Annotated in this window: 113 protein-coding genes, 3 tRNA genes, 1 pseudogene and 1 other annotated feature (2 of these 118 only partly in view); of the genes and pseudogenes, 54 read left to right on the top strand and 63 right to left on the bottom strand. The window is 56.3% G+C overall.

The features are described 5' to 3' along the window. On the top strand, positions 1-1,572 hold the 3' portion of the coding sequence (locus L463_RS14995) for an autotransporter family protein (RefSeq protein WP_180255695.1). It extends 1,440 nt beyond the left edge of the window; the window shows 1,572 of its 3,012 coding nt (coding positions 1,441-3,012); the start codon falls outside the window, past its left edge; its stop codon occupies positions 1,570-1,572. A 48-nt stretch (positions 1,573-1,620) separates the two neighbouring features. Here the strand turns inward: L463_RS14995 and L463_RS15000 are convergent, their stop codons facing one another. The 5 genes from L463_RS15000 to L463_RS15020 all read right to left on the bottom strand — a co-directional run bounded on the left by L463_RS15000 (position 1,621) and on the right by L463_RS15020 (position 8,802). Then, positions 1,621-1,854 (bottom strand): YgdI/YgdR family lipoprotein, encoded by a 234-nt coding sequence (locus L463_RS15000; RefSeq protein WP_003856439.1) that lies wholly within the window; start codon positions 1,852-1,854, stop codon positions 1,621-1,623. A gap of 140 nt (positions 1,855-1,994) precedes the next feature. After that, positions 1,995-5,219 carry a carbamoyl-phosphate synthase large subunit gene (gene carB, locus L463_RS15005; RefSeq protein WP_023295906.1) on the bottom strand — a complete coding sequence of 1,075 codons (3,225 nt, stop codon included), beginning with the start codon at positions 5,217-5,219 and terminating at the stop codon, positions 1,995-1,997. 18 nt (positions 5,220-5,237) lie between these two features. Next, on the bottom strand, positions 5,238-6,386 hold the full coding sequence (gene carA, locus L463_RS15010) for a glutamine-hydrolyzing carbamoyl-phosphate synthase small subunit (RefSeq protein ID WP_023295905.1): 1,149 nt from the start codon (positions 6,384-6,386) through the stop codon (positions 5,238-5,240). A gap of 454 nt (positions 6,387-6,840) precedes the next feature. Then, positions 6,841-7,662 (bottom strand): 4-hydroxy-tetrahydrodipicolinate reductase, encoded by an 822-nt coding sequence (dapB, locus tag L463_RS15015; RefSeq protein ID WP_023295904.1) that lies wholly within the window; start codon positions 7,660-7,662, stop codon positions 6,841-6,843. Positions 7,663-7,794: 132 nt separating this feature from the next. Continuing rightward, positions 7,795-8,802 (bottom strand): LacI family DNA-binding transcriptional regulator, encoded by a 1,008-nt coding sequence (locus L463_RS15020; protein ID WP_032103041.1) that lies wholly within the window; start codon positions 8,800-8,802, stop codon positions 7,795-7,797. Between the two features lie 187 nt (positions 8,803-8,989). On the opposite strand from L463_RS15020, the gene L463_RS15025 reads away from it, so the two are divergent. From L463_RS15025 to L463_RS15045, 5 genes are read left to right on the top strand one after another with little or no spacing between them, the layout of a single operon-like run. Continuing rightward, positions 8,990-10,732, top strand: a complete 1,743-nt coding sequence (locus tag L463_RS15025) for a class I mannose-6-phosphate isomerase (RefSeq protein ID WP_032103043.1) — start codon at positions 8,990-8,992, stop codon at positions 10,730-10,732. Positions 10,733-10,734: 2 nt separating this feature from the next. After that, positions 10,735-11,163 carry a PTS sugar transporter subunit IIA gene (locus L463_RS15030; protein ID WP_017383812.1) on the top strand — a complete coding sequence of 143 codons (429 nt, stop codon included), beginning with the start codon at positions 10,735-10,737 and terminating at the stop codon, positions 11,161-11,163. A 10-nt stretch (positions 11,164-11,173) separates the two neighbouring features. Further along, positions 11,174-11,668, top strand: a complete 495-nt coding sequence (locus tag L463_RS15035; protein ID WP_015572639.1) for a PTS sugar transporter subunit IIB — start codon at positions 11,174-11,176, stop codon at positions 11,666-11,668. A gap of 10 nt (positions 11,669-11,678) precedes the next feature. Then, positions 11,679-12,476 (top strand): PTS mannose/fructose/sorbose/N-acetylgalactosamine transporter subunit IIC, encoded by a 798-nt coding sequence (locus tag L463_RS15040; protein WP_032103045.1) that lies wholly within the window; start codon positions 11,679-11,681, stop codon positions 12,474-12,476. Continuing rightward, positions 12,476-13,294, top strand: a complete 819-nt coding sequence (locus L463_RS15045) for a PTS system mannose/fructose/sorbose family transporter subunit IID (RefSeq protein WP_015572637.1) — start codon at positions 12,476-12,478, stop codon at positions 13,292-13,294. The genes L463_RS15040 and L463_RS15045 overlap by 1 nt, the downstream gene beginning before the upstream one ends. Before the next feature lie 27 nt (positions 13,295-13,321). On the opposite strand, the gene L463_RS15050 is transcribed toward L463_RS15045, so the two are convergent. From L463_RS15050 to L463_RS24560, 8 genes and pseudogenes are all read right to left on the bottom strand, one after another. Further along, positions 13,322-14,092, bottom strand: a complete 771-nt coding sequence (locus L463_RS15050) for a glucose-6-phosphate isomerase family protein (protein WP_015572636.1) — start codon at positions 14,090-14,092, stop codon at positions 13,322-13,324. Further along, a complete protein-coding gene (locus L463_RS15055; protein WP_017383813.1) occupies positions 14,085-14,639 on the bottom strand; it encodes a glucose-6-phosphate isomerase family protein in 555 nt (184 codons plus the stop codon). Before L463_RS15055 ends, L463_RS15050 begins: the two co-directional genes overlap by 8 nt. Positions 14,640-14,795: 156 nt before the next feature. Beyond that, on the bottom strand, positions 14,796-15,746 hold the full coding sequence (gene ispH / locus L463_RS15060; RefSeq protein ID WP_017383814.1) for a 4-hydroxy-3-methylbut-2-enyl diphosphate reductase: 951 nt from the start codon (positions 15,744-15,746) through the stop codon (positions 14,796-14,798). A gap of 1 nt (position 15,747) precedes the next feature. Then, complete coding sequence (gene fkpB / locus L463_RS15065) at positions 15,748-16,197, bottom strand: FKBP-type peptidyl-prolyl cis-trans isomerase (RefSeq protein ID WP_015572634.1); 450 nt, start codon at positions 16,195-16,197, stop codon at positions 15,748-15,750. A 116-nt stretch (positions 16,198-16,313) separates the two neighbouring features. Further along, complete coding sequence (lspA, locus tag L463_RS15070) at positions 16,314-16,814, bottom strand: signal peptidase II (protein WP_017694540.1); 501 nt, start codon at positions 16,812-16,814, stop codon at positions 16,314-16,316. Further along, positions 16,814-19,630: an isoleucine--tRNA ligase gene (ileS, locus tag L463_RS15075; RefSeq protein WP_017383815.1), complete on the bottom strand. Its 2,817-nt coding sequence runs from the start codon at positions 19,628-19,630 to the stop codon at positions 16,814-16,816. The genes lspA and ileS overlap by 1 nt, the downstream gene beginning before the upstream one ends. A 45-nt stretch (positions 19,631-19,675) precedes the next feature. Then, positions 19,676-20,602, bottom strand: coding sequence for a bifunctional riboflavin kinase/FAD synthetase (gene ribF / locus L463_RS15080; RefSeq protein ID WP_003856456.1), 927 nt, complete (start codon positions 20,600-20,602; stop codon positions 19,676-19,678). 7 nt (positions 20,603-20,609) lie between these two features. After that, positions 20,610-20,815 (bottom strand): annotated as a pseudogene (locus L463_RS24560) (DUF2575 domain-containing protein); the annotation flags it as partial. A gap of 115 nt (positions 20,816-20,930) precedes the next feature. Here L463_RS24560 and rpsT point away from each other — a divergent pair. Then, the gene (gene rpsT / locus L463_RS15085) at positions 20,931-21,194 is read left to right on the top strand and encodes a 30S ribosomal protein S20 (RefSeq protein WP_003856458.1); all 264 of its coding nucleotides are present in this window, start codon (positions 20,931-20,933) and stop codon (positions 21,192-21,194) included. Positions 21,195-21,252: 58 nt separating this feature from the next. On the opposite strand, the gene nhaR is transcribed toward rpsT, so the two are convergent. From nhaR to dnaK, 4 genes are all read right to left on the bottom strand, one after another. Beyond that, positions 21,253-22,152, bottom strand: coding sequence for a transcriptional activator NhaR (nhaR, locus tag L463_RS15090; protein ID WP_003856462.1), 900 nt, complete (start codon positions 22,150-22,152; stop codon positions 21,253-21,255). A 59-nt stretch (positions 22,153-22,211) separates the two neighbouring features. Beyond that, positions 22,212-23,387, bottom strand: a complete 1,176-nt coding sequence (gene nhaA, locus L463_RS15095) for a Na+/H+ antiporter NhaA (protein WP_017383817.1) — start codon at positions 23,385-23,387, stop codon at positions 22,212-22,214. A gap of 172 nt (positions 23,388-23,559) precedes the next feature. After that, complete coding sequence (gene dnaJ, locus L463_RS15100; RefSeq protein WP_014830600.1) at positions 23,560-24,705, bottom strand: molecular chaperone DnaJ; 1,146 nt, start codon at positions 24,703-24,705, stop codon at positions 23,560-23,562. Between the two features lie 87 nt (positions 24,706-24,792). Further along, a complete protein-coding gene (gene dnaK, locus L463_RS15105) occupies positions 24,793-26,706 on the bottom strand; it encodes a molecular chaperone DnaK (protein ID WP_006810169.1) in 1,914 nt (637 codons plus the stop codon). A gap of 296 nt (positions 26,707-27,002) precedes the next feature. On the opposite strand from dnaK, the gene satP reads away from it, so the two are divergent. Continuing rightward, the gene (satP, locus tag L463_RS15110; protein WP_003856474.1) at positions 27,003-27,569 is read left to right on the top strand and encodes an acetate uptake transporter; all 567 of its coding nucleotides are present in this window, start codon (positions 27,003-27,005) and stop codon (positions 27,567-27,569) included. Here satP and L463_RS15115 read toward each other — a convergent pair. From L463_RS15115 to tal, 3 genes are all read right to left on the bottom strand, one after another. Beyond that, positions 27,546-28,868, bottom strand: coding sequence for an MFS transporter (locus L463_RS15115; RefSeq protein ID WP_023295901.1), 1,323 nt, complete (start codon positions 28,866-28,868; stop codon positions 27,546-27,548). The two genes, satP and L463_RS15115, sit on opposite strands and share 24 nt — an antisense overlap. 122 nt (positions 28,869-28,990) lie before the next feature. Then, positions 28,991-29,578, bottom strand: coding sequence for a molybdopterin adenylyltransferase (gene mog, locus L463_RS15120; RefSeq protein WP_003856479.1), 588 nt, complete (start codon positions 29,576-29,578; stop codon positions 28,991-28,993). A gap of 110 nt (positions 29,579-29,688) precedes the next feature. After that, positions 29,689-30,642 (bottom strand): transaldolase, encoded by a 954-nt coding sequence (gene tal, locus L463_RS15125; protein ID WP_003856481.1) that lies wholly within the window; start codon positions 30,640-30,642, stop codon positions 29,689-29,691. 262 nt (positions 30,643-30,904) lie between these two features. On the opposite strand from tal, the gene L463_RS15130 reads away from it, so the two are divergent. Continuing rightward, complete coding sequence (locus L463_RS15130; RefSeq protein WP_017383821.1) at positions 30,905-32,338, top strand: alanine/glycine:cation symporter family protein; 1,434 nt, start codon at positions 30,905-30,907, stop codon at positions 32,336-32,338. Between the two features lie 66 nt (positions 32,339-32,404). Continuing rightward, positions 32,405-33,178 (top strand): peroxide stress protein YaaA, encoded by a 774-nt coding sequence (yaaA, locus tag L463_RS15135; RefSeq protein WP_015572628.1) that lies wholly within the window; start codon positions 32,405-32,407, stop codon positions 33,176-33,178. A 32-nt stretch (positions 33,179-33,210) separates the two neighbouring features. Here the strand turns inward: yaaA and L463_RS15140 are convergent, their stop codons facing one another. The 7 genes from L463_RS15140 to yjjY all read right to left on the bottom strand — a co-directional run bounded on the left by L463_RS15140 (position 33,211) and on the right by yjjY (position 40,017). Further along, the gene (locus tag L463_RS15140) at positions 33,211-33,498 is read right to left on the bottom strand and encodes a DUF2502 domain-containing protein (RefSeq protein ID WP_015572627.1); all 288 of its coding nucleotides are present in this window, start codon (positions 33,496-33,498) and stop codon (positions 33,211-33,213) included. Between the two features lie 248 nt (positions 33,499-33,746). Next, positions 33,747-35,033, bottom strand: coding sequence for a threonine synthase (thrC, locus tag L463_RS15145; protein ID WP_003856490.1), 1,287 nt, complete (start codon positions 35,031-35,033; stop codon positions 33,747-33,749). A gap of 3 nt (positions 35,034-35,036) precedes the next feature. After that, positions 35,037-35,966, bottom strand: coding sequence for a homoserine kinase (thrB, locus tag L463_RS15150; RefSeq protein WP_022650380.1), 930 nt, complete (start codon positions 35,964-35,966; stop codon positions 35,037-35,039). Between the two features lies 1 nt (position 35,967). Beyond that, positions 35,968-38,430 (bottom strand): bifunctional aspartate kinase/homoserine dehydrogenase I, encoded by a 2,463-nt coding sequence (gene thrA / locus L463_RS15155; RefSeq protein ID WP_023295899.1) that lies wholly within the window; start codon positions 38,428-38,430, stop codon positions 35,968-35,970. Between the two features lie 24 nt (positions 38,431-38,454). Further along, positions 38,455-38,572 (bottom strand) — a sequence feature (Thr leader region). After that, positions 38,511-38,579 (bottom strand): thr operon leader peptide, encoded by a 69-nt coding sequence (thrL, locus tag L463_RS23435; protein ID WP_015572623.1) that lies wholly within the window; start codon positions 38,577-38,579, stop codon positions 38,511-38,513. It overlaps the preceding feature by 62 nt. Positions 38,580-38,790: 211 nt before the next feature. Beyond that, positions 38,791-39,477, bottom strand: coding sequence for a tRNA/rRNA methyltransferase (locus L463_RS15160; RefSeq protein ID WP_023295898.1), 687 nt, complete (start codon positions 39,475-39,477; stop codon positions 38,791-38,793). 399 nt (positions 39,478-39,876) lie between these two features. Further along, positions 39,877-40,017 carry a YjjY family protein gene (gene yjjY / locus L463_RS24235; RefSeq protein WP_155961937.1) on the bottom strand — a complete coding sequence of 47 codons (141 nt, stop codon included), beginning with the start codon at positions 40,015-40,017 and terminating at the stop codon, positions 39,877-39,879. Between the two features lie 95 nt (positions 40,018-40,112). Between yjjY and arcA the strand changes: the two genes are divergently transcribed. Next, the gene (arcA, locus tag L463_RS15165) at positions 40,113-40,829 is read left to right on the top strand and encodes a two-component system response regulator ArcA (RefSeq protein ID WP_003856501.1); all 717 of its coding nucleotides are present in this window, start codon (positions 40,113-40,115) and stop codon (positions 40,827-40,829) included. A 48-nt stretch (positions 40,830-40,877) separates the two neighbouring features. Here the strand turns inward: arcA and creA are convergent, their stop codons facing one another. Beyond that, positions 40,878-41,348, bottom strand: coding sequence for a protein CreA (gene creA / locus L463_RS15170; RefSeq protein ID WP_032103047.1), 471 nt, complete (start codon positions 41,346-41,348; stop codon positions 40,878-40,880). A 214-nt stretch (positions 41,349-41,562) separates the two neighbouring features. Here creA and robA point away from each other — a divergent pair, with 214 nt between their 5' ends. Next, positions 41,563-42,432 (top strand): MDR efflux pump AcrAB transcriptional activator RobA, encoded by an 870-nt coding sequence (robA, locus tag L463_RS15175; protein WP_015572620.1) that lies wholly within the window; start codon positions 41,563-41,565, stop codon positions 42,430-42,432. Here robA and gpmB read toward each other — a convergent pair. After that, positions 42,429-43,076, bottom strand: a complete 648-nt coding sequence (gene gpmB / locus L463_RS15180) for a 2,3-diphosphoglycerate-dependent phosphoglycerate mutase GpmB (RefSeq protein WP_006810187.1) — start codon at positions 43,074-43,076, stop codon at positions 42,429-42,431. The genes robA and gpmB overlap by 4 nt on opposite strands. Positions 43,077-43,124: 48 nt before the next feature. Here gpmB and yjjX point away from each other — a divergent pair, with 48 nt between their 5' ends. Then, complete coding sequence (gene yjjX, locus L463_RS15185) at positions 43,125-43,640, top strand: inosine/xanthosine triphosphatase (protein ID WP_015572619.1); 516 nt, start codon at positions 43,125-43,127, stop codon at positions 43,638-43,640. Between the two features lie 27 nt (positions 43,641-43,667). Here yjjX and trpR read toward each other — a convergent pair whose 3' ends face one another. Further along, positions 43,668-43,997, bottom strand: a complete 330-nt coding sequence (trpR, locus tag L463_RS15190) for a trp operon repressor (protein WP_003856511.1) — start codon at positions 43,995-43,997, stop codon at positions 43,668-43,670. Positions 43,998-44,052: 55 nt separating this feature from the next. Continuing rightward, the gene (gene sltY / locus L463_RS15195) at positions 44,053-45,990 is read right to left on the bottom strand and encodes a murein transglycosylase (protein ID WP_017694548.1); all 1,938 of its coding nucleotides are present in this window, start codon (positions 45,988-45,990) and stop codon (positions 44,053-44,055) included. A 226-nt stretch (positions 45,991-46,216) separates the two neighbouring features. On the opposite strand from sltY, the gene ettA reads away from it, so the two are divergent. Then, positions 46,217-47,884 carry an energy-dependent translational throttle protein EttA gene (gene ettA, locus L463_RS15200; protein WP_006810191.1) on the top strand — a complete coding sequence of 556 codons (1,668 nt, stop codon included), beginning with the start codon at positions 46,217-46,219 and terminating at the stop codon, positions 47,882-47,884. A 128-nt stretch (positions 47,885-48,012) separates the two neighbouring features. Here the strand turns inward: ettA and L463_RS15205 are convergent, their stop codons facing one another. After that, the gene (locus L463_RS15205; RefSeq protein WP_017383827.1) at positions 48,013-48,912 is read right to left on the bottom strand and encodes a LysR family transcriptional regulator; all 900 of its coding nucleotides are present in this window, start codon (positions 48,910-48,912) and stop codon (positions 48,013-48,015) included. Positions 48,913-49,020: 108 nt separating this feature from the next. Here L463_RS15205 and L463_RS15210 point away from each other — a divergent pair, with 108 nt between their 5' ends. Continuing rightward, positions 49,021-50,022 (top strand): zinc-binding alcohol dehydrogenase family protein, encoded by a 1,002-nt coding sequence (locus L463_RS15210; protein WP_032103048.1) that lies wholly within the window; start codon positions 49,021-49,023, stop codon positions 50,020-50,022. 83 nt (positions 50,023-50,105) lie between these two features. On the opposite strand, the gene nadR is transcribed toward L463_RS15210, so the two are convergent. The 3 genes from nadR to serB form a co-directional block, all read right to left on the bottom strand. Further along, a complete protein-coding gene (gene nadR, locus L463_RS15215) occupies positions 50,106-51,338 on the bottom strand; it encodes a multifunctional transcriptional regulator/nicotinamide-nucleotide adenylyltransferase/ribosylnicotinamide kinase NadR (protein ID WP_015572616.1) in 1,233 nt (410 codons plus the stop codon). A gap of 35 nt (positions 51,339-51,373) precedes the next feature. Then, positions 51,374-52,759 (bottom strand): DNA repair protein RadA, encoded by a 1,386-nt coding sequence (radA, locus tag L463_RS15220; protein WP_017383829.1) that lies wholly within the window; start codon positions 52,757-52,759, stop codon positions 51,374-51,376. Between the two features lie 75 nt (positions 52,760-52,834). After that, on the bottom strand, positions 52,835-53,803 hold the full coding sequence (serB, locus tag L463_RS15225) for a phosphoserine phosphatase (protein ID WP_003856524.1): 969 nt from the start codon (positions 53,801-53,803) through the stop codon (positions 52,835-52,837). A gap of 117 nt (positions 53,804-53,920) precedes the next feature. Here serB and L463_RS15230 point away from each other — a divergent pair, with 117 nt between their 5' ends. Continuing rightward, positions 53,921-54,565 (top strand): YtjB family periplasmic protein, encoded by a 645-nt coding sequence (locus tag L463_RS15230; protein WP_015572615.1) that lies wholly within the window; start codon positions 53,921-53,923, stop codon positions 54,563-54,565. A gap of 39 nt (positions 54,566-54,604) precedes the next feature. After that, a complete protein-coding gene (lplA, locus tag L463_RS15235; protein ID WP_015572614.1) occupies positions 54,605-55,621 on the top strand; it encodes a lipoate--protein ligase LplA in 1,017 nt (338 codons plus the stop codon). 85 nt (positions 55,622-55,706) lie between these two features. On the opposite strand, the gene deoD is transcribed toward lplA, so the two are convergent. The 4 genes from deoD to deoC form a co-directional block, all read right to left on the bottom strand. Beyond that, positions 55,707-56,426 carry a purine-nucleoside phosphorylase gene (gene deoD / locus L463_RS15240; RefSeq protein WP_003856538.1) on the bottom strand — a complete coding sequence of 240 codons (720 nt, stop codon included), beginning with the start codon at positions 56,424-56,426 and terminating at the stop codon, positions 55,707-55,709. 125 nt (positions 56,427-56,551) lie between these two features. Further along, entirely contained in the window at positions 56,552-57,775 is a 1,224-nt protein-coding gene (gene deoB / locus L463_RS15245; protein ID WP_032103049.1) for a phosphopentomutase, read from the bottom strand. A 53-nt stretch (positions 57,776-57,828) separates the two neighbouring features. Then, on the bottom strand, positions 57,829-59,151 hold the full coding sequence (deoA, locus tag L463_RS15250) for a thymidine phosphorylase (RefSeq protein ID WP_032103050.1): 1,323 nt from the start codon (positions 59,149-59,151) through the stop codon (positions 57,829-57,831). Between the two features lie 99 nt (positions 59,152-59,250). Further along, positions 59,251-60,030, bottom strand: a complete 780-nt coding sequence (gene deoC, locus L463_RS15255; protein WP_003856543.1) for a deoxyribose-phosphate aldolase — start codon at positions 60,028-60,030, stop codon at positions 59,251-59,253. 262 nt (positions 60,031-60,292) lie between these two features. Here deoC and L463_RS15260 point away from each other — a divergent pair, with 262 nt between their 5' ends. Further along, the gene (locus L463_RS15260; protein WP_032103051.1) at positions 60,293-61,828 is read left to right on the top strand and encodes a YjjI family glycine radical enzyme; all 1,536 of its coding nucleotides are present in this window, start codon (positions 60,293-60,295) and stop codon (positions 61,826-61,828) included. After that, a complete protein-coding gene (locus L463_RS15265; protein ID WP_017694551.1) occupies positions 61,803-62,663 on the top strand; it encodes a YjjW family glycine radical enzyme activase in 861 nt (286 codons plus the stop codon). The genes L463_RS15260 and L463_RS15265 overlap by 26 nt, the downstream gene beginning before the upstream one ends. Here L463_RS15265 and L463_RS15270 read toward each other — a convergent pair. From L463_RS15270 to L463_RS15305, 8 genes are all read right to left on the bottom strand, one after another. After that, positions 62,658-63,440 (bottom strand): TatD family hydrolase, encoded by a 783-nt coding sequence (locus L463_RS15270; RefSeq protein ID WP_032103052.1) that lies wholly within the window; start codon positions 63,438-63,440, stop codon positions 62,658-62,660. The two genes, L463_RS15265 and L463_RS15270, sit on opposite strands and share 6 nt — an antisense overlap. Beyond that, positions 63,437-64,489, bottom strand: coding sequence for a patatin-like phospholipase family protein (locus tag L463_RS15275; protein ID WP_003856550.1), 1,053 nt, complete (start codon positions 64,487-64,489; stop codon positions 63,437-63,439). The genes L463_RS15270 and L463_RS15275 overlap by 4 nt, the downstream gene beginning before the upstream one ends. Before the next feature lie 122 nt (positions 64,490-64,611). Further along, positions 64,612-64,773 (bottom strand): DUF1328 domain-containing protein, encoded by a 162-nt coding sequence (locus L463_RS15280; protein WP_003856556.1) that lies wholly within the window; start codon positions 64,771-64,773, stop codon positions 64,612-64,614. Positions 64,774-64,898: 125 nt separating this feature from the next. After that, entirely contained in the window at positions 64,899-65,516 is a 618-nt protein-coding gene (gene osmY, locus L463_RS15285; RefSeq protein ID WP_015572610.1) for a molecular chaperone OsmY, read from the bottom strand. Between the two features lie 303 nt (positions 65,517-65,819). After that, positions 65,820-67,409, bottom strand: a complete 1,590-nt coding sequence (gene prfC / locus L463_RS15290; protein WP_006810210.1) for a peptide chain release factor 3 — start codon at positions 67,407-67,409, stop codon at positions 65,820-65,822. 92 nt (positions 67,410-67,501) lie between these two features. Continuing rightward, complete coding sequence (yjjG, locus tag L463_RS15295; protein WP_017383835.1) at positions 67,502-68,179, bottom strand: pyrimidine 5'-nucleotidase; 678 nt, start codon at positions 68,177-68,179, stop codon at positions 67,502-67,504. Positions 68,180-68,198: 19 nt separating this feature from the next. Beyond that, complete coding sequence (gene rimI, locus L463_RS15300; RefSeq protein WP_017383836.1) at positions 68,199-68,642, bottom strand: ribosomal protein S18-alanine N-acetyltransferase; 444 nt, start codon at positions 68,640-68,642, stop codon at positions 68,199-68,201. Next, on the bottom strand, positions 68,611-69,024 hold the full coding sequence (locus L463_RS15305; protein ID WP_023295888.1) for a DNA polymerase III subunit psi: 414 nt from the start codon (positions 69,022-69,024) through the stop codon (positions 68,611-68,613). Before L463_RS15305 ends, rimI begins: the two co-directional genes overlap by 32 nt. A gap of 102 nt (positions 69,025-69,126) precedes the next feature. Between L463_RS15305 and rsmC the strand changes: the two genes are divergently transcribed. The 4 genes from rsmC (at position 69,127) to L463_RS15325 (ending at position 70,619) form a co-directional block, all read left to right on the top strand. After that, on the top strand, positions 69,127-70,155 hold the full coding sequence (gene rsmC / locus L463_RS15310; protein ID WP_032103054.1) for a 16S rRNA (guanine(1207)-N(2))-methyltransferase RsmC: 1,029 nt from the start codon (positions 69,127-69,129) through the stop codon (positions 70,153-70,155). A gap of 144 nt (positions 70,156-70,299) precedes the next feature. After that, positions 70,300-70,386: transfer RNA gene (locus L463_RS15315), tRNA-Leu, on the top strand. A 28-nt stretch (positions 70,387-70,414) separates the two neighbouring features. Then, a tRNA-Leu gene (locus L463_RS15320) sits at positions 70,415-70,500 on the top strand. Positions 70,501-70,532: 32 nt separating this feature from the next. Further along, positions 70,533-70,619 (top strand) — tRNA-Leu (locus L463_RS15325). A gap of 42 nt (positions 70,620-70,661) precedes the next feature. Here L463_RS15325 and L463_RS15330 read toward each other — a convergent pair. Beyond that, a complete protein-coding gene (locus tag L463_RS15330) occupies positions 70,662-70,892 on the bottom strand; it encodes a DUF1435 domain-containing protein (RefSeq protein ID WP_022646976.1) in 231 nt (76 codons plus the stop codon). 255 nt (positions 70,893-71,147) lie between these two features. Here L463_RS15330 and L463_RS15335 point away from each other — a divergent pair, with 255 nt between their 5' ends. Together L463_RS15335 and fhuF are read left to right on the top strand one after the other, a co-directional pair. Further along, positions 71,148-72,212 carry a GGDEF domain-containing protein gene (locus L463_RS15335; protein WP_032103055.1) on the top strand — a complete coding sequence of 355 codons (1,065 nt, stop codon included), beginning with the start codon at positions 71,148-71,150 and terminating at the stop codon, positions 72,210-72,212. Between the two features lie 95 nt (positions 72,213-72,307). Continuing rightward, on the top strand, positions 72,308-73,096 hold the full coding sequence (gene fhuF, locus L463_RS15340) for a siderophore-iron reductase FhuF (RefSeq protein WP_032103057.1): 789 nt from the start codon (positions 72,308-72,310) through the stop codon (positions 73,094-73,096). Between the two features lie 77 nt (positions 73,097-73,173). On the opposite strand, the gene L463_RS15345 is transcribed toward fhuF, so the two are convergent. Further along, the gene (locus L463_RS15345; protein WP_003856571.1) at positions 73,174-74,520 is read right to left on the bottom strand and encodes a PTS cellobiose transporter subunit IIC; all 1,347 of its coding nucleotides are present in this window, start codon (positions 74,518-74,520) and stop codon (positions 73,174-73,176) included. Between the two features lie 328 nt (positions 74,521-74,848). On the opposite strand from L463_RS15345, the gene L463_RS15350 reads away from it, so the two are divergent. Further along, entirely contained in the window at positions 74,849-75,307 is a 459-nt protein-coding gene (locus L463_RS15350) for a YbaK/EbsC family protein (protein WP_003856572.1), read from the top strand. A gap of 31 nt (positions 75,308-75,338) precedes the next feature. Here the strand turns inward: L463_RS15350 and bglJ are convergent, their stop codons facing one another. Together bglJ and L463_RS15360 are read right to left on the bottom strand one after the other, a co-directional pair. Beyond that, positions 75,339-75,980, bottom strand: coding sequence for a DNA-binding transcriptional activator BglJ (bglJ, locus tag L463_RS15355; protein WP_017383840.1), 642 nt, complete (start codon positions 75,978-75,980; stop codon positions 75,339-75,341). After that, a complete protein-coding gene (locus L463_RS15360; protein WP_017383841.1) occupies positions 75,977-76,714 on the bottom strand; it encodes a helix-turn-helix transcriptional regulator in 738 nt (245 codons plus the stop codon). The genes bglJ and L463_RS15360 overlap by 4 nt, the downstream gene beginning before the upstream one ends. A 389-nt stretch (positions 76,715-77,103) precedes the next feature. Here L463_RS15360 and L463_RS15365 point away from each other — a divergent pair, with 389 nt between their 5' ends. The 9 genes from L463_RS15365 to L463_RS15405 all read left to right on the top strand — a co-directional run bounded on the left by L463_RS15365 (position 77,104) and on the right by L463_RS15405 (position 84,397). After that, entirely contained in the window at positions 77,104-77,880 is a 777-nt protein-coding gene (locus L463_RS15365; RefSeq protein ID WP_017383842.1) for a threonine/serine exporter family protein, read from the top strand. Beyond that, entirely contained in the window at positions 77,871-78,344 is a 474-nt protein-coding gene (locus L463_RS15370) for a threonine/serine exporter (protein WP_032103059.1), read from the top strand. Before L463_RS15365 ends, L463_RS15370 begins: the two co-directional genes overlap by 10 nt. 44 nt (positions 78,345-78,388) lie before the next feature. Beyond that, on the top strand, positions 78,389-78,841 hold the full coding sequence (locus L463_RS15375; RefSeq protein ID WP_023295883.1) for a MarR family winged helix-turn-helix transcriptional regulator: 453 nt from the start codon (positions 78,389-78,391) through the stop codon (positions 78,839-78,841). A gap of 84 nt (positions 78,842-78,925) precedes the next feature. After that, positions 78,926-79,354 carry an organic hydroperoxide resistance protein gene (locus L463_RS15380; protein ID WP_003856578.1) on the top strand — a complete coding sequence of 143 codons (429 nt, stop codon included), beginning with the start codon at positions 78,926-78,928 and terminating at the stop codon, positions 79,352-79,354. Positions 79,355-79,478: 124 nt separating this feature from the next. Further along, complete coding sequence (gene dnaT, locus L463_RS15385) at positions 79,479-80,024, top strand: primosomal protein DnaT (RefSeq protein ID WP_003856579.1); 546 nt, start codon at positions 79,479-79,481, stop codon at positions 80,022-80,024. Beyond that, positions 80,021-80,758 (top strand): DNA replication protein DnaC, encoded by a 738-nt coding sequence (gene dnaC, locus L463_RS15390; protein ID WP_003856580.1) that lies wholly within the window; start codon positions 80,021-80,023, stop codon positions 80,756-80,758. Before dnaT ends, dnaC begins: the two co-directional genes overlap by 4 nt. Before the next feature lie 84 nt (positions 80,759-80,842). Beyond that, positions 80,843-81,325 carry a YjjA family protein gene (locus L463_RS15395; protein ID WP_015572603.1) on the top strand — a complete coding sequence of 161 codons (483 nt, stop codon included), beginning with the start codon at positions 80,843-80,845 and terminating at the stop codon, positions 81,323-81,325. 271 nt (positions 81,326-81,596) lie between these two features. Further along, positions 81,597-83,888 carry a phosphatidylglycerol--membrane-oligosaccharide glycerophosphotransferase gene (gene opgB, locus L463_RS15400; protein WP_032103060.1) on the top strand — a complete coding sequence of 764 codons (2,292 nt, stop codon included), beginning with the start codon at positions 81,597-81,599 and terminating at the stop codon, positions 83,886-83,888. Then, the gene (locus tag L463_RS15405; RefSeq protein WP_032103061.1) at positions 83,888-84,397 is read left to right on the top strand and encodes a GNAT family N-acetyltransferase; all 510 of its coding nucleotides are present in this window, start codon (positions 83,888-83,890) and stop codon (positions 84,395-84,397) included. The genes opgB and L463_RS15405 overlap by 1 nt, the downstream gene beginning before the upstream one ends. A 183-nt stretch (positions 84,398-84,580) precedes the next feature. On the opposite strand, the gene tsr is transcribed toward L463_RS15405, so the two are convergent. Then, a complete protein-coding gene (gene tsr / locus L463_RS15410) occupies positions 84,581-86,245 on the bottom strand; it encodes a methyl-accepting chemotaxis protein (RefSeq protein ID WP_017383845.1) in 1,665 nt (554 codons plus the stop codon). An 83-nt stretch (positions 86,246-86,328) separates the two neighbouring features. Further along, positions 86,329-86,769, bottom strand: coding sequence for a homoprotocatechuate degradation operon regulator HpaR (gene hpaR, locus L463_RS15415; protein ID WP_017383846.1), 441 nt, complete (start codon positions 86,767-86,769; stop codon positions 86,329-86,331). A 269-nt stretch (positions 86,770-87,038) separates the two neighbouring features. On the opposite strand from hpaR, the gene hpaG reads away from it, so the two are divergent. The 14 genes from hpaG to yjiA all read left to right on the top strand — a co-directional run bounded on the left by hpaG (position 87,039) and on the right by yjiA (position 101,286). After that, positions 87,039-88,316: a 4-hydroxyphenylacetate degradation bifunctional isomerase/decarboxylase gene (hpaG, locus tag L463_RS15420; RefSeq protein WP_032673115.1), complete on the top strand. Its 1,278-nt coding sequence runs from the start codon at positions 87,039-87,041 to the stop codon at positions 88,314-88,316. After that, entirely contained in the window at positions 88,313-89,779 is a 1,467-nt protein-coding gene (hpaE, locus tag L463_RS15425) for a 5-carboxymethyl-2-hydroxymuconate semialdehyde dehydrogenase (protein ID WP_023303046.1), read from the top strand. Before hpaG ends, hpaE begins: the two co-directional genes overlap by 4 nt. Before the next feature lie 2 nt (positions 89,780-89,781). Beyond that, positions 89,782-90,633, top strand: a complete 852-nt coding sequence (gene hpaD / locus L463_RS15430; protein WP_032103063.1) for a 3,4-dihydroxyphenylacetate 2,3-dioxygenase — start codon at positions 89,782-89,784, stop codon at positions 90,631-90,633. A gap of 9 nt (positions 90,634-90,642) precedes the next feature. Beyond that, positions 90,643-91,023: a 5-carboxymethyl-2-hydroxymuconate Delta-isomerase gene (locus L463_RS15435; protein WP_015572594.1), complete on the top strand. Its 381-nt coding sequence runs from the start codon at positions 90,643-90,645 to the stop codon at positions 91,021-91,023. Positions 91,024-91,177: 154 nt separating this feature from the next. Continuing rightward, positions 91,178-91,981 carry a 2-oxo-hept-4-ene-1,7-dioate hydratase gene (gene hpaH / locus L463_RS15440; RefSeq protein WP_015572593.1) on the top strand — a complete coding sequence of 268 codons (804 nt, stop codon included), beginning with the start codon at positions 91,178-91,180 and terminating at the stop codon, positions 91,979-91,981. Positions 91,982-91,990: 9 nt separating this feature from the next. Beyond that, positions 91,991-92,785, top strand: coding sequence for a 4-hydroxy-2-oxoheptanedioate aldolase (gene hpaI, locus L463_RS15445; protein ID WP_015572592.1), 795 nt, complete (start codon positions 91,991-91,993; stop codon positions 92,783-92,785). Positions 92,786-92,806: 21 nt separating this feature from the next. Continuing rightward, positions 92,807-94,150, top strand: a complete 1,344-nt coding sequence (gene hpaX, locus L463_RS15450) for a 4-hydroxyphenylacetate permease (RefSeq protein WP_015572591.1) — start codon at positions 92,807-92,809, stop codon at positions 94,148-94,150. After that, complete coding sequence (gene hpaA / locus L463_RS15455) at positions 94,122-95,012, top strand: 4-hydroxyphenylacetate catabolism regulatory protein HpaA (protein ID WP_023295874.1); 891 nt, start codon at positions 94,122-94,124, stop codon at positions 95,010-95,012. The genes hpaX and hpaA overlap by 29 nt, the downstream gene beginning before the upstream one ends. 195 nt (positions 95,013-95,207) lie before the next feature. Further along, positions 95,208-96,770: a 4-hydroxyphenylacetate 3-monooxygenase, oxygenase component gene (hpaB, locus tag L463_RS15460; RefSeq protein WP_010427196.1), complete on the top strand. Its 1,563-nt coding sequence runs from the start codon at positions 95,208-95,210 to the stop codon at positions 96,768-96,770. A 17-nt stretch (positions 96,771-96,787) separates the two neighbouring features. Further along, positions 96,788-97,297 (top strand): 4-hydroxyphenylacetate 3-monooxygenase reductase subunit, encoded by a 510-nt coding sequence (locus L463_RS15465; protein WP_032104671.1) that lies wholly within the window; start codon positions 96,788-96,790, stop codon positions 97,295-97,297. Positions 97,298-97,417: 120 nt separating this feature from the next. Further along, positions 97,418-97,675, top strand: coding sequence for a DeoR family transcriptional regulator (locus L463_RS15470; RefSeq protein ID WP_032104670.1), 258 nt, complete (start codon positions 97,418-97,420; stop codon positions 97,673-97,675). 224 nt (positions 97,676-97,899) lie between these two features. Continuing rightward, entirely contained in the window at positions 97,900-100,053 is a 2,154-nt protein-coding gene (locus L463_RS15475) for a carbon starvation CstA family protein (protein ID WP_032104669.1), read from the top strand. Positions 100,054-100,118: 65 nt separating this feature from the next. Further along, positions 100,119-100,322 (top strand): YbdD/YjiX family protein, encoded by a 204-nt coding sequence (locus L463_RS15480; protein ID WP_003856610.1) that lies wholly within the window; start codon positions 100,119-100,121, stop codon positions 100,320-100,322. 10 nt (positions 100,323-100,332) lie between these two features. Beyond that, positions 100,333-101,286, top strand: coding sequence for a GTPase (gene yjiA / locus L463_RS15485; RefSeq protein WP_032104667.1), 954 nt, complete (start codon positions 100,333-100,335; stop codon positions 101,284-101,286). Positions 101,287-101,340: 54 nt separating this feature from the next. Here the strand turns inward: yjiA and L463_RS15490 are convergent, their stop codons facing one another. After that, positions 101,341-102,699: an esterase-like activity of phytase family protein gene (locus L463_RS15490; RefSeq protein WP_032104666.1), complete on the bottom strand. Its 1,359-nt coding sequence runs from the start codon at positions 102,697-102,699 to the stop codon at positions 101,341-101,343. Between the two features lie 411 nt (positions 102,700-103,110). Between L463_RS15490 and L463_RS15495 the strand changes: the two genes are divergently transcribed. Further along, on the top strand, positions 103,111-103,656 hold the full coding sequence (locus L463_RS15495) for a YfaZ family outer membrane protein (protein ID WP_006810254.1): 546 nt from the start codon (positions 103,111-103,113) through the stop codon (positions 103,654-103,656). A gap of 177 nt (positions 103,657-103,833) precedes the next feature. Here the strand turns inward: L463_RS15495 and L463_RS15500 are convergent, their stop codons facing one another. Then, entirely contained in the window at positions 103,834-105,204 is a 1,371-nt protein-coding gene (locus L463_RS15500) for an NAD-dependent succinate-semialdehyde dehydrogenase (protein WP_017694568.1), read from the bottom strand. Positions 105,205-105,357: 153 nt separating this feature from the next. Between L463_RS15500 and L463_RS15505 the strand changes: the two genes are divergently transcribed. Both L463_RS15505 and L463_RS15510 read left to right on the top strand, forming a co-directional pair. Then, positions 105,358-106,110 (top strand): AraC family transcriptional regulator, encoded by a 753-nt coding sequence (locus tag L463_RS15505; RefSeq protein ID WP_015572582.1) that lies wholly within the window; start codon positions 105,358-105,360, stop codon positions 106,108-106,110. Between the two features lie 38 nt (positions 106,111-106,148). Then, positions 106,149-106,787, top strand: a complete 639-nt coding sequence (locus L463_RS15510) for a LysE family translocator (protein ID WP_032673114.1) — start codon at positions 106,149-106,151, stop codon at positions 106,785-106,787. Positions 106,788-106,815: 28 nt separating this feature from the next. Here the strand turns inward: L463_RS15510 and L463_RS15515 are convergent, their stop codons facing one another. Continuing rightward, positions 106,816-107,118, bottom strand: a complete 303-nt coding sequence (locus tag L463_RS15515; RefSeq protein WP_017694570.1) for a BrnA antitoxin family protein — start codon at positions 107,116-107,118, stop codon at positions 106,816-106,818. Further along, positions 107,105-107,392: a BrnT family toxin gene (locus L463_RS15520; protein WP_015572580.1), complete on the bottom strand. Its 288-nt coding sequence runs from the start codon at positions 107,390-107,392 to the stop codon at positions 107,105-107,107. The genes L463_RS15515 and L463_RS15520 overlap by 14 nt, the downstream gene beginning before the upstream one ends. 169 nt (positions 107,393-107,561) lie before the next feature. On the opposite strand from L463_RS15520, the gene L463_RS15525 reads away from it, so the two are divergent. After that, positions 107,562-108,833, top strand: a complete 1,272-nt coding sequence (locus tag L463_RS15525; protein WP_015572579.1) for a DUF445 domain-containing protein — start codon at positions 107,562-107,564, stop codon at positions 108,831-108,833. Here the strand turns inward: L463_RS15525 and L463_RS15530 are convergent. From L463_RS15530 to L463_RS15555, 6 genes are all read right to left on the bottom strand, one after another. Continuing rightward, positions 108,830-109,906, bottom strand: coding sequence for a DUF2955 domain-containing protein (locus L463_RS15530; protein ID WP_015572578.1), 1,077 nt, complete (start codon positions 109,904-109,906; stop codon positions 108,830-108,832). The genes L463_RS15525 and L463_RS15530 overlap by 4 nt on opposite strands. Continuing rightward, on the bottom strand, positions 109,896-110,963 hold the full coding sequence (locus L463_RS15535; protein WP_086524236.1) for an HlyD family secretion protein: 1,068 nt from the start codon (positions 110,961-110,963) through the stop codon (positions 109,896-109,898). The genes L463_RS15530 and L463_RS15535 overlap by 11 nt, the downstream gene beginning before the upstream one ends. Continuing rightward, complete coding sequence (locus tag L463_RS15540; RefSeq protein ID WP_015572576.1) at positions 110,960-111,430, bottom strand: MarR family winged helix-turn-helix transcriptional regulator; 471 nt, start codon at positions 111,428-111,430, stop codon at positions 110,960-110,962. Before L463_RS15540 ends, L463_RS15535 begins: the two co-directional genes overlap by 4 nt. Before the next feature lie 149 nt (positions 111,431-111,579). Further along, positions 111,580-112,299: an ArsR/SmtB family transcription factor gene (locus L463_RS15545; protein ID WP_015572575.1), complete on the bottom strand. Its 720-nt coding sequence runs from the start codon at positions 112,297-112,299 to the stop codon at positions 111,580-111,582. Beyond that, positions 112,292-112,615 (bottom strand): antibiotic biosynthesis monooxygenase family protein, encoded by a 324-nt coding sequence (locus L463_RS15550; protein ID WP_015572574.1) that lies wholly within the window; start codon positions 112,613-112,615, stop codon positions 112,292-112,294. The genes L463_RS15545 and L463_RS15550 overlap by 8 nt, the downstream gene beginning before the upstream one ends. Before the next feature lie 259 nt (positions 112,616-112,874). Then, a complete protein-coding gene (locus L463_RS15555) occupies positions 112,875-113,354 on the bottom strand; it encodes a carboxymuconolactone decarboxylase family protein (protein WP_010427243.1) in 480 nt (159 codons plus the stop codon). 102 nt (positions 113,355-113,456) lie between these two features. Between L463_RS15555 and L463_RS15560 the strand changes: the two genes are divergently transcribed. Further along, positions 113,457-114,818, top strand: the 5' portion of a protein-coding gene (locus L463_RS15560; RefSeq protein ID WP_017694575.1) for a MocR-like pyridoxine biosynthesis transcription factor PdxR. The gene runs 27 nt beyond the window's last position; 1,362 of the gene's 1,389 nt are visible here — the first part of the coding sequence; the start codon lies at positions 113,457-113,459; its stop codon lies off the right edge, out of view.

Here is a 114,818-nt window from a genome sequence, read left to right as displayed (position 1 = left end):
AGTGCGGCTAATAAGAGCGTTGGCAATAATTTTACGATTAATGGCGACTACACCGGCTCTGACGGTAGCCAGATCGTGATGAACAGCACCCTGGGTGAAGATAATTCACCAACTGATCACCTCACTATTACGGGTAGCAGCTTCGGTCAGTCTGGCATCAGCATCACCAACATTGGCGGCGCAGGCGCGCAAACCATTAACGGTATGGAAATTGTCAGCATCGGCGGCAGTTCCGAAGCCCAACTGACGCTGGCAAAACCGGTCGTTGCAGGCGCCTGGGAATATAGCCTCTACCAGCACAGTGACGGCAACTGGTATCTGGAATCAAAGGCGACGCCTTCTGATGAGCCTTCCGACGACACCGATGACGGTGGCAATACTGATGATGGCGATAACACCGACAACGGCGGCAACACCGATGATGGTGGCAACACCGACAATGGCGGTAACACCGATAACGGTGGCAACACCGATGATGGTGGCAACACCGACAACGGCGGCAACACCGATAACGGCGGCAGCACCGATAACGGCGGCAGCACCGATAACGGCGGCAACACCGATAACGGCGGCAGCACCGATAACGGCGGCAGCACCGATAACGGCGGCAACACTGACAACGGCGGTAACAATGCTCCGGAAGTCATGGCACCTGAAGTGGGTGCTTACTTAGGTAACTACCTTGCCGCACAGGGCATGTTCCTGCATAAGCGTGACGATCGCGACCAGATCACCTTCCGCAATGAAGACGACCTGAACACCTGGATGTACGTTAAGGGTCGCTATCACGAGAACGATGCGGGTGGCGATAAAGTCAGCTACGACACCACCACCACCGTACTGCAAGTCGGCAGCGATTTCATGAGCAAGCCAATGGATAACGGTATCCTGCGTGCTGGCGGGATGTTCGGTGCAGGCCAGGCGAAGACCCACTCTGATGCGAAGCACAACGTACGTGACGCACAGGGTAAGGTTGATGGCTTCAATGTTGGGCTGTACGCCACCTGGCAGGAAGATCAGAAATTACGTCTGGGCAGCTACGTTGATACCTGGGCCGCTTACAGCTGGTACAACAACAACGTCACCAGCAATCGCAACGATGAAGACTACGATAGTGAAGGTTTCGCCGCGTCTGTTGAAGTCGGCCACGCGTGGATAATCCAGTCTGAAAATGAACGCACCTGGAAGATCGAGCCGCAGGCGCAGGTGATCTACAGCTATCTCGATCAGGAAAATCATACCGATCGCGACGGCGTACGCGTCACTACCCTTGACAATGACAGCGTCTTTGGTCGTCTCGGCATTAAAGCAAGCTACTTCCAGCAGAAGGACGTCAAGGCCTGGCAGCCGTACGTTGCGGTTAACTGGTTGAAAGGTGCAGGTCAAAACGATCTGGCATTCAACGACGAGACCGTCAGCAACGATACGCCGGAAGATCGTGGTCAGTTAGAGTTGGGCTTAACCGGCAACCTGAACGAAACCACGACGATCTCCCTGCGTGCCAGCGGCGAGTGGGGTGAAAACAGCTATGCCGCCTACGGCGGTCATATTTTGTTAAACCATCGCTGGTAATCGATCATCCTGAAGCAAAAAAGCAGTGGCATGTGCCACTGCTTTTTTTTAGTTATCCAGCTCGCCCATTGATTTAACCTGGTCACGGTTAATCTGTTCAGTTTGACCGGTTTCGGCGTTTTTGTACGATACCAGACCGGTATCGTCATCCACCTGCGGTTTCCCGTCAGTAACAATCGTTTTGCCATCGGTGGTTTTTACGGCCTGATTGGACGAACAGCCCGCCACGGTGAACATTGCGGTGGCAGCCAGAACGGAAGCGATCAGTAGTTTATTTTGCATGGTGTATTCCCCTGCTCTCAGTTGAATTTTCGTTATCGACCTAACTATTTTAGGCTAACTGACTGAAAGCGGATGAAAAACCAGAAGGTTCTTAAGATGGGAAAATTGCCCGGTAACCGGATGGCACCGGGCAATGTGTGTTACTTGCTAATCTGAGCGTGCATTTCCTGCACCGAAATCACCTTCTCGGTGGCATCCGCATTCAGCGCCATGGCCGTCGCGAAACCGCCGTTCAGGGTGGTGTCGTAATGCACTTTGTACTGGAGCGCGCTGCGGCGAATCAGTTTGGAGTCTTCAATCGCCTGGCGACCTGCGGTGGTGTTAATGATGTAGGTGTACTCGCCATTCTTAATGCGGTCCTGAATGTGCGGACGACCTTCATGCACTTTGTTCACCAGACGCGGGTTGATACCCGCTTCACCCAACACAATCGCCGTACCGTGAGTGGCGTCCAGCTCGAAGCCCTGTTTCAGCAGCTTGGCAGCCAGGTCAACCACGCGCTCTTTATCGCCTTCGCGAACGGAGAGCAGCGCACGGCCAGATTTTCTCATGGTGGAGCTACTGCCCAGCTGCGCTTTCGCAAACGCTTCTGCGAAGGTACGGCCAACGCCCATCACTTCCCCGGTAGAGCGCATCTCTGGCCCTAACAGCGGGTCAACGCCCGGGAATTTGTTGAACGGCAGTACCACCTCTTTCACCGAGTAGTACGGCGGGATAATTTCTTTCGTGACGCCCTGCTGAGCCAGCGTCTGGCCAGCCATCACGCGCGCCGCCACTTTCGCCAGCGGAATACCGGTCGCTTTGGAGACGAACGGTACGGTACGCGCCGCACGCGGGTTGACTTCAATCAGATAGACTTCGTTGTCTTTTACCGCGAACTGAACGTTCATCAGGCCGCGAACCTGGAGCTCGAAGGCTAGCTTCTGCACCTGCTGGCGCATCACGTCCTGAATCTCCTGGCTCAGGGTGTACGCTGGCAGAGAACAGGCGGAGTCACCGGAGTGCACGCCCGCCTGCTCGATGTGCTCCATGATGCCGCCAATCAGCACCCTTTCGCCGTCGCAGATGGCATCCACGTCGACTTCAACCGCGTCGTCGAGGAAGCGGTCGAGCAGCACAGGCGCATCGTTGGAAACGCTCACCGCCGTCTGGAAGTAGCGACGCAGGTCCGCTTCGTCGTAGACGATTTCCATCGCGCGGCCGCCCAGTACGTAGGATGGACGCACCACCAGCGGGTAGCCGATCTCTTTCGCTTTCTCAACGGCCATTTCAATTGCGGTCACGGTGGCGTTCGCCGGCTGTTTCAGTTTGAGACGGTCAACCGCCTGCTGGAAACGCTCGCGGTCTTCCGCACGGTCAATCGCATCCGGGCTGGTGCCGATAACCGGCACACCTGCTGCTTCCAGCGCGCGCGCCAGCTTCAGCGGAGTCTGGCCGCCATACTGCACGATCACGCCTTTTGGCTTCTCGATGCGCACGATTTCCAGCACGTCTTCCAGGGTGACCGGCTCGAAGTAGAGGCGGTCGGAAGTGTCGTAGTCGGTCGAGACGGTTTCCGGGTTACAGTTGACCATAATGGTCTCGTAACCGTCTTCGCGCAGCGCCAGTGAGGCGTGTACGCAGCAGTAGTCAAACTCGATGCCCTGGCCGATACGGTTTGGACCGCCGCCCAGCACCATAATCTTGTCGCGGTCGACGGACGGGTTCGCTTCGCACTCCTCTTCATAGGTGGAGTACATATATGCGGTATCGGTCGAGAATTCAGCCGCACAGGTGTCCACGCGCTTGTAGACCGGGTGCAGGTCGTACTGGTCGCGCAGCTTGCGGATTTCCGCTTCACGCACGCCCGCCAGCTTAGCCAGACGCGCATCGGCGAAGCCTTTACGCTTCAGCATGCGCAGGAAGTCTGCGTCCAGGCCGTTGATGCCCAGCTCCGCCACTTTCTCTTCCAGACGCACCAGCTCTTCAATCTGCACCAGGAACCAGCGGTCAATGTTAGTCAGGTTAAATACGCCGTCGACGGACAGGCCCGCGCGGAAGGCATCGGCAATGTACCAGATACGCTCTGCGCCCGCGTCTTTCAGCTCGCGGCGGATTTTGGTCAGTGCTTCCGGGTCGTCCAGGCTGACTTTCGGGTCAAAGCCGGTCGCGCCCACTTCCAGGCCGCGCAGTGCTTTTTGCAGGGATTCCTGCTGCGTGCGGCCAATCGCCATGACTTCACCAACGGATTTCATCTGGGTAGTCAGACGGTCGTTGGCACCGACGAATTTCTCGAAGTTAAAGCGTGGAATTTTGGTCACAACGTAGTCGATGGACGGTTCGAAGGACGCTGGCGTGCGGCCACCGGTGATATCGTTCATCAGCTCGTCAAGGGTGTAACCCACCGCCAGTTTCGCCGCCACTTTCGCAATCGGGAAGCCGGTGGCTTTGGAGGCCAGTGCGGAGGAACGGGACACGCGCGGGTTCATTTCGATAACAATCAGACGGCCGGTTTTCGGGTTCACCGAGAACTGCACGTTTGAGCCGCCGGTTTCCACGCCGATTTCACGTAGTACCGCCATCGAGGCGTTACGCATGATTTGGTACTCTTTGTCGGTCAGCGTCTGAGCTGGCGCAACGGTGATGGAGTCGCCGGTGTGGATCCCCATCGCGTCGAAGTTTTCGATGGAGCAGACGATGATGCAGTTGTCGTTTTTATCACGCACCACTTCCATCTCGTACTCTTTCCAGCCAATCAGCGATTCATCAATCAGCAGCTCTTTGGTTGGGGAGAGATCCAGGCCGCGCTCGCAAATTTCTTCAAACTCTTCGCGGTTGTAGGCAATACCGCCGCCGGTGCCGCCCATGGTGAAGGAAGGACGGATGATGCACGGATAACCCACTTCAGCCGCAACGGCCAGCGCTTCTTCCATATTGTGCGCGATACCGGAACGTGCGGTATCAAGGCCAATTTTTTTCATGGCCACGTCGAAGCGGCGACGGTCTTCTGCTTTATCAATCGCGTCGGCGGTCGCACCGATCATGGTCACGCCGAACTCTTCCAGCACGCCCTGACGCTCCAGCTCCAGCGCACAGTTCAGCGCCGTCTGGCCGCCCATGGTCGGCAGCACCGCGTCCGGACGCTCTTTCTCGATAATTTTGCGTACCACTTCCCAGTGAATCGGCTCGATGTAGGTCGCATCCGCCATTTCCGGGTCGGTCATGATGGTGGCCGGGTTAGAGTTTACCAGGATGACACGGTAACCCTCTTCACGCAGGGCTTTACACGCCTGCGCGCCGGAGTAGTCGAATTCGCAGGCCTGGCCGATGACAATCGGGCCAGCGCCAAGGATCAGGATGCTTTTTATGTCTGTACGTTTTGGCATGGTCTTCTCAGCTCCTGATTATTTAGCGGTCTTACGGTATTGCTCGATAAGTTCGATGAAGTGATCGAACAGCGGCGCGGCATCGTGTGGGCCCGGGCTGGCTTCAGGGTGGCCCTGGAAGCTGAACGCAGGCTTATCGGTGCGATGGATACCCTGCAAGGTACCATCGAACAGTGACTTATGCGTCACGCGCAGGTTAGCTGGCATCGTCGCTTCATCCACAGCGAAGCCGTGGTTCTGCGCGGTGATCATCACCGTGTTGTTGTCGATATCTTTCACCGGGTGGTTACCACCGTGGTGGCCAAACTTCATCTTGACGGTGTTCGCTCCGCTCGCCAGCGCCAGCAGCTGATGGCCGAGACAGATGCCGAATACCGGGATGTCGGTTTCAAGGAAGGACTTGATGGCGTCGATAGCGTAGTCGCACGGCGCCGGGTCGCCAGGACCGTTAGAGAGGAAGATGCCGTCCGGGTTCATCTTCAGAACATCTTCAGCAGAGGTTTTCGCCGGAACCACCGTCAGGCGGCAGCCACGGTCAACCAGCATACGCAGGATGTTGCGCTTGGCGCCAAAATCGTAGGCCACCACGTGGAACGGCAGCTCGCTTTCCGGTTTCGCTTCCGGCAGGTCGCCTTCCAGCGTCCAGCTTCCCTGCGTCCAGCTGTAGGCTTCAGCGGTGGTCACTTCTTTCGCCAGGTCCATACCGTTCAGTCCCGGGAAGGCTTTCGCTTTTTCCAGCGCCAGCGTCGCATCGAGGTTATCCCCTGCGATGATACAACCGTTTTGTGCACCCTTCTCGCGCAGCAGACGCGTCAGCTTACGGGTATCGATATCGGCAATCGCCACAATGTTGTGGCGCTTCAGGTAAGAAGAGAGGTCTTCGGTGTTGCGGAAGTTGCTGGCAATCAGCGGCAGGTCGCGAATGACCAGGCCTTGCGCATGTACCTGAGAGGATTCTTCGTCAGCCGCATTGGTGCCGACATTGCCGATATGAGGATAAGTAAGAGTAACGATTTGGCGAGAATAGGAAGGATCAGTGAGGATTTCTTGATAACCGGTCATTGAAGTATTGAAAACGACTTCCCCAACCGCCGAACCCGTTGCCCCTATGGCCCGACCGATAAACTGGGTTCCGTCTTCCAGAACCAATAGCGCTGACTTAATCAAAACACCCTCCAGAGAATATTCACTCACTTTATTTGCATATTAATTCATAACCATGTCATGAATCAATGCAAATGTGTTGCCAGCGGATTTTTGGCAAACGGCGGCATTCTGGGGATTTGCCATGTAAAAGTCAACTTAAAACGGGAGTTTTGTATATTCTTTTGCAAGCCTGGCGGTCTGAAATCATATTAAGCGGCAAAAAGATCAACTAAATCACTGTGGAAACCGCTTGCGCATCCAGTTTAATCGAAAGGAACGTCTTACAGGAATAAAAAGTGGACCAAATGGTCAAAATTTACAGTTCAGCAACAGAAATTATCGAGAAAACACTTACTTTAAATCAGTTAGACACAATAAACATCCCAAACAGACAAAATAAAAGGGCAATAAAATATTGCCCTATGCAATCAAGTAATTACGACTGCAATAACCACATCACGAAGGGTAATAATGCTTACAAATTGTTGAGTTCGAGGACATCTCGCATATCAAAAAGACCATTACGCTTACCTTTCAGCCACAATCCCGAACGTACCGCCCCGTTTGCAAATGTCATGCGGCTGGATGCTTTATGAGTGATTTCGATCCTTTCGCCAATATCGGCGAACATAGCGGTATGTTCACCGACGATATCACCCGCGCGAACGGTGGCAAACCCAATGGTGCCAGGCACGCGCTCGCCAGTGTGGCCTTCGCGAGAATAGACCGCGATGTCTTTCAAATCTTTATCCATTGCACACGCAATCGCTTCGCCCATTGCCAGCGCCGTGCCTGACGGAGCATCGACTTTATGGCGATGGTGCGCTTCGACGATTTCAATGTCGGTGTAGTCGCCCATCACCTTCGCCGCCTTCTCCAGCAGTTTCAGCATGACGTTTACCCCCACGCTAAAGTTTGCCGCAAAGACAATCGCAATCTCAGTGGACGCATCCTGAATGGCTTGCTTACCGGCCTCGTCAAAACCGGTGGTGCCAATCACCATCCCTTTACCGTGCTGACGGCAAAACGCCAGGTGAGCCAACGTGCCTTCAGGGCGGGTAAAATCGATAAATACGTCAAAGTCTTCTTTCACCGCCTCAAGGCTGCTCTGCACGGTAACGCCCGTCTGACCTGCGCCTGCCAGCTCGCCTGCATCGGCTCCCAAAAGCGATGAACCTTCACGCTCCAGCGCCGCGCCAAGCGCCACGCCATCCATCTGTAGTGCCGCCTGAATCAGCTGACGGCCCATACGTCCACCCGCGCCCGCAATGGCGACGCGGATCTGTGCATCATGCATAGTTATTCTCTTACGTTAAAATGATGTAAATCGTTTTCAGATTAACCAGCCTTTGCACAGGCTGCCACAGAAAACGCCGATAATTAGAATTTAATGATAAACAGGGTGAGATATCAGTGAAAGACATGATCGTCAGCTAAAACCACATGATTCCCGCACCACCAGCGCAGGCGGCAGAATGATGCGTTTGGCGGGTTCGTCGTTGCCCTGTATGCGGCTGTAAAGTAACTCCCCTGCCTTACGACCAATCTCTTTCGCCGCCACCGATACGGTGGTCAATGCGGGCTGCACCAGAGCCGCTTCGGTAATATCATCGAAACCGACCAGCGCAAAATCACGTCCCGGCTCACGGCCCATCTTGCGTAAGCTTTGCATCACCCCCAGCGCCACAACATCCTGATAGCAAATCGCCGCACTGATGTGTGGATGCTCGAGAAGTAACGCCTCTGCCACGCGCGCGCCGTCGCTTTGGCTGGCGTGAGAGGTTCTGATCCAGGCAGGATTCGGCGTCACGCCGTACTCCAGCAGCTTGCTGGTAAAGCCCCCGATACGCTGCGCCCGAGAGCCCGAATTCTGGCTCCCTCCAATGAACGCAATGTGCCGATGGCCCATTCTGAGCAGATGCTCCGTCGCCATCTGCGTGCCTAAGAAGTTATCCGTTCCGACAAAATCAAAATCCGGATCGTTCAGCGGTCGCACAACCATGATAGCCGGAATATTGCGCCGCTTCAGACCCTCAAAAAAGGCCTGGGGCGTTTCCCGAGCCGCACACAGCACCATACCGCCGACGTTATTACGCATCAGTGAATCAACAAATTTTTGCTGTCGCTCTGCCGATTCCTCGCTATTCGCCAGAAAAAGCATCAGCTCGTGGCGCTCCATTTCATGACTTAGCCCTGCCGTCATCTCGCTGTAAAAAGGGTTGGTGATATCGTGCAAGAGCAGCCCGACCTGGTTACTGCTGCGGTTACGTAAATTGGCTGCCGTCTGGTTATAGACATAGCCGGATTCATCCAGCGCCTTAAGCACACGTTCGCGCGTGCTTTGCGAAATGCGGCCTTTGTTGCAGAGCACCATCGAGACCGTCGCCGTTGACACGCCGGCGCGTTTCGCGACATCGGCCAGTGTAATTCCCGTCATGTTGTCTCCTTCATCATCACTACAGGTTAATCGAATAACCTGTTTTCTGCATTTTTCCCTGTGAGACTCTTCACATTACCGCTGTTGTTCTGGATTCGATTCGCATTTATGGCGGGTTAATCGCGTTAACCACTCTTCTCAAATACGGTTAATCGAATAACCTTAAATAACGATTACGGAGGATACAATGACAACCTACGACAAATTCCCCACGGTGGCGATACAGGGTTTTGATGACAGCGCCTGGCAAGGCTGGGAAGCAATAACCCGCGTTCTTGAGTCAAAAACCCAACAGCGCAGCCGCACGGTGCTGGTGATTGACTGCTATCCGGGCGTGCGCATGACCGAGCTTGAAGAGAACGTGCTGCCGCGTCTACGCCCGACGCTGGCGATCAATGCTGAACAGGCGCGACGGGATGAGTGTGCCATTCATGAGATGCTGGCGCGCAACCTCACAGACGATCGCGTCTTTGGCGTTCTCTCCTGCCACCAGCTTGGAGAGTTTTTCGATCCCGCGCGTCTGGAGGCGTTGCAGGTTCAGGTGAACCAGTGTTCCGGGGGGCTGATTGTGATCTACGGACCCGGTGCGACGCTTGTCCATCCGGGTGATGTGCTGGTGTATGCCGATCTGCCGCGCTGGGAGATCCAGCAGCGTATGCGCCGGGGTGAGACTGGGAACTGGGGCGCAGATAATCAGCAGGAAGATATGCTTCGTCGCTACAAGCGCGCCTTTTTTGTCGAATGGCGCGTCTTCGATCGCCACAAAACACCGCTGCTCAGGCGCACCGATTTTTTACTGGATACAACCCAGACGAACCAGCCCGCGATGGTCAGCGGCGAGGGCCTGCGAGCCGGGCTGAAGCAAACTACCACCCAGCCTTTCCGCGTGGCGCCCTTTTTCGATCCTGGCGTCTGGGGCGGCCAGTGGATGAAACAGCAATTCGATCTCGATCCCTCTGCACCCAATTACGCGTGGGGTTTTGACTGCGTGCCCGAGGAGAACAGCCTGTTACTGCGTTTTGGCGCAGTGCGGATCGAGATCCCCTCTCAGGATCTGGTTTTGCTTGAGCCCCGTGCTCTGCTGGGCGAGAAAGTTCACGCACGTTTCGGCGCGGAATTCCCGATCCGTTTTGACTTCCTCGACACCATGGGTGGCCAGAATCTGAGCTTCCAGGTCCACCCCATTACCGAGTACATCCAGCAGCAGTTTGGGATGCACTATACCCAGGATGAGAGTTATTACATTCTGGAAGCGGAGCCGGGTGCCGTCGTCTATCTGGGGACCAAAACCGGCACAGACCCTGAGGCCATGATGGACGATCTCAGGCGCGCGGGTCGCGGTGAAAAACCGTTTGATGACGACCGCTTCGTTAATCAGATCCCGGCAAAAAAGCACGATCATTTCCTGATCCCGGCTGGGACGGTGCACTGCTCCGGCGCGGGAACCATGGTGCTGGAGATCAGCGCTACGCCGTATATTTTCACCTTCAAACTGTGGGACTGGGGCCGCCTGGGCCTGGACGGGCTGCCGCGCCCGGTCCACCTGGAGCACGGTGAAAAGGTGATCGACTGGCAGCGCGACACGCGGTGGGTACATCAGCATCTGGTGAATCAGTTCGAACCTGTCGCGGAAGGAAACGGCTGGCGTGAAGAGCGTACTGGCCTGCACGAGCGTGAATTTATCGAAACCCGCCGCCACTGGTTTAGCGAACCCGTTTTGCACCACACCGGCGGCGGCGTGAACGTGCTGAATCTGGTAGAGGGCGACGAAGCAATTGTCGACAGCCCAACCGGTGCATTTGAGCCGTTTACCGTCCATTACGCCGAAACCTTCATCATTCCGGCAAGCGTAGGTGACTATCGCATTTCACCTTCAGCCCGTGCTTCCGGACACCCCCTCGCGACTATCAAAGCCTGGGTAAGGAGCTAACGATGATTCATTTTATTGTCGCCACTCATGGGCCGTTAGCCGCCGCGCTGCTGGAGAGCGGCCGGATGGTATACGGCGAGCTCCCCGGCGTACACGCCATTTGTCTGACCGAACAGGCGGGAATAGAGGGCTTCCGGCAGGATTTCATCTCCACACTGGAAGCGGCAAGCGTCAACGCTGACGGCGTGCTGGTGCTGTGCGACATGCAAAGCGGCACGCCGTGGAACGTGGCCTGTGAGGCCGCGTTTAACCCACATACGCAGCCGCCGGTCGCCGTGGTGGCTGGAGTCAACTTCCCGATGCTGCTGCAAACCGATGAGGTGATGATGGCTCGCGATGTTCATCAGGCTGCCGGGCAGCTTATCGAACTTACTCTGCCGACGCTGGTACAGGCGAAACCGGCAGATACTGCACAGACAGACGATTTTTAAGGAGCCGCATATGAGTATTTCTTTTGTACGCATTGACGATCGCGTGATCCACGGGCAGCTCATTACACGCTGGGCCAGGGAGCTGCCCTGCGACGGCATCGTTGCCATTGACGATGCCGTTGCGGCCGATCCGCTGTTATCGTCGGTCATGAAAGGAGCCGTATCAGATACTAAAGTGTGGCTGTTCGATACGGCAACCGCGATCGAAAAACTGCCAAAAGTGATTGCCAGCGAAAAGCGCTATTTCGTGATTGGCAAATCTCCACTCACGCTACAGCGCATTGAGCAGGCGGGCATTAGCCTGAAAAACAGCAACGGAAAAATTAACGTGGGCCCGATGAGCGCCCGGGCTAACACGATCACCATCGGCCCGAATCAATCGGTAACCCAGGATGAAGCGGCGGCGTTCGAGTGGCTGACCGGGCAGGGACACGCGATTGAATTCCGCCTGGTTCCTGATGCCAGTTTTTATACCTGGCAGGATGCCAGACAAAAGCTGAAATAAGGAGCAGATCATGATTATCGAAGCGGCTTTAATTGGCCTGCTGTGTTATCTGGGCGCACTCAGTAGTCCGTGGCTTTTAGGGCTGACGGGCGGCTGGTATCTCATCTCCCGACCGCTCATTTCCGGGATGCTGGTTGGCCTGATCCTGGGCGATATCAAAACCGGGATTATGATTGGCGTAGCGGTGCAGGCGGTGTATATCGCAATGGTGACACCCGGCGGCTCGATGCCAGCAGATTTAAACTTTGTGGCTTATCCGGCCATTGCACTGGGAATACTTTCCGGCAAAGGACCTGAGGTTGCCGTCGCGCTGGCGGCGACTATTGGGATCGCCGGAACCATTCTCTTCAATGCGATGATGGTGCTGAACTCCTTCTGGAACCATCGTGCGGATGTGGCGCTGGAGAACGGCGACGAGCGCGGGATCTACCTCAACAGCGCCATCTGGCCGCAGGCGATGAATTTTGTGCTGCGCTTTGTGCCTACCTTTATCGCCGTCTTTTTTGGCGCACAGTACATTAGCGGGTTTATGGACAACCTGCCGCACATCGTCCTCTCCACCATGAATGTGCTGGGCGGCATCTTGCCCGCCGTCGGTATTGCCATCCTGCTTAAGCAGATCATCAAAAGCTATACCATGCTCATCTACTTTCTGGTGGGCTTCGTTTGCATCGTTTTCCTGAAACTCAATATGGTCGCGCTGGTGATCGTGGGCGCCCTGCTGGCACTGATTCATTACAACTATAAACCCGAGGCACCGCAGGCCGTGGCTTCAGCACCTGTCCCTGACGACGAGGATGAATTCTGATGGAAGAACGTAAACTCACCCGCAAGGATCTGCGCCGCTGCTGGCGAGCGTGGATGATGCACAACCTCTCCTCAATGAGCTTTGAACGCCTTGAATCCTTCGGCTTTTGCCTGAGCATGCTGCCGGTCGCAAAAAAGCTCTATCCCGACCCGGTACAACGTACCGAGATGCTGCGCCGTCACGCGTCGTTCTACAACACGGAGCCACAGATTGGCGCGATCGTTAACGGTATGGCGCTGGGGCTGGAGGAGAAAAAAGCCAACGGCGAGCCGATTGACGGTGAAACCATAAATACCCTGAAGGTAGGCCTGATGGGGCCAATTGCCGGGATCGGCGATTCGATGATCCCCGGCATGCTGATCCCGATCCTGCTTAGCATTGGGATGGCGCTGGCGGCAGGCGGAAATATCCTCGGTCCACTGTTTTATACCGTTGCCTGGCTGGCCATCATTATCCCTGGCTCCTGGTTCCTGTTTCTCAAAGGCTACCAGATGGGATCAGGCTCCGTGGAGATGCTGGTCAGCAGCAAATCTACCCGGCTACGGGAAGCGCTCTCGCTACTGGGCGTATTTGTCATGGGCGGCGTGGCGGCCAGCTACGTGAAGCTCGGCACCGGGCTGGAGTTCATCACCCGGGACGGGGTTAACATTCACGTTCAGCAGATGCTGGACGGTATTTTCCCGCAGCTGCTTCCGCTGGCGGTGGTGCTGGGGACCTGGTATCTGATGGCAAAACGCGGCGTGTCGCCGGTAAAAGCCATGATATTGCTGCTTATACTGGCAGCGCTTGGCGTGGCGTCCGGTTTGTTTGCAGGATAAGAAAACCGGGGCAATGCCCCGGCTTCTTTATGGATGGAAGTTATTCCACAGTTCTGCGACTTTATCCGGACGCGAAATAAACTGGAACCGTGCGGGGTCATCAATAAACTGCTGATAAACAGGCGCATCAGTAATGCCAAATTCCGGATAACTTCTCGGCGTAATCATCTGCAAGCGCCCTGGTCTGTAGTGACTGTTATGCTGCCAGACAATATGATTACCCTGAACTAAGGGATACCAGGCCAGACCTTTTCGCGCACGAACGGCCTCATACTCAAAGCCATATTCCCGATCGCACCACGCACCAAACGTCAGCGGCTCATTGGGCGAGGCCGAAATCGTCGCATGGCCCCATCCGGGAGGGACCAGTACCTTTTCACCCGGCCCCGCGAGTACCGCAAAACAACGTCCCGGATCGTCGTCCACATACTCCTGCATGTAGATAATCGCTTTACCCTGCCAGATTTCGTACAGCTCAGGGGGCGACCATCCGCTGTGCTGGCTAATACGGTGAACATGTCCCTGGCTGCGGACCGGCTCATCGCCAAGCGTGCCTGCCGCGTAGGTGACCACACCAAAAAGCAGCATGCGTTTTTCGAGCTCCGGCCTGTCCGCCAGACGCGCCACGTCCATCGCGATGGCATATACCTGTTCAGGCCCTTCGCAGTCCGGATTGCGCAGCGACGGGCGGATCTGATCCAGTGTTCTGATCTCCGGCATCGGCCCGGTAACATCCTCTCCGTAGCAAAAACCGAGCGGCTGACGGGTGATGGTCATATCAAGGCCATAGTTAGCCATGGCGCACCTCGTAACCTTCCCCGGAGGCAAAGATCCGCAGGGTGAAGCCCTCTGCCAGCGCCGCATAGTCGTGTCCCGCAATGCTCGGCCAGACGGCAAGGGAGGATAGCGTCTCGTTGCCAGTGTTAATCAAACGATGCGCTGTAAAAGGAGGAATAATATGCACGGAGCCAGCCGTCACCTGCTCAAGCCGCGCGTCGCCCGCCTCCGTTTGCAGCAGCAACAAGCCACATCCGCGCAGGCCAAAATAGACCTCGCCCTGTTCGCGGCGCTGATGAAAATGACCGCGAGTCATAAAGAACTCATCGCCCACGTTACCCGCACGCAGGTGAGTTACCCCAACGAAGAGTGCCCCTTCCCCTACGGGCGAGCCCAGTACGTCTACGTCATACACACTTTTTTGAGGATTGCCGCACTTCCACGCCTCGCCGTCTGCGAAGATCCCAGGAAGATCCGCAAGACGAGTCGTTTTGCGGATAAGCGGCCCGCCGGCTAGCGCGCCGGTAGCCCACGTCAACTGAGGTGGCAAAAAGATGTCTGAATTCATATCGCTCTCCGGCCCGAGGAGAACAGCAATATCATGATGGCAGATTAAACGATTAACCTAGTGATAAAAGCGTCAATATTGATGGTGAATCACAGTTAACCAGAAACAAAAATGCCGGAGGCTTTCGCCACCGGCATTTTGAAGATTGAGAGGACATTATTCCACTTCGCGGGCGTCGATTCGCAGCTCTTTCGGCACTTCGAAGACAATGTTCTCTTCACGGCCTTCCAGCGGCACCGCTTCGCCACCGCCCAGCTCTTGCAGGCGGGCAATGACGTTTTGCACCAGGATATCCGGCGCTGAAGCGCCTGCGGTAACACCGACGCAGGCCGCGTTTTTCACCCACGCTTCCTGAATGTCCGTTGCGTCGTCGATCAGGAACGCCGCTTTCCCCATACGCTGCGCCAGTTCGGCCAGTCGGTTGGAGTTAGAGGAGTTTTTCGAGCCGACCACCAGCACCACATCCGCCTGTTCAGCCAGGGCGCGTACGGCTTCCTGACGGTTGGTGGTTGCATAGCAGATATCATCTTTGCGCGGCCCGACGATTTTCGGGAAGCGCTGGCGCAGGGCGTCAATCACGTCTGAGGTGTCGTCTACGGAAAGCGTCGTCTGGGTCATAAATGACAGACGGGCTTCGTTTTTCACGTCCAGCGTAAAGACATCTTCCGGTGACTCAACCAGATACATGCCCCCTTCCGGGTTGCTGTACTGGCCCATGGTGCCTTCAACTTCCGGGTGACCAGCGTGACCAATCAGAATTGACTCTTCACCACGACGGCTGGCGCGCGCCACTTCCATATGCACTTTTGTCACTAACGGACAGGTGGCATCGAATACGGTCAGATCGCGGCTTTTCGCCTCGTTGCGTACCGCCTGAGAGACGCCGTGCGCGGAGAAGATGAGGATTGCGCCGTCCGGCACTTCGCTGATCTGCTCGATAAAAATCGCACCGCGCTCGCGCAGGCTGTCGACCACGTAACGGTTGTGCACCACTTCGTGACGCACGTAAATCGGCGCGCCGTAAATCTCCAGCGCGTTTTCAACAATGCTGATAGCGCGGTCTACACCGGCGCAGAAGCCGCGCGGGTTAGCCAACAGGATCTGCATTTTACTCCTCCAGTGCCGGATCGATCTCCAGCACTTCGACATCAAAATGAACGGTACGCCCGGCAAGCGGATGGTTGAAATCGACGGTGATAGAATCGCCGTTGATTTCTCGGATCACGCCAGGCATTTCGCTGCCGTCCATAGCGGTAAAGAGCATAATCGCCCCGATTTCTGGTTCACCCGCATCCATAAACTCACGACGCGAGAAATACTGGATCAGGTCCGGGCTTGGCACGCCAAATGCCGCATCCGGCTCCAGCGAAAACGCTTTTTTCTCGCCCTCTTTCAGACCCAGAAGCTGCTGCTCAAGGCCTTCAGACAGGGAGGTGTCACCCAGACGAAACAGCGCCGGTTTGCCATTGTTGCGGGTGGATTCGGCCGTGGAGCCGTCATCCAGCTTCAGCGTGAAATGAACGAGAACCGCGCTGTTGCTCTGTACGGATTTAGACATGCAAATTGCTCGCTTGTTTTGGGTCACCTGTTGCCCGGTGGCGCTACGCTTACCGGGCCTACGGAGGCCACAAATTCTGTAGGCCGGGATCGCTACGCGTCACCCGGCTGGTTTTGTTACGCCTGCTCTTTCGCGGCCGATTTAGGCAAGAAGCCTTCCAGCACGATTAACGCCGCACCAACGCATATTGCGCTATCGGCGAGGTTAAAGGTCGCGAAGTGCCAGTCGCCGACGTAGAAATCGATCATATCGACCACAAAGCCGTGCCACAGGCGGTCAAACAGGTTACCCAGCGCGCCGCCAATGATCAGCGCGTAGGCGATGTTATTCAGCTTTTGCGTGGCCTTTGAGCGGTACATCAGCACCGCCAGCACGACGCAGATACCGATAGCGATACCCGCGAAGAACCAGCGCTGCCAGCCACCGCTGTCGGCAAGGAAACTAAACGCCGCACCATAGTTGCGGGCATAGTGCAGGTTAAGCGACGGAAACAGCGGGACCGTATCCCCCAGAGCGAAATTCTGGAGGATCAGGAACTTGCTGCCCAAATCAATAATCAGCACCACCACCACCAGCCACAGCCAGCGCAGTCCTGTTGAACAGAGAGTTTTACTCATCAGGCAAACTTACGTTTTTCGCCGTCACCGGCGACGTTGCTTACACAGCGTCCGCAGATGTCTGCGTGTTCCGCCACCTGACCGACATCAGTGGTGTAATGCCAGCAACGCGGGCATTTTTCACCGTCGGCTTTGCTCAGTGCGACCTTCAGTCCTTTGAGCAGTTCACTCTGCTGAGCATCAGCAGTAGCTTCGGCATAATCCGCAACTTTCGCACCGGAGGTCAACAGGACAAATCGTAATTCATCGCCCAGCGCGGTCAGTTTGGCCGCCAGCTCCGGTTCGGCGTACAGGGTCACGGTCGCTTCCAGCGAACCACCGACTTTCTTGTCAGCGCGCGCCTGCTCGATAACCTTATTCACTTCGCCACGCACTTTCAGCAGCTCGTCCCAGTAGGCATCGTTCATTGCTTCAGTGCTGGAGAGGTCGAACAGACCTTCGTACCACTCGCCGGTGAAGACATACTTCTCGCGTTCGCCCGGCAGGTAACCCCAGATTTCATCCGCGGTGAAGGACATGATCGGCGCCATCCAGCGTACCAGCGCCTCTGCGATGTGGAACAGCGCAGTCTGGCAGCTACGACGCGCCACGCTGTCCGCTTTCGCGGTGTACTGGCGGTCTTTGATGATGTCGAGGTAGAACGAGCCCATCTCGATGGAGCAGAAGCGCATCAGGCGCTGCACCACTTCGTGGAAGTCGTAAGACTCATAGGCTTTAAGAATATCTTCCTGCGCCGCTTTCGCGCAGCCTACCGCCCAGCGATCGAGCACAACCATCTCTTCCGGCTTCACCATGTCTTTCACCGGATCGAACCCGTTCAGGTTCGCCAGCAGGAAGCGCGCGGTGTTACGAATACGACGATAGCTGTCAGCAGCACGTTTCAGGATCTCATCAGAGACCGCCATTTCGCCGGTGTAGTCGGTAGAGGCCACCCACAGACGCAGAATGTCCGCGCCCAGTTTGTTCATCACGTCCTGCGGAGAAACGGTGTTACCGATAGATTTGGACATCTTACGGCCCTGACCATCCACGGTGAAGCCGTGGGTCAATACCTGGCGGTAAGGTGCTTTACCCTTCATGGCGGTGGAGATCATCAGCGATGACATGAACCAGCCGCGGTGTTGGTCAGACCCTTCCAGATACATATCGGCAGCGTGACCAGCAAACTCCGGACGCACGTCAACCACGGAGGAGTGGGTAGACCCGGAGTCGAACCACACGTCCAGGGTATCCGGCACTTTCTCGTAGCTGTCTGCGTCAGCGCCCAGGATGTCGCGGGCGTCGAGATCCCACCACGCCTGAATGCCGTCAACTTCGACGCGCTTCGCCACTTCTTCCATCAGTTCCAGAGTGTTCGGGTGCAGCTCCTGCGTCTCTTTATGTACGAACAGAGACATCGGCACGCCCCAGGTACGCTGACGGGAGATACACCAGTCAGGACGGTTAGCCACCATGGATTCGATACGCGCCTGGCCCCAGTCAGGGATCCACTGCACGCCTTTGATCTCTTTCAGAGACTGGGCGCGCAGGCCTTTCTGGTCCATGCTGATAAACCACTGCGGGGTTGCACGGAAGATGATCGGGGTCTTGTGACGCCAGCAGCACGGATAGCTGTGCTGCATTTTCTCAACGTGCAGCAGCGCGCCGCTGGTGCGCAGCATGTCAACGATGATGTCGTTAGCTTTAAAGACGTTGATGCCGTCCAGCGCCGGGTAGGTGCCAGGCAGGTAAGAGCCGTCCGGACCAACCGGGTTAGCGATTTCCAGACCATATTTCAGGCTGATGTTGTAGTCGTCAGGACCGTGGCCACCGGCGGTATGCACCGCACCGGTACCCGCGTCCAGCGTGACGTGGTCGCCCAGAATCGCCGGAACGTCGAAGTCCAGGAACGGGTGTTTGAAGCGCATCAGTTCCAGCGCGTCACCTTTTACGGTGCCCAGCACGGTGTAATCGGTGATGTTCGCGCGTTTCAGCACGCTTTCGACCAGGTCTTTCGCCAGGATAACCGCACGGCCATCAATCTGCACCAGCGCATACTCAAACTCGCCAGAGAGGGAGATCGCGCGGTTAGCAGGCAGCGTCCACGGGGTGGTGGTCCAGATCACCAGAGAGATCGGGCCGCTTACACCAGGCAGACCAAATTTAGCTTTGATCGCATCCTGATCGACCGCTTCGAAGGCCACGTCGATAGAAGGCGAGGTTTTGTCGTAATACTCCACTTCCGCTTCTGCCAGCGCAGAGCGGCAGTCGACGCACCAGTGCACCGGCTTCGCGCCTTTGTGCAGGTGACCGTTGCCGATGATTTTACCCAGCGCTCGGATGATGTTGGCTTCGGTTTTGAAGTCCATGGTCAGGTAGGGATGCGACCAGTCACCCAGCACGCCCAGACGGATGAAGTCAGCGCGCTGACCGTCAACCTGGGTGGCAGCGTATTCGCGGCATTTCGCGCGGAATTCTGCGGCGGTGAACTTCTCACCCGGCTTACCGTACTCTTGCTCAACTTTCAGCTCGATCGGCAGACCATGGCAGTCCCAGCCCGGAACGTAAGGCGAGTCATATCCCGCGAGTCCTTTGGACTTCACGATAATGTCTTTCAGAATCTTGTTTACAGAGTGACCAATATGAATGCTGCCATTCGCATATGGAGGGCCATCATGCAGAATGAAGGTTTTTTTGCCTTTTTTGGCTGCACGAATGATGCCGTACAGGTCATCATCGGTCCAACGCGCCAGCATTCCCGGTTCACGCTTGGCGAGATCGCCGCGCATCGGGAACCCTGTTTCCGGCAAATTCAGGGTTGATTTATAGTCACTCATCAGATTCTCGGTTCCGTATTTATCACGTAGGCAGTTAAGCCGGTTCTAAAGCCCAAAAAACTCGCGGGCCGTTAATTCATCTCGCGCGATTTGCGCCTTAAGTTCATCCAGCGAAGCGAATCGCTGTTCATTGCGTATTTTTTTACGCAGTATCACATCTATATGGCGACCATACAGGTCCATTACAACGTCCAGCAGGTGTACTTCTAACTGTTGACGCACACCGGCAACCGTTGGACGTGTGCCAATGTTGGCGACGCCGTAGAAAGGCTTCTCGCCCAGTCCTGCCACTTCCACCGCATAGACCCCTTTAACCGGGGAGACCTGACGACGCAGCGGTATATTCGCCGTCGGGAAACCTATCGTGCGGCCCAGCGCATCGCCATGGACCACGCGACCTGAAATTGTGAACGGGTGACCCAGCAGCGTTTCTGCCGTGTCCAGTTCATCGTTCGCCAGCGCCTGACGTACCGCCGTGCTGCTTACGCGCACGCCGCCCTCACAGAAGGTCATCGTGCTGGTGACGTCAAACCCGTACTCCAGGCCAGCCTTCTGTAATAACAAGAAATCGCCCTGACGACCAGCGCCAAAGCGGAAATCATCGCCCACGGCGAGAAACTGCACGCCAAGCTGCCTGACCAACAGGTCGCTGACAAAATTTTGTGCGGTCAGCGCGGCAAAACGACGGTCGAACCTTACGCACAGGACGTAGTCCACCCCTGACTCCGCCAGGTAGCGTAACTTCTCGCGCAGACGCGTCAGCCGCGCGGGGGATTTCTCGCCTGCAAACAGCTCCAGCGGCTGAGGCTCGAAAATCATCACCACGACGGGCAGGCCTCGCGCCTCGCCTTCTTTACGCAATCCCTGCAACAGCGCCTGATGCCCACGATGCACGCCGTCAAAATTACCAATGGTCAGCACGCACCCGTGCGGGGCTTGACTGAGATTATGTATGCCGCGTATCAGCTTCATGACTGGCTCAAAACAGTGAAAATCGCCAAAGTATACCTTGTACAGCGGTTAAGGTTAACCGGCGATTGTTCACGCTAAACAGAAAGCCGTATGATTTCATCACGCTGACCTTTCGCAGCAAAAAAATCTGCCCGCGAACTGCGATTTTTACGCCGAAAAGCTGTATTCACGAACGACAAGCTGGTAGAATCCTGCGCCATCACTACGTAACGTAGCGTCGCCACATTAACGGCGCTTATTTGCACAAATCCATTGACAAAAGAAGGTATAGAGGGCATATTCCTCGGCCTTTGAATTGTCCACATAGATCATATTTGGGAGTTGGACCTTGGCTAATATCAAATCAGCTAAGAAACGTGCCGTTCAGTCTGAAAAGGCTCGTAAGCACAATGCAAGCCGTCGCTCTATGATGCGTACTTTCATCAAGAAAGTATACGCAGCTATCGAAGCTGGCGACAAAGCTGCAGCGCAGAACGCATTTAACGAAATGCAACCAATCGTGGATCGTCAGGCTGCTAAAGGTCTGATCCACAAAAACAAAGCAGCGCGTCATAAAGCAAACCTGACCGCGCAGATCAACAAACTGGCTTAATCGCCACTTGTTGTTGCTTGTTTGAAAGAACCCGCTTAACGCGGGTTTTTTTATGTCTTCAGATTGCTGGCGGCGTAAACAGCGCCGAATAGTCGCGATTGCAGATTCGCTGCACCGCCGGGTGCTGAATCATCCTTTCGGCGAATATGGCGTGATACTCTTCCATCACGTTATCCACCCTGCCGATCTCGGTTATTTTGTCGTCTGAATAGAGATCGTGCGCGTACAGCGTCGGAGCAACGAAGATAGCGTTATGCGCTTCGCCAAAGGCTTTCATCAGCGCCGCATCGTCGAACTCACCGAGAATTTCTACGTTCAGCCCCTGCGAGTTAAACCAGTTCAGCAGCTTCCGTCCGAGCATGGACCTCCGACCCGGCACCAGCAAGCGGCGCTCTTCCAGGCAGGCAGGAAACGGTTTTTCCGGTGGCGGATTGATGCACCAGAAACTGACGCCGCATTCGCCAATTTTCACCGAGAACAAGCCTTCCTGCTGCGTGGAATCGATAGGGCAATCCGAAATAATCATATCCAGCTTATGCTGGCTCAGCTGTTCCAGCAGCATCTCGTGAGTGGACTCAAAGCAGCGTAAATGGATCTGTTCATCTTCCACCACCGCCGCATCCAGCACGCCACTCACCAGCCGTTTGGACAGCGCATCCGCCACCCCCACGTCAAAAAGCAGGTTCGACTCTTTGCGGTAGTTGACGATGTCCAGCATCTCCTGACTCAGGGTGAACATTTTATCCGCATAGCGGAACACCAGCTCGCCCAACTCACTGGGCTCAATCCCACGGCCCTTGCGCTTGAACAACTTGCCCTGTAACCGCTCTTCCAGGGCTTTGATTTGCCCGGTAATGGTTTGTGGCGTCAGGTAAAGCGCTTCTGCCGCCCCCACGACCGAGCCCTGTTTATAAACGTGCCAGAAGTAATAAAGATGGTTGTAATTCAAATGAGACATCGCGTGTTCTCTCCCTGAGTGTGTATCGGGAGAAGGAGCCCCCTCCTCCCGGTTTTCCGTTATGCCTGGACAGCCTGTCCGGACAATTTCACCTTCAACAAGGTATAACCAATGACTGCGGCCAGTAATGACCCGATGAGAATGCCGAGTTTTGCCCAGACGATAAGCTCAGGCGCGTTTGCGCCAAACGCCAGCGTCGAGATAAAGATCGACATGGTGAATCCAATACCGCACAGCACGCCGACGGCCATAATCTGGCTAAAGGTGGTCCCGTTTGGCAATGACGCCAGCTTCAGCTTCAGCGCCAGCCAGCAGAACAGGCTGATACCCAGCGGCTTACCGATAAACAGACCGGCGATGATACCCAGCGGCAGCACGGAGGTGAGTCCGTCCAGGGTAACCCCGGCCAGGGAAACTCCCGCGTTGGCAAACGCAAACAGCGGCAGGATCATAAAGCCCACCCACGGATGAAGCACATGCTCCAGCTGTCTGGCTGGCGATTTGCCGTCCTGCTCCTTCAGCGGAATAAAGAAGCCAACGATGACGCCCGCCAGCGTGGCATGCACGCCAGACTTCAGCACCGCCGTCCACAGCACCATGCCCACCAGAATATAAATACCCGTACGTCGGACGTTGAAGACGTTCAGCAAGGCCAGCACCACAATAGCCACGGCCGCCACGCTCAGCGACAGAACCGACAGATCGCTGGTGTAGAACAGCGCGATAATCACGATAGCGCCCAGATCATCGATAATCGCCAGCGCCATCAGGAAAATTTTCAGTGCTACCGGGACGCGGCTACCGAGCAAGGCTAAGACCCCGAGCGCAAACGCGATATCCGTTGCGGCCGGGATCGCCCAGCCGTCACGCGCAACCGGATCCTGCCACGCAAACGCGAGAAAGAGCAACGCCGGAACGATCATCCCGCCAATCGCCGCGATCACCGGAAACGCCGCGCGCTGGCGGCTGGCAAGCGAACCGATCACCAGCTCACGTTTAACCTCCAGACCCACCAGCAGGAAGAACACCGCCATCAGCGCATCGTTGATCCACAGCAGCATGTTCTTGTTAATTTCCAGCGCCCCGACTTTCAGCTCGACGGGCGTTTCCAGAAATGCGTGATAGAGATCGCGCGTCATGCCCATATTGGCGAGCAGCATGGCGGCCGCAGCAGCAATAATCAGGATGACGCCGCCGGATGCCTCACTGCTAAAGAAACGGTGTAGTAATTTCACGTTTAAACTCTCTTTTACAACAATACCTCGGTAAAACCATAATATCAGCGCAAAAAGATCGGTAAAAACAGATTAATATTGGGTATATATTCAGTTTAACCGAGGAATAACGCTATAAACAAAAAGCCCGGAATCGCTTCCGGGCTTTAAAGGATAGTAACCAGCTGGCGGGTTAGCGGGTTAAATCGTCGAAGAATTTTTTGACGCCATCGAAGAAGCTTTTGGAGCGCGGGCTGTTTTTCTCACCCGTCGGGCCGCCAAAGCTTTCCTGAAGCTCTTTCAGCAGCTGTTTCTGCTTATCGTTCAGGCCGACCGGCGTTTCCACGACCACGCGGCATAACAGGTCACCCTGCGCGCCACCGCGAACGGATTTAACGCCTTTGCCGCGCATGCGGAACAGCTTCCCGGTCTGGGTTTCGCCAGGGATTTTCAGGTTAACGCGACCGTCCAGCGTCGGCACTTCGATTTCGCCACCCAGCGCCGCCATCGCAAAGTTGATCGGCACTTCACAGTACAGGTTGTTACCTTCACGCTCGAAGATGGCGTGCTGCTTCACCTGAACCTGAACGTACAGATCGCCTGCCGGTGCGCCGTGCTCGCCGGCTTCACCCTCACCAGCCAGACGGATGCGGTCGCCCGTATCCACGCCTGCCGGGATCTTAACGGACAGTGTTTTGGTTTTCTCCACGCGACCGTGACCGTGGCATTTGGTGCACGGATCTTTAATCAGCGTACCGCGACCATGACAGTGCGGACAGGCCTGCTGCACCGCGAAGAAGCCCTGGCGCATCTGCACCTGACCGGAACCGTGACAGGTTGGGCAGGTCTGTGGCTGAGTCCCCGCTTTCGCGCCGCTGCCGTGGCAAACGTCACACTCTTCCAGCGTCGGAATACGGATCTCTTTGGTGACGCCGCGAACCGCTTCTTCAAGCGTCAGCTCCATGTTGTAGCGCAGGTCTGCGCCGCGCGCCGCGCGCTGACGACCACGTCCGCCGCCGAAGATATCGCCAAATACATCACCAAAGATATCGCTGAAATCAGCGCCGCCGCCGAAGCCGCCGCCACCAAATCCACCGCCGCCCATGCCGCCCTGTTCAAAGGCCGCGTGACCGTACTGATCATAGGCCGCACGTTTTTGTGCATCGGTCAGGACTTCGTAGGCTTCTTTAATCTCTTTAAATTTGGCTTCAGCCTCTTTGTCACCCTGATTACGGTCAGGGTGGAATTTCATGGCCAGGCGCTTATACGCCTTTTTGATTTCACGCTCTTCCGCAGTTTTCGGAACGCCTAAAATCTCGTAATAGTCTTGCTTTGCCATTGGTTTTTTTAAGCCCCTTAACATGCGAGCACGGGCGTGGAGAATTCTCCTACGCCCGTGCCGATTACTTACCCTGCATCAGGGCGATTATTTTTTGTCTTTCACTTCTTCGAACTCAGCGTCGACAACATCGTCGTCTTTCGCGTTGTTCTGGGAAGCATCAGCGCCCGCCTGCTGCTGTGCGTGCTGCTGCTGAGCGATTTCCATCAGCTTCTGAGAAACCTGTGCCAGCTCCTGCATCTTCGCTTCGATGTCCGCTTTGTCTTCGCCTTTCAGAGACGTTTCCAGCGCGCTCAGTGCAGTTTCGATCGCAGTTTTGTCTTCCGCTGGCAGTTTATCGCCCGCTTCTTCAACCTGCTTACGGGTGCTGTGCAGCAGATGGTCACCCTGGTTACGGGTCTGAACCAGCTCTTCGAACTTACGGTCGGATTCCGCGTTAGCTTCGGCATCACGAACCATTTTTTCGATTTCCGCTTCGTTCAGGCCAGAAGATGCCTTGATGGTGATCTTCTGCTCTTTACCGCTGTTTTTGTCTTTCGCAGACACGTGCAGGATACCGTCAGCATCGATGTCGAAGGTGACTTCGATCTGTGGCATGCCGCGTGGTGCCGGGTTAATACCGTCCAGGTTGAACTGACCCAGAGATTTGTTATCCGCCGCGCGCTTACGCTCACCCTGAATCACATGGATGGTTACCGCAGACTGGTTGTCTTCAGCGGTAGAGAACACCTGGCTGTGTTTCGTCGGGATAGTGGTGTTTTTGTTGATGAGCGGAGTCATCACGCCACCCATGGTTTCGATACCCAGAGACAGCGGGGTAACGTCCAGCAGCAGTACGTCTTTTACTTCACCCGTCAGAACACCACCCTGAACCGCAGCACCGATAGCAACCGCTTCGTCCGGGTTCACGTCTTTACGTGGCTCTTTACCAAAGAACTCAGCCACTTTCTTCTGAACCATTGGCATACGAGTCTGACCACCTACCAGGATAACGTCCTGAATGTCAGACACGGACAGGCCAGCGTCCTGCAATGCAACTTTCAGTGGCTCGATAGAACGGTTCACCAGGTCTTCTACCAGGCTTTCCAGTTTCGCACGGGTCACTTTGATGTTCATGTGTTTTGGACCGGTCGCGTCTGCGGTGATGTACGGCAGGTTCACGTCGGTCTGCTGAGCGGAAGACAGCTCGATCTTCGCTTTCTCAGCGGCTTCTTTCAGTCGCTGCATGGCCAGCGGGTCGTTACGCAGGTCAATGCCCTGATCTTTCTTGAACTCGTCAACGAGGTAGTTGATCAGACGGGTATCGAAGTCTTCACCACCCAGGTGGGTATCACCATTGGTTGCCAGAACTTCGAAGGTTTTTTCGCCGTCAACGTCGTCGATTTCGATAATAGAGATATCGAAGGTACCACCACCCAGGTCGTAAACCGCGATAGTACGGTTGCCAACTTCTTTATCCAGACCGTAAGCCAGTGCTGCTGCGGTTGGTTCGTTGATGATACGTTTTACTTCCAGACCTGCGATACGGCCAGCATCTTTGGTTGCCTGACGCTGAGCATCGTTGAAGTAAGCAGGTACGGTGATAACAGCTTCAGTTACCGGCTCACCCAGGTAATCTTCCGCGGTTTTCTTCATTTTCTTCAGCACTTCAGCAGAGATCTGCGGAGGTGCCGTTTTGGTGCCTTTCACATCAAGCCATGCATCGCCGTTATCGGCTGCGATGATTTTGTAAGGCATGATGGAAACGTCACGCTGAACTTCTTCGTCCTGGAAGCGGCGGCCAATCAGGCGTTTGATCGCAAACAGGGTGTTTTGCGGGTTTGTCACGGCCTGACGTTTAGCCGGCTGACCAACCAGAGTTTCACCATCCTGGGTATAAGCAATGATAGAAGGCGTGGTGCGATCGCCCTCGGCGTTCTCCAGCACACGTGCAGTAGTGCCATCCATAATCGCTACACAAGAGTTGGTAGTACCCAGGTCGATACCAATAATTTTACCCATCTAAACGTCTCCACTAAAAATTCAGTCAACATGTGGTTGTGTACCTGTAATAAGGGCAGAACGTGCTTTTTCAACTGCCCAGATTTGATTTTTTTCAGGTCCACACACTGCGGTTGCTTACAAGATGGGGTCACAACAGCATCCATCAAGGGGGAAGGATAAAAAATTTTTTAATTTCACCCCGGTGAGATCATAGACGGCGTCGATGCCGCCCATTATGATGCCGCGCCCCGTCAGGTAGAACTGGCGCGGGTTTAACCATTTCACCATATTAATGATGATTTTTTTGAGGACTTATGGGCAACACTAAGTTGGCTAATCCGGCTCCGCTGGGCCTGATGGGTTTTGGCATGACCACCATTCTGCTGAACCTGCACAATATCGGGATGTTCCCGATGGACGGCATTATCCTGGCGATGGGCATTTTTTACGGCGGTATCGCACAGATCTTTGCGGGCCTGCTGGAATATAAGAAAGGCAACACCTTCGGCTTAACCGCATTTACCTCTTACGGTTCCTTCTGGCTGACTCTGGTCGCAATTCTGCTGATGCCTAAAATGGGCCTGGCAGAGGCGGCAAACGCCCATTTCCTGGGCGTGTACCTGGGACTGTGGGGCGTGTTCACCCTGTTCATGTTCTTCGGTACCCTTAAGGCGAACCGCGCACTGCAATTCGTCTTCCTGAGCCTGACCGTACTGTTCGCTCTGCTGGCCATCGGTCACCTGGCGGATAACGAAGGCATCGTTCACGTTGCCGGCTGGGTAGGTCTGGTTTGCGGCGCAAGCGCAATCTACCTGGCCATGGGTGAAGTGCTGAACGAGCAGTTCGACCGCACCATTCTACCGATTGGTGAAAAACACTGATCCCTCTGTCGTGCCCGCGTCGCGGGCACGACGTCCTTCTGACTGGCGAAGCCACACCCCCAAAACCAGTCCCATCAGCGATAACGCCAGCACGTACCACGCAGGTGCAAGGGGTGACACCCCCATCAACACCGTCACCACAATCGGGGTCAGCCCACCGAAAATGGCATACGAGACATTATAAGAGAAAGAGATCCCAGTGAAGCGTACCTCCGGCGGGAAGGCGCGGACCATTACGTACGGTACGGCGCCAACGACGCCCACGCACAGCCCGACGACACCGTACAGCAGGAACAGCTGTTCAGGATGGGTGCCCGCAAGATGATAAAATGCCCAGCTCGACGCGGCCAGAAGCAAACTGCCGACAATAAAGGTCGCGCTTGCGCCGAAACGATCCGCCGCCAGCCCGGCGGCCAGACAACCAAAGCAGAGCATAATTGTCGCGATACTGTTCGCCTGTAACGTCACGGCAGGCGCAAAACCGTACTGTTTTTGCAGCCAGACCGGTGACATCAAAATGACCACCACGATCCCCGCAGACAGCAGCCAGGTCAGAAGCATCGACACCACTACCGCTTTTTTATGCCGCACTACTACGGTTTTCACCGGCAGTTCTTGCGCCAGCGCCTTCCGCTGCTGCATTTCCAGAAATATTGGCGTCTCCTGCAACCAGCGTCGCAGGTACATTGCCACCAGCCCAAACGCCCCGCCCAGCAGGAACGGTATACGCCAGCCCCAGTCGTGAACGGCCTGTTGCGTCATGCTGGTATTGATGATGGTTGCAACCACGGAGCCAAGCAGGATCCCGATCGTCAGCCCTGCGGTCAGCGTTCCGCACGCAATGCCGATGCGGCGCACCGGGACGTGCTCAGCGACAAACACCCAGGCGCCCGGCACTTCCCCGCCGATGGCCGCGCCCTGGAGAATACGCATCAGCAGCAGCAATAACGGGGCGATAATGCCCATCGACTCATAGGTGGGCAAAAGCCCAATCGCCAGCGTCGGCACGGCCATAAGCAGGATGCTGAGGGTAAACATCTTCTTGCGCCCGACCAGATCGCCAAAGTGCGCCATGACAATGCCGCCCAGCGGACGCGCCAGATAGCCGGCAGCGAAAATGCCGAAGGTTTGTACCTGACGCAGCCATTCCGGAATATCCGCCGGGAAAAACAGCGCCCCCACAACGGCGGCGAAGAAGACAAAGATGATGAAGTCGTAAAACTCCAGCGCGCCGCCCAGGGCAGCGAGCGTGAGGGTTTTGTAGTCCTGTCGATTCAGAGGTCGGGTGTTATGTGACATAGCGAACCATTGTGCATGTGTTGTGGATTATTTTTTACAGCAATCGTAAAGAAAAAATTACTATATCGTAAATCCATTTACACGCTACCGCGGCTGGCGCTAATGTCACATTTTAAAGAATTTCAGGAGATTGTTTCGCGGCGAGCGCTTTTAGGGCGAAATGCTGCTACCACGTTGCCGTCAGTTTCCACATACGGACCGTCAAGCAGTTGTATACAATACGGTACACTTGCAAAGATACCGTGGACGATAACGCTGCCGTCCTCGGCTTTTACCCCTTCCAACGTCTCTTTTATCGACTTCGGCTGCCCCGGCAGGTTCAGGATCAGCGCCTGTTTGCGGATCACCCCGACCTGACGGGAAAGAATGGCCGTCGGGACAAAGTGTAGACTGATCTGGCGCATCTGCTCACCGAAGCCCGGCATTTCACGATCGGCGATAGCCAGCGTCGCGTCCGGCGTTACATCGCGGCGCGCGGGGCCGGTTCCGCCCGTCGTCAGCACCAGGTGGCAGCTCATCTCATCCACCAGTTCACACAGGGTTTGCTCGATGATCGGCTGCTCGTCCGGGATCAGGCGAGTCTGGATCTCAAACGGGGTAGTGAGCGCGCTGCCCAGCCACGCTTCCAGAGCAGGGATGCCTTTATCCTGATAAACACCGCTGGAGGCGCGGTCAGAAATCGACACTAAGCCGATGCGTAAGGTATTCATATCCATTCCATTCAAAAAGTACTGATTAAAGGGAATGATACACGCAGAGAGAAAATTCAGACAGAGGCGGGGGAAAGACGCGTGACCGGGAACCCGGTCACGCAGAATGATTACAGCAGGTCGCCGATCATTTTTTCCAGTTTTTCCTGGTCGATAGCAAACTTACGGATACCGTCCGCCAGTTTATCTACGGCCATTGGATCCTGGTTGTGCTGCCACAGGAACTCGGACTCGGTGATGCGCTCAGGGCGTGCTTTCACTTCGCCGGTGTAGGACAGTTTACGCTCGATAGCACCTTCGCTTTCTGCCAGCTCTTTCAGCAGCGCAGGAGCGATGGTCAGGCGGTCACAGCCAGCCAGCTCGATGATTTCGCCGACGTTACGGAAGCTTGCGCCCATAACAACGGTCTCATAGCCGTGCTGTTTGTAGTATTCGTAGATTTCAGTCACTGAAATCACGCCTGGATCTTCAGACGCCGCGTACTCTTTCTTGTCGGTGTTGGCTTTGTACCAGTCCAGAATACGGCCCACGAACGGAGAAATCAGGTATACGCCAGCTTCGGCACATGCACGCGCCTGCGCGAAGGAGAACAGCAGAGTCAGGTTACAGTTGATGCCTTCTTTTTCCAGCTGCTCAGCAGCGCGGATGCCCTGCCAGGTAGACGCCAGTTTGATCAGGATACGGTCATTGCTGATGCCCGCATCGTTGTACAGTTTGATCAGGCGTTTTGCTTTTGCGATAGACGCTTCGGTGTCGTAGGACAGGCGAGCATCAACTTCGGTAGAGATACGGCCAGGAACGAGCTTCAGGATTTCCAGACCGATGTTCACTGCCAGTTTGTCAGTAGCATCCACAACCTGCTGCGCGCGGTCATTGCTCTGTGCTTTTGCCCAGGTCACCGCCTCGTCGATCAGTTTGCGATACTCAGGGATCTGCGCGGCGTTAAGGATCAGAGAAGGGTTGGTTGTGGCATCCTGCGGCTGGTACAGCTTCATTGCCGCGATATCTCCGGTGTCAGCGACGACAGTGGTGAACTGACGAAGGGAGGTCAATTTATCCGTCATGATAGTGTTTCTCTTTTAACGTGCCCTGGATAATTCACACTACCGACAGCTTGCCAGCAGCGGAAAAATGACAGGTTTACTTGTTAGGGGGATGTAACCGGTCTGCCCTGATGATAACACGAGTGAGAGGCAGCGCAACCGCAGACAGTGCGCTTAGGCAGAGTATGATAAACTCAGAATATTAACAGGCTGCTAAGTAACAGCATGCACAATCAGTGGTAGCGCTTACATATTCACTTTGGCATCAACAAGAGGGACGTTAGTGCCTGATTTCTTTTTCTTTATCAACGAAGTCCTCTGGGGTTCGATCATGATATACCTGCTTTCAGGAGCAGGTATCTGGTTTACGTGGCGCAGCGGTCTGATTCAGTTTCGCTATATCCGCAAATTTGGCAGAAGTCTGAAAAACAGCGTCACCCCACAGCCGGGCGGCCTGACCTCGTTTCAGGCGCTCTGTACCAGCCTGGCCGCGCGCGTCGGCAGCGGTAACCTGGCCGGTGTCGCGCTGGCGATCGGCGCGGGCGGTCCGGGCGCGGTATTCTGGATGTGGGTGACGGCGATTATCGGTATGGCCACCTCCTTTGCTGAATGCTCGCTTGCGCAACTCTACAAAGAAAAAGACGGCAAAGGTCAGTTTCGCGGCGGTCCCGCCTGGTATATGGCTCGCGGGCTGGGAATGCGCTGGATGGGCGTTCTGTTCTCGATCTTTTTGCTGATTGCCTATGGCCTTATTTTCAATACCGTTCAGGCAAATTCCGTCGCCCACGCGCTGCGCTTTGCCTTCAATTGTCCGGAGTGGCTGACAGGCGGCGCGCTTGCCCTTCTCACCCTGCTGACCATTGTGACCGGGCTCAAAGGGGTTGCCCGCCTGATGCAGTGGCTGGTTCCACTGATGGCGCTGCTGTGGGTGTCCACCAGCCTGATGGTATGCGCGATACATATCGATGAGGTGCCGAACGTCATCGTCACCATTTTCCAAAGCGCGTTCGGCTGGCGCGAAGCGGCTTCCGGCGCGCTGGGTTACACCCTTAGCCAGGCACTCACGGCGGGTTTTCAGCGGGGTATGTTCTCCAACGAAGCGGGAATGGGCTCCACGCCGAATGCCGCCGCAGCGGCCGCATCCTGGCCTCCGCATCCCGCCGCGCAGGGCATTGTACAGATGATTGGCGTCTTCACAGACACCATTGTTATCTGCTCCGCCAGCGCGATGATAATGCTGCTGGCCGGTGCCGCTGAACAACCGTCCGGTAGTACGGCAGGCATTCATTGGGTACAACAGGCGCTGGTCTCCCTCGTCGGCGGCTGGGGCGCGGGCCTTGTCGCACTTGTCGTGGGACTTTTTGCCTTTAGTTCCATTGCGGTGAACTATATCTATGCCGAAAACAACCTTATCTTCCTGAAAGTTGACTCGCGTCTGGCCCGCAACATCCTTCGCGCGGGCGTGCTGGCGATGGTGTTTGTAGGTTGCCTGCTCAGCATGCCGATGATCTGGCAAATAGCGGACGTCATTATGGCGCTGATGGCCATCACGAACCTGACGGCCATTTTGCTGCTTTCACCGGTTGTGGCGCTGATCGCGCGCGATTATCTGCGTCAGCGCAAGCTCGGCGTACAGCCCGTCTTTGACGCCTCACGCTATCCCGAAATCGAGTCACAAATTGCCCCTGGCACCTGGGATGATTTGCCGCGGCAATAACAGCTATCGATCAATTCAGGGCGATTTTTTGCTAAAGTCGCTCTAAATTTCCTGCAAGGACTGGATATGCTGATTCTGATTTCACCTGCCAAAACGCTCGACTACCAGAGCCCGCTCGCCACTGAGCGTTATACCCAGCCGGAATTGCTGGACTACTCGCAACAGCTGATCCACGAGGCGCGTAAGCTTTCGGCTCCGCAAATCGCTTCGCTGATGAGCATCAGCGATAAACTCGCCGACCTGAATGCCACCCGTTTTCATGAGTGGCAGCCTGACTTCACGCCCGCCAACGCCCGCCAGGCGCTGTTGGCCTTCAAAGGTGACGTCTACACTGGCCTGCAAGCAGAAACGTTTAGCGAAGCCGATTTCGATTTTGCCCAGCTGCATCTGCGCATGTTATCCGGCCTGTACGGGGTGCTGCGACCGCTGGATCTGATGCAACCGTATCGTCTGGAGATGGGTATCCGCCTGGAAAACGCTAAAGGTAAAGATCTGTACCAGTTCTGGGGCGATGTCATTACCGACAAGCTTAACGCGGCGCTGCAAGCCCAGGGGGACAACGTGGTGATCAACCTGGCCTCCGATGAGTACTTCAAATCGGTGAAGCCGAAGAAGCTGGATGCGGACATTATCAAGCCGGTATTCCTCGACGAGAAAAACGGCAAATTTAAAGTGATCAGCTTCTACGCCAAAAAAGCGCGCGGTCTGATGAGCCGCTTCATCATTCAAAACCGTCTGACGAAGCCAGAGCAGCTCACTGGCTTTAACAGTGAAGGGTATTTTTTCGACGAGGCATCGTCAGGAAAAAACGAGCTGGTGTTTAAGCGTCACGAGCAATAAAAAGACAACCCCGCCAGCTGGCGGGGTTTGTGTTAATGGTGCTTCCGGTCCGGGCCCGGGCGACGATCGTCATGACGGTGGTGATCGTCACGATCGCGATGTTCATCGTGCGGACGCCAGTGGTTATCGCGCCAGTCATAGTGCGCTTTCCACCAGTCATGGTCGCGCCAGCGGCCGCCATCCCAGTAGTGCCCGTTATTATCCCGATCGCCAATTTGCAGTTTTACCGCTGGCACGAGGGTGATCTCAGCTGCCTGCACCGCCATGGGAGCGACCAGCATCAGTGAAAGCGCGATAAGTGCAGGTTTCAGTGTAGACATAGGTGACTCCTTATTCTTCTTGCCCAACGTGGGCCGATGTAAGGAGAGTACGTGATGGGGACGGGGGATGTTATTCTCTGCAATCCTAAACGCTAAGTGACCGCATTTATTGGGAATTTCTGCTTTTTTCCTGCTGTTTTTCTCCTTAATTTCTTCACAAAAAAGCCGGGTGGCGCTGCGCTTACCCGGCCTACGATGAGTTCGCCGTTGTAGGCCCGGTAAGGCGAAGCCGCCACCGGGCAGCACAATCACGCTCGGGTCATCATCAGCTTACGCAGCGCGGCAAAGTCTGCGGGCAGCTCATGAGACAGCAGCGGCAGGTCGGCGCGCTCGGCCAGCTCTTTTGGTAGCGGCAGCGTTTCCCCCAAGATCGCTTCCACGCTCTCTTTGAACTTGGCCGGATGGGCGGTGCCGAGGAACAGACCATACTCACCCGGTTGAAGCTGATCGCGCAGGGCACGATAGGCAATCGCCGCATGCGGCTCAGAGGTATAGCCCACCGCTTTCAGCTCGCGCATGGTGGCTTTCGTGGTTTCGTCCGTCACCGCTGCGTAGCCCAGATCGCCCAGACGCCAGACCTTACGGCGGAACAGCTCTTCCACACGCGGCCAGTTGTTAGGCTGTGACACATCCATCGCATTGGAGAGCGTGGCCTGCGTCGCGTTCGGCGCCCATTTTCCGTCCTTCAGGAAACGCGGCACGGTGTCGTTGGCGTTGGTGGCGGCGATAAAGCGCTTCACCGGCAGGCCGAGTGATTTCGCCAGCAGGCCTGCCGTCAGGTCGCCGAAGTTCCCACTTGGCACGGAAACCACCAGCTGATTGCGCGCGTCCTGCGGCAGCTGCGCCACCGCTTCGAAGTAGTAGCAGATCTGCGCCAGCAGACGGCTGATGTTGATGGAGTTGGCAGAGTTCAGCCCCAGCGCCGCCTTCAGCTCTTCGTCATCGAAGGCCTGCTTCACTAGCGCCTGACAGGCATCGAAATCGCCGTCGATCGCCACGGTTTCAATGTTGCCCCCAAGGGTGCAGAACAGTTTTTCCTGAAGCGGGCTGATTTTGCCTTTCGGATAGAGGATCACCACGCGGACGTTTTTCAGGCCGTAGAACGCATGGGCCACCGCCGCTCCGGTATCGCCTGAAGTCGCGGTAAGAATGGTCACCGGTTTGTCGCCGCTGATGTGGGTCAGCATCTGCGCCATAAAGCGACCGCCGAAATCTTTGAACGCCAGCGTCGGACCGTGGAACAGCTCCAGACAACCAACGTCAGGCTCCACCTGCTTCACCGGCGCCGGGAAAGCAAACGCCGCACGCACGCGTTCTTCGAGCAGCTCCTGCGGGATTTCGTCGCCGATAAAGGCAGACAGAATTTTGGTGCTGCGGGTGACAAAGTCCTGCTTCAGCAGCTCATCGATTTCGGTCAGCTGAAATTCCGGCAGGTCGTGGGGGAAGAACAGCCCCTGATTTTTGCCAAGCCCCTGCGTTACCGCCTGCGCGAAGCTGACCTGCTCGTTATGATCTTTAAGGTTGTAGAGTTTCATTCGTTATCCCAGTACTCGTGCGCCAGCCGTGTCCAGACGGCAAATATGAACAAAGCCTTCCTGATTTTGCAGGTAGTGTTTAGAGAGCCAGTCCGCCACGCGCTGCGCGGTGTCTGGCTTGTCGCATAAGGCGAACAGCGTCGGGCCGGAGCCGGAGATGCCGCACGCCTGTGCGCCGATATCCATGGATGCCTGTCGCGCTTCGTTAAAGCCCGGCAGCAGCTTCGTGCGATACGGCTCGGCAATGACGTCTTTCATCAGTTTCGCCGCCAGCTGCGGCTGACGGGTGTAGCAGGCGTGAATAAAGCCCGCCAGATGACGCCCGTGGGCGATACAGTCCTGACGACGATACTGCGCTGGCAGGATCGCACGCGCTTCGGCGGTAGACACTTTAATGCCCGGATAGGCCAGCACCCACAGCCACTCATCAAACCCTGGCACCTGCTGGCTGATGATGCCATTTTCTTCAATCATCAGCTGCATGCCGCCAAGGAAGCACGGCGCCACGTTATCATAATGAATGCTGCCGGAGATGCGCCCTTCCAGCTCGCCCATCAGCGCCAGCAGACGGCTGTTGTTCAGCGGCTTGCCGCAATGCTCATTCATCGCCACCAGCGCGGCGACCACCGAGCAGGCGCTCGAGCCCAGCCCCGAACCAATCGGCATGCTCTTTTCCAGCGTCATGGCGACCGGCACGTTTTTGCCGATCTCCTGACAGAAGCGTTCCCAGCACTGATAAACGATATTCTCGCGCGGTTCAGACGGCAGCTTACTGGCGAAGCGGCCGATGTTATTCAGACTGAAGCGCTCTGCCGCCTCAACCGTAACCGTATCGCCCAGCAGCGAACCGTCCACCGGCGTGACCGCCGCGCCCAGCACGTCAAATCCGACGCTCATATTGGCGCTGGAAGCCGGGGCATATACTTTAACCATCTTAAACTCCTAACTTCCATGACAGGGTACGCAGCAGATCGGCAAACACGCCTGCCGCCGTCACATCATTCCCTGCGCCATAGCCGCGAAGCACCAGCGGCAGTGGCTGATAATAATGGCTGTAGAACGCCAGGGCGTTCTCGCCGTTTTTCACCTTGTACAGCGGATCGTTGCCATCCACTTCGGCAATCTTCACCCGGCAGACGCCGTCTTCTTCAATGTTGCCAACATAGCGCAATACCTTACCTTCATCACGGGCTTTCGCAACGCGTGCGGCAAAGGCGTCGTCAAGCTGCGGCAACCTGGCCATAAAGGCGCTGACGTCACCGCTGTCATCAAATTCTGCTGGCAGCACCGGCTCAATCACGATATCCGAAAGCTCCAGCTCGCGGCCAGTTTCGCGCGCCAGGATCAGCAGCTTACGCGCCACGTCCATGCCGGAGAGGTCGTCGCGCGGATCCGGCTCGGTGTAGCCCAGCTCGCGCGCGGCGCGGGTGGCTTCCGACAAGCTCATCCCTTCGTCCAGCTTGCCGAAGATAAACGACAGGGAGCCGGAGAGGATGCCGGAGAAACGCTGTAGTTCGTCGCCCGCGTTCAGCAGGTTTTGCAGGTTCTCGATGACCGGCAGGCCCGCGCCCACGTTGGTGTCATACAGAAACTTACGGCGCGACTTACTCGCCGCCAGCCGCAGCTGGTGATAGTAATCCATCGACGAGGTGTTGGCCTTTTTGTTTGGCGTCACCACGTGGAACCCTTCGCGCAGGAAGTCGGCGTACTGATCGGCCACCGCCTGGCTGGAGGTACAGTCAACAATCACCGGGTTAAGCAGGTGATATTCTTTCACCAGGCGGATCAGGCGGCCCAGGTTAAATGGCTCTTTCGCCTCTTCCAGCTCCGCCTGCCAGTTTTCCAGATTCAGACCGTGGACGTTAGTCAGCAACGCTTTCGAGTTCGCAATGCCGCAAACGCGCAAATCGATATGTTTCTTCTTAAGCCACTCCTGCTGGCGCTTCACCTGCTCCAGCAGCGCGCCACCGACACCACCGACGCCCACCAGGAACAGCTCAATCACCTGGTCGGTGTTGAACAGCATCTGATGCACCACGCGCACGCCGGTAGTGGCGTCATCGTTATCCACGACAACGGAAATGGAACGCTCTGATGAGCCCTGGGCAATCGCCACGATATTGATATTAGCCCGCGCCAGCGCGGCAAAGAATTTGGCGGAGATACCGCGCAGGGTGCGCATGCCGTCGCCGACCACCGAGATAATCGCCAGACGCTCCTGAATCGAGAGCGGCTCCAGCAGCTCTTCTTTCAGCTCCAGATAGAACTCTTCTTCCAGCGCGCGACGGGCACGCAGGCAATCACCCTGCGGAACGCAGAAGCTGATGCTGTATTCGGAAGAAGACTGCGTGATCAGCACCACGGAGATCCCGTTGCGGGACATAGCGGCAAAGACGCGTGCCGCCATGCCGACCATGCCCTTCATCCCCGGGCCGGAGACGCTGAACATCGCCATGTTATTGAGGTTAGAAATGCCTTTCACCGGCAGGTCATCTTCATCCGCGCTGGCGCCAATCAGCGTGCCCGGCGCCTGAGGGTTACCGGTATTCTTAATCAGGCAGGGGATTTGGAACTGGGCAATCGGGGAGATGGTACGCGGGTGAAGAACTTTAGCGCCGAAGTAGGAAAGCTCCATCGCTTCCTGGTACGACATCGACTTCAGCAGCCTGGCGTCCGGCACCTGGCGCGGATCGCAGGTATAAACGCCGTCGACGTCAGTCCAGATCTCACAGCAGTCTGCGCGTAAACAGGCGGCCAGCACGGCGGCGGAGTAGTCAGAGCCGTTACGCCCCAGCACCACCAGTTCGCCCTTCTCGTTACCGGCGGTAAAGCCTGCCATCAGGATCATATGGTCAGACGGGATTTTGCTCGCCGCAATACGGCGTGTCGACTCGGCAATGTCGACGGTGGATTCAAGGTAGTGGCCCACAGCCAGCAGTTTTTCAACCGGATCGATGACCGTCACGTGGTGACCGCGCGCTTCCAGCACGCCAGCCATGATGGCGATAGAGAGTTTTTCACCCCGGCAAATCAGCGCCGCGTTGATGCTGTCCGGACACTGACCAAGCAGGCTGATACCGTGAAGAACGTGTTTAATCTGGGCAAATTCAAGTTCAACGGTGCTTTTCAGCTGCGCCAGCGGGAAACCAGGCTGGGCGTCGGCCAGCCCCTGAAGCAGATCGGCAAAGATACGCTCGGCGTCGCTGATGTTCGGTAGTGCATCCTGACCACCGATGGTTTTTTCAATCATCGCCACCAGGTGGTTCGTGATTTTGGCCGGGGCAGAGAGCACGGTGGCAACCTGCCCCTGCCTGGCGTTGCTTTCCAGGATATCGGCAACACGCAGAAAACGTTCTGCATTTGCCACTGACGTACCGCCGAACTTCAACACTCGCATGGTTCTACCTCATTTCCTTTAGCCGAAAAAAAAGCCCGCACTGTTCAGGTGCGGGCTTTTTTCTGTTTTTCCTGTACGCGTCAGCCCGCATCGTTACCTGTGGTAATGATGATGGTTGTAGTAATGGTGGTGATGCTGATGCGTTTCATGGATGTTGTGTACTCTGTCATTATTATCTGTCTGTGCTCTATTCTTTTAGGGTTAAAGGATCGAGCCCCTTAAGTCAATGAATTTTTAATTCGATCACAATTCGGGACATTCTCACGTCCCGCTGCGGGCAGATTTATTTTCATCGGAATAACCCAGATGCAACCCCAGACATCAGCAGGATCGGCCATAATAAAAAACTATGACACTATTTTACTCGGCTAATTTTTTTTCAATATCATGAAGCAATCGGTGCAGCATTGCCGTATCGCGCTGCTCAAGACGCCCCAGGCGCTGCTGTAACCAGTCCACCATTTTCTGATCGTCAGCGACGCCCAACTGCTCAAGAAGGTTATTTGCACGAACACGCAGTGCCGCCAGCTGGTTTTCATCCGAAACTGTCACCGGTGGCTGAGAAATTTGTATTAAGGATGCTAATTGATAGCAATAGACCATCACCGCCTGCCCCAGATTGAGTGACGGATAATCCGCCACCATCGGCGCGCCCGTCAGCACGTCAGCCAGCTCCAGCTCTTCGTTAGTCAGCCCGGAATCTTCTCGCCCAAACACCAGCGCGGCTTTCTCCAGCCACTGGCTTTTCTCTTCCAGCATCGGCACCAGTTCAGCAGGCGTGGCGTAATAGTGAAACTTCGCCCGGCTGCGCGCGGTCGTCGCGACGGTAAACGAAATATCGTGGAGTGCGTCGGCGAGCGTAGCGTAAGTGGTTATATTATCGAGAATATCACCCGAACCGTGCGCCACCCAGCGTGCAGCAGGCTCCAGATGCGCCGTGCTGTCCACAATACGCAAATCGGTAAAACCCATAGTCTTCATGGCACGCGCCGCAGCGCCAATATTTTCAGCTCTTGCTGGTGCCACCAGCACAATCGACAGATGCATTTACGCTCTCTTTTTAATCAGTTAGCAGGTAAAAATGTGATTCAGTTCAACATATTACGCAGCACGAATTTACAATTTTGCAACACAAATCACCGAAATAGCGTTTCATAACAATTAAAAAAAGCTAAACTATTTTGTGGCTGAACAATCAGTTAGAATGTTAACAGAAGTCCATTATCCTTATGTTTTGTAATGATAATGACCATATGAATACTCTTTTCTGATTGGATTCGTACCGTTTATCAATCAATGTCCGCAACTAGTTGGTTTATTGAAAAATTGTGACAAAGGCTAGCATTCAGCTACGATGATTTCATCAAACTGTTAACGTGCTACAATTGAACTTGATATATGTCAACGAAGCGTAGTTTTATTGGGTGTCCGGTGTCACTTAGCCTGTTATGTTGCTGTTAAAATGGTTAGGATGACAGCCGTTTTTGACACTGTCGGGTCCAAAGGGAAAGTACCCACGACCAAGCTAATGATGCTGTTGACGTTGATGGAAAGTGCATCAAGAACGCAATTACGTACTTTAGTCACGTTAAGCCGATCATGTTAATTTGCGACATGCATCAGGCAGGTCAGGGACTTTTGTACTTCCTGTTTCGATTTAGTTGGCAATTTAGGTAGCAAACATGCAGACCCCGCACATTCTTATCGTTGAAGACGAGTTGGTAACACGCAACACGTTAAAGAGCATTTTCGAAGCAGAAGGCTACGATGTCTTTGAAGCGACCGATGGCGCAGAGATGCATCAGATCCTTTCTGAAAATGATATCAACCTGGTGATTATGGATATCAACCTGCCGGGCAAAAACGGGCTTCTTCTGGCGCGCGAACTGCGTGAACAGGCGAACGTCGCGTTGATGTTCCTGACGGGCCGTGACAACGAGGTTGATAAAATTCTTGGTCTGGAAATCGGCGCGGATGACTACATCACCAAGCCGTTCAACCCTCGCGAGTTAACCATTCGTGCACGCAACCTGCTGTCCCGCACCATGAATCTGGGTACGGTAAGTGAAGAGCGTCGTAGCGTCGACAGCTACAAATTCAACGGCTGGGAACTTGATATCAATAGCCGTTCGCTGATTAGCCCGAACGGTGAGCAGTACAAACTGCCGCGCAGTGAATTCCGCGCGATGCTGCACTTCTGCGAGAACCCGGGCAAGATTCAGTCCCGTGCAGAACTGCTGAAGAAAATGACCGGTCGTGAGTTGAAGCCACACGATCGTACCGTTGACGTAACCATCCGTCGTATTCGTAAGCACTTCGAATCTACGCCGGATACGCCGGAAATCATCGCCACGATCCATGGTGAAGGCTATCGTTTCTGCGGTGACCTCCAGGAGTAATTCTCCCGTCACGCAGTAAAAAACGGCGCATTTGCGCCGTTTTTTTTATCAATGCCACGGCATAATCGGTACCGCGCTTATCGCGTTTTTCGGTGAGCCGTCCACGACTTTGTCGGAATAAGCCAGATAAGCCAAGGTGTTACGCTTCGCGTCATAAAAACGGACCACCTGTAGCTTTTTGAACACCAGCGAGGTCCGTTTCTGGAATACGACGTCGCCCTGCGCTTTGCCGTTTTTGATTTTGTCACTCAATTCCACCGGGCCAACCTGCTGGCAGGAGATGGCCGCGTCAGACGTGTCTTCAGCCAGCCCCAGGCCGCCTTTAATCCCGCCGGTCTTTGCCCGGCTGACATAGCAGGTGACGTTTTTAACGTCCGGATCGTCAAAGGCTTCCACCACAATTTTGTGGTCCGGCCCAAACATTTTAAACACAGTATCCACGGAGCCAATTTGCTCCGCCTGTGCCACGCGCCCTGCCATCAGCGCCAGTGCTGTAAAGACTAAAACCTTGTATTTCATATTGTTACCATTCATAAAAATTACGCTGAGCGATTATTCAACAGGTTAGATAAAAATGTAGCAAGATCACAGGATTAGAATATATCCGCACATAAATCACTACAAAAAGCATTTATGCGCAAAAAAAACACTGAATGCTAAAACGTCAAAAAATGCTATTATCCGCTAACCTGTAAACAGGTACCTGCGGCAGTTTTAAGGATGAGGATAGTATATGGATCAGGCTGGAATTATTCGCGACCTGCTCACCTGGCTGGAAGGTCATCTCGACCAGCCTTTGTCACTGGATAATGTGGCGGCAAAAGCAGGCTATTCCAAGTGGCATCTGCAAAGGATGTTCAAGGATGTCACCGGTCATGCTATCGGTGCCTATATTCGCGCACGTCGTTTATCAAAGTCTGCTGTCGCGTTGCGCCTGACCGCGCGACCAATCCTGGATATTGCCCTGCAATATCGCTTCGATTCACAGCAAACCTTCACCCGCGCCTTTAAAAAACAGTTCTCGTTAACGCCAGCGCTTTATCGCCGCTCGCCGGACTGGAGCTCCTTTGGTATGCGTCCGCCGCTGCGTCTGGGCGAGTTTGCGATGCCAAAATATGAAATCATCACCCTGCCGGAAACGCACCTGGTCGGCACCACGCAGAGCTACTCCTGTTCCCTGGAGCAGATCTCCGAGTTCCGCCATCAGATGCGCGTTCAGTTCTGGCGCGAATTTTTAAGCCATGCTCCGGCGCTCCCGCCGATTCTGTATGGCCTGAACGAAACGCATCCCAGCCAGGAAAAAGACGACGAGCAGGAGGTGTTCTATACCACGGCGCTGACGCCTGACATGGCGAACGGTTACATTCATGGCTCGAAGCCTGTCGTGCTGGAAGGCGGCGAGTATGTGATGTTCTCATACGAAGGTTTAGGAACGGGCGTTCAGGAGTTCATCCTGACCGTTTACGGGACCTGCATGCCGATGCTGAATCTGAATCGCCGTAAAGGTCAGGACATTGAGCGCTACTATCCGGCGCAAGATGCTAAACCGGAAGAAGGCCCTATCAATCTGCGTATGGAATTCCTGATTCCGGTACGTCGTTAACGCTGCAATTCGTCCAGAGCAGGGGCATCAAGATGCGAAATGTCCCCTGCCATCTCAACTACCCACCCCGATGCCAGCCAGGCACTTTCCTGATAGTCGATACGGGAAATGGAACAGTTGCGCAGACGCAAACGGCGTTCGGCGTAAGCCGGCAGTCCCAGAATGGTGCTCACCAGGCAACCCAGCGCGATACCGTGGCTTACCAGCAGCGGTCGGCTACCTGCCGGGAGTTTCAGGCACTCGGCCAGCGCGGCATGCATGCGCACGCTCAGCTCCTGCATGGATTCCCCTTCAGGGATGCGACCATCTTCAGTGCCGTTCACCAGCGTGCGGCGCCAGCCTTCTTCGGTTTCCGTCAGCGTATCGATAGGACGTTTTTCCAGCACGCCCATATCCAGCTCGCGCAGACGCGGTTCGAGGGTCACGTCGCAGCCACAGGCATCGGCGATGATGCGTGCCGTCTGCTGCGTGCGGCCTAAATCACTGGAGATGACGTGAGTGATACCCAGCGTTCTGGCGCGCTCCGCCACCTGCCACGCTTGCTGCACACCTTTGTCGGTGAGAGGACTGTCTGACTGGCCTTGAATACGTCGCTCGGCGTTCCACTGCGTTTCACCGTGGCGAACAAGGTATACCTGTAACATGCTTTTTTTCCGTTATACTGCGATGAATTTTTTAAATCGAGCTTAATTATGCACCATGTTGTCTCTGCTACCACCAATCCTGCCAAAATTCAGGCAATTCTAAGGGCATTTGAAGAGATCTTCGGCGAAGGATCCTGCCATATTGACGCCGTCGGCGTCGAGAGCGGTGTGCCGGAACAGCCGTTTGGCAGCGAGGAAACACGCGCTGGCGCACGAAATCGCGTGGCGAATGCAAAAGCCGCCGCGCCAGACGCTGACTTCTGGGTCGCGATTGAAGCAGGCATCGACGAAGGGGCGACCTTCAGCTGGGTTGTCATCGAAAGCCGTGAGCAGCGCGGCGAAGCGCGTTCTGCCACGCTGCCGCTGCCGGAAGTCATACTGGAGAAAGTCCGCGCGGGTGAGGCGCTGGGGCCGGTAATGTCGCACTACACCGGCATTGATGAAATTGGTCGTAAAGAGGGGGCGATTGGCGTCTTTACGGGTGGCAAGCTTACGCGTTCAGGCGTTTACCACCAGGCCGTTATTCTGGCGTTAAGTCCGTTTCATAACGCGATTTATCGTTAAGTTTGCAGGCCGGATAAGCCGAAGCCGTCATCCGGCGTTTTTCAGCAATACGGCTTCCAGCCACTGACGCAGTTCAACCGGCGCCGACTTCAGGCTGTTTGAACCCCGGGTGATGGTCGCGATACCCGCGCCCAGCTCGTTTTTCAGCTCGCGCTGGCTCATTTCGCCGCGCAGCAGTTCCTCAATAATGCGTACCCGCGTGCCCAGCGCTTCGCGTTCATCGGGCGTCAGCATCAGCTGTAGCAACGGTAAATGCAGATCTTTGTCGTAAGACTGGCGGAGCAACTCCACAAAACGAAGCCACTCCTGATGACGCTGTTCGGCCATGGCCGAGGAATACGGGGAATGCTGGGTCATGTTATGCTGCCTCTTGTACTCATTAGCGAGTACAGCATAACACAACCCGCGCCGATCAGTAACGTCTCTGCCACTCGGCATCGCTCATCAGGGTATCTTTCTGCCCCATGAAGTAGCGATAGTAGGCGTCATAAGCCAGCACATTCTTCACATAGCCGCGCGTTTCCGAGAACGGAATGCTCTCGACAAACGCCACGGCGTCGATGCGCCCTGCGCTGTTGCCAAGCCATGTCCGCACGCGGCCAGGCCCGGCGTTGTACGCCGCTGACGCGAAGATACGGTTATTACCGAACTGCTGATAGACGTACTGCAAGTAGCTGGTACCGATGTTGATGTTAGTCTCCGGATCCAGCAGCTGGGACGGGCTGCTGTAGCCTGGAATATTAAACATCTTCACCGTGTGCGTCGCGGTACCCGGCATAATCTGCATCAGGCCGCTGGCACCCACCGGAGAACGCACTTTCGGGTTCCAGGCGCTCTCCTGACGGGCAATGGCCATCGCGTAGCTTTGCGGAATATCTTTGCCGCTGGTGTAGCGATCGAACAGATCCTTATAAGCCAGCGGGAAACGCTCTTCGAGATGATCCCACAGTTTGCCGGCGATCGTCGCCTGCACGCTCAGATCCCACCAGCGATTATCAAATGCATAGCGGGCAAGCTGCGCTTTCTCATCGGTGGTACGGCTGGTGACCAGATTCGCCCATTCGCTGCGCGCGGTATTATCCAGATTCCAGTACATCAGCTCGCGCACGCGCGCCATTTCCGGCCCCTGCGTCAGCGCCGGGTTCGCGTTGGCTGGCGCTTTGTCGATCTTCAGGGTGTACTCCTCGCCCAGACGCTGCGCCGCCGCCATCGGGTAGAATCCGCGCTGCTGCATCAGGGAGTGGAGGATCTCTTTGGCTTCATCTTCACGACCACGTTCGAGCAGCATGTCCGCCTGCCAGTAACGCCATTCATCTTTCTCTTTGGCATCCATCGGCAGACGCGCCAGCCAGGTATTGAGGCCACGACGATCGCCCGTTCCCAGCGCCATGCGCACGCGACGCTCCACCAGCGAGACAGAGTTTGAACGCATCACCGCATCATCACGCCAGCGCGCCTGTTCGTCGGTGACATCTGTCCCCATCAGTCGCCATGCCACGATATCGCGCAGCTCCTGAGTTTGATCGTCATTAAGCTGCTGGGCCTGCACCAGCTGCGGGATCATCAGCCGGGCGTTTTCCACATCATCACGCGCCACGCTGGCAAAGGCCACCGCCGCCATCTGGCGGGTAAAATCGGTCGCGCCGGTAGTACGCGCAAACGTCAGCACGGTATTGGGATCGTTTGCAAGACTGATAACGGCAGACGCAATGGTCTGATAATCTGCGGGCATCTGGCCCGCCAGCACGGTGACCAGCCGGGTGTTTCCGGCCTTCATCGCCAGGCGAATACGTTCCAGGTAAGAGAGCGGATCCTGCTTGCCCGAGGCGCGCCAGGCGCTGAACAGCGGGTCACAGGCGTTTGGCTGGCTTTTGCCCGTCAGCCACAGCTCTTTCGCGCCGGTCCAGGCTTCCTCCTGCTGACCGGTCGCCCATTTCGCATAGTAGTAATTACACTGCGCTTCCGTCGCGCCCGGTTTATCCGGGCTGAAAGCCAGCAGGCCGCGCCAGTCTTCGCGACGGGCCAGCTCGTTCACAAACCGGGACTTCAGGGTGCGCGCAGGCGGCAGGGTCGGGTTCGCCTGAATGAAGTTATTCACGGTGACGGTCGGTTGATTCATGAGATCGTCCGTGATCTGACGATACTCAAGATATGGATACAGCGGATAATCCTTCAGCGTCGGCATCAGCGCCTGCACGGTATCCATCTGCTTGTTGTCCCATGCCTGTTTAATCTGGGCATAGCGGTTACGTTGTTCATCCAGTGAATCGGCATGCACCGCCTGGCTTACCGCCATTACGCATACGCTGGCAGCCAGCAGACGCCAGACCACCCGTTTGGCTTTTTCCACAAGCTCTTCCTCATTGTTTTTCGTCAGTTGCAGCGTCTTGCCACGTCAAAGTTACATCAACTTATGCTAACCAGGCATCCCACAACGCGCCACGTCATGGACACTTTTTTACCTTTCTTGCGCGTTTTAACACTCCCGACGTTCCTGGCTGGGATTAGGGCGTGAAAAAGGCTACACTTCGAGGCTGAAATTCATTCTCATCACGATAAAAGAGGCGAAGTCCAACGTGGCTCAATTCGTTTATACCATGCATCGTGTCGGCAAAGTTGTCCCGCCGAAACGTCATATTCTTAAAAATATCTCGCTGAGCTTCTTCCCGGGCGCAAAAATCGGTGTTCTGGGTCTCAACGGTGCCGGTAAGTCCACCCTGCTGCGCATCATGGCCGGCATCGATACAGACATCGAAGGTGAAGCCCGTCCGCAGCCTGGCATTAAGATCGGCTACCTGCCGCAGGAACCCCAGCTGAACCCGGAACACACCGTGCGTGAATCCGTTGAAGAAGCGGTATCCGAGGTGGTTAACGCCCTGAAAGGTCTGGATGAAGTGTATGCCAAATACGCCGAGCCGGATGCGGACTTCGACAAACTGGCCGCTCAGCAGGGCAAATATGAAGAGATTATCCAGGCGCACGACGGTCATAACCTGAACGTGCAGCTGGAGCGCGCGGCCGATGCCCTGCGTCTGCCAGACTGGGATGCGAAAATCGCTAACCTGTCCGGTGGTGAACGCCGCCGCGTGGCGCTGTGCCGCCTGCTGCTGGAAAAACCAGACATGCTGCTGCTCGACGAACCTACCAACCACCTGGATGCGGAATCCGTGGCGTGGCTGGAGCGCTTCCTGCACGACTTCGAAGGCACCGTGGTGGCGATTACTCACGACCGTTACTTCCTCGACAACGTTGCAGGCTGGATCCTGGAGCTGGACCGCGGCGAAGGTATTCCGTGGGAAGGCAATTACTCCTCCTGGCTGGAGCAGAAAGATCAGCGTCTGGCGCAGGAAGCATCTCAGGAAGCGGCGCGTCGTAAGTCTATCGAGAAAGAGCTGGAGTGGGTGCGTCAGGGCGCGAAAGGCCGTCAGTCCAAGGGCAAAGCCCGTCTGGCACGCTTCGAAGAGCTGAACAACACTGAATACCAGAAACGTAACGAAACCAACGAACTGTTTATTCCACCTGGCGCACGTCTGGGGGATAAAGTGGTTGAAGTGACCAACCTGCGTAAGTCCTACGGCGACCGTCTGCTGATCGACGACCTGACCTTCTCCGTGCCGAAAGGCGCTATCGTTGGCATCATCGGTCCGAACGGCGCAGGTAAATCGACCCTGTTCCGCATGATGTCCGGTCAGGAACAGCCTGACAGCGGCTCTATCACCCTGGGTGAAACCGTGAAGCTGGCTTCCGTGGACCAGTTCCGCGACGCAATGGACAACAGCAAAACCGTGTGGGAAGAGGTTTCCGGCGGTCTGGATATCATGCGTATCGGCAACACCGAGATGCCAAGCCGCGCTTACGTTGGCCGCTTTAACTTTAAGGGCACTGACCAGGGCAAACGCGTGGGCGAGCTGTCCGGCGGTGAGCGCGGTCGTCTGCACCTGGCGAAGCTGCTCCAGGTTGGCGGCAACGTTCTGCTGCTTGATGAACCTACCAACGACCTGGACATCGAAACCCTGCGCGCGCTGGAAAACGCCCTGCTGGAGTTCCCGGGCTGCGCGATGGTTATCTCGCACGACCGCTGGTTCCTGGACCGCATCGCAACCCACATCCTGGACTACCAGGACGAAGGTAAGGTGGAGTTCTTCGAAGGTAACTTCACCGAATACGAAGAGTACAAGAAACGCACGCTGGGCGCAGACGCGCTGGAGCCGAAGCGTATTAAGTACAAGCGTATTGCGAAATAAAAGCAAAACGGCAACTTCGGTTGCCGTTTTTTATGTTTGTACCCTCTCCCCGTGGGAGAGGGCCAGGGTGAGGGCATCAGGCCGCACAGTGTGTAGGCCGGGTAAGGCGAAGCCGCCACCCGGCTTTTTTATTTGCCCACGTAATACCGCTTCACCTCATCAAACTGCATCGCAAAGTCGATATAGCTCATCAGCGCAGGCGAATTGAGCTTACGGCTCGGGTAGGCCAGCCAGAGATCGTTTCCCTCAACGCTCCACGCCGACAGCACCTTCACCAGCGCGCCCTTTTCGATCTTATCTTCCAGCAGGAATGCGGGTAACAGCGTGATCCCCGCCCCGGCAATGGCGCATTCCCGGGCGTACACCAGGTTATCCGTCATGTGGGCGTTATCCGGCAGGTAGCGGTAATCCTCATTCTCGCTTCGCAGAAGCCACTCTGACCATGCCCGGTGCGTAATGCAGCGGTGATCCACCAGCTGTCGGGGATGAATTAACGGCGCCCGACGCGCCAGGTAGTGGGGCGAGGCCAGCATGTAGCGCGGACAGTGCCCAATCATGCGGCCAATCAGGGATGAATCCTGCGGTTTGCCGGTGCGCAGCGCCACGTCAAAGCCAGACTCGACCAGATCCACCACGTCGTCTGAGATCGACACATCCAGCGACACGTCCGGATAGCGAAGCTGGAACTCGGCATTCATATGCGCCAGCAGCGTCGCGCCAATTCCCGCCGGACAGGTGATCCGCAGCCGCCCGCTGGGGTTTTCGCGCAGCCGCTGAATGGCATACTCCGCGCGCTCGCTGGCCGCCAGCATTTCACGACAGTGCACCAGATAGTGTTCGCCCGCAAACGTCAGGCTTATTCTGCGCGTGGTGCGATTCAACAGACGGATCCCCACCTGTTGCTCCAGCTGGCTAATCCGCTGGCTGACGCTGGATTTCGGCAGTTCCGCCTTCTGCGCCGCCGCGGTAAAGCTGCCCATCTCGGCCACCAGCGCAAACAGCGCCATATCCTGAAGCTGTTTAAACATGATTGTTCACCCTGTACGAACGCTGAGTTCTGGATTGTCCATCTTATCATGCAGCTGACCACTTAATAGACTAGCCTCAACAAAACGCATGCCATTGAGGAGCACACTATGTCAGTGAAAGCCATTGCCGTTAACCCGGAAAATCCGTCCACCTTCGTTGAAATCACTCCGCCGATGCCGCAGCCCGGTGAACACGATCTGCTGGTGGAGGTAAAAGCCGTCTCCGTAAACCCGGTGGACACCAAGGTACATGCAGGCATTGCCAAAAGCGGACTGAAGGAGCCGCGCATTCTCGGGTGGGATGCCAGCGGTATCGTACAAGCCGTTGGGGCTTGCGTCACCGGATTCAAACCGGGTGACGAAGTATGGTACGCGGGGGATATCACCCGTCCGGGCAGTAATACCACGCACCAGCTGATCGATGCGCGCATTGTCGGGCACAAGCCTGCAAGCCTTGACTGGGCCGCCGCGGCTGCATTGCCGCTGACGGCGCTCACCGCGTGGGAAGGCCTGTTTGAACGGCTGAAGATTCAGGATGCCGACGCAGATAAAACGCTGCTGATAATTGGCGGCGCGGGTGGAGTCGGATCGCTGGCGATCCCGTTTGCGAAGCACAACAGCAAGGTGAAGATCGTCGCAACCGCTTCACGAGAAGATTCCGCCCGGTGGTGTCGCGATCGCGGGGCTGACATTGTTGTAAATTACCACGACCTGAAGGGAGAACTGGCGAAACAGGGGCTCACCTTTGTGGATTACATTTTTATCCTCAACGATACCGACGGGCACTGGGATGCGGTCAGCGATCTGATTGCCCCTCAGGGAGACATTTGTTCCATCGTTGAAAACGCGCATCCGCTGAACCAGGACAAGCTGAAGTCCAAATCTGCCGCCCTGCACTGGGAATTTATGTACACCCGTAGCATGTACCAGACCACGGATATGGCGCGTCAGGGTGAGATTTTAGATGAGGTGGCGAAGCTGGTGGATAACGGCGTGGTGGAAAGCTCGCTCAGCGAAACGCTGCACGGGCTAAGCGTGGAAAGCATTACCGAAGCGCACCGCAGGGTGCTGGAGGGGCATATGCGTGGGAAGGTGGTGATTGAGTATTGAGTGGACTGATTCCCTCACCCCGGCCCTCTCCCAAAGGGAGAGGGCGATTAAAGCCCCCTCTCCTGGTGGGAGAGGGGAAGTTATTAACCCTGCTCCCCCATCATCTCCTTCACCAGCTCGACGCAGCGCAGGAAGCGGGAGTCGTAGTCCGACTCTTCCACATGTACAAACTCAACGTTGTTCTCGTTAAGCATCTCTACCAGCATGGTCTGGAACTCCCGCCTGTCCACCGAGCTGCCCAGGCTGCGCATGCCGTCGGCCACCCACGGGGTATTGTTTTCCAGCAGGATCACCAGGTCAAAGCGGTATTCGTCAATCAGCGCCTGCACAAACGGGTGCTCGCGCCCTTCGTACTTTTTGCAGAACGCCTGCGTGGTGACGAAATCGGTATCAATAAAGGCGACTTTATTGGCGTATTTCACCGCAAAATCAATGTACTGGGCATGACCGAGCGCGATTTTATCGTAGTCGGAATACTGCAACGCCATCTCGTCGCCGCCAAGGTGTGAGAAGACGTAATCGCGGCCATACTCCCACGCACTGGTGGTATTGAAGATGTTAGCCAGCTTATTTACCAGCGTCGATTTCCCGCTCGACTCGCCGCCGAGGATCGCCACCGTACGCACGAAGAACGGCTTCACCTCGGTCGGGATGTAGTCCCAGTAGCGGAACGGGTTCTCGCGGATCTGCGCCCCGCTGATGTTCATGAAGGTGCGTTTAGGATCGATCAGCACCGTCTCGATGCCCAGATGCTCGCGGAACTGCGGCGCGTCGGACTCTTCAGAGGTGTAGATCCAGTTAGGCGCAATGCCCTTCTCTTCCATAAACGCTTTGATGCCGTTGCTCCACACGTCCCAGCCGTGCGGATACGGCTCCATGCCCTCTTCGTTAAAGGCATGAATACGAATATTTTTCTGATATTTAAAGGTCTGAAGCAGCCAGCGCAGGCGGTCCGGCACGGTGGGCTGCTGCGACATGGCGCTGTCTTCAAACAGCTGGCGATCGCGGGTTTCATCATAACCCATGATGATATGCAGTTCGTCGACCTGGCTACAGGCGCGCTGGATCAGATAGATATGCCCGGTATGCAGCGGGTAGAACTTACCGAACACCACGCCAATGTTCTTTTGCATCCGCGGAAATTCAAGCCCCAGAAAACGGTGCAGCGCTTCCAGCTTCTGCGCGCTGGGGCTTTTGATTTTGGCGTTCAGCAGTTGGCTCAGGTAGCCCTTGGTCATGCCGCTGGCGTCCGCCACCTGCTGCAACGTGCAGCCCTTCTGGCGGATAGCGGTCTTGATGTAGTCAAATGATGACATAAATTACGGTGCCTCCTGCAAAATCGAATACGTAATTATAAGTCGTCAAAGACATTTAACGCATCTGCAAGTTTTTTAACGCCAAAAACCTGCATCCCTTCCGGAATTTTTTTCGGCACGTTGGCGGCCGGAACAATCGCGCGGCGGAAGCCATGTTTTGCCGCTTCGGAGATACGCTCCTGACCGCTCGGCACCGGGCGGATCTCGCCGGCCAACCCTACCTCACCAAATACCACCAGATCCTGCGGCAACGGTCTGTCGCGCAGGCTGGAGACCATTGCCAGCAGCAGCGCCAGGTCCGCGCTGGTTTCCGTAACCTTCACCCCACCAACCACGTTGACGAACACATCCTGATCCGCCATTTGCAGACCGCCGTGACGGTGCAGCACCGCCAGCAGGATCGCCAGGCGGTTCTGTTCCAGACCGACCGCCACGCGCCGCGGGTTGCCCATCATCGATTGATCCACCAGCGCCTGAATTTCAACCAGCAGCGGACGCGTCCCCTCCCACAGCACCATCACCGAACTACCGGACGTGATCTCGTCGCCACGGCTCAGGAAGATGGCCGACGGGTTGCTGACTTCGCGAAGCCCCTGCTCGGTCATGGCAAACACGCCCAGCTCATTCACCGCGCCAAAGCGGTTTTTATGGCTGCGCAGGGTACGAAAACGGGAATCCGCATCGCCATCGAGCATCACCGAGCAGTCGATACAGTGTTCAAGCACTTTCGGTCCCGCCAGCGAGCCGTCTTTGGTCACATGACCAACCATTACAATCGCCACGCCGCGCGTTTTGGCAAAGCGCGTCAGGTAGGCCGCGGTTTCACGCACCTGCGCCACGCTTCCCGGTGACGACTGAATGTCAGCCATATGCATCACCTGAATGGAGTCAATCACCATCAGCTTCGGCTGCTCTTCTTCGGCGATCATGCAGATCTGCTCGATGCTGGTTTCCGAAAGCATATTCAGATTGCCGGTCGGCAGGCCGAGGCGGTGCGCGCGCATCGCCACCTGCTGAAGTGATTCTTCCCCCGTGACGTACAGGGTTTTCATCTGTTCGGCTAGCTTGCAGAGCGTTTGCAGCAGCAGGGTCGATTTACCCGCGCCCGGGTTACCGCCGATCAGAATGGCGCTGCCCGGCACTACGCCACCGCCGAGCACGCGGTCAAATTCTTTGAATCCGGTGGAAAAGCGCGGCAGCGCTTCCAGGCTGATATCCGAAAGTTTTTGTACCTTCGACACGCCTGCATTGCCCGCATAGCCGCTCAGCCGTTCATTGCGGGCCACGCTCGGCGAAGCCGCCACACCACGCACTTCGGTGATGGTGTTCCAGGCATGACAGGCGCTGCATTGCCCCTGCCAGCGCGGATAATCCGCACCACATTCATTACAGACAAATGCGCGTTTTGGAGCTTTCGCCACGGTTTACCTCGTTATTTCTGTGCGGTCTGCGCGCCGGGTGGCGCTGACGCTTACCCGGCCTACAAAAGCAGGCCGCTATTTTTGATTAATGCTGCCGGAGAGAATGCAGAACACCCCCATCAGATCAGCATGACGGATAGTGACTTCCGTCTTTTCATTCACTTTCGGCTTGGCATGGTAGGCAATACCCAGCCCGGCAACTTTGATCATCGGCAGATCGTTCGCGCCATCGCCGATGGCGACGGTCTGCTCGACCGGAATGGCATATTTCTCCGCCAGACGCGTCAGCGTATTGGCTTTGTACTGCGCATCCACGATGTCGCCGATGACCTGTCCGGTGAGTTTGCCGTCCATGATCTCCAGCTCGTTTGCCACCACGGTGGTCAGACGCAGCTTGTCACGCAGGTAGTCGGCAAAGAAGGTGAACCCGCCGGAGGCAATCGCCACTTTCCAGCCGAGCGTCTCCAGCTTGAGCACCAGCTGCGTCAGCCCAGGCATCAGGGGCAGTTCATCGCGCACCTGACGCAAAATGTTAGCATCGGCCCCCTTCAGGGTCGCCACGCGCTGTCTCAGGCTGGCGGTAAAATCCAGCTCGCCGCGCATCGCGCGCTCGGTGACTTCCGCCACCAGCTCGCCGCTGCCCGCCAGTTTAGCAATCTCGTCAATACATTCGATCTGAATGGCGGTGGAGTCCATGTCCATTACCAGCAGGCCGGGCGTTTTCAGGTGCGGAATTTTGCCGAGGGGGGCAACGTCCAGCCCGGCGTCGTGCGCCAGACGCGTGGCGCGCTGCGTCAGGGAACCCGCCAGGCGAATAACCTGATAATCTTCCACGCACCAGGCCGCAACGATGACCATCGCTGCGCCCAGTTTGGTTTGATACTGGGTGAGGCGTTGCTTATCCAGGCCGCGTCCGTACAGCAGCCAGCCGCTACGGCCAGCGTGGTAATCGAGAGGCATCACCTCATCGCCACTTAAAGAGAGCGGCAATCCTGGCCATAAAGAGACATCCGTTGGCAGGTCGCACCAGGTAATGTTCGGCATTGAAGCTCCTGTAATTTCGTTCGCGCCGGAAGGTTCCAGAGGGAAAATAACGCATGAGGCTACCCTGTAACCATCACTTCTGGCAACATTAAGCCGTAAATTTTAAGCAGGTGGAATATGGCTCGCGCAAAACTGAAATTCCGGCTTCATCGCGCCGTGATTGTCCTGATCTGTCTCGCACTATTAGTGGCGCTGATGCAGGGGGCATCCTGGTTTAGCCAGAATCACCAACGACAGCGTAACCCGCAGTTTGAGGAACTGGCCCGGACGCTGGCGCGCCAGGTGACGCTCAACGTTGCGCCGTCTATGCGCACCGAAACGCCGGATGATAAGCGAATAGCCCAGGTATTGCGCCAGCTTACGGAAAACAGCCGCATTCTGGATGCGGGCGTGTACGATGAACAGGGCGACCTGATTGCCCGCGCGGGTGAGCATGTCGACGTGCGCGACAGGCTGGCGCTGGATGGCAAAAAAGCCGGTGGTTATTTCAACCAACAAATCGTCGAACCCATTCAGGGCAAGAATGGTCCGCTCGGCTATTTACGTCTGACACTCGACACCCACACCCTGCCAACCGAAGCCAAACAGGTGGATAACACCACCAATATTTTGCGCCTGATGCTGCTGCTCTCGCTGGCGATTGGCGTGGTACTGGCACGTACGTTGCTCCAGGGCAAGCGCACCCGCTGGCAGCAGTCGCCGTTCCTGTTAACCGCCAGCAAGTCGGTTCCCGAAGAGGAAGAGAGCGAGAAGAAAGAATAGTGATAAAGTAGGCGGATGATTCGGAAAAGGAACTCTGCCATGTCGACGTTACGCCTGCTAATCTCTGACTCTTACGATCCCTGGTTTAACCTGGCGGTGGAAGAGTGCATCTTCCGCCAGATGCCTGCCACCCAGCGCGTCCTGTTTCTCTGGCGCAACGCCGATACGGTCGTTATTGGTCGCGCGCAAAATCCGTGGAAAGAGTGTAACACCCGCCGTATGGAAGAGGACAACGTCCGCCTGGCGCGCCGCAGCAGCGGCGGCGGTGCGGTGTTTCACGATCTGGGCAACACCTGCTTTACCTTTATGGCGGGCAAGCCGGAATACGACAAAACCATCTCGACCTCCATTGTGCTTAACGCGCTCAATTCACTCGGCGTGACGGCTGAAGCCTCGGGACGTAACGATCTGGTCGTGAAAACGCCTGAAGGCGACCGGAAAGTGTCAGGCTCAGCCTACCGCGAAACGATGGATCGCGGATTCCACCACGGCACACTATTGCTGAATGCCGATCTGAGCCGTCTGGCAAACTATCTGAACCCGGACAAGAAAAAGCTCCAGGCCAAAGGCATTACCTCCGTGCGCGGTCGCGTGGCGAATCTGGTGGAGCTCCTGCCGGGGATTACCCATGAGCGCATTTGCGATGCGATCCGCGAGGCCTTTTTCAGGCATTACGGTGAACGCGTAGAAGCCGAGGTGATTTCTCCGGATAAAACCCCGGATCTGCCAAACTTCGCGGAAACCTTCGCCCGCCAGAGCAGCTGGGAGTGGAATTTCGGTCAGGCACCGGCGTTTTCACACCTGCTGGATGAGCGATTTACCTGGGGCGGCGTTGAGCTGCACTTTGACGTCGAGAAAGGCCATATCTCTCGTACCCAGGTATTTACGGATAGTCTTAATCCGGCACCGTTAGAAGCGCTGGCTGCACGTTTGCAGGGCTGTCTCTATCGGGCAGATATGCTGCAACAGGAGTGTGACGCGTTACGTGTTGATTTTCCGGAACAGGAACAAGAGTTGCGGGAGTTATCGGCGTGGATTGCGCAGGCAGTACGCTAATAAAAAAGCCCGCTGGCGCTCTGCTTAGCGGGCCTGGAAAACCGCTGGCCGGGTCAGGCGAAGCCGCCACCCGGCACAACAGGTATTACTCTTTATCGCCGAGCAGAACGGATTCCAGCGCGATTTTGATCATGTCGTTGAAGGTGGTCTGACGCTCGGCAGCGGTAGTCTGCTCGTGGGTACGGATGTGGTCAGACACGGTGCAGATGGTCAGCGCTTTCGCACCGAATTCAGCCGCCACGCCGTAGATACCGGCCGCTTCCATTTCCACGCCCAGAATGCCGTATTTTTCCATCACGTCGAACATGTCGCCTTCAGGCGAGTAGAACAGATCGGCAGAGAACAGGTTGCCCACGCGCGCGTCAACGCCCAGCGCTTTTGCCGCGTCAACCGCGTTACGCACCATGTCAAAGTCAGCGATGGCCGCAAAGTCATGATCTTTAAAGCGGATGCGGTTGACTTTAGAGTCGGTGCACGCGCCCATGCCGATCACCACGTCACGCAGCTTAACGTCCATGCGCACCGCGCCGCAGGAGCCAACACGGATGATTTTCTTCACGCCGAAATCGGTGATCAGCTCTTTGGTGTAGATGGAGCAGGATGGGATACCCATGCCGTGACCCATCACGGAGATTTTGCGGCCTTTATAGGTGCCGGTGAAGCCCAGCATGCCGCGCACGTTGTTCACTTCACGCACGTCTTCGAGGAAGGTTTCTGCAATGTGCTTCGCGCGCAGCGGGTCGCCCGGCATCAATACGACGTCAGCGAAATCACCCATTTCTGCATTAATGTGAGGAGTTGCCATCTTCAGTTCCTTTTACATTGTTGTTTTTGCCGGGTGGCGGCTACGCCTTACCCGGCCTACATTCTGTTCTCCCTCTCCCTGTGGGAGAGGGCCGGGGTGAGGGCATCAGGCCGCACCCAATCCGCTTAGAACATAGCCTTGCCATATTCCATGTCAGACGTACCAAAGTATTTCGCAATCGTCTGGCCGATGTCCGCGAAGGTTTCACGGTGACCCAGCGAGCCCGGTTTGACTTTCGGGCCGTACACCAGCACCGGAATATGCTCACGGGTGTGGTCGGTACCGGTCCAGGTCGGGTCACAGCCATGGTCAGCGGTCAGGATCAGAATGTCATCTTCCCCCACCAGCTCCATCAGCTCTGGCAGACGGCGGTCAAACAGCTCCAGACCCGCAGCATACCCGGCGACGTCGCGACGGTGGCCCCAGGAGGAGTCGAAGTCCACGAAGTTGGTGAAGACAATGGTCTTATCGCCCGCTTCTTTCATCTCTTTGATGGTGGAGTCGAACAGCGCATCCAGACCGGTCGCTTTGACCTTTTTGGTAATGCCGCAGTTGGCGTAAATGTCCGCGATTTTACCCACGGAAACCACGTGGCCGTCTTTCTCGTCGACGAGTTTTTGCAGCACGGTCGGCGCCGGTGGCTCCACGGCCAGATCGTGACGGTTGCCGGTACGCTGGAAGTTACCCGCTTTGTCGCCGATAAACGGACGCGCGATAACGCGGCCAATGTTGTAGCCGCCTTCGGTCAGCTCTTCACGGGCGATCTCGCACAGCTCGTACAGTTTATCCAGGCCAAACGTCTCTTCATGGCAGGCGATCTGGAACACGGAGTCAGCAGAGGTATAGAAAATCGGCTTGCCGGTTTTCATATGCTCTTCGCCGAGCTGATCCAGAATCACGGTACCGGAGGAGTGGCAGTTGCCGAGGTAGCCCGGCAGGTTGGCGCGCTTCACCAGCTTATCGAGCAGCTCCTGCGGGAAGCTGTTCTCGTGATCGGAGAAGTAGCCCCAGTCAAACAGCACCGGCACGCCGGCGATTTCCCAGTGGCCGGACGGAGTATCTTTCCCGGAAGAGAGCTCGTGCGCCCACGCGTAGGCGCCCACCACTTCCGCGTTACCGTCCATACCGGCTGCGATCTTACCGGTAGAGCCTTCATGCGCTTTTACCAGCCCCAGACGGGTCAGGTTTGGCAGGTTCAGAGGGCCTTTACGACCGTTGTCCGCTTCGCCTTTTGCACAGGCTTCCGCGATGTGACCCAGGGTATCGGAACCCACGTCACCAAATCGTTCTGCATCTTCGGTTGCGCCGATGCCGAATGAGTCCAGCACCATAATAAATGCACGTTTCATAATTGTTCTCCGTACTTAGTGCTTCATAAAAATGCGATCAGATCAGTATACCGCTATTCAGTGATACGACGATAGACCGTCGGTGTGGTTTCCGGTGCTTTATCGTCAAGAGATATTGCCGCCTTCACCGCTTTCGCCGCGTCCTGCCAGCTGGCTTCATCTTTCGCGTGGATCACCGCCAGCGGACGTTGGCCGTCAACGCTGTCGCCCAGACGGGCCATATCGGTAAAGCCGACGCTGTAATCAATGGTGTCCGATGCCTGACGACGACCACCGCCCATAGACACAACAGCCATGCCGAGCGCGCGGGTATCCATAGCCGAGACAAAGCCTTCGCTGTCCGCATAGACCGCTTTGCTGAGTATCGCGGTGGGCAGGTATTTCGCGTAGTTTTCCACGAAGTCGGTCGGGCCTTTCTGCGCCGCCACCATCCGACCAAAGATCTCCGCCGCTTTGCCGTTGTCCAGCACCGCCTGAAGCTTCGCGCGGGCTTCCGCGTCGTCTTTGGCCAGCTTGCCGGAGATTAACATCTCAACGCACAGCGCCATGGTGACATCGAACAGGCGCGGGTTACGGTATTCGCCTGTGAGGAACTGCACGGCCTCACGGACTTCAACCGCGTTACCGGCGCTGGAGGCCAGCACCTGGTTCATGTCCGTCAGCAGTGCAGTGGTGCGCACGCCCGCGCCGTTGGAGACGCCAACGATCGCTTCGGCCAGCGCCTCAGAGAGTTCATAGGTTGGCATAAACGCGCCGCTGCCCACTTTCACATCCATCACCAGCGCATCCAGACCTTCCGCCAGTTTTTTGGCAAGGATAGAGGCGGTGATCAGCGGGATGGAGTCTACGGTCGCGGTAATGTCACGCGTCGCGTAGAAACGCTTGTCAGCCGGAGCAAGAGAGCTGGTCTGGCCGATAATCGCCACGCCAACGTCTTTAATAATGTCGCGGAAGCGGTTGTCATCCGGGAAGATATCGAAGCCCGGAATGGCTTCCAGTTTGTCGAGCGTACCGCCGGTATGACCCAGGCCGCGCCCGGAAATCATCGGGATGTAACCGCCACAGGCCGCCACCATTGGGCCGAGCATCAGGGAGGTCACGTCGCCCACGCCGCCGGTGGAGTGTTTGTCCACAATCGGGCCGTTGAGGTTGAGGCTTTTCCAGTCCAGAACGGTTCCTGAATCTCGCATCGCCATGGTCAGCGACACGCGCTCAGGCATCGACATATCGTGGAAGAAAATGGTCATCGCCAGAGCCGCAATCTGCCCTTCAGAGATGGTGTTATCACGAATGCCATTGATAAAAAAGCGGATTTCTTCGTCGCTTAATGCATGACCATCACGTTTTTTACGAATAATTTCTTGTGCGAGAAACACGGTAACCTCCATGCGGAATCGGGTGAATGGCGGCGGATATGTTGACCCGCCCTACGATCCTGTAGGCCGGGTTAGCGTAGCGCCACCCGGCAATTCAACTTAGTAGCTGCTTGCGCTCTTACCGTCACCGTGACCCAGCGCTTTCAGCAGGCTGGCCAGCAGGCTGGACGCGCCGAAGCGGTAGTGGCGGGAATCAGCCCAGTCGGCGCCGAACAGCTCGTCGGCAATCGCCAGGAACTGCTGCGCGTCTTCCGCGGTACGCACGCCGCCCGCCGGTTTGAAGCCAACGGTTTTGGACACGCCCATATCACGGATGACTTCCATCATGATGCGTGCGCTTTCCGGAGTAGCGTTGACCGGCACTTTACCGGTAGAAGTTTTAATGAAGTCCGCGCCCGCTTTGATGGAGATTTCAGACGCCTTACGAATCAGCGCCTCTTCTTTCAGCTCGCCGGTTTCGATGATCACTTTAAGCAGCACGTTTGCCGCCGCACACGCGTCTTTACAGGCTTTCACCAGGTCAAAACCGACCTGCTCGTTGCCGGCGATCAGCGCGCGGTACGGGAATACCACGTCAACTTCGTCTGCGCCGTACGCAATCGCCGCGCGGGTTTCTGCCAGCGCGATCTCGATATCGTCATTGCCGTGCGGGAAGTTAGTTACGGTGGCAATGCGCACGTCCGGCGTGCCCTGCTCTTTCAGCGTTTTGCGGGCAATCGGGATAAAGCGCGGATAGATACAGACGGCGGCGGTGTTACCCACTGGCGTTTTCGCCTGATGGCACAGGGCGATGACTTTTTCATTGGTGTCGTCATCGTTCAGGGTGGTCAGGTCCATCAGTTTCAACGCGCGCAGGCTGCTTGCAGTTAAATCGGTCATAACATTCTCCAACGGCAGTGCCGTATAAATTTTACCTTGCGGGTCTGTGAGTATTCTAACATTCACCCGCATCCACACTTCGACATTCATCACAGTTAATGAAAACTGTGTGCAAATTTGCATTACTGTAATGAGATCTTCTTCAAATTTTAGTGCGTTAATTGCTGACTAAATCGGCGATATCCCCGTTCTGATCAAAAGCGCCACCAGGCTGGCTTCCTACAATTCGTTCACCATCCGCAGAACAACCAAGGAAGTGAACATGCCCGACGCCCTGCAACAACGTTGCCAGCACATTGTGACCAGCCCGGTGTTAACCCCGGAACAAAAACGTCATTTTCTGGCGCTGGAAGCGGAGAACAATCTGCCCTATCCCGCTCTGCCAGAGGCGGCCCGCGCCGCGCTGGACGAGGGATTCATCTGCGACATGTTCGAAGGCCATGCGCCTTACAAACCGCGCTACGTGCTGCCGGACTACGCTAAATTTCTGGCTAACGGCTCAGAATGGCTGGAGCTGGAAGGGGCTAAAGATCTGGATGATGCCCTCTCGCTGCTCACTATCCTTTATCACCATGTTCCGTCCGTCACATCAATGCCGGTCTATCTGGGCCAGCTCGATGAGATACTCAGCCCCTATGTTAAAATTCTAACACAGGATGAAATCGATAGCCGAATAAAACGTTTCTGGCGTTACCTGGACAGAACCCTGCCCGATGCGTTTATGCATGCCAATATCGGCCCGGCGGATACGCCTGTCACCCGAGCCATCCTTCGTGCGGATGCAGAACTGAAGCAGGTTGCGCCGAACCTGACCTTTATCTACGACCCGGATGTAACCCCCGGCGATCTGCTGCTGAGCGTGGCGGAAAACATTTGTGAATGTAGTAAACCGCATATTTCTAATGGCCCGGTGAATGATAAAATTTTCACAAAAGGTCGCTATGGCGTGGTGAGCTGTTACAACTCCCTGCCGCTGGCGGGCGGCGGCAGCACGCTGGTGCGCCTTAACCTGAAAGCGATTGCGGAACACAGCCGCTCACCGGAAGACTTTTTCACCCGTACCCTGCCACACTACTGCCAGCAACAAATCGCGATCATCAATGCGCGCTGCGATTTTTTATATGAACAATCCGGCTTCTTTGAGAATAGCTTCCTGGTGAAAGAGGGGCTGATTGATGCCGATCGCTTTGTGCCGATGTTTGGCATGTACGGTCTGGCCGAAGCGGTGAATGTGCTGTGCGAGAAAGCAGGCATTACGGGACGTTACGGTAAGAACGAACAGGCCAATGCGCTGGGCTACCGCATCAGTGAACAGCTTGCGGCGTTTGTTGAAAACACGCCGGTGAAACACGGCTGGCAGCACCGCGCGATGCTGCATGCCCAGTCTGGGATCAGTTCCGATTCTGGCACCACGCCGGGCGCACGTCTGCCGTACGGCGACGAACCGGACCCTGTCAGCCACCTGCTGGCCGTGGCGCCGCATCATAAACACTATCATTCGGGGATCAGCGATATTCTCACCCTGGAGGAAACGGTTAAACGCAATCCTCAGGCTGTGGTGCAGCTGTGCCTGGGGGCGTTCAACGCCGGTATGCGTGAGTTCACCGCGAATGTAGCCGGAAACGACCTGGTGCGCGTCACCGGGTATATGGTGCGGCTCTCCGATCTGGAGAAATACCGGGAGGCCGGCTCGCGCACCAACACCACCTGGCTCGGCGAGGAGGCCGCGCGCAATACCCGTATTCTGGAACGTCAGCCGCGCGTGATAAGCCATGAACAGCAGATGCGCTTTAGTTAGTCAGGTCATACCCTTCTCCTGCGTGGACGGGCCGGGCAGCCGCCTGGCGTTGTTCCTCCAGGGCTGTAACCTGCGCTGCAAAACCTGCCACAACCCGTGGACGATAGGGCGCTGCAACGACTGCGGCGACTGTGTTCCCCACTGTCCTCATGATGCGCTGGCAATTCAGGCCGGGCGCGTCTGGTGGCAGGAGAGTCACTGTCAGCAGTGCGACACCTGTCTGCACCTGTGTCAGCAGCAGGCGACGCCGATGGCGCAGCGCTATAGCGTCGAGGAGATCCTCTCCCGGGTTCGCACGTCCGCGCCGTTTATTGAGGGCGTGACCGTCAGCGGGGGTGAGGCCACCACGCAGCTGCCGTTTTTGGTTGCGCTGTTCACCGCGATCAAAGCCGATCCGTCCCTGCGCCATCTGACGTGCCTGGTGGACAGCAACGGCCTGTTAAGCGAAACCGGCTGGCAAAAGCTGTTACCGGTGTTTGACGGCGCGATGGTGGATCTGAAAGCCTGGGGCAATGAACATCACCGTTTTCTGACCGGGCGCGAAAACACGCAGATCAAGCAGAGCATCCGCTGGCTGGCCGATCGTCATCGCCTGACGGAGCTGCGCCTGCTGGTGATCCCCGCTCGGTGTGATTATCTGCACCATCTGCCATCGCTGACCGCTTTTATCCACGCGTTGGGGAACGTTCCTGTGCGGATCAACGCGTTTCATGCTCATGGGGTTTACGGGGAGGCGGCGCGATGGCGGAGCGCCACGCCGGAGGACATCGAGCCGCTGGCGCAGGCCCTGGAACGGCAGCAGATCACGGTGATCCGCCCGGCCCTTTATTTATAGCGTGATGCCGAAGACCGCGCGGGTGTTTTCCAGCAGCGCTCTGGCAATCACATCTTCAGGCTCCTGACGCAGCTCACACAGCACATCAAAAACGCGCGCCGCCTGCTCCGGGCGGTTGGGCTGGCCCTGAAAACCATTCAGCGGCATGTCAGGCGCATCCGTTTCCAGCAGGAGCGAGGTCAGCGGGAGCTGCGCCATCACATCACGGGTTTTGCTGGCACGCGGATAGGTAATGGTGCCACCGACGCCAATCTTATAGCCCAGCTCAATAAAACGCTGCGCCTGCTGAAGGCTTCCAGCGAAACCATGGACCACGCCCCTGCGCGGCACGTCGATACGCTTCAGGTGCATCGCCAGTTTGTCATGGGTACGTCTGGAGTGGAGGATCACCGGCAGATCGTGGCGCTTTGCCAGCCGGAGCTGCGCATCCAGGATCGTCTGCTGGCGCTCAAACTGCGGATCTTCACGATAGAGATCGAGGCCGATCTCACCGATGGCAACCAGCTTCGTATCCGCATTTTGCAGCGTGGCATCCAGCCTGTCGAGATGGTCATCAAAATGGTGCTCAATAACGATCGGATGCAGACCCAGCGCGGCATACAGCGCATCGTGCTCCCGGGCAAGCGCCAGAACTTTGTCGAATCTCGCCGCTTCAATAGCGGGCACAATAATGGCTCTCACACCGGCCTCAGCCGCGCGCGCAATACTTGATGTTTCCTCCCCGCTAAACGGCGGGAAATCAAAGTGGCAATGGGTATCGATAAAGCAGTGCGTCACGCCAGATCCTCGTTATCGAGTAAGCCATCGTTGGCCTGCGGCGCGTCCACCAGCGGCATCGCCACCGCGTCATTGGCCACAACGGCAGGCGGCAAAATGATGCTTTTATGCCGATGAAGAGGCGGTTGCTCCGCCAGCATTTTCCCGACGGTCGCCAGGAAGTAACGCCCGCACAGCCGCCCCGTTTTGTAATCCATACGCAACGCAGGCAGCCGACTGCCCAGCGCCATGCTCAACAGCGGCTTAGGCGGATAAATTTCAAAGATGCGCAGCTTGCCCGGTGGTTTTTCAATAAAACGCTGCATCGCGCCGTAGGTGGTTTCATGCTGCTTCGCGATATTCACCAGCGGTTGCAGGCTGCTGTCGCCCAGCCAGCGTTCCATCCGCTTAAACCACTGTGGGGTGTAATACATCTGCGAAGGCACCGTGCGGATCACCACAATGGTTTTTGCCCCGCGCCGCGCCGCCTCCTGTACCGGCACCGCGTCGCTGATACCGCCGTCAAGATAGCTTATCCCCTCCAGCAGGGCGCCGGTGCGGTAGAATCCCGGGATCGCGCTGGACGCGCGGATGATATCCAGCCAGTTCTCTTTCTGCGGCGAAAAGTAACCCGGCGAATAGTCATCGCCACGGCTGGCGCACATCCAGAACTCTTTGCCGGTATCGAACAGACGTGACGCGGTATCCATGGCCAGCGGCATTTGGCTGGAGGTAGCATCCAGTAACCAGTCGAGATCGATCAGGTTCCCGCCGCGTACGAAGCGTACCGGATTGAAGAATTCTTTGGAGGTGGTGTAGCGCATAATCACTTTGCGCGCATAGCCGGGCTGGTTGCAGACATAGGCGGAGAGGTTCTGCGCCCCGGCAGAGGTACCGAAATAGAGATCGAACGGGTTGAATTGTGCGCGCATAAATTCGTCAAGCACGCCAGCAGTGAAAATACCGCGCTGCCCTCCCCCTTCACAGACCAGCGCAAGCTGGCCTGCATGAAACGGTTTTAACGTCAGCGGCGCAATATTGCCGAGCGTAACGGGAATTCGTTGCCCCACCTCTGCCTTCCTGTTTTCATTATTTTGATGAGACACAGTAACGCACTTCCCCGGTGGTTCTCAAACGAGAAAAAGCCAGTCACGAGGACTGGCTTGAGTTTGTTTAATAAATATTGCGTTTGCTACGGGCGACGTCGACCCGTAAACAGGCTGACCAGGAACAGAATAATACCGACGACGAAGACAATTTTCGCTGCCCATGCCGCGGTACCCGCCAGTCCACCAAAGCCCAATGCGGCGGCAATTAACGCGATAACCAGAAATATAATGCCCCAACGAAACATAAGCCTCTCCTTTACCATAGTTAATGTCGGCCGCTAAACGTGAGCGCTCAGGTCACTCACCGGCTTTTCCAGAATCGTTTTTATTTCGCCCGCGGTTTTAAGCCTGACGGGCGAATGGTACTGCTTTACTTCGTTTTCAGATCGTTTTTGACGCTTTTCACACCATCAATAGCTTTCGCAATTGACTCGGCACGATCGCTTTGTGCCTGATTCTCAACCGTACCGGACAGCTGGACCACACCATCGGTGGTTTCAACTTTCACCATACGGGATGGCACGATGTCGTCAGCTAACAGTTTAGCTTTGATTTCGCTGGTAGTTGCTGCATCTCCGGCATAGCCCTTCACCGACGATTCTTTGCTGTCACGTACGTGCAGTTTGTCGCTGACGGAGCTTACGCCCTCAACGCCTTTCGCCACTTTAACGGCCTCTTCAGCCTGGGTCTGGCTTTCAACGAAACCGCTCAGGGTGACAACCTTGTTGTCGGTTTTAACAGAAATATCGGTGCTCTTGATGGATTCGTGATCCACCAGTGCGGCTTTCACTTTTGCTGTGATTGAGCTGTCATCCATGAAATTACCGACTTTATTCATAGAGCTATCGATTTTTTCCCCTGCGGTATTGGCGGAATTTTGCGCTTTATCCATGGTGCTGGTTTCCGCCAGAGCAGAACCGCTTACCAGGACACTACCCAACGTTACGGCCAGCAGAGTTTTAGAAATCTTCAGTCTTGTCATATTCATCGATTTATTCCTGTGTTTTGCCCATTATTTGGGCGACATACTTCCCTAATCTTGGTTTTATATATTGCGAATTAACACCGGGGCAAAATGGAGAACCAATGGACATGCATTGAACAGTTAATTCATCCACGCCCGGTGCTAAACACTGAGTTAAATATAGATCACAATCAGAGGGGTGCATTCAGAATTGGGGAAAAAACGAACGAATAGCGAAAAATTGCGGTGAATTAAGAACATTCCGCAAGGGTTTAATAACACAGGAATTAAAGAAGAGCACGGCGGCTGCCGTGCTCTGAAAGGAAATTAATGCTCGCGCGTTTTGCGGAACTGAACATCAGGATAACGTTCCTGCGTCAGGTTCAGGTTTACCATGGTTGGGGCGATATAGGTCAGGTTATCGCCACCGTCCAGCGCCAGCTGAACTTCGTTCTTACGTTTAAATTCTTCGAATTTCTTCACGTCAGAACACTCAACCCAGCGCGCCGTCGCCACGTTCACCGATTCGTAAATCGCTTCCACGTTGTACTCGCTCTTAAGACGGGCAACCACCACGTCGAACTGGAGCACACCCACCGCGCCCACGATCAGATCGTTGTTGGCGATTGGGCGGAACACCTGTACCGCGCCCTCTTCGGAAAGCTGGACCAGGCCTTTCAGCAGCTGCTTCTGCTTCAGCGGATCGCGCAGGCGAATGCGGCGGAACAGTTCTGGCGCGAAGTTAGGGATACCGGTGAACTTCATCATTTCGCCTTGCGTGAAGGTATCGCCAATCTGAATGGTACCGTGGTTGTGTAAACCAATGATGTCACCCGGATAGGCTTCTTCTACATGCGAACGGTCGCCCGCCATGAAGGTCAGCGCGTCGGAGATCACTACGTCTTTACCGATACGGACCTGACGCAGCTTCATGCCCTTTTCGTACTTACCGGAAACCACGCGCATAAAGGCGACGCGGTCGCGGTGTTTCGGGTCCATGTTGGCCTGAATTTTAAAGACGAAGCCGGAGAACTTCTCTTCCTTCGCTTCTACTTCGCGGGTGTCGGTTTTACGCGGCATCGGCTGCGGGGCCCACTCAACCAGACCGTCGAGCATATGGTCAACGCCGAAGTTGCCGAGTGCGGTACCGAAGAAGACCGGGGTAATTTCACCGCTCAGGAACAGCTCTCTGTCGAACTCATGCGACGCGCCTTTAACCAGCTCCAGCTCATCGCGCAGCTGGGCGGCCAGCTCTTCACCGACAGCGGCGTCCAGCTCCGGGTTGTCCAGACCTTTCACAATGCGGACTTCCTGAATGGTGTGGCCCTTACCGGTCTGGTACAGGTAGGTTTCGTCTTTATAGAGGTGGTAAACCCCTTTGAACAGCTTGCCGCAGCCAATCGGCCAGGTGATTGGCGCGCAGGCAATCTTCAGCTCGTTTTCCACTTCATCCATCAGTTCCATCGGATCACGGATGTCACGGTCGAGTTTGTTCATAAAGGTGAGGATCGGCGTATCGCGCAGACGGGTGACTTCCATCAGCTTGCGGGTACGATCTTCAACACCTTTCGCGGCGTCGATTACCATCAGGCAGCAGTCCACCGCCGTCAGCGTACGGTAGGTATCTTCGGAGAAGTCTTCGTGCCCCGGGGTGTCCAGCAGGTTCACCAGGCAGTCGTGATACGGGAACTGCATCACGGAGGTGGTAATCGAAATACCACGCTGCTTTTCCATCTCCATCCAGTCGGATTTAGCATGCTGGCTGGAGCCACGGCCTTTAACGGTACCCGCGGTCTGGATCGCCTGTCCGAACAGCAACACCTTCTCGGTGATGGTCGTTTTACCGGCATCCGGGTGCGAGATAATGGCAAAAGTGCGGCGTTTGGCCACCTCTTGCAGATAAGGAGACAACGTCATAATCAATTCTTCTTAGGTAAGCGCGGCAGCAGGCCGCGCATCATGGAATACGAAAAATGCGGCTATTTTACCCATCAACAGGGGGCAGGCAATCATTGTTTACACAGGAGCTGCTCCAGTTCGTTCAATGATGTAACGGTCCAGGTCGGTTCGATGCCTTCCGGCAGCGTGCGGCCATGCGCATTCAGCCAGACGGTCGACAGGCCCGATCTCATACCTCCCAGAATATCAGATTCTGCCGTATCCCCCACCATCAGCACGCGATCGCGGTCAGGATTGCCCGCTTGCGCCAGCGCATAATCGAAAATACGCGGATCCGGCTTCGGTACGCCCACCTCTTCGGAGATCACCAGCGCGTCGAAATGATCGCGCAGGCCGGTGCGTTCAAGGCGGATCTGCTGAAGCGCGGTAAAGCCGTTGGTAATGATCCCAAGCTTCACCTTCCCTTTCAGCGAATCCAGCAGAGAAACGGCGCCGGGCAGCGGCGCGCAGATATCCGCCATCGCATTCAGGAAGGCCTCGTTCAGCGCCCCAGGACTGACGTTTAACCGTTCAGCCCACACGTCAAAACGCTGATGCTGAAGCTGTAACGCGGTGATGGCTCCGTTCTGGTAATCCACCCACAGCGGTTTGTTCACCGCCTGATAGTCCTGAAAATCTTCCGCGGTGAACGTCACGCTATAGTCGAGAAACATCCGCTGTAGGCCGCCGAACGAGTCAAACGTAAACAGCGTTTCGTCGGCATCAAAGAAAATCCAGTCCCATTTCATCGTTACAACCTTATTTTCGTTATCCAATCGGCAGAGCCATGATAATGGCGTCTTCACGTCCCTCTGCGGTGGGGTAGTAGTTACGGCGGATAGTCGCCTCGTTGAAGCCTAAGCTTTCATAGAGCGCGATGGCGGCGACATTGGACGCGCGCACCTCCAGCCACAGGGTGAAAACGTCACGGGTTTCCAGCTCACGAATGAGGTGCTCAAGCAGTTCCCTGCCCAGCCCGCGGCGCTGGTAAGCGGGATCGACCGCAATATTAAACAGCGTCGCCTCGTCCAGAACGACCTGCGTGATGGCGAACGCAGCCATCGCACCGTCAACGTCCAGGCGGAGATTTAAATAGCGTTCGCCCTGATTGCTGGCAAACGTCTTTTCGCTCCACGGAAAGGCATGGGCGCGGGTTTCAATCGCGAACGCGGTGGTCAGGTCAACCGTCGTGAGGGAAGAAATCGTGTTCATATTCGCAAATTTGTTGCCATAGCGCGCTACGCGCTTTTGGGTTGGCTTTCAGTTCGTCCAGCGCTGGCGAACTGATCTGGCTTCCTTCAAGAGGTAGCTCGTCCACCGCCCCGATTCGCCAGCTGTTACAGCGGCTGTCAGGGGGAAGCATCGCGACGCTTTCAGGCGCCAGCTGTAATACCTGATCGCGGGTCACCTTCAGGGTGCGAAGGACATCCTCAATCAGGGGCTCGTTCAGGGCAGGCGGCGCTTCTGCCACCATCACCAGGCGGACATGCGCAGGGATGGAGATGGCTATTTCGCCCCGCAACGCCGTCGGGCGACGCAAAGCCCACTGGGTAATGCCCAGCTGCTGCAACTGCCAGTCTCGTCGGGATGTCATAGCGAAAACTCCTGTCTCTCAGGCGCGCAAATATAGCAAATGTGTCGAAACTGCGCCATCTACCTACTATAATCCCCACCTGAGTTTATTGAGGAACAATTCATGTCTGCATTTACCCCGGCAAGTGAAGTCTTGCTGCGTCACAGTGATGATTTCGAAGAAAGCCGTATTCTGTTTGCCGGAGATATGCAGGATGACCTGCCCGCGCGTTTCGACTGTGCTGAAAGCCGTGCCCACACCCAGTACTATCACCACTGGCAGGTGCTGAGCCGCCAGATGGGCGAGCGCGCGCGCTTTAGCCTGGCGGCGGAGCAGAGCGATATTGCTGACTGCGATACGCTCATTTACTACTGGCCGAAAAACAAGCCGGAAGCCCAGTTCCAGCTGATGAACCTGCTTTCTCTGCTGCCGGTCGGCTGCGATATTTTTGTTGTCGGTGAGAACCGCAGCGGGGTGCGTAGCGCAGAGCAGATGCTCGAAGCCTGGGCGCCGCTGACGAAAATCGACAGCGCCCGTCGCTGCGGCCTGTACCATGGTCGTCTGGAAAAACAGACCACCTTCGATGCCGACGCCTTCTGGGACGAGTACCAGCTTGACGGCCTGACCATTAAAACCCTGCCGGGCGTGTTCAGCCGTGATGCGCTCGATACGGGCAGCAAGCTGCTGCTGTCCACCCTGACGCCTCATACCAAGGGCAAGGTGCTGGACGTCGGCTGTGGTGCGGGCGTGCTGTCAACGGTTCTCGCCAGCCACTCACCAAAAGTGCGTTTAACCCTGTGTGACGTGAGCGCCCCGGCAGTAGAAGCCAGCCGCGCCACGCTTGCTGCGAATGGCATTGAAGGTGACGTGTTTGCCAGCAACGTTTTCTCCGACGTGTCCGGTCGCTTTGACATGATCATCTCTAACCCGCCGTTCCACGACGGAATGGAGACCAGCCTTGAAGCGGCGCAAACGCTGATCCGTGGCGCAACCCGTCACCTCAACAGCGGCGGTGAGCTGCGTATCGTAGCGAACGCCTTCCTCGCGTACCCGAAAGTGCTGGATGAAACCTTTGGCTTCCACGAAGTGATCGCCCAGACGGGCCGCTTTAAGGTCTATCGCACCGTGATGACGCGCCAGGCGAAAAAGTAAACCCCCGGTCCGGCGATGGCTGACGCTGCCATCGCCCATTTTTGCAGCAATCAAAACAACGTGCGCAATTTTCTGTTGACGTAAAGCTGAAAACATCTAGAATGCGCCTCCGTGGTTACGATACTTTTACAGTGTCGATGGTATGCGAAGGTGGCGGAATTGGTAGACGCGCTAGCTTCAGGTGTTAGTGTCCTTACGGACGTGGGGGTTCAAGTCCCCCCCCTCGCACCATAAATCACGTTGATATTGCTCGCACTGGGCGAAGGTGGCGGAATTGGTAGACGCGCTAGCTTCAGGTGTTAGTGTCCTTAGGATGTGGGGGTTCGAGTCCCCCCCCTCGCACCAACGAGGCGATATCAAACCAGTAAGATGACTGTGCGAAGGTGGCGGAATTGGTAGACGCGCTAGCTTCAGGTGTTAGTGTCCTTACGGACGTGGGGGTTCAAGTCCCCCCCCTCGCACCAATTATCTTACATCCCCTCAGCAGTGCCTCCTGTTTTTCCCTTTTATTTCAAACTCATCAGAATCACCAGCAGTCCACTGATTAGCGCAACGCATGATGGCAGCAGCACGTAATGCCGTAACTGTTTGTGCCAGATCATTGCGGATGTCACCAGCAAGCCTGAAACAATCATTGCTTTCCAGACATCAATGGGGAGATCGGCAAACATTAGCCCACCGATAATGGAACCAGGCAGTAATATTCCCCACCCACTTCCCAGCGCTTTGCTCAACATGGTTTCACCTCTCGCACTGATAATGATAACCAGTATCGTATGATAGTAATTATCACTTGTCAGCATGCGACGTAAGAAATTGCGCCAGCAATTGCTTTCCCATAATGACAGAGAATGTGTAAGGTGATAAATTGCCCACCTGTTAACTTCCGATAAAGTTTTTCTGATAATAAAAATTCAATTTTTTAGCGCCCAATATTACACAACAACACCTTGCTCATTGTTTTAATTGAGTTTTAATAAAAACGCACGCATATGACATCACAATCCTGGCTGTCTTTAGTCAACAAGAAATATCAGCTATCTTTACGTTTGTTTTTATTTCTGAACGCCGCATCAGCATTGTTCTCGGTAACAAACCCTCTCTATTCCGTGCGTGTGTTATCAGTCCCGCTCTTTGCCGTACTGACTATCAGCACAGGCTTACTTATCTGGCACTGGAAAAACAGCACGCGAAAAATAAATATCCCTGTTGTTTCAGCTATTTTTGGTCTTTTATGGGCCTGGCAGATCGTCTCTAAATTTCTGTTAATCACGCACGATCACGCGACCTATTTAATGATGGCGCTATTAACAGTGCTTTTTATAGGGTCTCTGGCGTTCGCAAGTAATATTAAAGCCTTTACGTTACATTCATTTCCCGCTTTTATATCCTGCCTGTGGCTTAGTCCGTCCGAAAACTGGCTGAGAATGGCCTATTTTTTCGCGCTGCCGGTGGTCGCCATTGGTATCCATCATGTTCTTCAGCGGCGCAATGACCGTTTCGCCCAGGAGCTGCTTTCCGAACTGCTGGAGGAGCGCGAAACCCTGACCGATCTCAGCATGATGGACCCGCTCACCGGCCTATATAACCGTCGCGGGCTGCAAAGCCGGCTGGAGAATCTTCCCAGGCCTGACGCTGGCGAGCACTTCGTGCTGCTGATGGATATCGACCACTTCAAAGCCTACAACGACCATTATGGCCATATGATGGGCGATCAGGCCTTGATCAGGGTCTCGGCTGCGATACGCGACGCCGTGCGCTCACGCGATGTTGTCGCCCGGTTTGGCGGGGAAGAATTTATGGTGCTGTTGAGTAACATCCCGCTGGAGCAAGCGCGACAGACGGCTGAACGCATACGTCAGAAGGTTTACGATCTTAAAATCCCCCATATGTTTAACGAAAGCGTCGCCACTAACGTGACCATCAGCATCGGCATCGCCATGTTCGAAGGTGACGACGTTGAGGGCGCGCTGGCGAAAGCCGATAAAGCCCTCTATGAAGCCAAGCATATGGGACGTAACAGCATTCTGCTGAGCGAAGAGCTTCATACCGCCTAAAACCGCCTTCACAGCGCCAGGATAAAACGCTTGCGCTCGGTTTTATCTATAGTTAGGATTGGCAATCATTATCATTTAGATTTGTAATCCACACTATGGCGACTCGTACCGCACACATCGTTGAGCCCCTGCTCTGGCGAGCTCCACTCTCCGCCGGGGAAACGACGTTTGCGGATGCCATTCGGGAAAAAATTGCCGTAACGCGCGCCCATCTGCTGGATTTCATCAAACTGGATGAAGCACCGCCGCATCATGCTCTGACGCTGACTGAGTGGCAACGCCCTGCGGAGCTGCGGTCACTGCTGGCAACCTATTCCGACCATATTTATCGTAACCAACCTACCCTGACGCGGGAAAACAAACCGCTGTTATCCCTCTGGGCACAGTGGTATATCGGGCTGATGGTGCCGCCTGTCATGCTGGCCCTGTTGACCCAGGAAACGATGCTCGATCTCTCGTCAGAACATTTCCATGTTGAGTTTCATGAAACCGGGCGTGCTGCCTGTTTCTGGATTGATGTACATGAAGATCCGAGCGCGAGACACCTGTCAGCGCAGGCGCGTATGGAACGGCTGATTACAAGAGCGCTGGTTCCGGTCATTGATGCGCTGGAAGCGACGGGAGAGATTAACGGCAAACTGATCTGGAGTAATACCGGGTATCTTATCCACTGGTATTTAACGGAGATGAAGCCGCTGCTCGGCGACGAGAAAGTGGATGCACTGCGTCAGAGCTGTTTCTTTGCCAGACAGCTGTCGGATGGACGGGACAACCCTCTTTACCGCACCGTGGTTCCGCGTGAGGGACTTCTGGTACGTCGTACCTGCTGTCAGCGCTACCGTCTGCCGGACGTGCAGCAGTGTGGCGATTGCACGCTTAAGTAGTCTGGCCCGGCCTGAAACCCGCAGAGAGAGGGAACAAACATTAAAAACGGCAACCTGCGTTGCCGTTTTGCTTTTACCTAAGCGACCTGCTGATTTTCCTCTTCTCCATTACGCTGTGCTTCTTCCGCTTCCTGCTGAAGCAACTGTTTCTCGTACACCTTGAAGAACGGGAAATAGATAATGGCGGAAACGCAGGCCAAAACCAGCACCAGAATGGCTGCACGGAAATCCCAGCCCAGCGCCCAGGCGGCACCAACCGGAGCCGGTGCCGTCCACGGCACAACGGAAATCACGCGGCCAATCAGATCAAACTTCATCGCTGCCCATGCCAGCACGGCATTAACCATCGGTGCCAGCAGGAAAGGAATAAAGAACACCGGGTTCATCACAATCGGCGTACCGAAAATCACCGGTTCATTGATATTGAAAATGCTTGGTACCACGCTCAGACGTCCAATGGAGCGCAGGTGCGCGGAGCGGCTACGCAGATAGCAGAACACCAGCCCCATCGTCGCCCCCGATCCGCCGATAACGATAAAGAACGTCCAGAAGGCTTCCATAAAGATGTGTGGCAAAGGCTGGCTCGCCGCCAGCGCGGTCTGGTTCGCCCCCAGGTTTGTCAGCCAGAACATTTGCAGCATCCCGGAGACAATCGCCGCGCCGTGGATCCCGGCAAACCACAGCAGGTGGCCAATCAACACCGCCAGCAGGATCGCAGGGAGCGAGTCAGCCGCAGAGACCAGCGGTTTGAATATCGACATGATGGCCTGTGGGATCAGCATACCGAACTGCGACTGGATCAGCAGGCTCAGCGGGTATAGCGTGAGCACCACTACCAGCACCGGGATCAGCAGGTCAAACGAGTTTTTGATCATCGGTGGAACCTGGTCTGGCAGGCGGATCCCGATATTGTGTGCTTTCAGGAAACGCATCATCTCAACGCAATAGATCGCCACCAGAATCGCGGTGAAAATACCGGTCCCTCCCAGGCTATCCACCGGTAAAGCGCCTTTGGTTTTAGGGGCGGCGACCAGCAGGAACGCCATCAGCGACAGCATCGCGCACATGAACGGATCCAGCTGATGCGTTTTAACGTAATGTTTGCCCAGGTTGTAGGCAATAGCCGCACAGATATAAAGGGACATCACCCCCATTGTCATATCAAACGGCGTCAGAATTTGACCTTCAAACTGCTTCGCCATATCCAGCCAGGCGCGAGCAAAACCCCAGGTGGTATCTGGCGAAAAAGGCGGGTAAGCGAACACTAATAAAAACGAGCCTACAATCATAAACGGCATCGCTGAGATAAACCCGTCACGAATAGCCATAACGTGACGCTGGGAAGAGATGCGCCCGGCAATAGGGCTGACATAATTTTCAACGAAGCGGAAAATCAGATTAAATGCAGCGTGGTTGGCAGACATAGCAGATCTCCTGTCAGACGTTCGTTTTGGACGCTCTCACGTCACACGTTGTTCCATACATCAGCGTCACAACCTTGCCGGATCGTGTACCTGCGGTACTGCTCAAACGGAATGGTTTCATAATTAGCTCTTATTATTAGATACAGGGGAAGTTACACACTTAGTATTAATCTCTGCATCACGCTCTGCAACCGGTTACTGTAACCGGTTTCTGTGAATGTGAAGGCGATCCAGAAATCGCCCCTGACGGATATTTGTTACTTAAGGGATATTTACAGCGACTAAATTCTTATGACAGATTACGCAGGATATTTGTCAGGAGGAATCAATGAGTTTGCAGTCTGTACAACAGTTTTTTGCCGAACACGCTCCGGATATAGAGATTATTGAGCTTAACCAAAGCACAGCGACTGTTGCCCTTGCTGCTGCCGCGCACAACGTTGAACCCGGCCAAATTGCCAAAACGCTGTCACTGAAAATTAAAAATGACGTGATTCTGGTGGTTGCAAAAGGCGATGCGCGTCTGGATAACAAAAAGCTTAAAGAGACATTCGGCGCGAAAGCCCGCATGCTCAGCAGCGATGAGGTCGTCACCCTGACGGGTCATCCTGTTGGCGGCGTCTGCCCTTTCGGACTGGAAAATCCGCTCTCTGTTTACTGTGACATCACATTAAAACAGTACGCGGAAGTGTTACCCGCAGCGGGTGCCATCCACAGTGCGGTGCGTATATCGCCCGACAGAATGGCGGAGCTGACCGCAGCAAAATGGGTCGATGTCTGCATTTAAACGTTGCGCCAGAAGAACTCTGGCGCACCACTTAACGCTGAGAGAATGAAGGAACGGTGAGAGCTGAACGACGCACTTCCCGGGCAGGGAGATGCGCCAGGATATCCGCCGCATCCAGTAATCCCACGTCAGAATTGACGCCCAGCTTTACCATTGCGTTAAACTTATGCGCCCGGATGGTTTTAATATTGCGTTCAAGCTGCGCCGCAATTTCAGGGATTGAAAATCCCGATGACATATAACGCAGTATTGCCCTTTCGGTTGGGCTTAACATACGATTCTGGCTAACACACCAGTGATTGTACATGTTGTCATTCACCTGATGCGTTTCGCTGAGTAATGTCTCCAGCCCCTCCATTAACTGCTTTAGCGGAACCGATTTACTGATTATCCCATGCAAGCGAGAAGGCGAAAGATGGCTGACCAGCCTCGCCTCCATTTCGTCAGAGGCCAGCACGATACGCTGGACGTCGCTGTGGGTGAAGGTGAGATCCCGTAAACAGGCCAGACAGTTTCTCCGCTCTTCACGCTCATCAGACAGTGAATAGATAACCGCATAGAATGAGATATCCGAGAGCGCCGCTTTAAAGCTGGCGAATCTGCTAAACAGGTGCACCTGGTAATGGCTCAGGGCGGGCATCGCAAAGAGATGCTTCAGCCCTACAGCGCTCATTGAGCAGCTTTCGATGACGGCGATATGTCTTGTTGCAGTGGTCTTTTCCATTCCTCAAACTCTCCATAAGCCGACATTAAACTGAGTTCTCGCATTCCCTGGGTACTGCTTATCCACGCGTACATATCGGCATTACTGCGAAGTGATAAGCGGCGCATTGCACTGTTTTTCTGTGCACTGATCGTTTTATTACTTTTATTCAGCAGCGTGGCTATTTGGTTGATTCCCCAACCTTTACCTAATAAACGCAACACCTTGCGTTCAGAGTGGGTGAGTGCAATCATTTGCTCACTCTCTTCTTCAATATCGGACGTTTCCGGTATTAATAACGTCTGGCTTATTCGCTCCGCACGTTCACTGCCCGCGCGAATAGCGTTAATAACGCCTTCAATCGGTTCCATATCCGAAAGCAGCGTGCTTTCCGGACGCATAAGAAGCTCTACTGCAAGTGGATAAAGGGGACGCGAGACAAGGAATATCCAGTGAATGTCCCGATACTGATTCATTAATCCATAATACTGCTCAAGCGTGCCGCGAGGATTACGATACTCACCTGAAATATCGGCAATAACGACCCCAGCGCGACGCAATTGTAGTAGCGTCAACTCCTGCATCGAACGGCAGTACGTTATTTCAAAATCAGGAAAATGACGCGTCATGACGCCACCTAGCCCATTTTGCATGACCGGCACTCTACTAATCACCACTCCGTGTTTACCATTCAATGGCAACATAGACCCTCCCTGTCATAAATTCATTATTTAAGAACGAACTAACCCTACGAGTTTAAACACGCTTGCATCCCTCAGTACAAAACGGCTTAATACTCGCAAATCAGAAGAAATGTCACATGGGTTAAGAAACGCCCAATACTGGCTTAATATCGCATAAAGACCACAAAACTTTAATTAAGATTGCGTGAAAAGATTGAAAATATGAAATTAGAAATACTTAATATATTGTCTTTATAAATCTCTATTTTTATATTCATTAAATAAATAGAAAGTGCGGTTTTCTCCCCCTGCTCACGCGACTGATTGCACAAATGTTGATCTGGCCCAGCGCAAAGGGCCCGGCCCTTTGTGTTAAAAGTAAGCAATCTCTCTTCTCTTCAGGGCGTTTCATGCAGGCAGATCGGTCTACGCAACGTGCTACCACGCGGCTATGTATTCAGTGCGGGCTTTTTCTCTTACAACACGGGGCAGAAAGCGCCCTCGTGGAAGAACTTTCCACACGCCTTGGGCTGGCGCTGGGGATGGACAGCGTTGAGAGCTCCATCTCGTCAAATGCCATTGTGCTGACCACCATTAAAGACGGACAGTGCCTGACCTCCACCCGTAAAAATCATGACCGCGGCATTAACATGCACGTCGTGACGGAAGTGCAGCACATCGTGATCCTTGCTGAACACAAGCTGCTCGATCTGAGGGAGATAGAGAAACGCTTCAACCAGATCAAACCTCTCCGGTATCCACGCTGGCTGGTTGTGCTGATGGTGGGACTCTCCTGCGCCTGCTTCTGCAAGCTCAACGCGGGCGGCTGGGACGGCGCTGTCGTGACCTTCTTTGCCAGCAGCATCGCGATGTATGTCCGCCAGTTGTTGACGCACAGGCAACTGCATCCGCAAATTAACTTCTGCATCACGGCGTTCGTGGCGACAACCGTATCCGGCCTGCTTTTGCGCCAGCCTTACTTCGCCAGCACGCCTACTGTTGCGATGGCCGCCAGCGTATTGCTGCTGGTGCCGGGTTTTCCCTTAATCAACGCCGTCGCTGATATGTTCAAAGGCCACATCAACACCGGTCTGGCGCGCTGGGCGATAGCCAGCCTGCTGACGCTGGCGACCTGTATCGGGGTGGTAATGGCCATGACACTCTGGGGGTTACGCGGATGGGCGTGATGGATTTTCTGCTCGCACTGGCGCAGGACATGCTCCTGGCAGCCCTTCCCGCCGTTGGCTTTGCAATGGTGTTTAACGTCCCACAGCGTGCATTACCCTGGTGTGCGCTGCTGGGTGCCATTGGCCACGGCTCACGTATGATCATGATGACCGCAGGCTTTAATATCGAATGGTCGACGTTTATCGCCTCCATGCTGGTCGGCAGCATCGGTATTCAGTGGTCCCGCTGGTATCTGGCGCACCCGAAGGTGTTCACCGTGGCGGCAGTCATTCCTATGTTCCCGGGCATTTCAGCCTATACGGCGATGATCTCCGCCGTCAAAATCAGCCACTTTGGCTACAGCGAACCGCAGATGATCCTGCTTCTGAGCAACTTCCTTAAAGCCTCGTCGATTGTGGGCGCGCTCTCCATCGGCCTGTCGATCCCCGGATTATGGCTTTACCGCAAACGTCCACGCGTATAATAAAATCGCTTGCAATTGTATCGTGCGCTATCTATATTCATTTCATGGACGCAAAAACGAACGACACTACCAACGCGCTTCTGCTGGATAACCAGCTCTGTTTTGCCCTCTATTCGGCAAATCTGGCGCTTAACAAGCTGTACCGGCAACTGCTGGCGCCGCTTAACCTGACCTACCCGCAATACCTGGTGATGCTGGTGCTGTGGGAGCAGGATGATATTACGGTGTCAGACATTGGCGAGCGGCTGTTCCTGGATTCCGCCACGCTGACTCCCCTGCTGAAACGCCTGGAAAGCGCAGGATTAATCTTCCGCCAGCGTTCCCGTCAGGATGAGCGTCAGGTCGCCGTCACCCTGAGCGACGCGGGCCGGGCGCTGCAACAGCAGGCCGTGACGATACCCCACGCCGTGGGTTGCGCAGCGCAGTGTGATACCGACACCATGCTGGCGCTCAAGCACCAGCTCGAACTTTTGCGCCAACAGCTGCATCGCGCGTAAGGCTATACTTTACGCGTCTGATTTTAAGTTAATACATCGCGCGCTATTTAATAGTGCATATAAACGTAAGATGAGGAACCTGCCATGTCTTTAGAAAAAGTTGTCTACACTGCCAAAGCCAAAGCAACCGGAGGCCGTGATGGCCGCGCAACGTCTTCCGATGGCGTTCTGGATGTCAAACTGGGTGTGCCAAAAGAGATGGGCGGCATGGGGGGTGAAGTAACCAACCCTGAACAGCTGTTCGCTGCGGGCTACTCCGCCTGCTTCCTGGGCGCAATGAAGTTCGTTGCGGCACGCGACAAATTCGCTCTGCCAAAAGACGCCTTTATTGAAGGCGAAGTGGGGATTGGCCCGCTGCCAACCGGTTTTGGTATCGAAGCGAAGCTGAACATCCACGTTGAAGGGATGGACGCAGCGGAAGCTAAAAAACTGGTGGATGCAGCGCATATCGTCTGTCCGTACTCTAACGCGACGCGCGGCAATATCGACGTGACGCTGAACATCATCGCGTAAACAGCCCTTGTGATTTTAGCCCCGGTAAGCGTAACGCCGCCGGGGAAATCCTCTCCTTTCCTCTCCTCTCTCTGTGCTACCATAACCCTCAATCACGTCCGTAGTAATCAGTTGAGAAAGTGTTATGTCCTCCAGAATCCTGACCACCAGCATTGCTGGCATTGATGCCTTTATGCGCGATCCTCGCGGTGTGTTGACGCACGCCGAAGGCGGCACGCTCGCGGTATTTGCCGACAACGCCCCGGCGTTTTATGCGGTCACGCCGGAACGTCTGGCGCAGCTTCTGGAAATTGAAGCGAAGCTGTCGCGTCCGGCGAGCGATGTCATGCTGGATAATCAGTTTTTTGACGAACCCGCCAGCGCCCCGGTGGCCGTTCCAATGGGGAAATTTCCCATGTACGCCGGTTGGCAGCCGGACGCCGATTTTCAGCGGCAGGCGGCCTTATGGGGAATAGCCCTCGCGCAGCCCGCGACGCCAGAAGAGCTGGCGGCCTTTACCGCTTACTGGCAGGCTGAAGGAAAAGTCTTCCACCATGTTCAGTGGCAGCAAAAGTTCGCGCGCAGTCTGCAAATCAACCGCGCCAGCAACAATGGCCAGCCAAAACGTGATATCAATGCCTTTTCAGAACCGGACAAAAAAATCCCTGATGGATTCCGAGGTGCGAAATGAAAAACGTCGGCGACCTGATGAAACGTTTGCAGAAGATGATGCCCGCCAACGTGAAGCCCGCCTTCACCACCGGTGAAGAGCTGCTGGCATGGCAAAAAGAGCAAGGTAAAATTCGCGCGGCTGCCCTCGCCCGCGAAAACCGCGCGATGAAAATGCAGCGCACCTTTAACCGCTCGGGCATTCGCCCTCTGCACCAGAACTGCTCCTTCGAGAATTATAAGGTCGAGTCACAGGGGCAGATGAACGCCCTCAACCAGGCGCGCCAGTACGTGGATGAATTTGACGGCAACATTGCCAGCTTCATCTTTAGCGGAAAACCCGGCACGGGGAAAAATCACCTTGCGGCCGCAATCTGCAACGAGCTGCTGCTGCGCGGGAAGTCAGTGCTGATTATCACCGTGGCCGATATTATGTCCGCCATGAAGGACACCTTCAGTAACCGCGAAACCAGCGAAGAACAGCTGCTGAATGATTTGAGTAACGTGGATTTGCTGGTCATCGACGAGATCGGCGTCCAGACGGAGTCCCGCTACGAAAAAGTGATCATCAATCAGATTGTCGATCGCCGTTCGTCGTCAAAACGCCCAACCGGTATGCTGACGAACCACAATATCGACGAGATGACCCGACTTCTTGGCGAGCGGGTGATGGATCGCATGAAGCTGGGTAACAGCCTGTACGTCATCTTCGACTGGGACAGCTATCGCAGCCGCGTCACCGGCAAAGAGTATTAAGATATTTCCAGGGAGCACTGGAAGAGCAGAGGTATATACTGAACCCACTTTTGGCCCAAAACGGACCTTGTTGAGTAAATCATTATGAAAAAACAGTTTCTTATCAGCATCCTTACTGGCGCCCTGCTGGTGACTGGCGCAGCGCAGGCCGCATCATGGCAGGAGTCGCTCTCCAGCGCAGCAAGTGAGTTAACCAAAGAGAGCGGCACTTCCCAGGGCGGGCTGTCAGCCTCGTCCCTCACCGGCCTGCTGAGTAACAGCTCCCAAAGCCTGAGCGCCGGAACGATGAACAACGCGGCGGGCATTCTGGAATACTGCGCGAAGCAGAAACTGGCTTCCGTTACCGATACCGAAAACATCAAAAACCAGGTACTGGGTAAACTGGGTCTGGACACCCAGGAGCAGAAAGCGGACACCAACTATATGGACGGTATTCAGGGTCTGCTGAACGCGCAAAATGGCCAGCAGCTGAACCTCAGCACCCTTGGAAATTCATCTCTGGCGAAACAGGTAAAAACGAAAGCCTGCGATCTGGTGCTGAAACAAGGCGTTAATTTCCTCTCCTGATCGCCTCCCATTTTCTGCCACAACACGCCGGGTTTATTACGTTAGTCTTACACCGCGGCGTGAAGTGCGTTTTTTTACCCCCTGCCACCACCTCAGCCTCCGTGTGCCACGCTGCGACTGTATTCAAAAATCCGATTTTATAAACCAAATCCTAACAACAGCACACTTTCGTGACACTAAAATTGCAGCTAAGCGACATCGCAATTACATTGTATTACCCAAAAAATAAGCAATTAGTCGGCTAAGCGTCCGGCATGATGAGGATCTGCTGTTGTCAGAGTTAATGTCCCTTGTCCTTTTCCTGGCTTCCATCGGCGTTTATGCCTGGAAAGCCGGTCGTCACACCTGGTGGTTTGTGGCCACCCTGGTGGTGCTCGGCATTTTTATTGTTTTAAACATTACGTTATATGCCAGCGATTACTTTACCGGCGACGGTATTAACGACGCGGTGCTCTACACGTTGACCAACAGCCTCACCGGCGCTGGTGTGGGTAAGTACATCCTTCCGGGTCTGGGGCTGGTGGTCGCCCTGGTGGGCATCTTCGCCGCGCTGGCCTGGGTTCTGCGCCGTCGCCGTCACCGTCCGCATCATCATGGCTACAGCCTGCTGGCGCTGTGCCTGGCGCTGGCCTCCGTGGATGCCAGCCCGGCATTCCATCAAATTACCGAGCTGGTAAAATCCCAGTCGCGCGATGGCGATCCGGACTTTGCGGCCTATTACAAAGAACCCTCGAAGAAGATCGACAATCCCAGACTCAACCTGGTCTATATCTACGGCGAAAGTCTGGAACGCACCTATTTTGATAACGATGCTTTCCCGAACCTGACGCCAGAGCTTGGCGCGCTGAAAGACCAGGGCCTCGACTTCAGCCACACCATGCAGCTGCCCGGTACGGATTACACCATCGCCGGGATGGTGGCCTCCCAGTGCGGCATTCCGCTGTTCGCTCCGTTTGAAGGCAACGCCTCCGCCTCGATGTCGAGCTTCTTCCCGCAGAACATTTGCCTCGGCGATATCCTGAAAAACTCGGGCTATGAAAACTACTTTATGCAGGGCGCTAACCTGCGCTTTGCCGGGAAAGATGTGTTCCTGAAATCCCACGGTTTCGATCACTTGTATGGTTCCGAAGAGCTGAAAACCACGGTGGCCGATCCGGCCTACCGCAACGACTGGGGCTTTTACGACGATACCGTTCTGGATGAAACCTGGAAGAAATTCGAGGAGCTTTCCCGCGCCGGTAAACGCTTCTCGCTGTTTGCGTTGACCGTTGACACGCATCATCCGGATGGTTTCGTCTCACGCACCTGTAAACGTCAGGGCTATGACATTGACGGTAAAAACAACAAGTCGTTCAGCGCCGTGACCTGTAGCCAGGAGCATATCGCGGCGTTAATCGAGAAAATCAAAGCGTCGCCGTATTTCAAAAATACGGTCATCGTCGTCTCATCTGACCATCTGGCGATGAAAAACAGCGCCTGGGATGAGCTGAATAAGCTGGATCGCAGCAACCTGTTCTTTGTGCTGCGCGGCGATAAACCGCAGCAGGAGATCATTGCCGCTAAACGTAACTCGATGGATAACGGCGCTACCGTGCTGGATATTCTGGGTGGCGATAACTTCATTGGCCTGGGTCGCAGTACGCTGTCGGGCCAGTCCCTGTCGGAAATCTTCCTCAACATGAAGGAAAAAATCCTCGCCTGGAAGCCGGATATCATTCGTCTGTGGAACTTCCCGAAAGAGATAAAAGACTTCACCATCGATCAGGATAAAAAAATGATCGCGTTCTCCGGCAGCCATTTCCGCCTGCCGCTGCTGCTGCGCGTGTCGGATAACCGCGTCGAGCCGCTGCCGGAAAGCGAATACTCCGCGCCACTGCGCTTCCAGCTGGCGGAATTTGCCCCGCGCGATAATTTCGTCTGGGTCGACAAATGCTACAAAATGGGCCAGCTCTGGTCGCAACAGCTGTCGCTGTCCACCGACTGGTGCGTCTCTCAGGGGCAACTCGGCGGCGAGCAGACCGTGCAACACGTTGACAAACCGCAGTGGCAGGGAAAAACCGCGTTTAAAGATACGATTATTGATACCGCACGCTATCAGCGCAACGTAGACCTGCTGAAAATCGTCGACAACGACATTCGTTATAAAGCAGACAGCTTCATCTTTAATGTTGCCGGCGCGCCGGAAGAGGTGAAGCAGTTCAGCGGTATTTCACGGCCGGAATCCTGGGGGCGCTGGTCTAACGCTCAGTTGGGCGATGAAGTGAAAATTGAATATACCCATCCGCTGCCGGAGAAATTCGATCTGGTGATCACCGCCAGGGCATTTGGTCCCAACGCAAACCGTCCTATACCGGTGCGCGTCGGTGATAAAGAACAGACGCTGACGCTGAGCAATGACGTCACCACCAGCACGCTGCATTTCGATAACCCAACGCGCAGCAATACGCTGGTCATTGTGCCACCCGATCCGCAGTCCACTAACGAAGGGAATATTCTCGGTCACGCTCCGCGCAAGCTGGGGATCGGCATGGTGGAGATTAAAATTGTGAGCAGCGCTGGCTGATGACGGCGTTCACTCTTCGCCCGACGCGCATCGACGACGTCGCTGCCCTGCCCGCCATTGAACGCGCGGCGGGGCAGCGGTTTCGCGACGTTCCTGAGCTGGCCTGGCTGGCAGACAATGAGGTTATTTCTGTTGAAGATCACCTCGGTTACGCCGGACGCGGATTAAGCTGGCTGGCGCTGGCTGACGACAGGCCCGTGGGTTTTATTCTCGCCGAAGCTCATCCATCGTCGCTGTTTATTGTGGAACTGTCGGTTCACCTGGACTGGCAGGGACGAGGTCTTGGACGCCAGTTAATCGCCCGTGCCGCCGCGCATGCCCGCAGTCTGGGGCTGAACTCGCTGACGTTAACGACGTTTCGTGATGTCCCGTGGAATGCGCCCTTCTACAGGCGATTAGGGTTTGAAATGATGACGACGCTGACGCCAGAACTGCGCCAGAAACGCGAGGAAGAGACGGCGCATGGTTTAGCATATGGTTCCCGCTGCGCCATGCGCCTGCCTCTGTAAAATCGCCCGGTGGCGCTGCGCTTACCGGGCCTACAAAACCCAATTCCGCAGGCCGGGTAAGGCGAAGCCGCCCCCGCCAAAACGCACACCCTGTAGGCCGGGTAAGGCGTAGCCGCCACCCGGCGAAACGCACAATCCGTAGGCCGGGTAAGGCGCAGCCGCCACCCGGCAAAACGCACAGCGTCAGAACGTTTCCCAGTTATCGCCCGCGTCTGCGGTCGCCGGTTTACGCGCCACTACCGGTGCGGCAACGCTTTTCGCCGAGGCGAACTCGCGCGCCTTCATCTGTTCCTGCTGAATACGGAACACCGCAACGGCCTGCGTCAGACGGCTCGCCTGCTCTTCCAGTGCCGCGGCCGCCGCCGCAGACTCTTCCACCAGCGAGGCGTTCTGCTGGGTCACGCGATCCATCTCAGCCACCGCCAGCCCAACCTGGTCGATACCGCGGCTCTGCTCGTCAGACGCAGACGCGATTTCGCCCATGATATCCGTCACGCGCGTTACCGCATTCACGATCTCACCCATGGTTTCACCCGCGCTTTCAACAAGCGTTGAACCAATTTCCACGCGCCCCACGGAGTCTTCAATCAGGCTCTTGATCTCGCGAGCCGCCTGGGCGCTGCGCTGCGCCAGGTTTCGGACTTCACCTGCAACCACCGCAAAACCACGCCCCTGCTCGCCCGCACGCGCCGCTTCTACCGCCGCGTTCAGCGCCAGAATATTGGTCTGGAAGGCAATCCCGTCGATCACGCTGATGATATCGGCGATTTTCTGCGAACTGCCGGCGATGTCACGCATGGTCTGCACCACGTTATCCACCACCTTGCCGCCTTTCTGCGCGGTTTCAGACGCGCTCAGCGCCAGGTTGCTCGCCTGACGGGCGTTCTCGGCGTTCTGCTTCACGGTGGCAGTCAGCTGTTCCATGCTGGCGGCGGTCTCTTCCAGAGAGGCAGCCTGCTGTTCGGTACGGGATGAGAGATCGTTATTGCCCATCGAGATTTCGCTCGCACCGCTGTAAATAGCGTTGGCGCCGTTACGCACGTCACCCACGGTACGCACCAGCTCGCCCTGCATATGGCGCAGGGAGTCAGCCAGTACACCCATCTCGTTGGAGCCTTCCACGTCGATGCGCTTCACCAGGTCGCCGCTGGCGATATGACGAATGCTGTCAATCAGACGGTTCAGCGGCGAAATCAGCGCCTGACGAATACCCAGCCAGACGGCAACAATCACCACCAGCACCGCAGCCAGCACGCTAATCAGCACCCAGATAGCCTGGCGGTAAGAGCTGTTGCTGTCTTCAACCGCGGTCTGATACAGCGCGTCGTTCTGTTGCAGGTAGTTGACGTACTGCTTCTCAAAGCCATCCTGATAGCTCTGGGTCGGCTGGTCGAAGAACTCATTGATTTTGCCCGCCCCCAGCAGCTGGATCAGCTCAGCCAGCGCGCCATGGTAAATATCGTAATTACGTTTGATTTCCAGTGCCGCAGCGTCGCTCTGACGCGGGTCGCGCGGCAGCGCTTCGTAATCCGCCCAGTTTTTTTCCGCCTGTTTCAGAGACGCAGAGGCAATCTGCATCAGCTCGGCGACGGTTGAGCCGCTGCCGATATTGTTCTGATCCATCATATAGCGGATACCCGCGCGGTTCAGGGTGTTACGGGTTTGCAGCAGCGCCACCCAGCTACCGTTCAGGGTGGATTGTTGCTGGCGAATGGTTTGCAGGATGGTGAAATTCTCTTTGTCATGCTTCAGGGCATTGAAGAAAAGACCACCAGACGTGAGTTGTAAAAGGCCAAATATCGCTAAAACCAGCAGTAAGCTGGTGACAATCTTGATTCGGTTTAACATGTTTTCTCTTTCCTCAGGCAGATACAGAATATTCGGCCTGGCATGAGAAAACTTTACGAAAATCATCCTGGAATTTAGGGTTTTTACGCTTCGTCCCTCGCGGCGATATGTCGGTTTCCAAGTTCAATAAACTCTTCCAGCAGCGCCGTGAGCTGCTTCATCTTCTCAGGCGTATATTCCGCCTCTATCTGCTGGTACGCCTCTTCCACCTGAGCCTGAGCACGCTGGTACAGCGCGTTGCCTTCTTTCGTCAGCGACACGTACAGCTTGCGCTGGTCAGTCACCGGTTTTAAGCGCAGCACCAGACCGTCGCGCTCCATCCGCGTCAGAATGCCGGTCAGGCTTGGGCGCAAAATGCAGGTGCGGAACGCCAGATCGTGAAAATCCATGGAGGGATGCTCGGCCAGCACGCGGACGATACGCCACTGCTGCTCGGTCAGATTATGCCGCTTCACTATCGGGCGGAAGTAGCCCATCGCCGCTTCACGCGCCTGCAACAGCGCGATGGTTAATGAGTCATGCATCATCTACCCCTTACATCATTAACAAATAAACAATTAAAAAAAGATGCTTTTATAGACAACACGTTTTAACCCAAAAAGTCTAACAGAAACAAAGCTGTTTTTTTTAAATTATTGATTTAAATATCAATTCACCCTTTTATGTAAATTTATTGTTATTTGCATCACAAATTATTCACTTCTGATTGCGAAACGAACAGCAAAAGCATAAAACCAGATCATTAACATATTAATGAAATCAAAACCGGACAGCCGGTTTGAGGAGTATGGGAATGAAAGGTACTGTTTTTGCCGTAGCGCTAAACCACCAAAGCCAGCGTGTGGCCTGGGCTGAGGCGTTTGAAAAAGCCCCCTATAACGCGCCGCCAAAAACGGCGGTGTGGTTTATCAAGCCACATAACACTGTTATCCGCGCAGGCGAACCGATTCCCTTCCCGCAGGGAGAAACCGTGTTAAGCGGCGCGACGGTGGCGCTGGTGGTGGGCAAAACCGCCAGCAAAGTACGCGTTGAAGAGGCGGCGGCGTACATCGCCGGCTACGCGCTGGCTAACGAAATCAGCCTGCCGGAAGAGAGCTTCTACCGTCCGGCGATCAAAGCCAAATGCCGGGATGGATTTTGCCCGCTCGGCGAACCTGTCGCCGTTGATAACGTGGATAATCTGACCATCATCACCGAGATCAACGGCCGCGAAGCGGACCACTGGAACACGGTCGATCTGCACCGCAACGCCGCCGAACTGCTGAGCGCCCTGAGCGAATTTGCCACCCTGAACCCCGGCGATGCGATATTGCTCGGCACTCCGCAAAGCCGCGTCGAAGTTCGCCCGGGCGATCGGGTACGTATTCTGGCAGAAGGATTTCCGCCGCTGGAAAACCCGGTGGTGGAGGAACGCGACGTTGCCATCGCTTCGCGCACGCCGCCGCACGCCACGCTGTTTGCCCTCGGTCTGAACTATGCCGACCACGCCAGCGAGCTGGACTTCAAGCCACCCACCGAGCCGCTGGTGTTTATCAAAGCGCCGAATACCTTCAACGGCGACAACCAGACGTCGGTGCGCCCAGACAACATTGAATACATGCATTACGAAGCCGAGCTGGTGGTGGTCATCGGTAAAACCGCGCGTAAGGTCAGCGAAGCCGAGGCGATGGACTATGTTGCGGGCTACACGGTGTGCAACGACTACGCCATCCGCGATTATCTCGAAAACTACTATCGCCCGAACCTGCGGGTGAAAAGCCGCGACGGGCTGACCCCCATCAGTCCGAACGTGGTGCCAAAAGAAGCCATCCCTGACCCGCACAACCTTCGTCTTCGCACCTACGTTAACGGTGAATTGCGTCAGGAAGGCACCACCGCCGATCTCATTTTCAGCATCCCATTCCTGATTGCGTATCTGAGCGATTTTATGACCCTGCAACCGGGCGACATGATTGCCACCGGCACGCCGAAGGGGTTGTCCGACGTGGTACCGGGCGATGAGGTGGTGGTGGAAGTGGAAGGCGTAGGCCGCCTGGTAAACCGAATTGTCAGTGAGGAGACTGCAAAATGAAAAAGATTAACCACTGGATCAACGGGAAAAACGTCGCCGGAAGTGAGTACTTCCACACCACTAACCCGGCCTCCGGCGAAGTGCTGGCAGAAGTGGCCTCAGGCGGCGAAGCCGAAATCCATCAGGCCGTTGCCGCCGCCAAAGAGGCGTTTCCGAAATGGGCCAACCTGCCGATGAAGGAGCGCGCGCGCCTGATGCGTCGCCTGGGGGATCTGATTGACCAGAACGTGCCGGACATTGCCGCGATGGAAACCGCCGACACCGGCCTGCCGATCCACCAGACCAAAAACGTGCTCATTCCGCGCGCCTCGCACAACTTCGAGTTCTTCGCCGAGGTGTGCCAGCAGATGAACGGCAAAACCTACCCGGTCGACGACAAGATGCTCAACTACACCCTGGTGCAGCCGGTGGGTGTCTGCGCGCTGGTGTCGCCGTGGAACGTGCCGTTTATGACCGCCACCTGGAAGGTCGCGCCGTGCCTGGCCTTAGGGAATACCGCGGTGCTGAAGATGTCTGAACTCTCCCCGCTGACCGCCGACCGTCTGGGCGAGCTGGCCCTCGAAGCGGGCATTCCGGCGGGCGTGCTCAACGTGGTGCAGGGCTATGGCGCCACGGCGGGCGACGCGCTGGTGCGTCATCATGACGTGCGTGCCGTCTCCTTCACCGGCGGTACCGCCACCGGGCGCAACATCATGAAAAACGCCGGGCTGAAGAAGTATTCCATGGAACTTGGCGGCAAATCGCCGGTGCTGATTTTTGAAGACGCGGACATTGAGCGCGCGCTGGACGCCGCCCTGTTTACCATCTTCTCCATCAACGGCGAACGCTGCACCGCCGGCTCGCGCATCTTCATCCAGCAGAGCATCTACCCGGAGTTCGTCAAACGCTTTGCCGAGCGCGCCAACCGCCTGCGCGTGGGCGACCCGACCGATCCGAACACCCAGATTGGCGCGCTCATCAGCCAGCAGCACTGGGAAAAAGTCTCCGGCTATATCCGCCTCGGCATTGAAGAGGGGGCAACCCTGCTGGCGGGCGGCCCGGACAAACCGACCGATCTGCCTGCGCACCTGAAAGGCGGCAACTTCCTGCGCCCGACCGTGCTGGCGGATGTCGATAACCGCATGCGCGTGGCGCAGGAGGAGATCTTCGGGCCAGTGGCCTGCCTGCTGCCGTTTAAGGATGAAGCGGAAGGCCTGCGCCTGGCGAACGACGTGGAGTACGGCCTGGCATCTTACATCTGGACCCAGGACGTCAGCAAAGTGCTGCGTCTGGCGCGCAGCATCGAAGCGGGCATGGTGTTCGTCAACACCCAGAACGTGCGCGACCTGCGCCAGCCGTTTGGCGGCGTGAAGGCCTCCGGCACCGGGCGTGAGGGCGGCGAGTACAGCTTCGAGGTCTTCGCGGAGATGAAAAACGTCTGCATCTCCATGGGCGACCATCCGATTCCAAAGTGGGGGATCTGATCATGGGAAAATTAGCGTTAGCGGCAAAAATCACACACGTTCCGTCAATGTATCTCTCTGAACTGCCGGGCAAAAACCACGGCTGCCGCCAGTCGGCCATCGACGGGCATAAAGAGATCAGCAAGCGCTGCCGCGAGCTGGGCGTGGACACCATTATCGTCTTCGACACCCACTGGCTGGTGAACAGCGCGTATCACATCAACTGCGCGGACCATTTTTCGGGCGTCTACACCAGCAACGAGCTGCCGCATTTTATTCGCGATATGACCTACGACTACAACGGCAACCCGGAACTCGGCCAGCTGATTGCCGACGAAGCGGTGAAGCTTGGCGTTCGCGCCAAGGCGCACAACATCCCGAGCCTGAAGCTGGAGTACGGCACGCTGGTGCCGATGCGCTACATGAACGCGGATAAGCACTTCAAAGTGATCTCCATCTCGGCGTTCTGCACGGTTCACGACTTCGCCGACAGCCGCAGGCTGGGCGAGGCCATCATCAGTGCCATCGAAAAATACGACGGCACCGTGGCGGTGCTTGCCAGCGGCTCGCTCTCGCACCGCTTTATCGACGACCAGCGCGCGGAGGAAGGGATGAACAGCTACACCCGCGAGTTTGACCGCCAGATGGACGAGCGCGTGGTGAAGCTGTGGCGCGAGGGGCAGTTCAAGGAGTTTTGCAGCATGCTGCCGGAGTACGCCGACTACTGCTACGGCGAGGGCAACATGCACGACACGGTGATGCTGCTGGGGATGCTCGGCTGGGAAAAATACGACGGTAAGGTGGAGTTTCTCACCGAGCTGTTCGCCAGCTCCGGCACCGGCCAGGTCAACGCCGTTTTCCCGCTGCCCGCGTAAGGAGCCACCATGCCGCATTTTATTGCTGAATGTACCGACAACATCCGCGAGCAGGCCGACCTGCCAGGGCTGTTCGCCAAAGTGAACGAGGCGCTCGCCGCCACGGGCATCTTCCCCATCGGCGGTATCCGCAGCCGCGCCCACTGGCTGGACACCTGGCAGATGGCAGACGGTAAGCACGATTACGCCTTTGTGCATATGACGCTGAAGATTGGCGCGGGGCGCAGCCTGGAAAGCCGGAAAGAGGTCGGTGAAATGCTGTTTGCGCTGATCAAAACGCATTTTGCAGAGCTGATGGCCGCCCGCTATCTGGCGCTGTCGTTCGAGCTCGACGAGCTGCACCCGACGCTTAATTACAAGCAGAACAACGTGCACGCGTTGTTTAAGTAGCCGTTTGCTAGCCCGGTGGCGCTGCGCTTACCGGGCCTACAACGGCCCCAAACCGTAGGCCGGGTAAGCGCAGCGCCACCCGGCAACAGCAGCACCGAACCGTAGGCCGGGTAAGCGAAGCGCCACCCGGCAACAGCCGCACAAAGGATACGCCATGCTCGACAAACACACCCATACCCTGATCGCCCACCGCCTGCATCAGGCGGAACAATCCCGGGAGCAGATCCGCGCGATCTCGCTGGAGTACCCGGAGATCACCATTGAAGACGCCTACGCCGTCCAGCGCGAATGGGTGAGCCTGAAAATCGCCGAAGGCCGCGTGCTGAAAGGCCACAAGATCGGCCTCACCTCCAAAGCGATGCAGGCCAGCTCGCAGATCAGCGAGCCGGACTACGGCGCGCTGCTGGACGATATGTTCTTCCACGACGGCAGCGACATCCCCGTGGATCGCTTTATCGTCCCGCGCATCGAAGTGGAGCTGGCCTTCGTGCTGGCAAAACCGCTGCGCGGCCCGAACTGCACAATCTTCGACGTCTACAACGCCACGGATTACGTCATCCCCGCCCTGGAGCTGATCGACGCCCGCTGCCATAACGTTGACCCGGAAACCCAGCGCCCGCGCAAGGTGTTCGACACCATCTCCGATAACGCCGCCAACGCGGGCGTGATCCTCGGCGGCCGCCCGATTAAACCCGACGAGCTGGATCTGCGCTGGATCTCCGCCCTGCTCTACCGCAACGGCGTGATCGAAGAGACCGGGGTCGCCGCAGGCGTGCTTAACCACCCGGCAAACGGCGTGGCGTGGCTGGCGAACAAACTCGCGCCATACGACGTGCAGCTTGAGCCAGGCCAGATCATCCTCGGCGGCTCGTTTACCCGCCCGGTTGCCGCCAGCAGAGGCGACACCTTCCACGTCGACTACGGCAACATGGGCTCGATTAGCTGCCGCTTTGTGTAGGAGTGCACCATGGAAAACGCATTTAAGACCGCGCTGAAAGCCGGAAAGCCACAAATCGGCCTGTGGCTGGGGCTGACCAGCAGCTACAGCGCTGAGCTACTGGCCGGGGCCGGTTTTGACTGGCTGCTGATCGACGGGGAGCACGCGCCGAACAGCGTGCAGACCGTCCTGACTCAGCTCCAGGCCATCGCCCCTTATCCCAGCCAGCCGGTGGTGCGCCCATCGTGGAACGATCCGGTGCAGATCAAGCAGCTGCTGGACGTGGGGGCGCAAACCCTGCTGGTGCCGATGGTGCAAAACGCCGACGAAGCCCGTCTGGCGGTCAGCGCCACCCGCTATCCGCCTGCCGGCATTCGCGGCGTCGGCAGCGCGCTGGCGCGGGCGTCGCGCTGGAACCGCATCCCGGAGTATCTGCATCAGGCTAACGACGCCATGTGCGTGCTGGTGCAAATCGAAACTCGCGAGGCGCTGAAAAACCTGCCGCAGATCCTGGACGTGGAAGGGGTGGACGGCGTGTTTATCGGCCCGGCGGATCTGAGCGCCGACATGGGCTTCGCCGGTAATCCGCAGCACCCGGAGGTGCAGGCCGCCATTGAACAGGCGATCGCGCAGATCCTCAGCGCGGGCAAAGCGCCCGGCATCCTGATGGCGAATGAACAGCTGGCAAAACGCTATCTCAGCCTCGGCGCGTTGTTTGTCGCGGTCGGCGTGGATACCACCCTGCTCGCCCGCAGCGCCGAAGCGCTGGCGGCCCGCTTTACCGACGTCACCACAGCAGTTGATAACAATAAATCCGTCTACTAAACGTACGATGTGGAGCGCAACATGACGACCTCAACCCTGCATAATAAAGCTGTTGAACATCGCGTTATTAATAAGCTGTTCCGTCGTTTGATCGTGTTTCTTTTTATCCTGTTTGTTTTCTCGTTTCTCGATCGCATCAACATCGGCTTTGCCGGGCTGACGATGGGCAAAGATCTGGGCCTCACGTCAACCATGTTTGGCCTGGCCGCGACGCTGTTTTACGTGACCTACGTGCTGTGCGGTATCCCCAGCAACATCATGCTGGCGAAGGTCGGCGCCCGCCGCTGGATCGCCGGGATCATGGTGGTGTGGGGCATCGCCTCTACCTGCACCATGTTCGCCACCAGCCCCGAAACGCTCTACGTCCTGCGCATGCTGGTGGGCATTGCCGAAGCCGGTTTCCTGCCGGGCATTCTGGTCTATCTCACCTGGTGGTTCCCGGCGTATCACCGCGCCCGCGCCAACGCGCTGTTTATGATCGCCATGCCGGTGACCATGATGCTCGGCTCGATCCTCTCCGGGTACATTCTGGCGATGGACGGGCTGTGGAACCTGAAGGGCTGGCAGTGGCTGTTCCTGCTGGAGGGGCTGCCATCGGTGGTGCTCGGCGTGGTGACCTGGTTCTACCTTAACGACACCCCGGATCAGGCCACCTGGCTGGATGATGACGAAAAGCAGGCACTCAAAACGATGATCGCCCGCGAACAGGAGCTGGCCATTGCGCACGCCGCCACGCCGCGCTCGACGCTGCGCGAGGTGCTGACGCCCGCCGTGCTGCTCTACACGCTGGCCTACTTCTGCCTGACGAATACGCTGAGCGCGATCAACATCTGGACGCCGCAGATCCTGCAAAGCTTCAACACCGGCAGCAGCAATATCGTGATTGGCCTGCTGGCGGCGATCCCGCAGTTTTGCACCATCCTCGGGATGATCTGGTGGAGCCGCCGCTCCGACAGGCTGAAAGAGCGAAAAAAGCACACCATCCTGCCGTATCTGTTTGCAGCGGCGGGATGGATGCTGGCCTCGGCGACCGATCACAGCCTGATCCAGCTGCTTGGCATCATCATGGCCTCAACCGGATCGTTTACCGCCATGGCGATATTCTGGACCACGCCGGATCAGGTTATTAGCCTGCAATCCCGCGCGGTGGCGCTGGCGGTGATCAACGCCATCGGCAACGTCGGGTCTGCCGTCAGCCCATTGCTGATAGGTATTTTGCGCGACGCGACCGGCAGCTTCAGCTCGGGACTGTGGTTCGTGGCGGGTCTGCTGGTGGTGGGCGCGCTGGTACTGACGCGCATTCCGATGACGCAGCGGGATCAACAGAGGAACGATCATGTGCCAGAGCCCCATCGCCAACATTGATATCAGCAAGGATTACGACGAAAGTCTGGGCACCGACGATGTGCACTACCAGTCGTTCGCCCGCATGGCGGCCTTTTTTGGCCGCGACATGCAGGCGCACCGCCACGACCAGTATTTTCAGATGCATTTTCTCGACACCGGGCAGATTGAGCTCCAGCTCGACGACCACCGTTACTCGGTGCAGGCGCCGCTGTTCGTGCTAACGCCACCGTCGGTGCCGCACGCGTTTATTACCGAATCCGACAGCGACGGCCACGTGCTGACGGTGCGCGAGGATCTCATCTGGCCGCTGTTAGAAGTGCTCTACCCCGGTACGCGGGAAGCGTTCGGCCTGCCGGGGATCTGCCTGTCGCTTGCCGACAGGCCTGACGAGCTGGCGGCGCTGAAGCACTACTGGCAGCTGATTGCCCGGGAATCCACGGAACAACTGGCCGGTCGCGAGCATACGCTGGTCCTGCTGGCCCAGGCCGTTTTTACCCTGCTGCTGCGCAACGCGAAGCTCGACGACCACGCGTCAGGCGGCATGCGCGGTGAGCTGAAGCTTTTTCAGCGCTTTAACCAGCTGACAGATGCTCATTACCACGAGCACTGGACGGTTCCGGAGTATGCCAGCGAATTGCATCTCACCGAATCTCGCCTGACCGATATCTGTCGCCGCTTCGCCAACCGCTCGCCGAAACGGCTGATCTTCGACCGCCAGCTGCGGGAAGCCAGGCGTTTGCTGCTGTTTTCCGACAGCACAGTGAGCGAAATTGCCTGGCAGCTGGGGTTTAAAGATCCGGCCTATTTCGCCCGTTTTTTTAACCGACTGACGGGGTGCTCACCCAGCGCATACCGAGCGCAGAAAGTACCGGTTTCCTGAACGCATAACGGTTCGTAGGGCGGGTAAGCGCAGCGCCACCCGCCGAAAAGCCGCACAGATCACAAAACCACCTCTCACCCGAAAAGTACCTGCCGTTGTCCCAATCGTCCCTTCACGTTCCGCCCGTCTCAAGCTTCAATTAAACAACAAAAACAAAACATAAATTTAACAACCATCTTCCGATACGAGGTCCCTATGAAGCCTGAAGATTTCCGCGCTGATGCCAAACGTCCGTTAACCGGTGAAGAGTATTTAAAAAGCCTGCAAGATGGCCGTGAGATTTATATCTACGGCGAGCGCGTTAAGGACGTCACTACCCACCCGGCATTTCGCAATGCGGCGGCGTCCATCGCCCAGATGTACGATGCCCTGCACAAGCCAGACATGCAGGATACCCTCTGCTGGGGTACCGATACAGGCAGCGGCGGCTACACCCATAAATTCTTCCGCGTGGCGAAAAGTGCCGACGATCTGCGCCAGCAGCGTGACGCCATCGCCGAGTGGTCGCGCCTGAGCTACGGCTGGATGGGGCGTACGCCGGATTACAAAGCCGCGTTCGGCTGCGCGCTCGGCGCTAACCCTGCCTTCTACGGTCAGTTCGAGCAGAACGCCCGCAACTGGTACACCCGTATTCAGGAAACCGGCCTGTACTTTAACCACGCCATCGTCAACCCGCCGATCGATCGCCATAAACCGGCGGACGAGGTGAAAGACGTTTACATCAAGCTGGAGAAAGAGACCGACGCCGGGATCATCGTCAGCGGCGCGAAAGTGGTGGCCACCAACTCGGCATTGACCCACTACAACATGATCGGCTTCGGCTCTGCGCAGGTGATGGGCGAAAACCCGGACTTCGCGCTGATGTTCGTCGCGCCGATGGATGCCGAAGGGGTGAAGCTGATCTCCCGCGCCTCTTACGAGATGGTGGCAGGGGCGACAGGCTCTCCGTACGACTACCCGCTCTCCAGCCGCTTTGATGAGAACGACGCCATTCTGGTAATGGATCATGTGCTGATCCCGTGGGAAAACGTGCTGATCTACCGCGATTTCGACCGCTGCCGTCGCTGGACGATGGAAGGTGGCTTCGCCCGCATGTACCCGCTTCAGGCCTGCGTGCGTCTGGCAGTGAAGCTCGACTTCATCACCGCTCTGCTGAAGAAGTCGCTGGAGTGTACCGGCACCCTCGAGTTCCGCGGCGTGCAGGCGGATCTCGGCGAAGTGGTGGCATGGCGCAACATGTTCTGGGCGCTGAGCGACTCCATGTGCTCCGAAGCCACTCCGTGGGTAAACGGCGCGTATCTGCCTGACCACGCGGCGTTACAGACCTACCGCGTGATGGCGCCAATGGCCTATGCGAAGATCAAGAACATCATCGAACGTAACGTGACCTCCGGGCTGATCTACCTGCCGTCCAGCGCGCGGGACCTGAACAACCCGCAGATCGACCAGTACCTGGCGAAGTACGTGCGCGGCTCCAACGGGATGGATCATGTCGAACGCATCAAGATTCTGAAACTGATGTGGGATGCCATCGGCAGCGAGTTTGGCGGACGTCACGAGCTGTACGAAATCAACTACTCCGGTAGCCAGGATGAGATCCGCCTGCAATGCCTGCGTCAGGCGCAAAGCTCAGGCAACATGGACAAGATGATGGCGATGGTTGACCGCTGCATGTCCGAGTACGACCAGCACGGCTGGACCGTACCGCACCTGCACAACAACACTGATATCAACATGCTGGATAAGCTGCTGAAATAACGCAGCGGGAGGTTTCAATGCAATCTGAAGAACGCCTGCGTTTTCGCGACGCGATGGCCAGCCTGTCGGCGGCGGTGAATGTGGTCACCACCGAGGGCGATGCGGGTCGCTGCGGCATTACCGCCACCGCCGTCTGTTCGGTCACGGACACCCCGCCTTCGGTCATGGTCTGCATCAACGCCAACAGCGCCATGAACCCGGTCTTCCAGGGCAACGGCAAACTGTGCGTCAACGTGCTGAACCATGAGCAGGAGATCATGGCTCGCCACTTTGCCGGGATGACCGGCATGGCAATGGAGGAGCGCTTTGCTCTATCCTGCTGGCAGAAAGGACCGCTGGCGCAGCCGGTGCTGAAAGGCGCTCTGGCAAGCCTGGAAGGTGAGATAACCCAGGTGCAAACAATCGGCACCCATCTGGTCTACCTTGTGGAGATTAAGAACATCATCCTCAGCAGCGAGGGGCACGGCCTGATCTACTTCAAACGCCGTTTCCACCCGGTGATGATAGAGATGGAAGCCGCAGTTTGATCCCGATGCACAAAAAAACGTTAAGGTTTCCGCAAAGGTGCGCCGTTAACTATCCATAAGATAAATTTTCCGGGGCGGCTGGCGACGTCGTCAGCCGCCCCCTTAACGCTGGAAAGTCTTATGGCCCCTTCACCCCGAAGCCGCTCGGCTGAACGTCTGGTTGAAATCATTATTTCCCTGCACCGCAACGGAAGCGTTAATCGCCGCGATCTGATGCATAAATTTGGCATTACCGAACGCACGGTGTACCGCGATTTACAGGCGCTTTCCCCGATTATTGAACACGACGGCAAAGGGCGCTATCAGCTGCTGCCCGCGTATCAGCCCTGCCGCCGCGCGCACTGCCCTGAAGCAAACGACGAAACCCCGCAGGGTTAGATTATTCTCAGTGATCTCAATCACATATTTTCTTCCGCCGGGGGTGAGCCTTAACCACTTACCCTCGCTTTTGACCGCTCACGCATCGCTTTCAACCACTCACCTATTTACCGTGCTTTACACGCGCGAGGATCTGGCACGATCGCTCCAGCATTAATCAACACCTCCTCACAACGAACCCTGACCCTTTTTTCTTTACTTTACATAAAAAACCAGGTCTTATTATGGATACTAAAAAACTACTTAAGCACGTGCCCTGGGCCATACTCGGGATCATCGGTGCTTTCTGTCTGGCGGTTGTCGCATTACGCCGGGGCGAGCACGTCAGCGCCCTGTGGATCGTGGTCGCGTCGGTTTCCGTCTATCTTGTGGCTTATCGCTACTACAGCTTGTACATCGCGCAGAAGGTCATGAAGCTCGACCCGACGCGCGCCACCCCGGCGGTCATTAACAACGACGGCCTGAACTACGTGCCAACCAACCGTTACGTGCTGTTTGGTCACCACTTCGCCGCCATTGCAGGCGCGGGTCCGCTGGTCGGTCCGGTGCTGGCTGCGCAGATGGGCTACCTGCCGGGTACGCTCTGGCTGCTGGCGGGCGTAGTGCTGGCGGGAGCGGTGCAGGACTTTATGGTGCTGTTTATCTCCTCGCGCCGTAACGGTTCGTCGCTGGGCGAGATGATCAAAGAGGAGATGGGCCGCGTGCCGGGCACCATCGCCCTGTTCGGCTGCTTCCTGATCATGATCATCATCCTGGCGGTGCTGGCCCTGATCGTGGTGAAAGCGCTGGCCGAAAGTCCGTGGGGCGTCTTCACCGTCTGCTCTACCGTACCGATTGCGCTGTTCATGGGCATCTACATGCGCTTCCTGCGCCCTAGCCGCGTTGGCGAGGTGTCGATCATCGGTATCGTGCTGCTGGTCGCCTCCATCTACTTCGGCGGCGTGATTGCGCACGACCCGTACTGGGGTCCGGCGCTGACCTTTAAAGACACCACCATCACCTTCGCGCTGATCGGCTACGCATTCATCTCAGCGCTGCTGCCGGTGTGGCTGATTCTGGCTCCGCGTGACTACCTGGCAACCTTCCTGAAAATCGGCGTTATCGTCGGGCTGGCCATTGGTATTGTGATCATCAACCCGGAGCTGAAAATGCCGGCGGTGACGCAGTACATTGACGGTACCGGTCCGCTGTGGAAAGGCGCCCTGTTCCCGTTCCTGTTTATCACCATTGCCTGCGGTGCCGTGTCTGGCTTCCACGCGCTGATCGCCTCCGGCACCACGCCGAAGCTGATGGCCAACGAAACCGACGCGCGCTTCATCGGTTACGGCGCGATGCTGATGGAATCCTTCGTGGCGATCATGGCGCTGGTTGCGGCGTCGATTATCGAGCCTGGCCTGTACTTTGCGATGAACACCCCGCCGGCGGGTCTCGGCATTACCATGCCAAACCTGCATGAGATGGGCGGCGAAAATACCGCGCTGATCCTGGCACAGCTGAAAGACGCCAGCGCGCACGCGGCGGCGACCGTCAGCTCCTGGGGCTTCGTGATTTCGCCCGAGCAGATCATGCAGACAGCGAAAGACATCGGCGAACCGTCCGTGCTGAACCGCGCAGGTGGCGCGCCAACGCTGGCGGTGGGTATCGCACACGTGTTCCACAAAGTGCTGCCGTGGGCGGACATGGGCTTCTGGTACCACTTCGGCATTCTGTTTGAAGCGCTGTTCATCCTCACCGCGCTGGATGCCGGTACGCGTGCAGGCCGCTTCATGTTGCAGGATCTGCTGGGTAACTTCGTGCCATTCCTGAAGAAAACCGACTCTCTGGTGGCCGGCGTTCTGGGCACTGCGGGCTGCGTAGGCCTGTGGGGTTATCTGCTGTATCAGGGCGTTGTTGACCCGCTGGGCGGCGTGAAGAGCCTGTGGCCGCTGTTCGGTATCTCTAACCAGATGCTGGCGGCTGTGGCCCTGGTGCTGGGTACCGTTGTCCTCGTGAAGATGAAACGCACCAAATACATCTGGGTCACCGTGGTGCCTGCGCTGTGGCTGCTGCTCTGCACTACCTGGGCGCTGGGTCTGAAACTGTTCAGCACCAACCCGCAGCTGGAAGGCTTCTTCTTCATGGCTAACCAGTACAAAGAGAAGATTGCCGCAGGCGGCGCGGATCTGACCGCGCAGCAGATTGCCAACATGAACCATATCGTGGTGAACAACTACACCAACGCGGGTCTGAGCATTCTGTTCCTGGTGGTGGTGTACAGCATTATCTTCTACGGCATCAAAACCTGGATGAAAGTGCGTAACGTTGAGGGCCGTACGGACAAAGAGACCCCGTACGTACCGGTGCCGGAAGGCGGCGTGAAGACCTCCTCACACCATTAATTAAGCATGTTACTGTAGGCCCGGTAAGCGTAGCGCCACCGGGCTTCTTCTATCTGGAACCCTCAATGTTTGGTAACTTAGGCGAAGCAAAAAAATACCTCGGTCAGGCGGCGAAAATGCTGATTGGCATTCCGGACTATGACAACTACGTTGAGCATATGAAGACCAACCATCCGGATAAGCCGTACATGACCTACACTGAATTCTTCCGCGAGCGCCAGGAAGCGCGCTACGGCGGAAGTGGAGAAGGCGGCGTCCGCTGCTGCTAAAGGAGAAACCATGACCCCGATTGCCGTTACCCTGCTGACCGGTTTCCTCGGCGCCGGTAAAACCACCCTGCTGCGCCACATTCTGAACGAGCAGCACGGCTTCAAAATCGCCGTCATCGAAAACGAATTTGGCGAAGTCTCCGTTGACGATCAGCTGATTGGCGACCGCGCCACCCAGATCAAAACCCTGACCAACGGCTGCATCTGCTGCACCCGCTCTAACGAATTAGAAGACGCCCTGCTGGACCTGCTCGACAGCCGCGATCGCGGTGACATCGACTTCGACCGACTGGTGATCGAGTGCACCGGCATGGCCGACCCCGGCCCGATTATTCAGACCTTTTTCTCCCATGAGATCCTCTGCCAGCGCTACCTGCTGGACGGCGTCATCGCTCTGGTGGATGCGGTACACGCCGACGAGCAGATGAACCAGTTCACCATCGCCCAGTCCCAGGTTGGCTACGCCGACCGCATCCTGCTGACCAAAACCGACGTGGCGGGTGAAAGTGAAAAACTGCGCGAGCGCCTGACGCGCATCAACTCGCGTGCGCCCATTTACACGGTGACGCATGGCGATATCGATCTCGCTCAGCTGTTCAACACCAACGGCTTTATGCTGGAAGAGAACGTCACCGCGAAACCGCGCTTCCACTTTATGTCCGACAAGCAAAACGACGTGACGTCGATTGTGGTGGAGCTGGACTACCCGGTGGACATCAGCGAGGTCTCCCGCGTGATGGAGAACCTGCTGCTGTCATTTGCCGACAAGCTGCTGCGCTATAAAGGGATGCTGTGGATCGACGGCGAGCCGAACCGCCTGCTGTTCCAGGGCGTGCAGCGCCTGTACAGCGCCGACTGGGATCGCCCGTGGGACGATGAAGCGCCGCACAGCGTGATGGTGTTTATTGGAATACAGCTGCCGGAAGAGGAAATTCGGGCAGCGTTTGCGGGGCTGAAGAAATAACCGCACCGATTATCCCCTCTCCCCCGCGGGGAGAGGGTTAGGGTGAGGGGGAACTTATTTCAACGCCTCCGGCAGCGTCACAATCCACAGCTCGCTGTCGGACTCCGGTTTCTTCAACGGCTTCACGCTGAGGGTGGTTTCAACCGGTTTGTCATCCAGCTTCAGCGCCCCCTGCGCGTTCACCCGATAATCCTTGAGCTTCTTGCCTTCGACTGGCTTCTGCATCGCCACCTTCACGCCAAAGTCATTATCGTTCGCCACTGCCAGCGTTTTGCTGTCAATCAGCGCCAGCCCTTCGGCCTTTTCCTGCTGCCAGCCCAGCGCACGCAGATCGACCACCTGCGTTTTTTCCGCAAGCGTGATGCCGCGCTGCGCCAGCGTTTTCTCATCATCAAACTCCGGGTATTCGCCCGGCTTGTCGAAGGCCGCCAGATCGCTCGCCTTGCTCAGATCAACCCTGTAGATGAGGTTACGCATTGCGTCATTTTTATCCTCGCCCTGTTCAATCAGCAGGATGGTGTGGTTATCCAGCGCCACTATGTCGCCGATTTTAGCGTCGCTGTTTTTGCTGTAGGCCGCGCTGTCGACAGGGTAGCCGTACATCGCGGTTTTCCCGGTCGCCGGATCGAAGCTCACCAGACGCGTAAACAGCGCCTGTTTTTTGCTCTTCCCGTCGATATCCAGCGTGCTTTGCACGGCGGCGATAATGCGTCCGTCCGGCATGCGGGTCAGCCCTTCAAAGCCCCGGTTTGCCTGACGCCATTTGATAACGTTTGGCAGACCACCTGCGATGGCTTTCTCCCCTTCCGTCGCCTGCGGGCCGTGGATCGCGAGGATTTTCCCTTTCCCGTCGATGTTAATCAGGAACGGGCCATACTCATCGCACAGCCAGTAGCCGCCCTTCCCGTCCGGCGTGATGCCTTCCGTATCCAGCCCGCGGTTATCGCCTTTCAGCACTTTTAAGGTGTCGCTTAGCGCGACTTCATTGGTAGATCCAATCACGCCGCTTTGCAGCGGCAGGCCGTTGATCTCGCCTTTATCATCATGCAGCGGTCGCGCGTCCACGGCCTCCGCTTTGCCGTTTAGCACACGGATCGTCATCAGCAGCGGGGCGAAATCCGGGGTAACAAAGATTTTGGCATCGTTTTTCCCCATTTTTGGCGAATCCGCGTTAGGACCGCGATCGGTCACGGTCGCAAACGTCAGCGCATCGCCCTGCTTGCCCGTGAATAACAAACCCGAACCAATCCCCACCGGGAGCCCGTTCGGGAATGCGCTGGCAAACGCACCGCTGTATTTGACATGCGCGCCTTCGGGAAAGCTGACGACGTAGCGCTCCGCGGTTGGCTGTGCCGCCAGGCCAGAGAAAGAGAGCGCACAACCGACTAGCACAGGAATAATTTTTCTTTTCATATTGTTAGCATCCAGTAAGTGAAGCCAACAACGTAATGAAGAAAGGTGTCAGAAAAATGACATGTAATGGCAACGAAGCGGCGCGTACGGACGTATATCAATCACCAGAAATGTAAACCTCTGTCTTTATCTGTGTCAGCTGAAATACTTTTGGAAATTATTAGAAACCCAATTAATTCATGGCGAAGGACTATTTGCGCCTCGTTCATTTTACGTTTAGCCAGGAATGTAAACTGTCCCTAAACGCGAATGTATTGGACATTGACGATTTGCCATATAAACAACTCATCAACATTTACCATTCAAAAACCCAACACAAACAGCATATAAATGCGATACATATCACATTTGCAGTCATAAACATCGCTTGTTAAGGTGCCCTCAGATTAATTTAATGACGAGGAAACACTCATGAAAAAACTTAACATCCTGATCCTTTCTGCTCTGACCGCCGTATCGGGCTCCGCACTGGCCATGGGTGGCAGCATTGAGCAGGGTAAAAACTTTACTAACCTCAATCTGGAAATGGGGAAATCCTCATCCGGCCTGTATGCGGAGAGCAACTGGCTGAAAAACACCGATGACGGTACCCAGACCGGCGGCGTTGGGGCAGGCTACAACCTGGAAGTGGGTCCGGTGATGCTGAATGCTGGCGCGAAAGCCATCTACATCGGCCCGAAAAAAGGCGATAACGGCGTGGCATTCCCGATTGGCGGCGGCGTTAACGTTGCGCTTACGGACAGCATTCACGTGTTTGGTGAAGGTTATGTGGCGCCAGACGGCCTGAACAACAGCGTGAAGAACTATGTTGAAGCTAACGGCGGCGTAAGCTGGACGCCAGTCAAACCTGTCACGCTGAAAGTGGGCTATCGCCACGTGAGCGTAGACGGTAAAGACGGTCGTCCAAACCACACGCTGATCGATGGTGCATATGTAGGCGGTGGAGTGTCCTTCTAAGCCTGTTTGCGCGTTTCGCCCGGCGGCGCTACGCTTGCACGGGCCTACAATGAAGGGTGCAATGTATTAAAATTATTGCACATTGTAGGCCGGGTAAGCGCAGCGCCACCCGGCAAGAAAGGCGATGCGACCGTTAATAAAAAACCTGCCGGATGGCAGGTTTTTTTTATTACCGCATTACTTGCGAACGACCACCAGCTTCTGGTTCACAAACTCTTTGATCCCCAGGTCCGACAGCTCGCGTCCGTAACCCGAACGTTTTACGCCGCCGAACGGCAGCTCTGCCGCAGTGTCGGTGAGCCAGTTGATGTACACCATCCCGGTCTCAATGCGCGACGCCATTTTCTTCGCGCGCTCGATGTTCTGGCTGAACACCGCGCCGCCCAGACCGTAGTGGGAATCGTTAGCCAGTGCGACCGCTTCGTCGTCGCTTTTCACCACGTAAACCTGCGCTACCGGACCGAAGAACTCCTCGAAGTACGCCGGATTATCGCGCGAGATATGTGTCAGGATGGTCGGCTCAAAGAAGCTTCCGTCACGCTGAACCGGCTTGCCGCCATGGTGCAGCTTCGCGCCATTTTTCACCGCCTCGTTAACCTGTTTAGTTAGCGTCTCCAGCGCGTCTTTGGATGACAAAGGCCCCAGCGTGGTGCTTTCGTCCAGCGGATCGCCAATTTTCACCTGCTTAAACGCCTCGGTGAATTTGCTCAGGAAGGCGTCTGCAATCTTTTCATGCAGGATAAAGCGCTTCGCCGCGGTACAGACCTGCCCGGCATTGTTCAGCCGCGCGTTAACGCCGATCTTCACGGCTTTATCCAGGTCGGCATCGTCCAGCACCACGAAGACATCGTTCCCGCCCAGTTCCAGGGTCGATTTTTTGAGGTGCTTCGCAGCCTGTGCCGCAACCACGCTACCCGCTTTTTCTGAACCGGTCAGCGCCGCCCCCTGTACGCGATCGTCGGCGATAATGTTCGCCACCTGTTCGGACGAGATAAACAGGTTGGTCCACGCCCCTTCCGGCGCGCCCGCTTCACGTACCAGTTGTGCAAAGGTCTCTGCACAGTGCGGCACGATGCTGGCGTGCTTGGCGATCACCGGGTTGCCCGCTGCCAGGTTTGGCGCCAGAACGCGCATCAGCTGATAGTACGGGAAGTTCCATGGCTCGACGGCCATCAGCACGCCGATGGGGTGATGTTCAACCCATGCTTCCCCGAGTTCAGAGTCATACTTCACCGGGGCCAGGAACTGCTTCGCGTTGTCCGCATAGTAGCGGGCGATTTGCGCGCACAGCTTCACTTCGCCGCGGCTTTGTTCGATGAGCTTACCCATCTCCTGACTGGCGATTTTCGCCAGATCCTCCACGCGTTCGTCGATCAGGTCCGCCAGCTTATGCAGCACCGGCAGGCGCTGGCTTATGTCGCCTTTCGCCCAGTCGGAATGATAGAGCGCATCGGCTGCCTTCAGCGCCGCTTCAACGTCTGCGTCAGTGTGAGAGGGATATTCTTTGATGAGCTGGTTCGTGGCAGGATTTACTGTCTGATAAGCCATATCGAATCTCCTTGTTTTACCGCTTAGGGTATTAAGGGTAGTCAATCTGACTGGCTTTGAAGGTAAAGTTGGGTATATACGGAGGGTTCTTAACAAGACGCTGCCAGGCGATGCGCAGACATGGTATAAAAAATGCTCATCAATGGAGTTCCTATGACCGATACCCGCCACATCCGCCAGACCTTTAACCGCGCAGCAGGCCTTGAGCTGCGCAGTACGTGGCAAAGCACCCGGGCATATAAACGTCATTGCCATCCACAGCTCTCCATCGGCGCGATTGTGGAAGGCCAGACCTGCTGCGTAAGTCATGGCAATGCGTACGTTCTTGATCCCGGTGATCTTATCGTGATCCCGGCTTATGCCCCGCACAGCTGCAACCCCGTTGTCGGGAAGCCGCGCAGTTACCATATGCTCTATATCGACACCGATCTTCCCCTGGCGCTACAGGTTATTCGCGATCCCACGCTCTTTAAGCACTTTCTTGCCGTTGTCGGGACGATGTCCTCCGCATCCGTGGAGACCCTGCTTTCTGCCCTTCCCCGTTGCGCGGGTGAGATGAATGCACCTCGCTCAACCAGTCAGCAGGTTCAGCAGGCGTTACTCTCCGACCTTGCCGCACCGCCTTCCCTTGACGAACTCGCCCAACGATTCTCACTGCGCAAGGAGACGCTGATCCGCACTTTCAGGCAGGATACCGGCCTGACGCCGGGCAGTTTCCTCAACATTTCGCGCGTGGAGTACGCCAAAGCGCGGCTGCGCGCGGGGGATGATATCGCCGACGTGGGCTACCAGAGCGGGTTTGCCGACCAGAGTCATTTTCATAAGACCTTCGTGAACTATACCGCCGCCACGCCGCGCCAGTACGCCACGGGCCGATCAATATCAGACAATAATCAGGATACGTAACGTCGTAAGGTGACCTCAGATTTGTCACTGAGGTCGCTATGGAACTGTTATTTCCCTCCGCCTTTCTTGCCCTGGCGCTGGCGCATTTTGTTGCCCTGTTAAGCCCGGGCCCGGATTTCTTCCTGCTGGTAGGCTACGCCGCCCGCTACCGGCTGCGCGGCAGCGCCGGATTGTGTCTCGGCATCGCAGCAGGTAACGGGTTATATATCTTACTGGTAATTATCGGCTGGAGCGCGCTGCGCCAGTTTGGGTGGCTGTTTACGCTTATCGAACTGTCCGGCGCGCTGTACCTGCTGTGGATTGGCTCGCATCTTGTGCGCAGCCGCCCGCAGCCGCTGGCGCTGGAAGAAACCCGCCAGCGCTGCCCTTCTCTGCGTAAGCAGATCCTGCTGGGGCTGGGTTCGGCGCTGTTAAATCCCAAAAACGCGTTGTTCTACCTGGCGCTAATGACAGCGTTACTCGGGCCGGACGTCACACTGCTTCAGCAGGCGACCTGCGGCGTCTGGATGGTGATGGTGGTGCTGGTATGGGATCTGGCGCTGGTATCGCTGATGGGGTTACCGGCGGTTCAGCGAAAGCTCAGCCGTTCGCTCTGGCTGATAGAGCGCACGGGGGGGGTGGTGTTGATGGGGTTTGGTGGGTGGGTGCTGTGGCGGGTAGTGGCAAAAATCCTCTGAGAGAAAAGGCAGCCTGACGCTGCCTGTGTTATTTTTTGTTCTGATCGCGCAGCATCGCCTCGCGCAAAATGGCATTAAGCCGCGTCTGGTAACCTTTCCCTGGCCGTTTAAGCCACTCCATCACGTCGGCGTCAATGCGTACTGATGCCTGAGTTTTGAGCGGTCGATAGAATTTTCCCCGCACGGCACCGGCCCAGCGATCATCCTCCGTGGCCGGTATATCGCTGTAATCAATTTCCCTGTCGGGTTTATCCGCCAGCGCTTTGAGTTCAGCCTCCCGGCGGGCACTCACTTCCGGTGCACTACCGCGTTTATGTTTAACGATGCTCATAACGCCTCCTCTCTTTACGATCCGCTTTACGCGCACTGATGATACGTATGATTTCATCCCCGCTTTCAAAACGTACCGTGTGCGCGACCAGAATGACAATAACACCCTGTACAAGACCAATGGTTTGCCAGCGAAACTCCCCGTTTTCATAACGATCCTGAACAGACAAATGGCAGGGATCGTCAAAAACCAGAACTGCATCTTCAAAACGAATGGCGTGTTTTTGCAGATTGCTTTTCGCCTTATTGCTATCCCATTCATACTCTATAGGCATAGTGTACCCTTCCCTGATTGTATATACAAAAAAGCATATACAAACAGAGCAGTATTTGAACGAAAAAGACAATGTTTTGATTTGATTTCTGAAGGAGCATTCCAGAAAGTGAGATGACTGGCCTCGTGCAGCTTTGCACTTTTCCCCCGTATCCCTCTATCCTTAACCCATGGAAAAACATACCGAACTCAAACGCGCCAAGCTTCTCGCGCTGTCGCTGCTGCTGATTGCCGTCGCAGCGTTTATCACCACCCTGTTCCTGCCGCAAACCTTCTGGGTGCGCGGCGTAAAGGCCATTGCCGAAGCGGCGATGGTCGGCGCGCTGGCGGACTGGTTTGCCGTTGTCGCGCTGTTCCGCCGGGTGCCAATTCCCTTTATCTCGCGCCATACGGCGATTATCCCGCGCAATAAAGACCGCATCGGCGACAATCTCGGCCAGTTCGTGCAGGAAAAGTTTCTCGATACGCAATCCCTTGTCGATCTTATCCGTCGCTACGAGCCCGCACAGATGATTGGGACCTGGTTCAGCCAGCCCGATAACGCCCGGCGCGTGGGGCAGCATCTGGTGCAGGTGATGAGCGGTTTTCTGGAACTTACCGACGATGGGCGCATTCAGCGCCTGCTCAAACGCGCCGTCCACAAGGCTATCGACAAGGTCGATCTAACCGAGACCAGCGCCGTCATGCTGGAAAGCATGACCAAAAACAACCGTCACCAGGTGCTGCTGGACGCCATCATCAACCGCCTGATTACCCTGATTCAGCGGGAAAGCACGCGGGAATTTATTGCCGACCAGATCGTCCACTGGCTTAAGACCGAGCATCCGCGCAAGGCGATGGTGCTGCCCACCGAGTGGCTGGGCGATCAAAGCGCGGAGATGGTGTCGAACGCGGTGAACACGCTGCTGGACGATATCAGCCACGACCGCACGCACCAGATCCGTCAGGCGTTTGACCGCGCCACGATCAAGTTCATCGACAATCTGAAAAACGATCCGGAGATGACGGCGAAAGCCGAGAATATCAAACACTACCTGAAGAATGACGAAGCCTTTAACCGCTATCTGGGGGAAATGTGGGCTGACCTGCGCCAGTGGCTGAAAAATGACATGCAGAGCGATGATTCCCGCGTGAAGCAGCGTATCGCCAACGCCGGGCTGTGGTTTGGCGAAACGCTGACCAACGACGCCAGCCTGCGGGCGTCGCTGAATGAGCATCTGGAGCAGGCCGCGCACCGCGTGGCGCCGGATTTCGCCGCGTTCCTGACGCGCCATATCAGCGACACGGTGAAAAGCTGGGATGCCAAAGACATGTCACGCCAGATAGAACTCAATATCGGTAAAGATCTTCAGTTCATTCGCGTTAACGGTACCCTGGTGGGCGGAACAATTGGCCTGATCCTGTTTCTGCTCTCGCAGTTGCCCGCCGTGCTGGGGCATTAATCTGCTTTTGGCGGCGCGATAACGTAGCGCGTCGCCTCGAAGCGGTTCAGGATCAGGTGCACCAGAAAGACCATCGTCAGCGTGACCACCAGCGCGAAGGTGACGGAGGTGATGCGGTACAGATCGCTGAACACCAGGTCGCTGTCCGGATGCATGTTCTGCCCGAACATAATGCCGATGGTGGTGATACTGGCGAAGCCTACCCCGGCGCCGACCTTCTCCATTACGTGCAGACGCGCGCCAAACGCCAGTCCAAGGCCAATCAGCGGCATCATCAGCAGCATATGGCTGCTGTGATCGTAGAGGATAAGCTGGACGACAAGGATATAGAGACACCCCAGCACCACGCCGACTACGCGCCAGATGGAGCTGATAACCGAGCCGCGATAGTGCATCGGGAACAGGATCAGAATGCCCGCCATCAGCGCCGAAAGCGAATCGCTTAAGTCGCTCATCTGGAACACCACGAAAATCAGCGTCGCCACGGTGCCCGAGAGCAGAGACTCGTGGCGCACGCGGGCGTCATCTTTCTCGATCAGCGGCGGCGGCTTACGCGGCTCCACGTCCGGCAGCAGGTAGTTCATCAGCGCGCTCAGGCACACCGCCATTACGCTCGCTTCGATGTTAGAGAATAAAAGCGTGTGCCAGTTGGTGGTGGGGTAGCTCATAAAGTTGAGCATCACGCTCTGGCAAACCACGCCCATCGAGCCGAACAGGAACAGCGGCCCCTTACTCATAAAGCGAAAACGCATCACGTACAGGGCAAACACCACCAGCGTCATAATGACCGGCCACTGGGACAGATAGCCGATGATAAACACCATTTCGATGCAGTTCAGCGAGGCGCTGAAGATAAACTGCTTCGCCACGTGGCGGTTAAACACCGGCACCAGCGAGAGCAGCATGATCGGATAGACCACAAAAAACACGCCATAGCTGGTGTTGTAGAAACTCGAAATACTGAGCGCAATCATCCCGGCAAAGACGATACGCAGGGTCTGGCGAAAGTCGTTTGCCGTATAGACGATGTTGCCGTGCGGGGTAAATACCCGCGCCAGGGTGCTAATAGACATAGTGAAGCAGGCTAACCAGATGGATTTGCATCCCGGAGAAGAATCGCGCAAACGGCCCTTCGCTATTGTAGAGCTGCACGGTGGCGCGCGCGCCGGTCGGCAGCGACTTCGGTAAGGCTTCGTCCAGCGCCACGTGAATGCGCATACGCTGGGCATCACGCACCCAGCGGTTGGAGGTTTCCGGTTCAGAAAGTTGACCGTTTACGGCCTCCTGTCCGGCGAGGATCCCCGCGTCGCTGCTGGTGACGTGGGCACGGAAAACTTGCCCCGGGAAGGCGTCGAACACCACGGCGGCGTCGGTCCCCTGGTGGGTATGCCGCAGGCTCTTCTCGCGGAAATCCGCCACGATATCGATCCGGGTGTTCACCAGCGCCAGCGCAGCCGAACCGGACGAGGCGTAAAAACCGGGGCTTAATTGCAGGTTACTGACCGTGCCGTCCGCCTCGGCGTAGACCTTCGTCCAGCCAAGATTCAGCTCCGCTTCATCCAGCGCGTTACGGTATTTTTGCAGCGTCACGTTGTGGTGCTCGTCCTGCTCGCCGCGCTGAATGCGCAGGTTATGAATATTCGCCTGAATCGAGCTGACGGACTGCTCGCTGCTCTGCCAGGTGGTACGGACCTTATCCAGATCCGCCTGCGACACGCTCTGCAAGGTACTCAGTTTCTGGTAGCGGTCGAAGGTAACTTTGTCATTACGCGCCGTCAGCACCGCGGTTTTCAGGCTGGCCTGCGCCGCGGCAATCTGCGCGTCCAGCTGATCGTTAGACAGACGCGCCTGTTCCAGCGCAATCTGCGCCGCTTCGACCTTATTGCGAAACGGCGTGGCGTCGAGTTCAAACAGCAGATCGCCTCTCTTAACCTGGCTATTGTTGTGGACATGTACCGCCGCCACATACCCGGAGACGCGGGCAGACACCGGGGTCACCACGCGCATCACGGTGGAGTCCGGCGTCAGCGGGATCCAGATATCCGCGACGATAAAGTAGACAAACATCAGCAGGAAAGAGGCAATACTCACCCTTACCCAGCGGGCAAACTTTTGTTCAGGAGTCATTATTTTTCGGTCTTATTATCTTCTTCGCGGATTGTCCGCAAATTGCAGGCGATTTGATTGAGTGTGGCGCTGAAAATATCGAGATGTTCCGGCGCGATGTTTTGCGATACGCGCGCCTGATACGTCTCAATCACCTGAGAGAGCCTTTCAAGAATGGCTTTTCCCTCAGGCGTCAGCGTCAGCAGCCGGATACGCTTGTCATACGGCGAGACGGTGCGCAGCAGGTAGCCCTGCTTTTCCAGCTGTGTCAGCGTACGCATTAGCGGAGGCAGTTCAATCCCCTGCACTTCCGCCAGCTCGCTGACCGAGACGTTATCCCCAAGTTGATGAAGCTGCATCATCACCGTCCAGCTCGACTGGGTTAACCCGGTGTCGAGAATGGCGTCGTCGATGACTGCGCGCCACTGACGCACGATCATCGCCATCCGCATGCCCATCGGCCTGCGGCTAAACAGATCTTCTTCACTCATGGGGAATCCTCTCGTAGTACGCCATTACGATAATAGTTATCAGGATAAGTATCAAGAAACGAGAAGTTAAAGCGCAGGAATTGCGAAACGATGTTCTCCCTCTCCCTATGGGAGAGGGTCGGGGTGAGGGCATCAGCCCGCAACGGCGTTTAGCGGCTAAAATGCTTCCTGACGGCACTTTTCCCCGAAGCCGTCACCACCACCTCCCTGTACCCCGCCACCCGCTGGATCCAGCCTTTGCTTTCCAGATAAATCAACAGCGCAGCGCCCGCCTCACCGCCAAGATGAAACCGCCGCTCGCTCCAGTCCAGGCAGGCGCAGCACGCCTTGCGACGGGTATTGGGATTTAACGGAATACCAAGCTTCAGAAACTGCTCGCGGCCATGTAGCGTGAGCGCTGAACCGTCTGCCTCAAGCCAGCCTTCCGCCTGCATGAATTCATAGATATGCACCGCCACCGTTCCGGCAAGATGGTCGTAGCAGGTTCGTGCTTCGCGCAGGGCTTTTGGCGCGGAGGTTTCCGGCGGCGTGATGCGGCTCCAGGAGAGCCCCATCATCTGCTCGACAAGCGCCGCCACGTCGTGTCCCGCCAGGCGATAGTAGCGATGCCGCCCCTGAGACAGGCAGGTAATCAACTTTCCCTCCACCAGCCGCGCGAGATGCCCACTGGCGGTCGACGGCGCAACGTCTGCCGCCACGCTCAGCTCTGTAGCCGTCCACGCCCGCCCGTCCATCAGAGCACAGAGCATCTTCACGCGCGACGGATCGGCCATTGCAGCCGCTACAGCGGCAATGGCCTTTTCCAGCGCCGCCGCAATTTCACCCAGCTCGCCGGGCCTGTTGTCGAAAATCACATGAACGTCATACATGCGCGTGCCCTCCCGTTTCGGAGCTGTACTCCCGCATCAGCTGCGCCACGCGAATACGGTAGAAAGAAAAAATCGACGCCCGGCCTTCGGCCTGCGCGGCCTGATGGAAGACATTCTGCTTCCAGCGGCGGACGGCCTCTTCATCCCGCCACCAGGAAAGGGACAGGATTTTGCCGTCGGTCGTCAGGCTCTGGAACCGTTCGATATCAATAAAGCCGTCGATATCGGCCAGCAAAGGCTTAAGCTCTGCGGCAAGTTGAAGATAGCGCGCCTGATGCGCCGGTGCAGCTTTAGCTTCGAAAAGGACTGCGATCATGAAGGTCTCTCCGTTGTGATGATATGGAGAGAATGCGGGACTAATGGTGTGGATGCTTCGGTATGGAGCGAAGTGTTTGCCGGATGGCGCTGCGCTTATCCGGCCTACGGTGTTTTGTAGGCCCGGTAAGCGTAGCGCCACCGGGCAGGGTTTAACCCACAATCGACCTCGGCTCCATAAACGCCCGAATCCCCCACTCGCCATCGTCACGTCCCGCCAGGCTTACGGGCGCTGGTGGCGATAATCCGCGAGCGCGGGATTACTCCAGGTTAGCCTTGTTCAGCCCATATGCCGCATCCAGCGAGCCCGGCTCCATGCGGGAGGTAATGCCCAGGCGGTTCCAGGCGTTGATCGCTACGATGGCGAAGTTCAGCTCTGAAATTTCCACGTCCGAGAAATGCTCCGCCACGCTGCGGTACAGCGCGTCGCTCACGCCGTGAACGCCAATCTGGGTCAGCGCTTCGGTGAAGGCCAGCGCGGCTTTCTCGCGGGCGCTGAACAGCGGCGACTCCCGCCACGCCGCCAGATGGTACAGGCGCAGCTCGCGCTCGCCGGCAATTTTGGCCTCTTTCGAATGCATATCCAGGCAGAAGGTACAGCCGTTCAGCTGCGAGACGCGAATGTCGATCAGGTGCTTCAGCGCCGGATCAATGGAGGTTTTCGCCACTTCCATGCTCAGGGCGGAAAGCGCGTTGGCGAGTGCAGGTGTGGCTTTGTGGTGGTTTACGCGGGTGCTCATTGTCTTTCCTCTTTTTTGTGCGGTTTTTATCATGCGATGAGGCAAATCTACGCCGTTAATGACATAGTAAAAAGACACAAAAAACCTGAAATGAGGTAGGACATGAAGCCGGGCTATCACGACATTTATACCCGCTATCGCGATAACATCACGCGCGGCGTACTGAAGCCCGGCGACAAAGTGCCTGCCATCCGCGTGCTGGCTGAAGAGCTTAAGGTGGCGCGAAAAACCGTTGAAACAGCCTATGCCATTCTGACGGGGGAAGGATATCTGGTAAGCCAGGGCGCGCGCGGCACGCGGGTGAATCCGGATCTTCTGCTGCCCGCGCAAAACGCTCCGGCAGAACAAGCGACCGGCACGCTGCCGGCGTCGTTGATTAGCCAGCGCGAACGGGCCGGTTTTCTGCGCCCCGGCATTCCCGCGCTCGACAGCTTCCCCTATAAAAAATGGCTGCTGCTGGCAGGCCAGGCGACGCGCGCCATGCGTCAGGATGAAATGCTCAACCCGCCGGTGCTGGGCTGGTATCCGCTGCGCGAGGCAATTGCCCGCTATCTCAATATCTCGCGCGGGTTGTCCTGCACCGCAGAACAGGTGCTGATCACCAGCGGCTACAGCGGCAGCCTGCGCCTGATCCTCGACACGCTCGCCAGCCGCAGCGATAAGGTGGTATTTGAGGATCCGGGCTACTTTATGGGCCAGCAGTTGCTCAAGCGCATTGTGCCCCGCCTGCACACCGTGCCGGTCGATCGCGCAGGGATGGATACGGACTACCTGCTGCGTAATCACCACGATGCCCGCTTCGCCATCGTTACCCCGTCGCACCAGAGCCCGCTGGCGGTGACGCTCTCCCTGCCGCGCAAGCAGCAGCTGCTCGACTGGGCGTCACAAAACGAGGCGTGGATTATCGAAGATGACTATGACGGCGAATTTCACTACACCCGCAAAGTGCTGCCGTCGTTGAAAAGCCTCGACCAGCATGACAGGGTGATCTTTATGGGCACCTTCAGCAAAACCATCATGCCTTCACTGCGCATGGGCTACGTGGTGATGCCCGCCAGCACCGTCGGCGCGTTTACCGACAGCGCGGACATCCTCACCAGCGGCCAGCCGGTCCTGACGCAAAAGATCCTCACAGCCTTTCTCAACGAGGGGCATTTTTTCCGTCATCTGAAAAAGATGCGCGCGCTCTATCAAACCCGCCGCGACTGGATGATTGCCGCCCTGCGTGAGGTCTATGGTGATCTGTTCTTCACCGAGCAAAACGACGGTGGAATGCATATTGTCGCGTTCCTCGCAAAGGGAAGCGCTGACCGGGAGATCGCCCGCTGCTGGCAGGAACAGCAATTGCAGGTTAATGCGCTTTCGGCGTGGTATCGCGGGTCGGGCAAACGCTACGGGCTGGTGATGGGCTATAACAACGTGCGGTCATATCAGGAGGCGGTTGAGCTGCTGGAAAGGCCGAAA

This window comes from Enterobacter sp. BIDMC 27, from assembly GCF_000534415.1.
GTDB lineage: Bacteria > Pseudomonadota > Gammaproteobacteria > Enterobacterales > Enterobacteriaceae > Enterobacter > Enterobacter hormaechei_C.
Note: the sequence above shows the minus strand (reverse complement) of the source record. Positions and strands in the feature narration are given on the sequence as shown.

Bases quoted from the DNA above. Each gene is read 5' to 3' on its own strand.
- L463_RS15000 (WP_003856439.1), bottom strand. From the start codon at position 1,854: ATGCAAAATAAACTACTGATCGCTTCCGTTCTGGCTGCCACCGCAATG.
- carB (WP_023295906.1), bottom strand. From the start codon at position 5,219: ATGCCAAAACGTACAGACATAAAAAGCATCCTGATCCTTGGCGCTGGC.
- dapB (WP_023295904.1), bottom strand. From the start codon at position 7,662: ATGCATGATGCACAGATCCGCGTCGCCATTGCGGGCGCGGGTGGACGT.
- L463_RS15020 (WP_032103041.1), bottom strand. From the start codon at position 8,802: ATGACGGGAATTACACTGGCCGATGTCGCGAAACGCGCCGGCGTGTCA.
- L463_RS15025 (WP_032103043.1), top strand. From the start codon at position 8,990: ATGACAACCTACGACAAATTCCCCACGGTGGCGATACAGGGTTTTGAT.
- L463_RS15030 (WP_017383812.1), top strand. From the start codon at position 10,735: ATGATTCATTTTATTGTCGCCACTCATGGGCCGTTAGCCGCCGCGCTG.
- L463_RS15035 (WP_015572639.1), top strand. From the start codon at position 11,174: ATGAGTATTTCTTTTGTACGCATTGACGATCGCGTGATCCACGGGCAG.
- L463_RS15040 (WP_032103045.1), top strand. From the start codon at position 11,679: ATGATTATCGAAGCGGCTTTAATTGGCCTGCTGTGTTATCTGGGCGCA.
- L463_RS15045 (WP_015572637.1), top strand. From the start codon at position 12,476: ATGGAAGAACGTAAACTCACCCGCAAGGATCTGCGCCGCTGCTGGCGA.
- L463_RS15050 (WP_015572636.1), bottom strand. From the start codon at position 14,092: ATGGCTAACTATGGCCTTGATATGACCATCACCCGTCAGCCGCTCGGT.
- L463_RS15055 (WP_017383813.1), bottom strand. From the start codon at position 14,639: ATGAATTCAGACATCTTTTTGCCACCTCAGTTGACGTGGGCTACCGGC.
- ispH (WP_017383814.1), bottom strand. From the start codon at position 15,746: ATGCAGATCCTGTTGGCTAACCCGCGCGGCTTCTGCGCCGGTGTAGAC.
- fkpB (WP_015572634.1), bottom strand. From the start codon at position 16,197: ATGTCTAAATCCGTACAGAGCAACAGCGCGGTTCTCGTTCATTTCACG.
- lspA (WP_017694540.1), bottom strand. From the start codon at position 16,814: ATGAGTAAAACTCTCTGTTCAACAGGACTGCGCTGGCTGTGGCTGGTG.
- ileS (WP_017383815.1), bottom strand. From the start codon at position 19,630: ATGAGTGACTATAAATCAACCCTGAATTTGCCGGAAACAGGGTTCCCG.
- ribF (WP_003856456.1), bottom strand. From the start codon at position 20,602: ATGAAGCTGATACGCGGCATACATAATCTCAGTCAAGCCCCGCACGGG.
- nhaR (WP_003856462.1), bottom strand. From the start codon at position 22,152: ATGTCTCATTTGAATTACAACCATCTTTATTACTTCTGGCACGTTTAT.
- dnaJ (WP_014830600.1), bottom strand. From the start codon at position 24,705: ATGGCAAAGCAAGACTATTACGAGATTTTAGGCGTTCCGAAAACTGCG.
- dnaK (WP_006810169.1), bottom strand. From the start codon at position 26,706: ATGGGTAAAATTATTGGTATCGACCTGGGTACTACCAACTCTTGTGTA.
- satP (WP_003856474.1), top strand. From the start codon at position 27,003: ATGGGCAACACTAAGTTGGCTAATCCGGCTCCGCTGGGCCTGATGGGT.
- L463_RS15115 (WP_023295901.1), bottom strand. From the start codon at position 28,868: ATGTCACATAACACCCGACCTCTGAATCGACAGGACTACAAAACCCTC.
- mog (WP_003856479.1), bottom strand. From the start codon at position 29,578: ATGAATACCTTACGCATCGGCTTAGTGTCGATTTCTGACCGCGCCTCC.
- tal (WP_003856481.1), bottom strand. From the start codon at position 30,642: ATGACGGATAAATTGACCTCCCTTCGTCAGTTCACCACTGTCGTCGCT.
- yaaA (WP_015572628.1), top strand. From the start codon at position 32,405: ATGCTGATTCTGATTTCACCTGCCAAAACGCTCGACTACCAGAGCCCG.
- L463_RS15140 (WP_015572627.1), bottom strand. From the start codon at position 33,498: ATGTCTACACTGAAACCTGCACTTATCGCGCTTTCACTGATGCTGGTC.
- thrC (WP_003856490.1), bottom strand. From the start codon at position 35,033: ATGAAACTCTACAACCTTAAAGATCATAACGAGCAGGTCAGCTTCGCG.
- thrB (WP_022650380.1), bottom strand. From the start codon at position 35,966: ATGGTTAAAGTATATGCCCCGGCTTCCAGCGCCAATATGAGCGTCGGA.
- thrA (WP_023295899.1), bottom strand. From the start codon at position 38,430: ATGCGAGTGTTGAAGTTCGGCGGTACGTCAGTGGCAAATGCAGAACGT.
- L463_RS15160 (WP_023295898.1), bottom strand. From the start codon at position 39,477: ATGCATCTGTCGATTGTGCTGGTGGCACCAGCAAGAGCTGAAAATATT.
- arcA (WP_003856501.1), top strand. From the start codon at position 40,113: ATGCAGACCCCGCACATTCTTATCGTTGAAGACGAGTTGGTAACACGC.
- creA (WP_032103047.1), bottom strand. From the start codon at position 41,348: ATGAAATACAAGGTTTTAGTCTTTACAGCACTGGCGCTGATGGCAGGG.
- robA (WP_015572620.1), top strand. From the start codon at position 41,563: ATGGATCAGGCTGGAATTATTCGCGACCTGCTCACCTGGCTGGAAGGT.
- gpmB (WP_006810187.1), bottom strand. From the start codon at position 43,076: ATGTTACAGGTATACCTTGTTCGCCACGGTGAAACGCAGTGGAACGCC.
- yjjX (WP_015572619.1), top strand. From the start codon at position 43,125: ATGCACCATGTTGTCTCTGCTACCACCAATCCTGCCAAAATTCAGGCA.
- trpR (WP_003856511.1), bottom strand. From the start codon at position 43,997: ATGACCCAGCATTCCCCGTATTCCTCGGCCATGGCCGAACAGCGTCAT.
- L463_RS15205 (WP_017383827.1), bottom strand. From the start codon at position 48,912: ATGTTTAAACAGCTTCAGGATATGGCGCTGTTTGCGCTGGTGGCCGAG.
- L463_RS15210 (WP_032103048.1), top strand. From the start codon at position 49,021: ATGTCAGTGAAAGCCATTGCCGTTAACCCGGAAAATCCGTCCACCTTC.
- nadR (WP_015572616.1), bottom strand. From the start codon at position 51,338: ATGTCATCATTTGACTACATCAAGACCGCTATCCGCCAGAAGGGCTGC.
- serB (WP_003856524.1), bottom strand. From the start codon at position 53,803: ATGCCGAACATTACCTGGTGCGACCTGCCAACGGATGTCTCTTTATGG.
- L463_RS15230 (WP_015572615.1), top strand. From the start codon at position 53,921: ATGGCTCGCGCAAAACTGAAATTCCGGCTTCATCGCGCCGTGATTGTC.
- lplA (WP_015572614.1), top strand. From the start codon at position 54,605: ATGTCGACGTTACGCCTGCTAATCTCTGACTCTTACGATCCCTGGTTT.
- deoD (WP_003856538.1), bottom strand. From the start codon at position 56,426: ATGGCAACTCCTCACATTAATGCAGAAATGGGTGATTTCGCTGACGTC.
- deoB (WP_032103049.1), bottom strand. From the start codon at position 57,775: ATGAAACGTGCATTTATTATGGTGCTGGACTCATTCGGCATCGGCGCA.
- deoC (WP_003856543.1), bottom strand. From the start codon at position 60,030: ATGACCGATTTAACTGCAAGCAGCCTGCGCGCGTTGAAACTGATGGAC.
- L463_RS15260 (WP_032103051.1), top strand. From the start codon at position 60,293: ATGCCCGACGCCCTGCAACAACGTTGCCAGCACATTGTGACCAGCCCG.
- L463_RS15265 (WP_017694551.1), top strand. From the start codon at position 61,803: ATGAACAGCAGATGCGCTTTAGTTAGTCAGGTCATACCCTTCTCCTGC.
- L463_RS15280 (WP_003856556.1), bottom strand. From the start codon at position 64,773: ATGTTTCGTTGGGGCATTATATTTCTGGTTATCGCGTTAATTGCCGCC.
- osmY (WP_015572610.1), bottom strand. From the start codon at position 65,516: ATGAATATGACAAGACTGAAGATTTCTAAAACTCTGCTGGCCGTAACG.
- prfC (WP_006810210.1), bottom strand. From the start codon at position 67,409: ATGACGTTGTCTCCTTATCTGCAAGAGGTGGCCAAACGCCGCACTTTT.
- yjjG (WP_017383835.1), bottom strand. From the start codon at position 68,179: ATGAAATGGGACTGGATTTTCTTTGATGCCGACGAAACGCTGTTTACG.
- rimI (WP_017383836.1), bottom strand. From the start codon at position 68,642: ATGAACACGATTTCTTCCCTCACGACGGTTGACCTGACCACCGCGTTC.
- L463_RS15305 (WP_023295888.1), bottom strand. From the start codon at position 69,024: ATGACATCCCGACGAGACTGGCAGTTGCAGCAGCTGGGCATTACCCAG.
- rsmC (WP_032103054.1), top strand. From the start codon at position 69,127: ATGTCTGCATTTACCCCGGCAAGTGAAGTCTTGCTGCGTCACAGTGAT.
- L463_RS15330 (WP_022646976.1), bottom strand. From the start codon at position 70,892: ATGTTGAGCAAAGCGCTGGGAAGTGGGTGGGGAATATTACTGCCTGGT.
- L463_RS15335 (WP_032103055.1), top strand. From the start codon at position 71,148: ATGACATCACAATCCTGGCTGTCTTTAGTCAACAAGAAATATCAGCTA.
- fhuF (WP_032103057.1), top strand. From the start codon at position 72,308: ATGGCGACTCGTACCGCACACATCGTTGAGCCCCTGCTCTGGCGAGCT.
- L463_RS15345 (WP_003856571.1), bottom strand. From the start codon at position 74,520: ATGTCTGCCAACCACGCTGCATTTAATCTGATTTTCCGCTTCGTTGAA.
- L463_RS15350 (WP_003856572.1), top strand. From the start codon at position 74,849: ATGAGTTTGCAGTCTGTACAACAGTTTTTTGCCGAACACGCTCCGGAT.
- bglJ (WP_017383840.1), bottom strand. From the start codon at position 75,980: ATGAGCGCTGTAGGGCTGAAGCATCTCTTTGCGATGCCCGCCCTGAGC.
- L463_RS15360 (WP_017383841.1), bottom strand. From the start codon at position 76,714: ATGTTGCCATTGAATGGTAAACACGGAGTGGTGATTAGTAGAGTGCCG.
- L463_RS15365 (WP_017383842.1), top strand. From the start codon at position 77,104: ATGCAGGCAGATCGGTCTACGCAACGTGCTACCACGCGGCTATGTATT.
- L463_RS15370 (WP_032103059.1), top strand. From the start codon at position 77,871: ATGGGCGTGATGGATTTTCTGCTCGCACTGGCGCAGGACATGCTCCTG.
- L463_RS15375 (WP_023295883.1), top strand. From the start codon at position 78,389: ATGGACGCAAAAACGAACGACACTACCAACGCGCTTCTGCTGGATAAC.
- L463_RS15380 (WP_003856578.1), top strand. From the start codon at position 78,926: ATGTCTTTAGAAAAAGTTGTCTACACTGCCAAAGCCAAAGCAACCGGA.
- dnaT (WP_003856579.1), top strand. From the start codon at position 79,479: ATGTCCTCCAGAATCCTGACCACCAGCATTGCTGGCATTGATGCCTTT.
- dnaC (WP_003856580.1), top strand. From the start codon at position 80,021: ATGAAAAACGTCGGCGACCTGATGAAACGTTTGCAGAAGATGATGCCC.
- L463_RS15395 (WP_015572603.1), top strand. From the start codon at position 80,843: ATGAAAAAACAGTTTCTTATCAGCATCCTTACTGGCGCCCTGCTGGTG.
- L463_RS15405 (WP_032103061.1), top strand. From the start codon at position 83,888: ATGACGGCGTTCACTCTTCGCCCGACGCGCATCGACGACGTCGCTGCC.
- tsr (WP_017383845.1), bottom strand. From the start codon at position 86,245: ATGTTAAACCGAATCAAGATTGTCACCAGCTTACTGCTGGTTTTAGCG.
- hpaR (WP_017383846.1), bottom strand. From the start codon at position 86,769: ATGCATGACTCATTAACCATCGCGCTGTTGCAGGCGCGTGAAGCGGCG.
- hpaG (WP_032673115.1), top strand. From the start codon at position 87,039: ATGAAAGGTACTGTTTTTGCCGTAGCGCTAAACCACCAAAGCCAGCGT.
- hpaE (WP_023303046.1), top strand. From the start codon at position 88,313: ATGAAAAAGATTAACCACTGGATCAACGGGAAAAACGTCGCCGGAAGT.
- hpaD (WP_032103063.1), top strand. From the start codon at position 89,782: ATGGGAAAATTAGCGTTAGCGGCAAAAATCACACACGTTCCGTCAATG.
- L463_RS15435 (WP_015572594.1), top strand. From the start codon at position 90,643: ATGCCGCATTTTATTGCTGAATGTACCGACAACATCCGCGAGCAGGCC.
- hpaH (WP_015572593.1), top strand. From the start codon at position 91,178: ATGCTCGACAAACACACCCATACCCTGATCGCCCACCGCCTGCATCAG.
- hpaI (WP_015572592.1), top strand. From the start codon at position 91,991: ATGGAAAACGCATTTAAGACCGCGCTGAAAGCCGGAAAGCCACAAATC.
- hpaX (WP_015572591.1), top strand. From the start codon at position 92,807: ATGACGACCTCAACCCTGCATAATAAAGCTGTTGAACATCGCGTTATT.
- hpaA (WP_023295874.1), top strand. From the start codon at position 94,122: ATGTGCCAGAGCCCCATCGCCAACATTGATATCAGCAAGGATTACGAC.
- hpaB (WP_010427196.1), top strand. From the start codon at position 95,208: ATGAAGCCTGAAGATTTCCGCGCTGATGCCAAACGTCCGTTAACCGGT.
- L463_RS15465 (WP_032104671.1), top strand. From the start codon at position 96,788: ATGCAATCTGAAGAACGCCTGCGTTTTCGCGACGCGATGGCCAGCCTG.
- L463_RS15470 (WP_032104670.1), top strand. From the start codon at position 97,418: ATGGCCCCTTCACCCCGAAGCCGCTCGGCTGAACGTCTGGTTGAAATC.
- L463_RS15475 (WP_032104669.1), top strand. From the start codon at position 97,900: ATGGATACTAAAAAACTACTTAAGCACGTGCCCTGGGCCATACTCGGG.
- L463_RS15480 (WP_003856610.1), top strand. From the start codon at position 100,119: ATGTTTGGTAACTTAGGCGAAGCAAAAAAATACCTCGGTCAGGCGGCG.
- yjiA (WP_032104667.1), top strand. From the start codon at position 100,333: ATGACCCCGATTGCCGTTACCCTGCTGACCGGTTTCCTCGGCGCCGGT.
- L463_RS15490 (WP_032104666.1), bottom strand. From the start codon at position 102,699: ATGAAAAGAAAAATTATTCCTGTGCTAGTCGGTTGTGCGCTCTCTTTC.
- L463_RS15495 (WP_006810254.1), top strand. From the start codon at position 103,111: ATGAAAAAACTTAACATCCTGATCCTTTCTGCTCTGACCGCCGTATCG.
- L463_RS15500 (WP_017694568.1), bottom strand. From the start codon at position 105,204: ATGGCTTATCAGACAGTAAATCCTGCCACGAACCAGCTCATCAAAGAA.
- L463_RS15505 (WP_015572582.1), top strand. From the start codon at position 105,358: ATGACCGATACCCGCCACATCCGCCAGACCTTTAACCGCGCAGCAGGC.
- L463_RS15510 (WP_032673114.1), top strand. From the start codon at position 106,149: ATGGAACTGTTATTTCCCTCCGCCTTTCTTGCCCTGGCGCTGGCGCAT.
- L463_RS15515 (WP_017694570.1), bottom strand. From the start codon at position 107,118: ATGAGCATCGTTAAACATAAACGCGGTAGTGCACCGGAAGTGAGTGCC.
- L463_RS15520 (WP_015572580.1), bottom strand. From the start codon at position 107,392: ATGCCTATAGAGTATGAATGGGATAGCAATAAGGCGAAAAGCAATCTG.
- L463_RS15525 (WP_015572579.1), top strand. From the start codon at position 107,562: ATGGAAAAACATACCGAACTCAAACGCGCCAAGCTTCTCGCGCTGTCG.
- L463_RS15530 (WP_015572578.1), bottom strand. From the start codon at position 109,906: ATGTCTATTAGCACCCTGGCGCGGGTATTTACCCCGCACGGCAACATC.
- L463_RS15540 (WP_015572576.1), bottom strand. From the start codon at position 111,430: ATGAGTGAAGAAGATCTGTTTAGCCGCAGGCCGATGGGCATGCGGATG.
- L463_RS15545 (WP_015572575.1), bottom strand. From the start codon at position 112,299: ATGTATGACGTTCATGTGATTTTCGACAACAGGCCCGGCGAGCTGGGT.
- L463_RS15550 (WP_015572574.1), bottom strand. From the start codon at position 112,615: ATGATCGCAGTCCTTTTCGAAGCTAAAGCTGCACCGGCGCATCAGGCG.
- L463_RS15555 (WP_010427243.1), bottom strand. From the start codon at position 113,354: ATGAGCACCCGCGTAAACCACCACAAAGCCACACCTGCACTCGCCAAC.